Annotated in this window: 91 protein-coding genes and 4 pseudogenes; 62 read left to right on the forward strand and 33 right to left on the reverse strand. The window is 40.5% G+C overall.

Annotated features, from left to right (window positions below; all coding sequences use genetic code 11):
* The first annotated feature begins 65 nt into the window (after positions 1 to 65).
* The 7 genes and pseudogenes from AC4J95_RS07195 to AC4J95_RS07225 form a co-directional block, all read left to right on the forward strand.
* Positions 66 to 521, forward strand: coding sequence for a hypothetical protein (locus AC4J95_RS07195; protein ID WP_494549266.1), 456 nt, complete (start codon positions 66 to 68; stop codon positions 519 to 521).
* Between the two features lie 195 nt (positions 522 to 716).
* Positions 717 to 1190 (forward strand): annotated as a pseudogene (tnpA, locus tag AC4J95_RS07200) (IS200/IS605 family transposase).
* A gap of 370 nt (positions 1191 to 1560) precedes the next feature.
* Complete coding sequence (locus AC4J95_RS07205) at positions 1561 to 1863, forward strand: hypothetical protein (protein WP_494549267.1); 303 nt, start codon at positions 1561 to 1563, stop codon at positions 1861 to 1863.
* Between the two features lie 242 nt (positions 1864 to 2105).
* Entirely contained in the window at positions 2106 to 2468 is a 363-nt protein-coding gene (locus tag AC4J95_RS07210; RefSeq protein WP_494549268.1) for a hypothetical protein, read from the forward strand.
* Positions 2465 to 2701 carry a class I SAM-dependent methyltransferase gene (locus AC4J95_RS07215; RefSeq protein WP_494549269.1) on the forward strand — a complete coding sequence of 79 codons (237 nt, stop codon included), beginning with the start codon at positions 2465 to 2467 and terminating at the stop codon, positions 2699 to 2701. The genes AC4J95_RS07210 and AC4J95_RS07215 overlap by 4 nt, the downstream gene beginning before the upstream one ends.
* Positions 2702 to 3199 carry a class I SAM-dependent methyltransferase gene (locus tag AC4J95_RS07220; protein WP_494549350.1) on the forward strand — a complete coding sequence of 166 codons (498 nt, stop codon included), beginning with the start codon at positions 2702 to 2704 and terminating at the stop codon, positions 3197 to 3199. It abuts the gene before it with no gap.
* A 33-nt stretch (positions 3200 to 3232) separates the two neighbouring features.
* Positions 3233 to 3421, forward strand: a pseudogene (locus AC4J95_RS07225) (hypothetical protein); the annotation flags it as partial.
* 49 nt (positions 3422 to 3470) lie between these two features.
* Here the strand turns inward: AC4J95_RS07225 and AC4J95_RS07230 are convergent.
* Complete coding sequence (locus AC4J95_RS07230; RefSeq protein WP_494549270.1) at positions 3471 to 3938, reverse strand: Rrf2 family transcriptional regulator; 468 nt, start codon at positions 3936 to 3938, stop codon at positions 3471 to 3473.
* A 105-nt stretch (positions 3939 to 4043) separates the two neighbouring features.
* Between AC4J95_RS07230 and AC4J95_RS07235 the strand changes: the two genes are divergently transcribed.
* The 3 genes and pseudogenes from AC4J95_RS07235 to AC4J95_RS07245 all read left to right on the forward strand — a co-directional run.
* Positions 4044 to 4889, forward strand: a complete 846-nt coding sequence (locus tag AC4J95_RS07235; RefSeq protein WP_494549271.1) for an SDR family oxidoreductase — start codon at positions 4044 to 4046, stop codon at positions 4887 to 4889.
* A gap of 23 nt (positions 4890 to 4912) precedes the next feature.
* Positions 4913 to 5542, forward strand: a complete 630-nt coding sequence (locus AC4J95_RS07240; RefSeq protein WP_494549272.1) for an NAD(P)H-binding protein — start codon at positions 4913 to 4915, stop codon at positions 5540 to 5542.
* A gap of 158 nt (positions 5543 to 5700) precedes the next feature.
* Positions 5701 to 6031 (forward strand): annotated as a pseudogene (locus tag AC4J95_RS07245) (Fic family protein); the annotation flags it as partial.
* Between the two features lie 126 nt (positions 6032 to 6157).
* On the opposite strand, the gene AC4J95_RS07250 reads toward AC4J95_RS07245, so the two are convergent.
* Together AC4J95_RS07250 and AC4J95_RS07255 are read right to left on the reverse strand one after the other, a co-directional pair.
* Positions 6158 to 7141 (reverse strand): LacI family DNA-binding transcriptional regulator, encoded by a 984-nt coding sequence (locus tag AC4J95_RS07250; RefSeq protein WP_494549273.1) that lies wholly within the window; start codon positions 7139 to 7141, stop codon positions 6158 to 6160.
* Positions 7142 to 7156: 15 nt separating this feature from the next.
* Positions 7157 to 8656: a sucrose-6-phosphate hydrolase gene (locus tag AC4J95_RS07255; RefSeq protein ID WP_494549274.1), complete on the reverse strand. Its 1500-nt coding sequence runs from the start codon at positions 8654 to 8656 to the stop codon at positions 7157 to 7159.
* Between the two features lie 294 nt (positions 8657 to 8950).
* Here AC4J95_RS07255 and AC4J95_RS07260 point away from each other — a divergent pair, with 294 nt between their 5' ends.
* A complete protein-coding gene (locus AC4J95_RS07260; protein WP_494549275.1) occupies positions 8951 to 10903 on the forward strand; it encodes a sucrose-specific PTS transporter subunit IIBC in 1953 nt (650 codons plus the stop codon).
* Positions 10896 to 12524 (forward strand): glycoside hydrolase family 13 protein, encoded by a 1629-nt coding sequence (locus AC4J95_RS07265; RefSeq protein WP_494549276.1) that lies wholly within the window; start codon positions 10896 to 10898, stop codon positions 12522 to 12524. Before AC4J95_RS07260 ends, AC4J95_RS07265 begins: the two co-directional genes overlap by 8 nt.
* A gap of 42 nt (positions 12525 to 12566) precedes the next feature.
* Here AC4J95_RS07265 and AC4J95_RS07270 read toward each other — a convergent pair whose 3' ends face one another.
* Positions 12567 to 14738, reverse strand: coding sequence for an alpha-galactosidase (locus tag AC4J95_RS07270; protein ID WP_494549277.1), 2172 nt, complete (start codon positions 14736 to 14738; stop codon positions 12567 to 12569).
* 91 nt (positions 14739 to 14829) lie between these two features.
* Here AC4J95_RS07270 and AC4J95_RS07275 point away from each other — a divergent pair, with 91 nt between their 5' ends.
* Positions 14830 to 15639 carry a helix-turn-helix transcriptional regulator gene (locus tag AC4J95_RS07275; RefSeq protein WP_494549278.1) on the forward strand — a complete coding sequence of 270 codons (810 nt, stop codon included), beginning with the start codon at positions 14830 to 14832 and terminating at the stop codon, positions 15637 to 15639.
* 161 nt (positions 15640 to 15800) lie between these two features.
* Here AC4J95_RS07275 and AC4J95_RS07280 read toward each other — a convergent pair whose 3' ends face one another.
* Both AC4J95_RS07280 and AC4J95_RS07285 read right to left on the reverse strand, forming a co-directional pair.
* Positions 15801 to 16463: a response regulator gene (locus AC4J95_RS07280; RefSeq protein WP_494549279.1), complete on the reverse strand. Its 663-nt coding sequence runs from the start codon at positions 16461 to 16463 to the stop codon at positions 15801 to 15803.
* Position 16464: 1 nt separating this feature from the next.
* On the reverse strand, positions 16465 to 17988 hold the full coding sequence (locus AC4J95_RS07285) for a Spo0B domain-containing protein (protein WP_494549280.1): 1524 nt from the start codon (positions 17986 to 17988) through the stop codon (positions 16465 to 16467).
* A 149-nt stretch (positions 17989 to 18137) separates the two neighbouring features.
* Here AC4J95_RS07285 and AC4J95_RS07290 point away from each other — a divergent pair, with 149 nt between their 5' ends.
* Together AC4J95_RS07290 and AC4J95_RS07295 are read left to right on the forward strand one after the other, a co-directional pair.
* Positions 18138 to 19490 carry a 2-hydroxycarboxylate transporter family protein gene (locus AC4J95_RS07290; protein WP_494549281.1) on the forward strand — a complete coding sequence of 451 codons (1353 nt, stop codon included), beginning with the start codon at positions 18138 to 18140 and terminating at the stop codon, positions 19488 to 19490.
* A gap of 146 nt (positions 19491 to 19636) precedes the next feature.
* Complete coding sequence (locus AC4J95_RS07295; protein WP_494549282.1) at positions 19637 to 20812, forward strand: NAD(P)-dependent malic enzyme; 1176 nt, start codon at positions 19637 to 19639, stop codon at positions 20810 to 20812.
* A gap of 174 nt (positions 20813 to 20986) precedes the next feature.
* Here the strand turns inward: AC4J95_RS07295 and AC4J95_RS07300 are convergent, their stop codons facing one another.
* Positions 20987 to 21583 carry a uracil-DNA glycosylase family protein gene (locus AC4J95_RS07300; RefSeq protein ID WP_494549283.1) on the reverse strand — a complete coding sequence of 199 codons (597 nt, stop codon included), beginning with the start codon at positions 21581 to 21583 and terminating at the stop codon, positions 20987 to 20989.
* 242 nt (positions 21584 to 21825) lie between these two features.
* Here AC4J95_RS07300 and AC4J95_RS07305 point away from each other — a divergent pair.
* Positions 21826 to 22011, forward strand: a pseudogene (locus tag AC4J95_RS07305) (ABC transporter permease); the annotation flags it as partial.
* 110 nt (positions 22012 to 22121) lie between these two features.
* Positions 22122 to 22379: a hypothetical protein gene (locus AC4J95_RS07310; RefSeq protein WP_494549284.1), complete on the forward strand. Its 258-nt coding sequence runs from the start codon at positions 22122 to 22124 to the stop codon at positions 22377 to 22379.
* Positions 22380 to 22395: 16 nt separating this feature from the next.
* Here the strand turns inward: AC4J95_RS07310 and AC4J95_RS07315 are convergent, their stop codons facing one another.
* The 6 genes from AC4J95_RS07315 to AC4J95_RS07340 all read right to left on the reverse strand — a co-directional run bounded on the left by AC4J95_RS07315 (position 22396) and on the right by AC4J95_RS07340 (position 27447).
* Complete coding sequence (locus AC4J95_RS07315; protein WP_494549285.1) at positions 22396 to 23043, reverse strand: hypothetical protein; 648 nt, start codon at positions 23041 to 23043, stop codon at positions 22396 to 22398.
* A 352-nt stretch (positions 23044 to 23395) separates the two neighbouring features.
* Entirely contained in the window at positions 23396 to 24097 is a 702-nt protein-coding gene (gene dapD / locus AC4J95_RS07320) for a 2,3,4,5-tetrahydropyridine-2,6-dicarboxylate N-acetyltransferase (RefSeq protein WP_494549286.1), read from the reverse strand.
* 346 nt (positions 24098 to 24443) lie between these two features.
* Positions 24444 to 25199, reverse strand: coding sequence for a 4-hydroxy-tetrahydrodipicolinate reductase (gene dapB, locus AC4J95_RS07325; RefSeq protein ID WP_494549287.1), 756 nt, complete (start codon positions 25197 to 25199; stop codon positions 24444 to 24446).
* Entirely contained in the window at positions 25196 to 26086 is an 891-nt protein-coding gene (dapA, locus tag AC4J95_RS07330) for a 4-hydroxy-tetrahydrodipicolinate synthase (protein WP_494549288.1), read from the reverse strand. The genes dapB and dapA overlap by 4 nt, the downstream gene beginning before the upstream one ends.
* A 141-nt stretch (positions 26087 to 26227) precedes the next feature.
* A complete protein-coding gene (locus AC4J95_RS07335; protein ID WP_316403230.1) occupies positions 26228 to 26560 on the reverse strand; it encodes a DUF2568 domain-containing protein in 333 nt (110 codons plus the stop codon).
* Between the two features lie 251 nt (positions 26561 to 26811).
* Positions 26812 to 27447 (reverse strand): hypothetical protein, encoded by a 636-nt coding sequence (locus tag AC4J95_RS07340; RefSeq protein ID WP_494549289.1) that lies wholly within the window; start codon positions 27445 to 27447, stop codon positions 26812 to 26814.
* 216 nt (positions 27448 to 27663) lie between these two features.
* Between AC4J95_RS07340 and AC4J95_RS07345 the strand changes: the two genes are divergently transcribed.
* From AC4J95_RS07345 to AC4J95_RS07365, 5 genes are read left to right on the forward strand one after another with little or no spacing between them, the layout of a single operon-like run.
* Complete coding sequence (locus tag AC4J95_RS07345; protein WP_494549290.1) at positions 27664 to 28386, forward strand: lantibiotic protection ABC transporter ATP-binding protein; 723 nt, start codon at positions 27664 to 27666, stop codon at positions 28384 to 28386.
* Positions 28379 to 29119, forward strand: a complete 741-nt coding sequence (locus tag AC4J95_RS07350) for a lantibiotic immunity ABC transporter MutE/EpiE family permease subunit (RefSeq protein WP_494549291.1) — start codon at positions 28379 to 28381, stop codon at positions 29117 to 29119. The genes AC4J95_RS07345 and AC4J95_RS07350 overlap by 8 nt, the downstream gene beginning before the upstream one ends.
* On the forward strand, positions 29106 to 29855 hold the full coding sequence (locus AC4J95_RS07355) for a lantibiotic immunity ABC transporter MutG family permease subunit (protein WP_494549292.1): 750 nt from the start codon (positions 29106 to 29108) through the stop codon (positions 29853 to 29855). The genes AC4J95_RS07350 and AC4J95_RS07355 overlap by 14 nt, the downstream gene beginning before the upstream one ends.
* Positions 29856 to 29910: 55 nt before the next feature.
* Positions 29911 to 30573 carry a response regulator transcription factor gene (locus AC4J95_RS07360; protein WP_494549293.1) on the forward strand — a complete coding sequence of 221 codons (663 nt, stop codon included), beginning with the start codon at positions 29911 to 29913 and terminating at the stop codon, positions 30571 to 30573.
* Positions 30561 to 31916 carry a sensor histidine kinase gene (locus AC4J95_RS07365; protein WP_494549294.1) on the forward strand — a complete coding sequence of 452 codons (1356 nt, stop codon included), beginning with the start codon at positions 30561 to 30563 and terminating at the stop codon, positions 31914 to 31916. Before AC4J95_RS07360 ends, AC4J95_RS07365 begins: the two co-directional genes overlap by 13 nt.
* 78 nt (positions 31917 to 31994) lie before the next feature.
* Here the strand turns inward: AC4J95_RS07365 and AC4J95_RS07370 are convergent, their stop codons facing one another.
* Both AC4J95_RS07370 and celB read right to left on the reverse strand, forming a co-directional pair.
* A complete protein-coding gene (locus AC4J95_RS07370; protein ID WP_494549295.1) occupies positions 31995 to 32714 on the reverse strand; it encodes a GntR family transcriptional regulator in 720 nt (239 codons plus the stop codon).
* 102 nt (positions 32715 to 32816) lie between these two features.
* Complete coding sequence (celB, locus tag AC4J95_RS07375) at positions 32817 to 34088, reverse strand: PTS cellobiose transporter subunit IIC (protein ID WP_494549296.1); 1272 nt, start codon at positions 34086 to 34088, stop codon at positions 32817 to 32819.
* Positions 34089 to 34260: 172 nt separating this feature from the next.
* Between celB and AC4J95_RS07380 the strand changes: the two genes are divergently transcribed.
* From AC4J95_RS07380 to AC4J95_RS07405, 6 genes are all read left to right on the forward strand, one after another.
* Positions 34261 to 35655, forward strand: a complete 1395-nt coding sequence (locus AC4J95_RS07380; protein WP_494549297.1) for a glycoside hydrolase family 1 protein — start codon at positions 34261 to 34263, stop codon at positions 35653 to 35655.
* Between the two features lie 464 nt (positions 35656 to 36119).
* Positions 36120 to 37274 carry a M20 metallopeptidase family protein gene (locus tag AC4J95_RS07385; protein ID WP_494549298.1) on the forward strand — a complete coding sequence of 385 codons (1155 nt, stop codon included), beginning with the start codon at positions 36120 to 36122 and terminating at the stop codon, positions 37272 to 37274.
* A 16-nt stretch (positions 37275 to 37290) separates the two neighbouring features.
* On the forward strand, positions 37291 to 38589 hold the full coding sequence (lysA, locus tag AC4J95_RS07390; protein ID WP_494549299.1) for a diaminopimelate decarboxylase: 1299 nt from the start codon (positions 37291 to 37293) through the stop codon (positions 38587 to 38589).
* 24 nt (positions 38590 to 38613) lie between these two features.
* A complete protein-coding gene (gene dapF, locus AC4J95_RS07395; RefSeq protein ID WP_494549300.1) occupies positions 38614 to 39441 on the forward strand; it encodes a diaminopimelate epimerase in 828 nt (275 codons plus the stop codon).
* A gap of 139 nt (positions 39442 to 39580) precedes the next feature.
* Positions 39581 to 40480, forward strand: a complete 900-nt coding sequence (locus tag AC4J95_RS07400) for an NAD(P)-dependent oxidoreductase (protein WP_494549301.1) — start codon at positions 39581 to 39583, stop codon at positions 40478 to 40480.
* 232 nt (positions 40481 to 40712) lie between these two features.
* Positions 40713 to 40877 carry a hypothetical protein gene (locus AC4J95_RS07405; RefSeq protein WP_316403241.1) on the forward strand — a complete coding sequence of 55 codons (165 nt, stop codon included), beginning with the start codon at positions 40713 to 40715 and terminating at the stop codon, positions 40875 to 40877.
* Between the two features lie 54 nt (positions 40878 to 40931).
* Here AC4J95_RS07405 and rarD read toward each other — a convergent pair whose 3' ends face one another.
* The 8 genes from rarD to AC4J95_RS07445 form a co-directional block, all read right to left on the reverse strand.
* A complete protein-coding gene (rarD, locus tag AC4J95_RS07410; protein ID WP_494549302.1) occupies positions 40932 to 41822 on the reverse strand; it encodes an EamA family transporter RarD in 891 nt (296 codons plus the stop codon).
* 149 nt (positions 41823 to 41971) lie between these two features.
* Complete coding sequence (locus AC4J95_RS07415) at positions 41972 to 42448, reverse strand: hypothetical protein (protein WP_494549303.1); 477 nt, start codon at positions 42446 to 42448, stop codon at positions 41972 to 41974.
* 283 nt (positions 42449 to 42731) lie between these two features.
* Positions 42732 to 43163: a GNAT family N-acetyltransferase gene (locus AC4J95_RS07420; RefSeq protein ID WP_494549304.1), complete on the reverse strand. Its 432-nt coding sequence runs from the start codon at positions 43161 to 43163 to the stop codon at positions 42732 to 42734.
* 42 nt (positions 43164 to 43205) lie between these two features.
* Complete coding sequence (locus tag AC4J95_RS07425; RefSeq protein WP_494549305.1) at positions 43206 to 43391, reverse strand: hypothetical protein; 186 nt, start codon at positions 43389 to 43391, stop codon at positions 43206 to 43208.
* 119 nt (positions 43392 to 43510) lie between these two features.
* Positions 43511 to 44680 carry a galactokinase gene (locus tag AC4J95_RS07430; RefSeq protein ID WP_494549306.1) on the reverse strand — a complete coding sequence of 390 codons (1170 nt, stop codon included), beginning with the start codon at positions 44678 to 44680 and terminating at the stop codon, positions 43511 to 43513.
* Positions 44681 to 45712: an aldose epimerase family protein gene (locus AC4J95_RS07435; protein WP_494549307.1), complete on the reverse strand. Its 1032-nt coding sequence runs from the start codon at positions 45710 to 45712 to the stop codon at positions 44681 to 44683.
* A gap of 307 nt (positions 45713 to 46019) precedes the next feature.
* Complete coding sequence (locus tag AC4J95_RS07440) at positions 46020 to 46388, reverse strand: iron chaperone (RefSeq protein WP_316403250.1); 369 nt, start codon at positions 46386 to 46388, stop codon at positions 46020 to 46022.
* Between the two features lie 98 nt (positions 46389 to 46486).
* Entirely contained in the window at positions 46487 to 47125 is a 639-nt protein-coding gene (locus AC4J95_RS07445) for a CPBP family intramembrane glutamic endopeptidase (protein WP_494549308.1), read from the reverse strand.
* A gap of 527 nt (positions 47126 to 47652) precedes the next feature.
* Here AC4J95_RS07445 and AC4J95_RS07450 point away from each other — a divergent pair.
* The 3 genes from AC4J95_RS07450 to AC4J95_RS07460 all read left to right on the forward strand — a co-directional run bounded on the left by AC4J95_RS07450 (position 47653) and on the right by AC4J95_RS07460 (position 49982).
* A complete protein-coding gene (locus AC4J95_RS07450) occupies positions 47653 to 48558 on the forward strand; it encodes an AraC family transcriptional regulator (protein ID WP_494549309.1) in 906 nt (301 codons plus the stop codon).
* Positions 48559 to 48715: 157 nt separating this feature from the next.
* Positions 48716 to 49417, forward strand: a complete 702-nt coding sequence (gene deoC / locus AC4J95_RS07455; RefSeq protein WP_494549310.1) for a deoxyribose-phosphate aldolase — start codon at positions 48716 to 48718, stop codon at positions 49415 to 49417.
* Between the two features lies 1 nt (position 49418).
* Complete coding sequence (locus tag AC4J95_RS07460) at positions 49419 to 49982, forward strand: YdeI/OmpD-associated family protein (protein WP_494549311.1); 564 nt, start codon at positions 49419 to 49421, stop codon at positions 49980 to 49982.
* A 41-nt stretch (positions 49983 to 50023) separates the two neighbouring features.
* Here AC4J95_RS07460 and AC4J95_RS07465 read toward each other — a convergent pair whose 3' ends face one another.
* Entirely contained in the window at positions 50024 to 51109 is a 1086-nt protein-coding gene (locus AC4J95_RS07465) for an NAD(P)/FAD-dependent oxidoreductase (protein WP_494549312.1), read from the reverse strand.
* A 241-nt stretch (positions 51110 to 51350) separates the two neighbouring features.
* Here AC4J95_RS07465 and AC4J95_RS07470 point away from each other — a divergent pair, with 241 nt between their 5' ends.
* Positions 51351 to 51677 (forward strand): PadR family transcriptional regulator, encoded by a 327-nt coding sequence (locus AC4J95_RS07470; RefSeq protein WP_494549313.1) that lies wholly within the window; start codon positions 51351 to 51353, stop codon positions 51675 to 51677.
* A 3-nt stretch (positions 51678 to 51680) separates the two neighbouring features.
* The gene (locus AC4J95_RS07475; protein ID WP_494549314.1) at positions 51681 to 52625 is read left to right on the forward strand and encodes a permease prefix domain 1-containing protein; all 945 of its coding nucleotides are present in this window, start codon (positions 51681 to 51683) and stop codon (positions 52623 to 52625) included.
* A 59-nt stretch (positions 52626 to 52684) separates the two neighbouring features.
* Here AC4J95_RS07475 and AC4J95_RS07480 read toward each other — a convergent pair whose 3' ends face one another.
* Both AC4J95_RS07480 and AC4J95_RS07485 read right to left on the reverse strand, forming a co-directional pair.
* Entirely contained in the window at positions 52685 to 53611 is a 927-nt protein-coding gene (locus AC4J95_RS07480) for a WYL domain-containing protein (protein ID WP_494549315.1), read from the reverse strand.
* Between the two features lies 1 nt (position 53612).
* Positions 53613 to 54815 (reverse strand): WYL domain-containing protein, encoded by a 1203-nt coding sequence (locus AC4J95_RS07485; protein WP_494549316.1) that lies wholly within the window; start codon positions 54813 to 54815, stop codon positions 53613 to 53615.
* Between the two features lie 108 nt (positions 54816 to 54923).
* Between AC4J95_RS07485 and AC4J95_RS07490 the strand changes: the two genes are divergently transcribed.
* The 5 genes from AC4J95_RS07490 to AC4J95_RS07510 all read left to right on the forward strand — a co-directional run bounded on the left by AC4J95_RS07490 (position 54924) and on the right by AC4J95_RS07510 (position 61413).
* A complete protein-coding gene (locus tag AC4J95_RS07490) occupies positions 54924 to 56168 on the forward strand; it encodes a class I SAM-dependent methyltransferase (RefSeq protein WP_494549317.1) in 1245 nt (414 codons plus the stop codon).
* Entirely contained in the window at positions 56165 to 58717 is a 2553-nt protein-coding gene (locus AC4J95_RS07495; protein WP_494549318.1) for a metallophosphoesterase, read from the forward strand. Before AC4J95_RS07490 ends, AC4J95_RS07495 begins: the two co-directional genes overlap by 4 nt.
* 19 nt (positions 58718 to 58736) lie before the next feature.
* Positions 58737 to 59495 (forward strand): nucleotidyltransferase domain-containing protein, encoded by a 759-nt coding sequence (locus tag AC4J95_RS07500; protein WP_494549319.1) that lies wholly within the window; start codon positions 58737 to 58739, stop codon positions 59493 to 59495.
* A 197-nt stretch (positions 59496 to 59692) separates the two neighbouring features.
* A complete protein-coding gene (locus AC4J95_RS07505) occupies positions 59693 to 60991 on the forward strand; it encodes a Y-family DNA polymerase (RefSeq protein ID WP_494549320.1) in 1299 nt (432 codons plus the stop codon).
* A 2-nt stretch (positions 60992 to 60993) separates the two neighbouring features.
* The gene (locus AC4J95_RS07510; protein WP_494549321.1) at positions 60994 to 61413 is read left to right on the forward strand and encodes a hypothetical protein; all 420 of its coding nucleotides are present in this window, start codon (positions 60994 to 60996) and stop codon (positions 61411 to 61413) included.
* A 60-nt stretch (positions 61414 to 61473) separates the two neighbouring features.
* On the opposite strand, the gene lepB is transcribed toward AC4J95_RS07510, so the two are convergent.
* Positions 61474 to 62043: a signal peptidase I gene (gene lepB, locus AC4J95_RS07515; RefSeq protein ID WP_494549322.1), complete on the reverse strand. Its 570-nt coding sequence runs from the start codon at positions 62041 to 62043 to the stop codon at positions 61474 to 61476.
* Positions 62044 to 62196: 153 nt separating this feature from the next.
* On the opposite strand from lepB, the gene AC4J95_RS07520 reads away from it, so the two are divergent.
* The 3 genes from AC4J95_RS07520 (at position 62197) to AC4J95_RS07530 (ending at position 64984) form a co-directional block, all read left to right on the forward strand.
* Positions 62197 to 62832, forward strand: coding sequence for a pentapeptide repeat-containing protein (locus AC4J95_RS07520; RefSeq protein ID WP_494549323.1), 636 nt, complete (start codon positions 62197 to 62199; stop codon positions 62830 to 62832).
* Positions 62833 to 63552 (forward strand): alpha/beta hydrolase, encoded by a 720-nt coding sequence (locus AC4J95_RS07525; protein WP_494549324.1) that lies wholly within the window; start codon positions 62833 to 62835, stop codon positions 63550 to 63552. It begins immediately after the preceding gene.
* 157 nt (positions 63553 to 63709) lie between these two features.
* The gene (locus AC4J95_RS07530; protein WP_494549325.1) at positions 63710 to 64984 is read left to right on the forward strand and encodes an ISL3 family transposase; all 1275 of its coding nucleotides are present in this window, start codon (positions 63710 to 63712) and stop codon (positions 64982 to 64984) included.
* Positions 64985 to 65133: 149 nt separating this feature from the next.
* Here AC4J95_RS07530 and AC4J95_RS07535 read toward each other — a convergent pair whose 3' ends face one another.
* From AC4J95_RS07535 to AC4J95_RS07550, 4 genes are all read right to left on the reverse strand, one after another.
* Positions 65134 to 66120, reverse strand: coding sequence for a polyprenyl synthetase family protein (locus tag AC4J95_RS07535; protein ID WP_494549326.1), 987 nt, complete (start codon positions 66118 to 66120; stop codon positions 65134 to 65136).
* On the reverse strand, positions 66117 to 66683 hold the full coding sequence (locus tag AC4J95_RS07540) for a Gx transporter family protein (protein ID WP_316403273.1): 567 nt from the start codon (positions 66681 to 66683) through the stop codon (positions 66117 to 66119). Before AC4J95_RS07540 ends, AC4J95_RS07535 begins: the two co-directional genes overlap by 4 nt.
* 11 nt (positions 66684 to 66694) lie before the next feature.
* Positions 66695 to 67108 (reverse strand): NusG domain II-containing protein, encoded by a 414-nt coding sequence (locus tag AC4J95_RS07545; RefSeq protein ID WP_316403274.1) that lies wholly within the window; start codon positions 67106 to 67108, stop codon positions 66695 to 66697.
* A 128-nt stretch (positions 67109 to 67236) separates the two neighbouring features.
* Entirely contained in the window at positions 67237 to 69201 is a 1965-nt protein-coding gene (locus AC4J95_RS07550) for an FAD-dependent oxidoreductase (RefSeq protein WP_494549327.1), read from the reverse strand.
* Between the two features lie 257 nt (positions 69202 to 69458).
* Between AC4J95_RS07550 and pplA the strand changes: the two genes are divergently transcribed.
* The 4 genes from pplA to menA (AC4J95_RS07570) all read left to right on the forward strand — a co-directional run bounded on the left by pplA (position 69459) and on the right by menA (AC4J95_RS07570) (position 73640).
* The gene (gene pplA / locus AC4J95_RS07555) at positions 69459 to 70358 is read left to right on the forward strand and encodes an extracellular electron transfer flavoprotein PplA (protein ID WP_494549328.1); all 900 of its coding nucleotides are present in this window, start codon (positions 69459 to 69461) and stop codon (positions 70356 to 70358) included.
* Between the two features lie 182 nt (positions 70359 to 70540).
* Positions 70541 to 71614: an FAD:protein FMN transferase gene (locus AC4J95_RS07560; RefSeq protein ID WP_494549329.1), complete on the forward strand. Its 1074-nt coding sequence runs from the start codon at positions 70541 to 70543 to the stop codon at positions 71612 to 71614.
* Positions 71615 to 72565, forward strand: coding sequence for a 1,4-dihydroxy-2-naphthoate polyprenyltransferase (menA, locus tag AC4J95_RS07565; RefSeq protein WP_494549330.1), 951 nt, complete (start codon positions 71615 to 71617; stop codon positions 72563 to 72565).
* A gap of 88 nt (positions 72566 to 72653) precedes the next feature.
* Positions 72654 to 73640: a 1,4-dihydroxy-2-naphthoate polyprenyltransferase gene (gene menA, locus AC4J95_RS07570; protein WP_494549331.1), complete on the forward strand. Its 987-nt coding sequence runs from the start codon at positions 72654 to 72656 to the stop codon at positions 73638 to 73640.
* Positions 73641 to 73676: 36 nt separating this feature from the next.
* On the opposite strand, the gene AC4J95_RS07575 is transcribed toward menA (AC4J95_RS07570), so the two are convergent.
* A complete protein-coding gene (locus AC4J95_RS07575; protein ID WP_494549332.1) occupies positions 73677 to 75107 on the reverse strand; it encodes a basic amino acid/polyamine antiporter in 1431 nt (476 codons plus the stop codon).
* Positions 75108 to 75470: 363 nt separating this feature from the next.
* Here AC4J95_RS07575 and AC4J95_RS07580 point away from each other — a divergent pair, with 363 nt between their 5' ends.
* The gene (locus AC4J95_RS07580; RefSeq protein ID WP_494549333.1) at positions 75471 to 76007 is read left to right on the forward strand and encodes a GNAT family N-acetyltransferase; all 537 of its coding nucleotides are present in this window, start codon (positions 75471 to 75473) and stop codon (positions 76005 to 76007) included.
* A gap of 101 nt (positions 76008 to 76108) precedes the next feature.
* Positions 76109 to 77566 (forward strand): hypothetical protein, encoded by a 1458-nt coding sequence (locus AC4J95_RS07585; RefSeq protein ID WP_494549334.1) that lies wholly within the window; start codon positions 76109 to 76111, stop codon positions 77564 to 77566.
* A gap of 468 nt (positions 77567 to 78034) precedes the next feature.
* Here AC4J95_RS07585 and AC4J95_RS07590 read toward each other — a convergent pair whose 3' ends face one another.
* On the reverse strand, positions 78035 to 79117 hold the full coding sequence (locus AC4J95_RS07590; RefSeq protein ID WP_494549335.1) for an iron-containing alcohol dehydrogenase family protein: 1083 nt from the start codon (positions 79115 to 79117) through the stop codon (positions 78035 to 78037).
* Positions 79118 to 79257: 140 nt separating this feature from the next.
* On the opposite strand from AC4J95_RS07590, the gene AC4J95_RS07595 reads away from it, so the two are divergent.
* The 15 genes from AC4J95_RS07595 to AC4J95_RS07665 all read left to right on the forward strand — a co-directional run bounded on the left by AC4J95_RS07595 (position 79258) and on the right by AC4J95_RS07665 (position 94544).
* The gene (locus AC4J95_RS07595) at positions 79258 to 80709 is read left to right on the forward strand and encodes an ABC transporter substrate-binding protein/permease (protein WP_494549336.1); all 1452 of its coding nucleotides are present in this window, start codon (positions 79258 to 79260) and stop codon (positions 80707 to 80709) included.
* Positions 80702 to 81424: an amino acid ABC transporter ATP-binding protein gene (locus AC4J95_RS07600; protein WP_316403286.1), complete on the forward strand. Its 723-nt coding sequence runs from the start codon at positions 80702 to 80704 to the stop codon at positions 81422 to 81424. Before AC4J95_RS07595 ends, AC4J95_RS07600 begins: the two co-directional genes overlap by 8 nt.
* Positions 81425 to 81444: 20 nt before the next feature.
* Positions 81445 to 82596: a pyridoxal phosphate-dependent aminotransferase gene (locus AC4J95_RS07605; protein WP_494549337.1), complete on the forward strand. Its 1152-nt coding sequence runs from the start codon at positions 81445 to 81447 to the stop codon at positions 82594 to 82596.
* Between the two features lie 73 nt (positions 82597 to 82669).
* Positions 82670 to 83521 (forward strand): AraC family transcriptional regulator, encoded by an 852-nt coding sequence (locus AC4J95_RS07610; protein ID WP_494549338.1) that lies wholly within the window; start codon positions 82670 to 82672, stop codon positions 83519 to 83521.
* Between the two features lie 73 nt (positions 83522 to 83594).
* The gene (locus tag AC4J95_RS07615) at positions 83595 to 84161 is read left to right on the forward strand and encodes an NUDIX hydrolase (RefSeq protein ID WP_494549339.1); all 567 of its coding nucleotides are present in this window, start codon (positions 83595 to 83597) and stop codon (positions 84159 to 84161) included.
* Between the two features lie 63 nt (positions 84162 to 84224).
* Positions 84225 to 85106: a LysR family transcriptional regulator gene (locus AC4J95_RS07620; RefSeq protein WP_494549340.1), complete on the forward strand. Its 882-nt coding sequence runs from the start codon at positions 84225 to 84227 to the stop codon at positions 85104 to 85106.
* A gap of 84 nt (positions 85107 to 85190) precedes the next feature.
* Entirely contained in the window at positions 85191 to 86663 is a 1473-nt protein-coding gene (locus AC4J95_RS07625; protein ID WP_494549341.1) for a UbiD family decarboxylase, read from the forward strand.
* 9 nt (positions 86664 to 86672) lie between these two features.
* Positions 86673 to 87242, forward strand: a complete 570-nt coding sequence (locus AC4J95_RS07630; protein ID WP_494549342.1) for a UbiX family flavin prenyltransferase — start codon at positions 86673 to 86675, stop codon at positions 87240 to 87242.
* Positions 87235 to 87624 carry a prenylated flavin chaperone LpdD gene (lpdD, locus tag AC4J95_RS07635; RefSeq protein WP_494549343.1) on the forward strand — a complete coding sequence of 130 codons (390 nt, stop codon included), beginning with the start codon at positions 87235 to 87237 and terminating at the stop codon, positions 87622 to 87624. Before AC4J95_RS07630 ends, lpdD begins: the two co-directional genes overlap by 8 nt.
* 136 nt (positions 87625 to 87760) lie before the next feature.
* On the forward strand, positions 87761 to 87970 hold the full coding sequence (locus AC4J95_RS07640) for a hypothetical protein (RefSeq protein ID WP_494549344.1): 210 nt from the start codon (positions 87761 to 87763) through the stop codon (positions 87968 to 87970).
* Between the two features lie 213 nt (positions 87971 to 88183).
* The gene (locus tag AC4J95_RS07645) at positions 88184 to 88672 is read left to right on the forward strand and encodes a GyrI-like domain-containing protein (RefSeq protein ID WP_494549345.1); all 489 of its coding nucleotides are present in this window, start codon (positions 88184 to 88186) and stop codon (positions 88670 to 88672) included.
* A gap of 171 nt (positions 88673 to 88843) precedes the next feature.
* Complete coding sequence (locus AC4J95_RS07650; protein WP_494549346.1) at positions 88844 to 89602, forward strand: ABC transporter ATP-binding protein; 759 nt, start codon at positions 88844 to 88846, stop codon at positions 89600 to 89602.
* A complete protein-coding gene (locus AC4J95_RS07655; RefSeq protein WP_494549347.1) occupies positions 89595 to 91190 on the forward strand; it encodes an ABC transporter in 1596 nt (531 codons plus the stop codon). Before AC4J95_RS07650 ends, AC4J95_RS07655 begins: the two co-directional genes overlap by 8 nt.
* Before the next feature lie 642 nt (positions 91191 to 91832).
* Positions 91833 to 93320, forward strand: coding sequence for a glutamate/gamma-aminobutyrate family transporter YjeM (yjeM, locus tag AC4J95_RS07660; RefSeq protein ID WP_494549348.1), 1488 nt, complete (start codon positions 91833 to 91835; stop codon positions 93318 to 93320).
* Between the two features lie 651 nt (positions 93321 to 93971).
* On the forward strand, positions 93972 to 94544 hold the full coding sequence (locus AC4J95_RS07665; RefSeq protein WP_494549349.1) for a helix-turn-helix domain-containing protein: 573 nt from the start codon (positions 93972 to 93974) through the stop codon (positions 94542 to 94544).
* Positions 94545 to 94704 lie beyond the last annotated feature (160 nt).

Below are 94704 nucleotides of genomic sequence, written 5' to 3' on the forward strand. Positions count from 1 at the left end.
ATGAAATAGGAGAAAGACTTTTTGAAGTCTAATCACTAATTATGAATAAACAATGGAGGAATTGGTTGAAGAGAAAATTAAGTGATGCGTATCAACTCTTACAACAGCTCGATAGTCGATTGTATCAAGCCTATCGTTCCATAAAAGAATTGACAAAAATACAGAAAAGATTTCTAATTTGCCTGTTGACACTATATTCAATCTTCTTAGTGAGATTCGTCAATTCATTGGTTGAAAATAATATGGCATGGTTGAATGGATCATGGTCTAATCAATCTTATGAGTATATTATCAAAGCAAAAGATGAGCGATGCATGTATTGGGACGTCAAACAGGGCAATAATTATTTAATGAAGGAAGCTCAATTTGCCGTGAACTCTTCAAAAAAAGATGTCATTTTGACTCGAGACGGCAGTAGCTTTGAATACCATTTCATCCGATTGGACAAAAGCCGATTGGAGCTACAGATATTTAATAATCACGAGAAATTGAAGAGTCTAGAACTAAAGAAAGTAAACTGATACCTGCACAAATCTAGTTATGAGCCATCAGCATCTGCTAAGAAACTAGCAGATGCTTTTTTGTATGTTTGAAAACCACCTGCTGTGCTGGTGGTTCAAAAGAGCTTCCAGCGTGGTATTAAAAAGACCTCCCAAAATTGATAAACTGATGTTGGTTTCCCGACCGCATCACCATCAAAGATAGGAGGTGTCCTTATGGAAAAGGACAAAGAAAGTTTATCATATAGTAAATGGAGATGTAAGTATCACATCGTGTTTGCGCCAAAATATCGGAGACAGATCATTTACGGAAAATATAGAGAAAGTATAGGTGAGATTATTCGCACGCTCTGTGAAAGAAAAGGAGTAGAGATCATTGAGGCAAATGCCTGTGCAGATCATATTCATTTGCTTGTAAGTATTCCATCAAAGTTAAGTGTTTCGCAATTCATGGGCTATTTAAAGGGAAAAAGTAGTTTAATGATATTCGACCATCATGCAGAGTTGAAATATCGCTATGGGAACCGAAAATTTTGGTGTCGAGAGTACTACGTGGACACGGTTGGACGGAATAAGGAGCAGATAGCTGAGTATATTCGTAAATAAATAAAAGAAGATTATTCAGCAGATCAGCTTACGTTGTTCGAAGAGGTAGACCCGTTTACAGGAGCAAAAAATAAAAAGAGATAGAGCGATATTCTTTTAGAATCAGCGAGTAGAAGTGGTGCGGGGGGAAGCTTTCAGAGGGCCTTTTAGGCCGAGGCCGGTAAGAGAGGCTTCTAGCCGAAGAGCAAACCACCCGTTTCACGGGTGGTTATGATTATTGCTACTTTTTGTGAAATTTCGTTTTGTTGATAAACGGACATCAAAAGAGAGGTTAAGAGGCATCATTTTTATGCCACTTTCTTGTCAGTTTATATGATAGACTTTTGTGGAAAGTATGTTCATCAATGCAAGACCCCAATTTTACTAAATGAAAGAGTTGCACTGGTAGAAATGTTTAAAAGGAGAATAGATGATGGATGAAACAGAAAACTCAAAGTAAAAAGTAGTATTTGTTTTGCCTTCCACAATTGTAAACAGTCCGGGAAGCCGGATGTTTGTCATTTCTCAGTATAAGAAACCAATCCATAAAATGCAGGAAAGTTTCGGAAATAGCTACTTGGTCAAGTCAAATTTCTTGGACAACATCAAAAAATTTGATGATGATACGATCTATTTGATTCCTGAGCAGCATCGGCATGTGATTGATCTTGAAAAGGTTAAGAAACATGTCATGGTTTCTTCAAGTATTTTTGGCGATGAAGTTTTAGAGGATATACACAAAAAGGTGTCTGTTCTTCAAATTAGTCGGCGAATATAAAAAAGAAATAATCATTATTCTGAACCTATGATCAAGGATTTTTGGTGTTCTTTTCAACTATAGGCTACCCCTTTATTTTATCGTATACTTGTTTTATAAGTACGAGTGTTTTTTCAAAACAAGGAGGCTGTTATGAGAAATTTCACGAAAATCACGGCGATCTACACGATTTTTATGCGATCATCAGCTTCATCTTGTTGATGACTATTGGTGTTTTTACAGTTGCATCGAGAGGCGCTTTCATGCTGACATTATTTGGCGGATTGCCATTTTTTGTTGGCCTCTTGCATATTGTCGGATTTGTTTGTGAAATTCTTTGTCTGCGTTTGAGTAAGGAGTATCCAGCAAAAAGAAGGTTGGTGTTTCTTTGTTTGATCTTTTACATCATTGAGATATTCGCATTGGTTCTTCCGATTGTTGGCCTGCTTGGAAATGCGAGCTCTGTATTCGCACAAAATGTGATTCTCTACGCGATGGGGAGTATTCCAGTAACGAAAATCTGCTTATTGGTGCTTTCGACCATTATTTTAGTGAAATTTCGGAAGAAAAGGGTAACCGATTTTGAGTTAGAAGAGAGCGACTTCTTAGAGGAGGACGAGAAATGATTTCTCGGGATGATAGTGATGCAGTAGAAGCGTTTGATTGGGGGCGAGCTTCAGAAAATTATGCGAAATATCGCGATATTTACCCAGCGGAATTTTATGAAAAATTGATCGTGCTAGGGATAGGAACTCGTGGTCAAAATGTACTAGATTTAGGAACAGGGACGGGCGTTTTACCGCGGAATCTTTATCAACATGGGGCGGAATTTACTGGTGTCGATGTATCACCGGAGTAAATTGAACAAGCCAAAAGGTTGTCGAAACAAGAAAATATGGATATCACGTATTTTTCGACATCCTCTGAGAAAATTGACTTTCCTGATAACAGCATGGATGTAGTGACGGCTTGCCAATGCTTTATGTCCTTTGATCCATCGATCTTGATTCCGAAATTAGAGCGGATCATTGTTGCTGGAGGCAAGTTGGCGATCCTCTTTTTAGCTTGGTTGCCTTTTGAAGATAAGCTGGCGGCTGAGATGGAGGCACTCGTGCTGAAATATAGTCCCAATTGGTCAGGTGGAGGAATGAAGCGCGAGTTGGCTCCAATTCCAGAATGGGTGGAAGAGAGCAGCTTCGAAGTGGCACAAAATATCGGCTTTGAGGTTGATCTGGCATTTACCCGCGAGTCGTGGAATGGTCGAATCAAGACTTGCCGCGACGTAGAAGCTTCTCTGAGTCCTGTTGAGATACAGGCTTTTGAGAAGGAGCCTGACAAACTATCCGGAAGAATTTAAGGTTAAGCATTACGCGACGATGCAGATTTTCAGAAATTCAAAACAGCCGAGATCAAAGAGAAGCAAGACGAACGAGGTCAGCAAAATAGCTTTCTTTACGCCTTTGATGCCCAAAATCAAAATTTCGCTGTCCTTCAATTTTTAGAAGATCGACCAGATGACAAATCTGCTGTAGGGATGGTACCAGAATTATTGCAGTATCTGAGTGAGAATGTTCATTAATAATTATAAAAAGTGCGTTTCCTTTTTTATTAGGAAGCGTACTTTGTTCTTAAATAAAGCTTTTGAGAAAACCCTTATTTTCAGGCCTCTTTTGGAGCTCCAGTTTTGCGATCTGATGGATCAACGTATCTAGGGTGATTTCATTCATTTCTTCTTCCACTTTTTTCTGTAAAGCATCATATTTTTCGTTCAGTACAGCTTGAATATTGGCTCCCACAATACAATTGGGATTGGTTTTTGGATCAATTTGGATCAGATTTGTATTTCCTTCAATGCTTTTATAGACATCTAGCAAAGTGATTGCTTCTGGTGACTTGGCAAGAGTAGGATTAGGTTTGCCAACTTGTGTAATGATTAGGCCAGCTTTTTTCAGTTGACTCATAATTTTTCGAATGTTTGCCGGATTTGTTTCCACACTTTTTGCGATCATCTCACTTGAGAGTAAATCAGTATTTTTATAGATTTCGATATAAGTAAGGATATGGATGGCATCACTAAATTGCAGCGAATATTTCATAGTAATTGATCCCTTCAAAATTTCTTTCTGGACATATCTTATCATACTACTTATGACAATAGGTGTAAATTATAAATGTACAGCTGAAATTAAGGAGTGACTTGTATGAAGTATTTAGTAACAGGGGCAACTGGTGGATTTGGTAATTATGCATTAGATTTCTTGAAGGAGAGTGTGCCAACCTCTGATATTTATGCCTTGGTTCGCAGTGAAGAAAAAAGCGCCGCATTAAAGGAAGCTGGAATAAATCTGCGTATTGGTGATTATGCGGATAAGAAGTCGATGGAAAAGGCTCTACAAGGTATTGATCGATTATTATTTGTGTCAGGAACTCCTGGCAACCGACAAGAAGAACATGCCAATGTAGTTGAAGCAGCCAAAGAAGCAGGCGTCTCTTACATCGCCTACACTAGTTTTGCGAGAGCAGATAAAGCAACTAGTCCTTTGGCAGCAGATCACATCTTTACTGAGAAACTTATTGAGAAAACAGGAATTGCCCTTACCTTTTTACGAAATAATTGGTATTTGGAAAATGAAATGCCGATTGTTGATGCAGCCTTGAATGGTGGTAAGTTTGTTTATGCAGCCGGTCAGGGGAAAACAGGTTGGGCGCTGAAACGCGAATATGCGGAAGTTGCCGCAAAAGCCCTGCAAGGAAAAGATTTTCCAGCTATTCTTGAGCTATCTGGAAAACCAGTGAGCTATGAGGCTTTAGCGGCGGCCTTGAAAGCAGCAACTGGCATGGAAATCGAGGTTGTGAGTTCAGATAATCAGGGATTCATTGAAAATCTAACAGTTAATGGGTTGCCGCAACCAATTGCAGAAATGTTCCTATCCTTCCAATCTGATATTAAGGATGGTCAACTGGATGTTGTTTCTGATGATTTTGAAAAAGCCTTGGGACGACCATTAATCAGTTTGGAAACTGGATTTAAAGAATTATTAGCCTAAACTGATTAACAAGGAGTGATTAAATGAACTATGCAGTGACAGGGGCTACAGGAAACTTAGGAAGCCAAATCGTAAATGAATTAACTACTTTGGTGGATAAAAAGGATATCGTCGCAATTGTACACACACCATCAAAGGGCCAAAAACTAAAAGAGCAGAAGATTGACGTGCGAGCTGGAGATTATTCTGATGTTGCTAGTATGACTGAGGCGCTAAAGGATATTGATTTATTGATCTATGTCCCCAGCAAAACCTACGATGTTGTTCAGCGGGTATTAGAGTTGGAAAATACCTTGACTGCAATGAAGAATGCTAAAGTTAAAAAGATTATTTTCGTTAGCTTTTTTGCGGATCAAGAAAACAATCCATTTGTGATGGCTCCTTATTATGGCTATGTGCCAAGACGGTTGGCAGGATCAGGATTGAAATGTACGATAGTCAAAAATTCGTTGTATGCTGATCCCTTAGTCCCATATTTACCAGAATTGATCGAGCGAAAAAATATCATTTATCCGATTGGAGAAAAGAAACTGTCCTTTATCTCATTAGCTGACAGTGCAGAAGCAATTGCACACTTGGCGGTTCGGCCTGACCTTAGAGACAATGGGCAAACTTACTTATTGAGCCAAGAGAAAAACTATTTCCATGGTTGAACTGAGTAAGGTTATGAGTGAAGTTACTGGCAAAGAGATTGGCTATCAACCGGTCAGCTTGGAAGAATTTGCGAAGATTTATCAAGGGGACGGCTTATCATTCTAGCGTAATCGAAGAAACACCATTTCGTTGCCTCAACCGGTTTTGATTATTTTACAGGGTGCATTTCAAGACACAACAAAACGCCAGCAGAGGTGTAGAGTTCAAAACAGCAACCCCTGAAGAAGCGCCATTCTTAATGAGCCAAAATGGGTAGACAATATCAAATTTCGTTTAAAGAGCATTGCTCAGTTAGAGAATAATCAACTAGAGATCCTAGCCGATACACAAATCCAATTTGAGCGAATACATTCATTTTCCGATGGTAATGTTCGGACCGGCAGACTTGTTTTGATGTTTCTTAGCTTGAAATACATGGAGTTTTTAGGTGAGATAGTAGTCAAAAACTATCTAAGCTGTTTGAAGAATCATTACAATATGAAAGATAACGTTTAACTGAATTTAATTAAAAAAACGACTATTCCAAAACGGAGTAGACGTTTTTAGTGTGCCTTCTATGTCGAAAATCAGGTAGCGCGAAAGGGCGTACCAGACTTAATAGTAAATACAATCAATTATGTGGTTTTTCCTTGGATGAGTTTAATCGGCAAAGCGTAATGCTGCTCCAGTTTTTTTTCTGGTGTGGTGATGCGCTGGATCAACAGATCAACTAATAAATCAGCAAAGTCAGAAATTGGTTGAGCGATAGTTGATAACTGTGGGAAATAATTTTGAACAAATTTTGTTCCATCGTAACCGATCAGTTTTAATTCTTCGGGAATAGAAATCTTCATTTCCTGACAAATATTGTAGACTAAAATGGCAGTCAAATCATCTGTACAAAATAGACTGTCCAAATCTTCATTTTCTAAAATCCGTTTGATTTCTAATGTTTTCAAAGCCATCGAACTCGCTCTTGAATCGATCGTAAAGACTCGTGGCTCTAACTGTTTTTCTGCCAAAAAATCTTCGTAGCCTTCTAAACGCCCATTGGTGGGAGAATTTGATTTTAAACTACCGGTTAGAATACCGATTTTTCGACAGCCACGCAGATATAAGTTTTCAGTAGCGAGGTAACCGCCATGAAAATTGTCACTGCCTATAATTGGAATACTTTCAGACAGATGACGGTCGAAAGAGACGATTGGCAGATCGAGATCTTCATATTCCTTGATCCCGAGGTTATGTGCACCGGCGATAATACCGTCTACTCTATTTGCTGAAAGCATGTTAATATAAGCGCGTTCTTTTTCCTTATTATTGGCACTATTACAAAGGATTGTTTTGTAGCCTTGTTCAAAGAGCGTAGCTTCTAGTTTATCCACGAGTTCGCCAAAAAAAGGATTAGAGACAGTTGGAAAAATGAGACCAATCAGCTGCGTATTTTTCCCCTGCAATGATCGAGCAAGAGAATTTGGCTGATAATTTAATTCCTTCATTGCCAGATGTACTTTATCAATGGTTTTTTGACTTAGTGATCCATAATTATTGATCACACGTGAAACTGTAGTGGGTGAAACACCTGCTTTTTTTGCGACGTCAGTCAATTTGATTGCCATTGTATGTTGTACTCCTTAATCGTTTTTCATGTTACGTAAACACCAGAAATCACCTGAAAAATCGCCAGCATCTCCTTCAATATAGACATTTTGCTCGTCTTTATTTGGGAATACTCTTGAGGTTAAAACAGCTTGTCCACCATTCACAAAGATCTCGCAAACAGAATGATCCACAAAAATCTGCAAGGACAAAGGCTGGTTATTTTCTAAGGATAGACTACGAGTCGTGTCATATTCCTGAGCATAAGGATTACTTACGCACGAGCGGTCCACACTAATCATACCATTTTTTGCATCGAAATCGATGGTTAATGCGTGTTCTTTTTGCTTATCTGAATAAAGCTGGAGTCTACCGTGACTATCTGGTGAAAGAGTAAGAACCAACTCATAGCAGTTAGCCGTCTCTTCAGCAAGCGTCCATGTTTGCTGAGACAGCGATCCATCGAAAGAAGTGTGGGCTTGTCTTAGGTCAACCAGTTCCTTAACAGGTGTTTGATACAGTTGACCATCCATCAATCGCAATTCTTTGATGATACTTAGACAATGAGCCCAGCCTTCGGAGTCGCTCGGATAAGCTACCTCAGGAAGGCCGATCCAACTTACTGCTAAGGTTCGACCATCTGGTGCGTTAAAGGCTTGTGTGGCGTAGACATCAAAGCCGTAATCCAAGTTTATTAATCCACTCGGTTTAGTCAGGGAAAGTGATTTGGTGTCAAATGCATCAGCAATAATATAGGTATTCGGATAGATATTTTGATAGTCCATTATTTTTTTGTCCAATCCTTGGGGACAGAATAGAAAAACTGGTTTTTGATCAATAAAGACTAGATTTGGACATTCTACCATAAAGCCCATTGGTTGGTCAGAGAAATCTAAAGCACCTTCAAAATGCAGTTCTTTCAAGGTCTTGCCAGAGTATGCGAGTACTTTTCCTTCAAGCTCTTCCGTTTGCGCGCCAATCAGAAGCCAGTAGTTATCCTGATAGCAGAAAACTTGAGGATCACGAAATTCATGCGTATACCCTTTAGGTGGTTCAGGAATAATCGGACGTTCCTCCTTGATGATTTGCCCATCTTTATTCATGTGGGCTAAGAGTTGATAGGAAGTTCGCCGCCAATTTGAATCACGCACATTCCCTGTGTAAGCTAATATCAGCTCGTCATCAATAACAATACCAGATCCAGAGTAAACCCCATGCTGATCATAGGGGGAATCAGGTAAAAGAGCAATTTCTTCAGACGCCCAATCCACCAGATTATCGGACGAAACATGGGCCCAGGATTTGACTCCATGAACAGGTCCCATTGGATAGAGCTGATAGAAGAGATGCCATTTGCCATCAAAGTACGAAAAGCCATTCGGGTCATTCAAGAGACCACTCCTCGGTTGAATATGATACTCTTGCCGCCAAGGGGAACGGCTGACGGTTTTGTTAAGAAACGTTTTGTAGTCTTCATCCCATTGATCATACGGCAGGTAGCGCAGATTATCGGTCCATTCTTGTATTAATTCCATTCGTAGTTCTCCTTCCAGGGGATCAAGAAATAGCATCCTATTTTGAGTCTAGATAGATGATTTAGTAAACGGATCAACTTGTCCGTATTCTGTTTAGAAAACGCCTTCGTTCGATATTAAGATACTTTAAAACGAGTTAAATGTCAAACGTTCATCATTTGTGTTTTTGTTTGTTAACTTAGGTGTGTCTATTATTAAAATTTGTTTAAAAATATTTTTGATAAACGTTTGACATTTTAGAGAGATGCTGTATGATAAAGGTGAAAAAGCGATTACATGGAAAGGGGAAAAATTATGAATCATCAAAAAGTTGCCTCAGAAGTTAGTAAAGCAGTAGGGGAAGGAAATATTCAAGCAGCTGCTCATTGCGCGACCCGATTACGCTTGGTACTAAAGGATCCTAGTAAGGTTGATCACGCTGCTCTAGACAATAACGAGGATGTAAAAGGCACTTTCGAGGCCAACGGACAATTTCAAATCATCATTGGGCCGGGGGACGTGAATAAGGTTTACGCCGAATTAGTCAAATTGACCAATGTTAAGGAAGCGTCTACAGAAGATTTGAAAGCGGTCGCTGCAGAAGGCAAGAAAGTCAATCCTGCTATGGCCTTTATCAAAGTATTATCTGATATTTTTGTACCGATTGTTCCGGCTTTAGTGGCTGGTGGTTTACTGATGGCGATCAACAATGTATTGACTTCACCGAATTTGTTCGGACCACAATCAGTAGTTGAAATGTTTCCAAATATTAAAGATGTCGCCAGTATCATCAACTTGTTGTCATCCGCGCCATTTGCTTTTCTGCCAATTTTAGTAGGTTTTTCCGCGACTAAACGTTTTGGCGGAAACGGTTACTTAGGAGCAGCAATGGGTATGGCAATGGTTATGCCCGACTTAATTAATGGGTATGGCGTGGCAAATGCAATTTCTGAAGGAACGATGCCATATTGGAATATTTTTGGTTTAGAAGTAGCACAGGCAGGGTATCAAGGTTCTGTCCTGCCAGTATTAGCCGTTTCTTGGATACTAGCGACACTAGAGAAATTTTTCCATAAAAAAATCTCTGCTGCATTTGATTATACCTTCACACCAATGTTAGCAATTATTATTACTGGTTTCTTAACCTTTATTTTCGTAGGTCCCGTGATGCGTACTGTTTCTGATGGGCTGACAGACGGATTGGTATGGTTATATCAAACGACTGGTGCCGTTGGCTTAGGAATCTTTGGATTGTTCTATTCGCCAATTGTGATCACCGGACTACACCAAAGCTTCCCGGCGATCGAAACCACTTTATTGGCAGATGTCGCACGAACGGGGGGATCCTTCATTTTCCCTGTCGCTTCGATGGCAAATATTGCCCAAGGTGCTGCGGCATTAGCAATCTTTGTCTTAACCAAAAACGAAAAACAAAAGAGTTTGGCATCATCTGCAAGTATCTCTGCGCTACTGGGAATCACAGAACCAGCGATTTTCGGGATTAATCTAAAATTAAAATTCCCGTTTGTTTGTGCTATGATTGCTTCCGGAGTTGCGAGTGTTTCATTAGGGATTTTCCATGTATTATCTGTAGCGATGGGACCAGCTAGCGTGATCGGTTTTATCTCAATTGCGCCTAAGTCCATCCCATTCTTTATGATCGGTGTTGGGATTAGTTTTGTGTTAGGATTTGCGCTGACCTTTATTTACGGGAAAAAGAAAATGGATGTACCAGTAACAGCAGCCGTCGATGCAGATGAAGCAGTGGCCATCAATGAAGAACCGGATAAGTCAAATGGTGTTCAAGATGATATGCTGGCAGCTGTCGTTTCTGGAAAAATCGTTCCATTAAAGGATGTAAAAGATCCTGTCTTTTCAACTGAAATGATGGGAAAAGGAATCGCGATTGCGCCGGAAAGTAATCAGTTGTTTGCCCCGGCGGATGGCGTTCTGACTGTGATGTATGATTCGAAGCACGCTTATGGCATCCGAGCAGATAGCGGAGCGGAAATTCTTATCCACATCGGAATCGATACAGTCAACCTTGCTGGGAAATTCTTCTCAACAAATAAGAAAAAGGGCGAAAGAGTTAAAAAAGGAGAATTATTGGGAACGTTTGATAGAGAAGCAATCAAAAATGCTGGCTATGATGATACCGTAATGATTCTAGTCACAAACTCAACAGTTTATAGTGAAATCAGTGCGTTAGACAAGAAAAAAGTCGTTCAGGGTGAAGACATTGTTGTTGTGAGTAAGGCTTATGACTAGTAAATGGTGGAAACAAGCGGTTATTTACCAGGTCTATCCCCGCAGCTTTCAAGATAGCAACAACGATGGAATTGGGGATTTAAACGGGATCATTAATCGATTAGACTACTTAGCTTTTTTAGGGGTCGATGCCCTTTGGCTGAGTCCAGTCTATGCTTCTCCTAATGATGACAATGGCTATGATATTAGCGATTATGGAGCAATCGGTCCAGAATACGGTACGATGGAGGATATGGAGCGCTTAATCAAAGACGCCGCTAGTCGGGGAATCAAAATTATTATGGATTTAGTGGTTAATCATACTTCTGATGAGCATGTTTGGTTTCAAGAGGCATTAAAGAGTAAGGACAACCCGTATCATGATTTTTATGTCTGGCGAAGTCCGGTTGATGACGGTTTGCCAAATGGATTGAAATCTAATTTTGGCGGCTCAGCTTGGACCTATGTTCCCCATTTAGATGAATACTATCTGCATTTGCACTCTAAAAAACAGCCAGATTTGAATTGGGGAAATCCAAAGATGAAACAAGCAATCTGGGATATGATGAATGGTTGGTTAACCAAAGGAATCGGCGGTTTTCGCTTAGATGTGATTGATTTGATCGGTAAAGAACCAGATCATGAAATCACACAAAATGGTCCGCAGCTGCATGCATTGTTGCAGGAAATGAATCATAAAACCTTTGGAAAATATGATGTTGTTACTGTAGGAGAAACGTGGGGAGCAACGCCAGAAATTGCGGAGCTGTATTCGAGTCCCGAGAGGGAGGAACTGTCTATGGTTTTCCAGTTTGAACATATCAACTTAGACAAGCAAACTGGAAAGCGAAAATGGGATTTAAAAGCCTTAGACCCACAAGAGCTACACGAAGTTTTCTCAAAATGGCAGATTCAGTTAGATAAAAAAGGTTGGAATTCTTTGTTTTGGAACAATCATGATCTGCCGCGAATCATTTCTCGCTGGGGAGATGATTCGGAGGAGTATCGGGAAATCAGCGGGAAAATGCTGGCGATCTATCTTCATTTCATGAAGGGAACACCATACATCTATCAGGGAGAAGAGATCGGAATGATCAATTATCCTGTGAAAGATATTCAAGAGGTCGACGACGTTGAAAGCATACGGATGTATAATGAACGACTAAAACAAGGCTACTCGATACAAGATTTAATTACCTCAATAAACGCGAAAGGCCGAGACAATGCTCGCCATCCGATGCAGTGGGACACGCAACTAAATGCTGGCTTTTCTGATGAGGAGCCTTGGCTTCCTGTTCATCCTAATTTTCCAACAGTCAATGTAGCGGCAGCTCTCGCCGATGAACAGTCGCTCTTTTATACGTATAAACAATTGATCGAGCTGAGAAAGCAATTTGACGTGATTGTAAATGGAAAGTATCAAGTGGTAGGAACAGAAAATCCATTTGTGTTATCGTATAAACGTTTTGATGAAATGGAAGAATTAACGATCGTGGTGAATTTTTCTGGTACTGATCAGCAGTATAAATTGGCTGAGCCACTTGCAGGTCAAGAGGTACTAATCCATAACTATCCTGAAAAGCTAGAACAGTGGCGGATGTTAGCACCATACGAAGCCTATGCTGTTCGAAAGACAAAATAAACCATTCCCCGCGAGCATATTAGCGGGGAATGGTTTTTTGCATTAGAGTTTTTTCCAATGAAACAGCAAGGTAGAAAAATCTTCTTTGATTCGCGGGAGCGCAATGCCAGCATAATTTAGTTCAGCACCGGAGACCAGCTTCCCTGTTGCAACATTTTTGTAGATAGTTTGATCTTCCAAATAATGTGTTTTTAAATAGTTTACAGGAATTGCGGGACGGGCTAGTCCGTTGAAATAGATGATCATCGCTTCTGTATCATTCTTAATCAACCAGCCAGTAGCAAAAAAATCATCCGCCGGCTGTAGACGATAAAACTTTCCAAACTGAAAAAGTGCGCGATGAGACTTGTAAAAATTGATCTGTTCAATGATTTCTGATCTTTCGTTTTCTGATAAATCCGTGATATCCAATTCATAACCCAAATTTCCACTCATAGCGATCAACCCTCGCGTGTGCAGTGATGTTTTACGACCGACCTGATGATTTGGTACAGGGGAAACATGTGCCCCCATCATGATCGGTGGGTATAAAAAGCTGTAACCATATTGGATTTTACTACGGCAGAGAGCATCCGTATTATCACTCGTCCATGTTTGCGGCATGTAGTGCATCATTCCTGGGTCAAAACGACCGCCGCCGCTGGAACAGTTTTCAAATAGACAGTCAGGGAACTGCTTTGTGATTGTTTCAAGAACACGATAAAGCCCCAATACGTAACGATGGGAGATTTCTTTTTGTTGTTGGGAGTTATAGGCCACACTGCCCACTTCAGTCAGATGACGATTCATATCCCATTTGATATAGTCGATTTTTCCTGTAGATAAATAACCACTTAGTACGTTGATTAAATATTCTTGGACAACGGATTGGCTCAGGTCCAGTACCAATTGTCTGCGTCCTTCTGTTAGAGGGTAATCAGGTATTTGCACCACCCAATCAGGGTGTTCTTCAAATAGGCGACTATTCTTAGAGATCATTTCTGGCTCAAACCACAAACCGAATTTCAAGCCTTTTTCCTGAATTTTCTCCGCCAGTCCAGCAATGCCCTGTGGCAGTTTTTCTCGGTTTTCGAACCAATCACCTAGAGAAGATGTGTCGTCATTTCGTTGGCCAAACCAGCCATCATCTAAAACAAACAGTTCGATTCCCATATCTTTTGCCAAATCGGCTTGTTTAAGCAGCTCATCTTCATGAAAATCAAAATAATTTGCTTCCCAAGTGTTAAGCAAAATAGGTCGCTTCCTTGCTTGCCATGGAGGAGGAATTAGCTGATTCTGATAAATTTCGTGGAAGGTTTGAGACATTCCATTGAAGCCGGAAGCTGAATAGTTCATAACGACTTCGGGTGTTTGGAACACTTCATTAGATTTTAGGCACCATTCGAAAGTTTCCGGCTGAATCCCTAATTGTACACGGCTTGATCCATATTGTTCCACCTCTACTTGCGCAGCAAAATTTCCACTATAGATAAAATGAAACGCATATACCTGACCTTGAAACTCGTCTGTGGTAAAATCTGCAAGTGCTAAGAACGGTTGATGCTGCGGACTGCTGGTTCCACGAGAGCTTTCAATTTTTTGAATTCCTGTATGCAAAGCTTGGCGAGTGATCGTTGCTTCGTTAGTGTGAGATCCGTTCAGAGTAACTAGGTCAAAATCGATACGGGGGAAGTCGATCATCATTGATCCGGCATTTTCAATAAATACTGTATCCTCACTGTGATTAACAAAGCGGACACTTCGAGTAATGACCGGGAATTCTTCGTAAAGAGTATAGGTGAGAACCATTTCCAGTTTCTGAATTTCGTCGATCAAAACAATTTCCAAGGTTTCAGCGCTATCACCGCGCAAACTAGGCAATCCTGCTAGAGTAGGTTTGCCAGATGAAATAGTATGGGCCTGATAAAAGAAATTCGTAATATTAGCCCCATTCCTTCGGCGAATCTGGTAATTACTGATACGGTGATCGCCTGTACCTTGCGTACTGGTTTCCATTGGTAAAGAATTTAATGAAAAGGTGCGATCGGCTTTATCAGGATTTGTTGCGAACCCGCGATCGATTTGCTGTAGAGTATTGCTGTCTGCATAAAAAGGAATAGACTTTCCAAAATAACGATGGGTAATATATTTTTCTTTTTCAATCCCGATGACATAGCTGATCTGTGAATTGGACAAGTGGAATATTTGATTTTCTAAATCGAATAAAATAGACATGAAATTAACCCCTTTCTGCTATATACTATAAGCATAAGGAATTGGAGAGAATGGAACAAGAATAAATAATTTGAATTGTGAGGGTAAAAAATTGCGAAAGGGTATATCGCAAAGTTATTACTATTTAGATAGCTACAATTTGCCATTTTTAAAAGGGATAGGCATTGGTCACGGTGGTGAGGATTATTTTTGGAGTAACAGGGATCGGAAAGATAATCTGATCGTACTGCAATATACTATAGAAGGAATCGGATACTTTGAAATAGAGGGGCAGGTAAGTATCCAAAGAAAAAACAGTTTTTTTCTGGCTGAAATCCCAAGTGATTGTTGCTATTACGGAAAAAAGGACTGGAAATTCTTATATTTAGAATTTTCGAAAGAAGTGCTTCAATGGTTTTATCCAATCAATGAGAGCCATCATAACTCTTCAATGGAATTTCGGGAATTACTTTTAAAAGTATTTGATACATTGGAAAATCAGACAGAAGTGGCTTTTTTTGAGAATAGCCAATTGACTTTTTCATTAGTTCTGGCATTAAAAAAAGAATTAGTGACGAAACGAGTAGAAAAATATCCTTTGGCGAGAGAGATGAAAGGTTATCTCGAACAGCACTACCAAAGAGATATAGGATTAGTTGATCTTGAAGATCAGTTTGAATTATCTAAATATAAAGCAATTCGGATATTCGAAAAGGCCTACGCGATTTCTCCGATAGCTTATCTGAAGAAGTATCGAATCAAGCGTTCATTGCCATTCTTGATCAATGAACAATTGACGATCAATGAAATCGCGCAACTTGTTGGGATGTCTAATGGAAACTATTTTGCAAAAGTTTTTAGAGCAGAAATGAAGATGACACCTAGTGACTATCGAAGAAACAGAAAAGTCTTTAATCAGTGATAACGCTAATAGATTGATTGGTAAATCAAGGTGTTTTTTCGGGTCTTTGACTAGCCGTTTTATTTCGCTTGAATACTTAAGAATGACTCACTTTAAAACCATCATTCTCAAATTCGATAAGATGAAAAGGACTATCCTGTTTTGGAATAGTCCTTTTCTATTTACAGCAGTCGAAATGCCTTATAAGGTCGACCAACTTTTGTATAAATTGTCTCAGCCTTCAATTGTTCGGCTTGTTCTAAATGGCTGATGTATTTACGAACAGATACATGAGAGAGACCACATTGGTCAGCTAATTCTTGGATCGTGAATGGCTGATTGATTTCACGGATCATCTTCAAGATATGCGCCAATGTATCGACAGATAAGCCTTTTTCCAGTTCTTCAGAATTCGCTGAAGGAGCTTTTTTGAATAGAGAATCAATCGTTTCTTGACTGACTTCTGCTGCATCAAGGCGCTGCCTTTTTTCCTGAAACAGCGCGATACTTTGTTTGAAGCGGTCAAAGGTGAAGGGCTTGATCAGGTAATCGATCACACCGAGATGCAGACCTTCTTTGACACTATGAGCTTCGTTGGCGGCGGTGATCAGAATAACTTCATGAGTGGTTTTATCCATCCGCAGTTTGGTCAAAACATCCAAGCCGTTGCCGTCCTTTAAATGGATATCTAGTAAAATCAAATCAATCGTCTTATCTACCAAAAGGATTTCCGCATCTTGAACAGTAGCAGCGGAATAAATTGTTTGAAAAAGCTCTAGTTTTTCTAAGTAGCTGCGATGGATGAATTCAACCATTGGATCGTCTTCGATAATCAGTACGTTCATGTCAATCCTCCTTGTAAACTGTTTCTAAACAAATCGAGATCGTCTGTTCATTGATTGTCAGCTGGAAATCGCCGTGACAATCTTCGACCAGCTGTAAGAAATAATTTTCCTTGAAGACCGCATCTAGATTCGCAATATCAGCTTCCTTCAATTGAATATGGTAACAGGTTTTCAATTGTTGTTCCCGATACTCAATCTCCATCAGCATCTCATCAGGCAAGTGGCGCTGTAAAAGGGCATGATGGATATAGCGATAGACGTTGATCAAATTGGACGTTTGTTCTTGATTTGTTGTATTTGGAATCTCAGGCGAAATCTCGATCAATAATTGGGTCTTACGTTCGGCGAATTTCTCACGTTCACCGATAAAGAAGCCGGCGATTACGGGATTTCTGACTAGCAGCGATAAGCGATGAGAAAACTCTTTTTCCGGCTGTAAAATATCGTTCAAGTAGATTTTCAGTTCGTCATAGCTTTCCAGATCGATTAACCCATAGATTACATGGAGCTTATTCATAAATTCGTGAGACTGACTTTGCAACGCCGAAGCATAGGCCGTTGTGTTTGCTAATTGATCAGTTACGAAAAGCGATTCCGTTGCATTTCTTAAGAACAGTATCGAGCCGACTTGTTTTTTGTGAACGAGAATCGGTGCGGCTGAGAAAAGATAATCCTGACCATTTTGGCGATAGAGCTGCTGGACTGACCGATTAAAATTCACTTGATCTTTGTCCAGTAAAAGCTGATCGATTTTTTTCCCGTTTAGCATATCCGATTGCCCGCTCAACTGGTGATACATATCTGTAGCGGCAATATTGGCTAAATTGATCGTATCGTCCTTGTCAATGACCACCACGACATCTTTTGTTTCATCCAGCATCGCATTTCGCTCAGTCAGCAGGCGCGAAATTTCCTTTGGCTCCAGATTTAATAATTGTTTCTTTAAATAGTAGGCAACGATCGAGGCAACCAGCAGACCGACTCCGATACTGATCAAAAGGGCGATGGTATATTGCTGGCGGGAGTTTTCGATCAATTGGCTCAAAGAATCTAGTTTGATTCCTAATGCGACGACACCGATTTGCTTACTATTTTCGTAGACAGGAACGAACCCCCGCAGTGAACGTCCCAAAGTTCCTTCACTTATGGACACATGGGATTTTCCATGTAACGCTTGATCCTCATCGCCGCCTTCAAAGTGCTTGCCAATCTTGGTTTCATCAGGGTGGGTGAGGCGAATACCTTCCATATTCATTAGCACAATAAAATCCATCTGATGAATCTTCGCCACTTCAACGGTATAGGCTTCGGTCTTTTCGGAAAAAGCATTCTCGAATAACGTTTGCCGAACAGCAGGTTCTAAAGACAACTGTTTTCCGACAGAGAGCAGCAGTTTTTCTTCTCTTTTTTGAACGACCTTCGCATCTTGATACAAGATCACGCTATAAAGCACGGTATTCGTGATCAGCAACGTCGAGATAAAAATAATCGATAGCAAAGCCCACAGGCGTAATCCTTTTTTCATCGGCTGTTCCTCCAAAATAAGTATAGCATAGGGCTTTCCGCACCTGTTTGCTTAAATTAATTGAGTTACTTAAATAAGTTGAATAATCTATCTTAATGATTCAAAACGCCTTATTCTGAAAGCGAAAACAAACAAGGAGGAGAACAAACATGGAAAAAGAACTTCAAAAAAACGGTGTCAATCTGACGCAGGCTTCCGCTGGTGTGAAGTCCCAAATCTTTATCGAAAAAATGATGGATGTAAAAGTTGGCTCGGTTCCTTTGCCAGTCTATGTGGTGCTGTCGGCAGTAATATTTGTGACTGGGATGGCGCAGCAGCTGCCAGTCAATATGTTGGGGGGATTCGCGGTAATTTTGACACTTGGTTGGTTATTAGGAACGATCGGCGCGAACATTCCTTTTGTTAAAAATTTTGGTGGTCCAGCAATTTTATCTCTTTTAGTACCGTCGATCTTGGTATTTTTCAATTTGGTCAATCAAAATGTTTTAGATTCAGCAAACATCCTAATGAAGGAAGCGAATTTCTTATATTTCTACATTGCATGTCTAGTCTGCGGCAGTATTTTAGGAATGAATCGCAAGATGCTGGTGCAGGGCTTGATGCGGATGATCGTACCGATGATGGTGGGGATGATCTTTGCGATGGGTGTTGGAACATTAGTCGGAGTACTAGTCGGGTTTGATTGGCAGCATGCCTTATTCTATATCGTCACTCCTGTTTTGGCAGGCGGGATCGGTGAAGGAATCTTGCCATTGTCGATCGGCTACAGTGCAATCACCGGTGTCGGCAGTGAACAGCTCGTTGCACAATTGATTCCAGCAACGATTATTGGAAATTTCTTCGCGATTATGTGCTCAGCCTTATTATCACGCTTTGGTGAAAAACATCCTGAGTTTTCTGGTCAAGGACAATTGATCAAGGTAGGCGATGCGGATGATATGGCCGATGCGCTAAAAGAAGATAATTCACCGATTGATGTCAAATTGATGGGTGCAGGAGTCCTGACGGCTTGTACCTTATTTATCGCAGGCGGATTATTGCAGCACTTCACTGGCTTCCCTGGACCAGTCTTGATGATCGTCTTGGCTTCATTGCTGAAATACTTGAATGTTGTACCAAAAGAAACCCAACGCGGTTCAAAACAATTATACAAATTTATTTCAGGAAACTTCACCTTCCCATTGATGGCCGGCTTGGGCTTGCTTTATATTCCGTTGAAGGATGTGATTGGAACACTTAGCTGGCAATACTTCATCGTGGTGGTCAGTGTCGTATTTACGATCATCGTCACAGGCTTTATCATTTCGCGTTTTATGAACATGAACCCGGTGGAAGCGGCGATTATTTCGGCTTGTCAAAGCGGGATGGGCGGCACTGGCGATGTTGCGATCCTAAGTACAGCGGATCGCATGAACCTGATGCCATTTGCTCAAGTAGCAACACGTTTAGGCGGAGCAATCACCGTAATTACCATGACAGGAATTTTGCGAATGATCTTTTAAAAAATTTTTAAAGTAAAAAAAGATTTCAGTTCCTCTTTTAACTGAATAGAAAATCAAAAGTTTATTCAAAGTAATGAAAAGAAAGTGTAGAGAAATGGCATACGACTTGAAAATAAATACATTAAGATGAAAAAGGAGCAATCAATATGACTAAAGATGTAAAAGAATTGGCATTGGAACAAGCAAAACAAAACGGTGGAAAATTGGAAGTTGTCTCAAAGGTATCGATCGATGATCGGGAAGAGCTAAGTATCGCCTATACGCCTGGTGTAGCTGCTGTTTCGTCTGCCATTGCCGAAGATAGAGAATTAGCTTATGAATTGACCACGAAAAAGAACACTGTTGCTGTGATTAGTGATGGTTCAGCTGTTTTGGGGTTAGGTAATATCGGGGCTGAGGCAGCGATGCCGGTCATGGAAGGGAAGGCTGCTTTGTTCAAACGCTTCGCCGATGTAGATTCTGTTCCGTTGGTTTTAGATACGCAGGACACCGAAGAAATCATTCAAATCATCAAAGCTTTGGCACCAACATTTGGCGGTGTAAACTTGGAAGATATCAGTGCGCCACGCTGTTTTGAGATCGAACAACGCTTAATCGAAGAATGCGACATTCCGATTTTTCACGATGACCAACATGGCACCGCAATCGTGGTCTTGGCTGCTTTGTTCAATAGCTTGAAGCTGATCGGAAAAACGATCGAAGAAGTCAATATCGTCGTAAATGGCGGCGGTTCAGCTGGATTATCCGTCACGAGAAAATTTTTGGCAGCCGGTGCAAAAAATGTTACTGTCGTAGATAAAAGAGGTATCTTAAATGCGGATGATGCTGCCGAGTTACCGGAACATCATGCGGTAATTGCCCAAGTCACGAATTTGGGTCGCCAGTCTGGGACACTAAAAGATGCCCTAGTGGACGCAGATGTTTTTGTTGGTGTATCTGCTCCAGGAGTTTTGAAGCCTGAATGGATCCAGACGATGGCGGAAAAGCCAGTGATTTTCGCTATGGCAAATCCGACACCAGAAATCTTCCCTGATGAAGCACTGGAAGCAGGAGCATATATCGTTGGAACCGGACGTAGTGATTTTCCAAATCAAATCAATAACGTTTTAGCCTTCCCTGGAATTTTTCGCGGCGCATTGGATGCGAGAGCCAGAAAAATCACGGTCGACATGCAGATTGCCGCAGCGAAAGGCATTGCTAGTCTGATCCCTGATGAAGAATTAGCGACTACCAACATCATTCCAGATCCATTCCAAGCAGGAGTCGCAAAAGTCGTCGCAAAATCTGTTAGTGATGCGGTTTATGAAATAGTTGAAGCTTAAAAGTAATGTTTCAGTGCTTACCTGTTTAAGGTGAGCACTTTCTTTAATGACTTTAGTCAGTTTCGCTCGCGTTAGCGAGTGAAACAAGAAAACCGCGCGTTTCTACGCGTGGATGAGTTACTATATTCTTGCTTCAATAAAAAAGCCTGACAACATCTGCCAAGCTTTGACCCTCTATTTCGAAATAATCTCAAACGTAGTCGCAAGGTCTTCAGAAGCCATCTGGACTTTTGATTTCTCAATCAGGATATTTTTACCAGTCATAATATAAGAAGGCATGATACGGATGCCGTCATAAAAGAGTTCGCTTTTCCGTAATTTATAGGTAGAGACTGCTGGAACTGCATTTTTCTTAGTAGCCTTTTTTGTAATGTGGTTGAAGCATTTCTTTGCGACATCTCCCATCAGCATGATCACTTGTACATTTGGAAAAAGCGCCAATTCTTTTTCTAAATAGGGCAGGCTGCGTTCAATGCTTTCTTTTTCAACTGCAGATTCCGTTTTGGGTGTTTTGACTGCATTGGTGATATAGATGCCATGAGCTAAGATTTCTTGGATATTCGTCACATCGATACCGGCTTTTTGAAAGAGGGGGATCGTGGTTTCCATGTAGGCAGCATCTTCAGCACCGTAGAAATCATTTTCGGGATAAGCCGGCACGACTTCATTGATCAAGATCGCTTTGATTGATTCTGGATCGATATCAATATCATTCAGGCGTATCTGTTCGTCTACTCCTATATACTCTTCGATTGTCTTTTTTATATTCATTTTCTGACCTCCTATGCTTTTAGTGTACACTAAAAATCTTGACAAGAAACGTCAAGTTTACATCTTTAGCGATCATTTCCTATCAAAATTGATAGGAAAATGATCGTTCGGTTTCTTTTGTTTGGGTAAAATTGAACGAAGAATTTTCCCCGTTTACTTCGATTCGCTGTAAGTAAATTTTTTCCTTCAAAAATTAATCATGTTACGTTGATTTTATCAAGTGATAAGTGGAGGTCATTGGTATTTTTTTAGCAATTAATGAAATCAAGCATTCCAAGCTGTGTTACACGCTAGTGATGGGTGTCATGTTTTTGATTTCCTATCTGGTGTTCTTTCTGACAGGCTCGGTCTATGGGCTGGCGCAAGACAATCGAACGGTGATAGATCAATGGAATAAGATTAGTAAAATACTGCGATCGAATATTGGGAATGAAAGATGAAAAGTTGACGGAGAAAAACATTTCAGAAGATTTTGAGTAGGCTTATCGCGTATAATGGCTGTATCAAAGAAAAAAATGAGGCAATTGATGTGTGAATTTTGGATGTTGCTGAAGAATTATTCATGAAGCAAGGCTATAATGACACATCTAAGCGTCCGTTTCTCGATTTATTTGAAAAGGAATCTCAGATTCGTGCTTCAGTTGATCCAGACTTTGCTGTCCGTCAATTGTTTATCTTGATTTCGGCTTATTTGGATTCGCCGGCAAGAGGTAAGAGAAGCAAATTTAAACCAAGCCATAGAGTTGTTTTTTCATGGTGTATTAAAATAATAAAAAAATCCCATCGTCAGGTTTGACGGTGGGATTTTTGTTTTAGGCTAAGACAGCTGCGATCATATCTGGCAATTCTTTTTTCATGACGCGCTTCGTATTTAGCGCATCTGTATAAGTAATCGTTTGATCCGCTGCGACTGTCGCTAACAATTGACGGTCTTTTTTAGGCGGGTTGTAGAACACTTCGATGGCTTTGTCAGCATCTGACCATTCAGCGGAGTAGTTCGCTTTTGATTTTAATGCTTGATTCAATGCCTCTGCTTGTTCCGCTGTCACGCCGTCAGTTGCGGGTTCTTTGACAACATCCGCCATGATATCTTGGGCAAGAAGTTCAGCGGCTTTATCTGTTTCATCGCTTTCAACAGCAGGAGCTGTTGTCTTGAAGCTTTCAGACCACAAGTTATAAATGCTGTTGGTTAACTGGTTCAACGTGTTTGTTTGCGGCTTTTTAATATGTGACTCGACCAATTCTTTAAATGAATGATCATGTTCCGCGCTTTGAATATGACGCGTTTTGCCGTCCGGTGTTTTTTCGTCAAGATGAATCTGATGCGTGTTCACTTTGTCAAAATAGATTTTTACATCACTGTGGATGTGGTCAGCTAAAGTTGCTTCTACTTGAGCAAACGTTTTGCTGATTTGTTTGTTGCGGTTTTTGATTGATTTTTTGATACTTTTTAAATTCACGAGTATAATTCAGTCGCTTTCTTTTAAGAATTGTTCCAATCCGATAGTATTATAGCATACTTCGCAAAAAAAGCAGTAAAAATAAGATAAAAGAGGTTATTTGATTAGAAAAACAGCCTGTATTTTTTGATTGACACTATTTTTTATCTAGTAGTAAAGAAATTGGGATACAATCTGGCGATTTTATCGCGGATAATTTTCAGTGGACGATTCGTTAAAATGATTTTTAGAAGAGGTGAATTCTTGTTGAATAAAATGATGGAAATTCAAAGAGGACTTATCATGGGTGGATCGGACCGAAAATATTTAAACAATAAAGACCGCTAAATCGTGAAATTTAGCGGTCTTTTACTTATCTTAGATCATCTAAGAACTCAGTTTTGCTTGGATCAATCTCATTTTTCATTTTGATGATCTTAGCTGGGGTTCCAGCAACAACCGCTCCGGCAGGAACATCCTTTGTTACAACAGCGCCAGCAGCGACAACAGCGTCTTTTCCAATTCGGACGCCTTCTAAAACAACCGCGTTGGCCCCAATTAAAACATTGTCCTCTACAATAACAGGCGAGGCACTAGGCGGCTCAAGGACGCCAGCTAACACGGCACCAGCACCGATGTGGGCATGTTTTCCAACCGTTGCCCGCGCTCCTAAAATGGCACCCATGTCGATCATAGTACTTTCCCCAATCGAAGCCCCAATATTGATAATTGCTCCCATCATGATGACCGCCTTATCGCCGATCTCCACGCGATCGCGAATCAATGCACCTGGTTCGATACGGGCATTGACACTTGAGATATCCAGCATTGGAATCGCCGAGTTTCTACGATCGTTCTCAACATGAACATCCGTGATTTTTGCCCGCTGCTCATTTAGTACTTCCTGTACCGCTTGACTTTCACCAATCAAGATCCAAGTCTGTTCTTGTCCGAAAAATTGAACCTTTTCCTTGGTGATTCCCGCTAAGTCGCCTTGAACATAGGCTTTAACAGGCGTCATTTTTTCGGCATTTTTGATAAATTTTGCAATTTCATAAGGATCGGTTAAAGTCATTGAATCTACTCCTATCTCATACTAAAGTAATTATTTTTTCAAAACCCGAAAAAATAAGTTTGATTTTCGTCACGTATATCATCCAACTAAACGTCTCGAAATGATATTCGAGATAAGGTGAATGTCTTATCGGAAATTCAAGAAAGTCTGCAAAAGGTTGGACTGACATCCTATCTCATACTAAGGTAATTATTTTTTCAAAACCCGAAAAAATAAGTTTGATTTTCGTCACGTATATCATCCAACTAAACGTCTCGGACCGATATTTGACATAAGGTGAGTGTCTTATCACAAAATCAAGAAAGCCTGCAAAAAGTTGGACTGACATTCTTTCTGCTATTTAGGTTTAACTTTCATCAATCAATTTTTCCATATCATACAAACCAGTGGTTTTATCACTAATATATTTTGCAGCTTTAACGGCTCCGCTAGCAAAGATATTACGTGATAAAGCCAAATGATTCAACTCAATCACCTCGTCAGGTCCAGCATAGATCACGGTGTGTTCCCCAGGAATTGTTCCACCGCGAACGGCGTGAATACCTAATTCTGATAAAGGATTCTCCAAATCGTTGCCATGACGGCCATAGATGTAGGTTTTCTTTTCTTCAACCGCATCATTAACGGCATCTGCTAACAGCAGAGCAGTTCCGCTAGGCGAATCTTTCTTTTGATTGTGATGCTTTTCAACGATCTCGATATTGAATTCTTCTTCTAAAACTGGTGTGATTTCACGTATCGCTTTTGCTAGTAGATTGATTCCCAAAGACATATTGGCTGAGAAGAAGACGGCTGTTTGTTCAGCGGTTTTCGCAATTTGTTCCTTCACTTCATCAGTCAAGCCCGTCGTAGCTACAACTACGGGAACTTTTTTTTCAGCACAATATTCTAAAACTGCTGGCACAGCTGAGTAGTGAGAGAAATCAATCACCACATCAGCGTCTACTTGACAATCCGCCATCGATTGATAAGTGGGAAAGTCTGCTTCAAAAGCTTCGCGATCGATTCCCGCTACCACTTGCATCTCAGGCTGCTGGGCGATCATTGCTTGTAGTACCTGACCCATACGACCATTGGCGCCATTTAAGATAACGTTAATCATTTAGCAACCTCCAAACCGTAAGCCGTCATTTCTTTTTTCAAACCTTCGACTGTTTCGGCTTTTGCCGCAGAAAGAGGGAGACGGAAGTTTGGTTCGATCTTTCCAAGCAGACCGACACCGGTTTTGACTGGAATAGGGTTCACTTCACAGAAAATCGCATGAATCAATGGTATCTGAGCCAATTGAAGTTCCTTCGCTTTTGAAAAATCACCGTCTAACAAGGCTTGAGTCAATTCGTGCGTTTGCCGAGGGGCGATGTTGGCAATCGTAGAGATAGAACCTTTTCCGCCAAGTGCCATGATCGGCAATACTTGATCATCATTCCCAGAATAGATTGTGAAGTCATCTGGCATTAGGCGAGCGATATCGGCAATTTGCGAAATATTTCCGCTAGCTTCCTTGATCGCCACCACATTAGGAATTTCGCCTAATCGTTTCACCATTTGGGGAGTGATATTCATATTGGTACGTGAAGCAACTGAGTATAAGATAATCGGCAAGTTCACACTTTGGGCAATTTTTTGGTAATGTAAAAACAGGCCTTCGTCTGAGGCTTTATTATAATAAGGAGTCACGATCAATAGGGCATCGGCGCCAACTCTCTCTGCACCTGTCGATAATTCGATGGCATGCTGTGTGTCGTTTACACCAGTACCCGCAATGACCGGGATTCGGCCATTAACCTTTTTAACGACTGTCTCGATCACAGCAATATGTTCGTCGTTAGCCAAGGTAGAAGCTTCACCGGTAGTTCCGCAAGCGATTATTGCATCGGTTCCTTCGCTGATTTGCCATTCCACAAGCTCCTCTAACTTCTTGTAATCAACTGCACCATCGGCTTTCATGGGTGTAACTAAAGCAACACCAGATCCTTCAAATATTCTCAAGGGAAACAACTCCTTTTTCATTTTTTTTCAAAGACTTTGTAAAAAGGTCTTTAATAGTAGAATTATATCTTAATTATGAGTGCATGCCAACGAAAATCTCATGAAATTTTTAATAGATAATAGTCAAAAAAACAAGGACGCTTAATGTCCTTGTAAGTTTAATTGATACATCAACCATAAGTCGAGACTAGCAATCATAAGATATGTCATTCCAATTTTAGCACCAAAGAGGTAGAAATAGCCGAGAGTACCCAGGGAATAAACTACAAGCTCTAAAATCAATTTTGCATTACCAGTCAGAACAGAAGGGGATTTTGGAGCCCCATATTTTGCCCAGACTAAAGCTAGAATCAATGCTAGAACAGAGAAAAGTATTTTTTGATAAAGCTCCTTTTTGATAAACAGACCGCTGACTAGTCCCCCAACAGTTGCAACTTCAAGTAAAAAGCGAATGCCCAAAACAATACCAGCCAAATCAGTTACCTCCAAAATGTTTTCTTCTATTCTATAGCAGAGTCGACAGCCTAACTACAATTACCCAAAAAGATTTCCCAATTGAAAAATAATGACTATTTTTAACAGGCTTAGATTAAATAGAATGGCTCTTTATTACTCCTTATATTAAAAAAAGACTCACCCCGATGGTAATCGAAGTGAGAACAATCACTTAAACGTGAAGTAAAGATTTTGTTTTGAGCAACTAAAGCTGTTACATTCATCAAGCTTTATAGGATAAAGGCAATCACCACAAAGAAATAAGTCCAACGGATATCTTTTTTACAAAGAATAAACAAGCATCCAGCAACCAATGAGAAGAAAATCGTATACAGACCTCCGCTGAATCCCTGCAGCAGAAAATGAATCAATCCCCAAGTAATTGCCAACAATAAGCCGCCGCTGGGGAATTTTTCAGATAAGCCAAATTGAGCTTCAAAAAATTTCTGTCCAAAAGCGACCACCAAAACAATCAAACTGCATTCGGCAAAATAGTAAAGTGTACGAAAGAATAATGCAGTGACACTTTTATTCAGCTCTCCATTGAATTCGACTACAGGTTTGAACCCGCCAAAACCTATTGTAGAGACCACAATTACAGCAATTACTAGTCCAATGATTGGCAGCAGCTTATTTTTATCAAGCTGGCTAGAATTACTGAAAACATCGAAATTGAAACGGTTCTTGGCGTAATAGACTAAGAAAAGCGAAACACTGGACCATAAAATCGCTGTTATTGCGGCATTCAACGCCAAACTCAGTCCACCCGTGACCATCCCAAGTATCAACTCCAAACTAAACCCTGCGAAAGCGTAGAGCGCCAACCACAGAAAATCGATTGGCATAATCTTTTTTTCATTTTCCAATATTTGTCCTCCATATTCCTTTTTTTATCAGTTTATCAAGTAGTAATGGAAAAAGCATCAAAATTATGAAACCTGCTATATGTGATTGATGTGAATTTAAGATAGTTTTTTTGTTGAAATCATTCGCTTTTTTTCGTAATCATTATTTATCATAAATCCTTATCATTTCCTTATATTTGTCTTTCATACTAAAGCTAGAAAGAGGAGGAATGAAGGATGAACGAAATGATTGTTACTACAAAAAATTTGACAAAAATCTATCACGGACAAAAGGTCGTGAATAATTTATCTTTGGAAATTCCTAAAAATCAGGTGTATGGCTTGTTGGGAGCTAATGGAGCGGGCAAATCGACCACCTTGAAGATGATTACCGGACTGATTAAGCCTTCTGAAGGTGAAATTATTTATCAAGATCGACCTTGGCAACGCCAAGATTTAGCAGAAATCGGCGCCTTGATCGAAAGTCCACCGCTTTACGGCAATTTGACCGCTCGCGAAAATTTATTAATACGAACAACTACTTTAGGATTAGCAGAATCACGAATTAACGAAGTTTTAACCTTAGTTGACCTGTCTAATACAGGTAAGAAAAAAGCTCGTCAATTCTCAATGGGAATGAAGCAGCGGTTGGGCTTAGCGTTGGCTTTATTGAATGAACCGAAACTATTGATCTTGGATGAGCCGACAAACGGCTTAGATCCTTTAGGAATTCAGGCATTGCGAGAGTTGATTCGCTCGTTTCCAGCACAAGGAATCTCAGTGATTCTTTCCAGTCATATCTTATCGGAAGTTGAAAATACGGTCGATACGATCGGAATCATCGCCAATGGACAATTAGGTTATCAAGGAGAACTGCCGGAAAACAGTGCGGCGTTGGAAAAACTTTTTATAGAAGTGGCAAGAGAAAAACAGGGAGAGGAGGGTCGCTATCATGGGTAGAATCATTCAAGCAGAATTGCTGAAGGGCAAGCGCAGTTTTGGCAGAAAGAGCTTAGTTATCTTTCCGTTGCTAGTTAGTTGCATGGCGATCTTTCTAATGGGTGGACAGTTTACTCAAATTGGCGCCTATAATTGGTGGTACATGATATTGCTACCGATGGTGGTAGGCTTGATTTGTACGAATCTGGTTGATTCTGATAAACGGTTGTCTTTTTTTAATGTTAATGCCTTGTCGCTTTCTTCAAGCAAAGTTTGGCAGGGAAAAATCTGGACGGGTGTACTTTACTTAGTATTTGGCAACGGTTTGGTCTTTGGCTTGACTACTTTATCTGGTCTATTGTTTCCCGCGCAATATCCGTTTTGGCGCGGAATTGCTGCCGGCATCGTCTTAACGATTATATGGGCATGGCAAATTCCTTTTGGGCTGTTTTTGGCTGGTCGTTTTAATTCGATCGTCACTTTTTTAGGAATTCTATTTTTAAACATTCTTTGTTCGGGTCAAGATATCGCTGGCGGCAATCTTTGGTACTTGCCATTTGCGATTGCTCCGCGAGTAATGGCTCCCATCATCGGGATCAATCCTAATGGAGTTCCATTAGAGGCGGGAAGTTCGTTACATGATACAAGTGTGATTCTGCCAGGCTTAATAATCACTATTATCTTATTCATCGTCGGCTATTTTCTTACCACCAAATGGTTCAGTAGCGGAGGGCGTTATCATGAGTCGGCTTAAACGAATCGTAAAAGCAGATATTATAAAACTCAGCAAGACGCCATTTTTCATTTTGCATGTGGTGATTCCGCTGGTAGGGATTGGCATTTTTGCAGGCTACCAGATATTAACGAATTATGACTCGAATGCATTGACGATCAATTATTTTCAAGTGCTGACCCTAATTTATCCGATTATTACCGCTTGGTTGACGACCATTGTCACTGATCAGGAAATCGAGGCAGGAGCTGGCTTTTTCCTCCTTAATACAGCATCCAAATCACGAACCTTGCTATCCAAAGTTATCTTGTTAGTCGTCAGCGGTTTGGTTGCCTGTTTGGTTGTCGGCGGCGGCTATCATCTATTTGTAAATTTCAGAACTGACTATTCATTGCCGAGTTCGCTTATTTTCCTACTTACAGGAGTGATTTGGACTTGCGCGCTGTTTCTTTATCTTTTTCATTTATATCTAGGGCTTTGTTTTGGACGCAATGTTAATTTTGCTGTTGCTGCAGTCGAACTTTTGCTTTCTGCGTTGCTGCTTACCGGTTTAGGTGAGACCATTTGGTTCTTTTTTCCTTGCGCTTGGGGCATTCGGTTGGTTCCATTGATTGCGCAGTACTTCAGCGGAAACGTTTCAGGTATTTTAACGAAAATTCAGCTTGGAATAGGGAGCTTAGTTTTTCTAACATTAATCATGCTTGTATTTTTCTTTATCTGGTTTCAAAAATGGGAAGGGCGGAAAAATGAAGAATAACAGGCTTGTTGGCTGAGGGATTTAAACGTATGATGGAAATAAACGAGGTGAGAAAATGGCAACGATTTTCGCAATTGATGATGATGAAAAAATCTTAACGTTTATCAAAACGGCGTTGGTGCGGGAAGGGCATCAGGTGGAAACTTTTACCAACACTGCTGCAGTAACCGCCGAAAAAGCCAAATTTGCTGGCTTGATTTTATTAGATGTAATGATGCCGGATGAAGATGGCTTTGCGTATTGTCAAAGAATCCGAAGTCTCGTCGATTGTCCGATTCTTTTTGTGACGGCTAAAACGGAAGAGAGTGCGTTGCTGCATGGTCTTGGGATCGGCGGCGATGATTATATTCGCAAACCCTTTTCAGTGGCAGAATTGCGGGCACGTGTTTCGGCTCATTTACGGCGAGAGTCACGGGGACATACACATTTTTTGCGAGTAGGTGATTTTTCTTTAGATTTTGCTAGTAAGCAGATTTTTCACGACTCTACTGAAATTTCATTGACCAAATCAGAATATCTGATCTGTGCTCACTTGTTAGAATCAGCAGGCCAAGTTTTTTCTAAGGCGCAATTATATGAAGCTGTTTTTGGTTACGATGGTCACTCAGATGAAAATGTGCTCGTTGAACATATCAAAAATATTCGGGCAAAACTCAAGAATTATGATGAAGATCCGATCGAAACAGTCTGGGGGATTGGTTATCGATGGCGAAAATAAAGACGATCAGCTTAACGAGATATGTGACTCGCCTACTATTACTGGCTTTTTCGAGTGTTATCGCGATCTTATTATTGGCGCTATTCTTCTTCCAAGTCCTGATATCAAATGGGAAAATAGCACCGGCAAACGCAGGTGAGACAGAAGCGCGAAAAGAAATCAATCGGCTTAATGAAAGCCAGACTTTTCCAGCCAAACTAGAACCTGAGTTTTACAACTATATCTATTTTTCAGAAGCAGGCAAGGTCAAAGAGACTTCATTATCAAATGAAGAACTCCAACAGACAATCAGCCAATATAAAGATAGAAATGAACGTTACTACACAGGCACTTATGTCTCCTTTTCTGACGGCAGCTATGTACTGCTCACTTGGCGGTACAAAGCTCAATTTGTCAATCAGCGTTTAAGAAAAATGTTTCCAAACTTTGAGGTCTTCTATTTTATCGGGATCTGTGTAGCATTGATTGTCTTTTTCATTCTATTTGCCAGAAGAGCAAGTAAACGATTGAGGGAGAAGCTGATTTTAGTAGAAAATGCCAGTCAACAAATTGCCCAAAAGGATCTCGATTCTACGATCGATACAGCCGCGGGCATTCAGGAGTTTGACGAGGTACTGCATTCAATGGAAGAAATGCGCGGTGCGTTGAAGGAGTCTTTGGTCCAGCAATGGGAAACTCAGCAGCAGCGGAAGCAAGAAATCGCTGCATTAACTCACGATATCAACACACCGCTAACGGTGATCAATGGGAATGCGGAGCTTTTATTAGAAGAGGAGCTGGATGCAGAGCAGCAACAGTTGATCCAACATATCTATGATTCAGGGTTGAAAACCAAACAATATATTAACCTGCTGCAGCAGATTTCTAATTTTGATGTGGTTCAGGAGGAAAAAATCTCGTTGTCGCTGATTGAGGTAATCGACGAAATGAGTATGACCTTATCGCCATTGGCAAAGCGTAAGGGTATTGTGCTAGAGGTGCAGGCCGAAGAGGCGCCCTCAATGATTGTTGCCGCGCCAATCATGCTGCTGCGAGCTTTAATGAATATCGGAGAAAATGCGATTCGTTATACAGAATCTGGTGAGGTGAGTGTCAAAGTTCAGAAGCGCGCCCGGGAAATAGCCTTTATATTTGAAGATCACGGACCTGGTTTTTCTTCTGAAGCACTTACGCATGCAAAGGAAATGTTTTGGCAGCAGGACCAAAGCCGAACAACAGATGATAATTATGGTATTGGCTTGTCGATCGTTGAACGAGTCGCCCGTTATCACGATGGACAATTGAAATTAGAAAATACCAAAGTTGGAGGAAAAGTTACTCTAACTATTTCTGCTGACGAGTAAAAAAGCGAATGCCTCTATTACTTTCAATTTGAGAGTAATAGAGGCATTCGCTTTTTGTTTGTAAAGAATTCTTCTATCTTAATTTCCCTTCATATCTAAAAAAGAATAATCCCGCACGTCGAAACGATTGCGGCTGCGTGAATATTCGATCGGGTCGCCATTCTGCTGATAGGCGATTTGTCGAATTTCCAACACAGGATCATCAATGGCACAATCAAGGTATTTTTGATCATACTCGGAACTTTTATCCGCGCGAATCGTCCGGTAAGCTCCTGTGATTTTGATGCCAAGCTCATTTTTTATATATTGGTAGATGGAGGATTCGATGATTTCTTTTTTTAGATTTGGTACTGCTTGAATCGGCATATAAGTATGCTCAAGGATAAATGGCTGATCATCTAACACTCTAAGTCGGATGATTTTATAGACCGGCTCCTCTTCAGAAATGTGCAGCTTCTCTTGAATGGATTCATCAGGGAACTCGACATTGAATTCGATCACCTGACTTTCAAGTTTCCGATTTGCCTTTTCCATCTCGGCACTTAGTCCTTCATAATAGGAAAGGAAGGAGGTATCTTTTGTCAAAAAAGGGTGGTGCAGCACAGTCGTTCCTACGCCTTTTTTTGAAGACAACAGCCCTTCTAAAGTCAAAATTTCCAAGGCTTTTTGTATAGTCATGCGGCTGACTGAGAATTCCTTAACTAACTCAATTTGTTTTGGCAGTAGGGAACCGGGCGGATAAGTTTCACTTTTGATACGATTCCTTAGGGTATTTGCGATTTCTTCGTATTTTGGCAACGTCATCACCTCAATATGATTATACCTAAGTTTATATGTCTATACAATGACTAAAGAAGTTAAGACAAACTTTTTATGGTTTGTCTTAACTTCTTAGGTGATTTATTCAATGTCATAGCTTTGTTGACGATCAAGTATGCGTAAGAATGGGTACCAAATGAAACCAACGATAATGAAATCAAGCACTTGTAAGGCACCGCCCAACCAAGAGTTCGTCGCTAAGATGCCGCTGGCAACGATTGGCACTGTCCAGGGAACGGATACACCCGTTGGTGCAGGAACAATACCCGCAGCCATGACTAAGTAGTTAAAAGTAGTGACTACTAATGGTGCTAACACCCATGGAATCAAGATTGTCGCATTCAATACGATCGGTAGACCGAAGATAGCTGGCTCGTTAACATTAAAAATTCCGGGAGCTAAGGCTAAACGACCGACATCGCGGTATTGCTTTTTCTTCAAGAGAAAGGCCATGATGAGTACAACAGCCAAGGTCATACCAGATCCGCCTAAGCCAACCGTAAATGTTTCCATGAATGGCTTCGTAATAATGTGCGGCAAAGCATCCCCAGCTTTATAAGCTTCTAAATTATCCAGCATCAACGTATTCCAAATCGGGTCCATTACTGAATTGACAATGATTTGTCCATGAAGTCCGAAGAACCATAGAAACTGAACTAAGAAAAGTGCTAATAATGTGGCTGGTAAACTGCTGCCAAGACCAGTCAAAGGTTTTTGAATAACTTCATAGACGATATCATGCAGGTTGGCATGGAACACACCAGTCATAACAGCGTTAATAATCAGGAATACAGTCAAAGTCACAACTGCGGGAATTAAAGCCGCAAAAGATTTTGTTACTGCTGGCGGAACACCGTCAGGCATTTTGATCTGCCAACCTCGTTTAGTCACGCGGCAATAGATTTCTGCTGCTAGAAAGGCTGCCAGCATACCAATAAACATTCCTTTTGCACCAAGTCGATCTAAAGACAGGATACCGCTGATCTGTTCACCGTTTTCCAGTGTCATCGCGAAGGGGGTTAAAATCAAAAAACTCGCAAATGAAACTGCCCCGCCAAAAATTCCTTCTACTTCATAAGATTCTGATAAATAATAGCCAATCCCGAAGGTAACAAATACAGACATGATGCTCATCGTAGCATTTTGGCCATTACCAAAAAGCTCAGTCAGCATACCCTTGGTACCATCATTGAAAAAGGGTAGATTATTAATAACAACAACAATTGAACCAAACATGGTCAGCGGAAATGACAGCATGAATGCATCTCTAAGTACAGTCAAATAACGATTTTGTCCTAGCTTATTCGCTAAGGGCATGATTTTCTCCGCCAGTTTATCCATAAACCCATTCATTTTTATTCACCTCTAAATTTTTTATGTAATCGATTACAGCTATAATTTATCATGATTATCCAAGTATGTCTAGTCATATATTTTAAAATGATTGATTTTTATTTTCAGATTGTTTATGATGAGGGGGAGCGAAGGGCATTGATGCCGAAAAACGAACAGGAGGAGAAAGAATATGGAGTATACATTTCCCAAAGATTTTTGGTGGGGGTCGTCAGCGAGCGGACCGCAAACGGAAGGAAGATTTGAAGGTGATGGTAAGGGAGAGAATATCTGGGACTATTGGTACGATTTAGAACCAAAAAAGTTTTTTGATCAAGTTGGACCGGATAAAACCTCTCGAGTATATGAAAAGTATCAAGAGGATGTTCAATTAATGAAGCAGATCGGTCATAATTCATTTCGGACGTCGATCCAATGGAGTCGATTGATTCCCAATGGAACGGGGGCGGTCAATCAAGCAGCGGTGGATTTTTATAATCAATATATTGATGAATTGATCGCAAATGGAATTGAACCATTCCTAAATCTGTATCATTTCGATATGCCGATGGCATTACAAGAAAAGGGTGGCTGGACCAATCGTGAAACGGTGGATGCGTATGTTTCATATGCAAAGACCTGCTTTGAGCTATTCGGTGATCGCGTTAAAAAATGGTTTACCCATAATGAACCGATCGTTCCAGTGGAGGGCGGTTATCTTTATCAATTTCACTATCCGAATCATGTCATTATGGAAGAAGCGGTAATGGTGGGGTATCATGAAAATTTGGCTAGTGCTAAAGCAATCAAGACCTATCATGACATGGATCTTGGTGGAGAAATCGGGATTATTTTGAATTTAACCCCTAGTTATCCAAGAGACGAAAACAATCCAGCTGATGTTAAAGCGGCTCAAATGGCGGATACCTTTTTCAATCGTTCTTTTTTAGATCCGGCAGTAAAGGGAGAGTTTCCCGAAGAATTAGTAGCAGTTGTGAAAGAGTTAGGAATCGTTCCTAAGATTGAAGTCGGGGATATGGAGCTGATCAAAAATAATACAGTCGACTTATTGGGAATCAATTATTATCAGCCGCGACGAATCAAAGCAAAGGAATCGCCAATTGATCCAAGTCATGGACCGATGCCGGATGATTATTTTGATTACTACGATTTGCCAGGTAAGAAGATCAATCCTTATCGTGGCTGGGAAATTTATGAAAAAGGGATTTATGACCTCTTGACGAACGTACGGGAAAACTATGGCAACATTCGCTGCTTTATCTCGGAAAATGGGATGGGAGTGGAAGGTGAAGAACGCTATATCAATGAAGACGGTCAAATTGATGACGATTATCGGATTGAATTTGTGACTGATCATTTGAAATATGTTCATCAGGCGATTCAAGAGGGAACAAACTGCCTAGGCTATCATATGTGGACCTGTATGGATAACTGGTCTTGGACAAACGCTTATAAGAATCGTTATGGATTCATTTCGGTTGATATCAAGAACAACGGTAAGCGGACAATCAAAAAATCTGGGCACTGGTTTAAAACAGTGGCCGACAATAATGGTTTTACCGTTTAAATTAAATGGACGCAAACATTTGACCATGTTTGCGTCCATTTTTATGTCAGATAAATACAAAGAAAGCATTTCTTCTCTGTGTCATTGAAGTTTCAGAGTACAGATTTGCTGATCTAAACGTGGCAGGTTTTTCTGAAAATGTTTTGATAGCCGTAGCATTATTGACTAAAATTCCGGGTAGTTCCTATCAAAATTATCTAGAGGGGATTAAATCGAATAAACTGGCATGTAGGATTAAGTTCGCTGATTTAAACCATAATAGCGATCTAGCTAGGATCACGAATCCAACAGAAAAAGATTATGAACGACTAGAAAAATACAAGCAAGCAATCGACTATTTGAAAAATTAATGAAAACAAATTAATGACCGATGGCGCAATCTATACTATAATATGAGAAACTATCAATAGATTTCTAATCTAAAAAACATTATTCTAAGTATATTTATGGAAATGAGTGAGACGATGATCGATACGGAAGTCAAAGAGTTAGAAGAACTAGTCACTACGATGCGTCGCGAATTGCATCAGATTCCCGAGTTGGGTTTAGAGGAAAGGCAAACAGCTGCGTATATTCGCAAAAAGTTGGCATCCTTTGGTGTCACAGAGACATATGAAGTCATCGAGACAGGTACGATTGCAGTCTTACGAGGGAATAAACCAGGTAAAACGTTAGCCTTTCGTTCAGACATCGATGCTTTGCCGGTAGTGGAGCAGACGGGTTATGATTTTGCTTCAAAAACACCAGGTAAAATGCATGCATGCGGACATGATGGACACATGTCCACGCTACTGGGTTTCATCGCTTATTTACATAAACATCCTGAGAAAATTCAAGGAACGCTGGTTTTTGTCTTCCAGCCGGCGGAAGAAGGACCTGGCGGAGCAGAATTGATTATGAAGACAGGGATTTTGCAAAAACTAGGTGTGGAAGAGATTGTCGGATTGCATGTTTTTCCTGATTTACCTGCTGGGAAGATTTCTTGTCGCCCTGGCCCGATGATGGCGCGCAATGCGGAAGTAACCATCACGATTAAAGGAGTCAGTACGCATGGTGCGCAGCCTCAGCTTGGCGAAGATGCGATTGTTGCTGCTGGTGGAGTGATCTCTGGTTTGAATAGTATCTTAGCACGAAATATCAGTCCGTTAGATAATGTCGTGTTAACATTTGGGACGATCCATGGCGGCGAAGCGATGAACATTGTGGCTAAGGAAGTCGTTTTACATGGAACGATGCGGGCTTTTGACGATAAGGTTTACGATGAAGTCGTTCGAAGGACAGAGCTGTTAGCTGGAGAAATTGCTAGGGGCTATGGCTGTGAGGCGGTCGTTGATTTCAATCATATGTATCGCGTCGTTGATAATGATCCGAAAATGGTGAAGACGTTGGAAAAAGTTGCGGCTGATTATTATGTCGAAACACCGCCGTATTTGATTGCGGAAGATTTTTCGATGTATCAGCAGGAGATTCCCGGAATGTTTTTCTTCTTAGGGATTCGTGACGAGGAAAAGGGCTACACCTATCCGTTGCATAGCGGAAAGATGAAATTTGATGAGGTGAATCTGCTATTAGGGATTCAAACCTATGTGAACTTGATTGCTGGATTAAATGAAGATTAATTTGAGGGGGCTTACAATGGAATTTGAAACAAAAAATGGACACTTGATGTGGGATGGCTGCGATACCGTTGCTTTGGCAGAAGAATTCGGAACACCGTTATATGTTTTTTCACAGACATTAATAGAAGAAAAATGCCAAGAGTTGAAACGAGATTTTGTAGATAAATATGAGAATGTACGAGTGGCGTTTGCTAGTAAGGCGTTTTCAACTTTAGCAATGCTGAAAATTATAGAAAAACAAGGCTTTTCATTAGATGTTGTTTCTGATGGGGAATTGTATACAGCAATTAAAGGCGATTTTCCCGCTGAACATATTGAGATGAATGGCAATAATAAATCCATTGAAGAGCTAGAAATGGCGATTGATTACGGCGTGGGACGAATCATCATCGATAGTTTACAGGAAGTTGATTTGATTGCAGCGATTGCGAAGGAAAAACAAAAAGTCGTGGATATTTTGTTCCGCATCACACCAGAAGTCAATGTTCAGACCCATTCGTTTATTTCGACAGGGCAAAAGGACTCTAAGTTTGGGATTCCCATCGATGAAGCGATTTTATTCCCGCAAATCAAAAATGCCATTGATACACCTGATGTGAATTTCTTGGGCTTCCATTTCCATGTCGGCAGCCAACTATTTGATAATAGTGCCCATTTGGCAGCGGTCGGGATTGCTTTGGACTTAGTGAAAATGGTGAAAGAACGGTTTGATTATACGATCAAAGAATTGAATTTCGGCGGCGGCTTTGGGGTTCGATACACGGATGCAGATCAGCCCAAACCATTTAGCTATTTCACAGATGCGATGATGGAAAAGGTGTTAGCGTTTTGTGAGCAAGAAAACTTCCCTCAGCCGGCGATTGTCATTGAGCCAGGACGCAGTATTGTTGCCGAAGCGGGTATCAGCTTGCACAAGATCGGGGCAATCAAAGAACTTCCTGGTCTACGGAAATATGTCAGTATCGATGGCGGGATGACTGATAATATTCGTCCAGGACTTTATGAAGCGGAATACACAGGAATTTTAGCGAATAAAGCAGATGCTACAGCCGGTGAAAAAGTGACTGTTTCCGGTAAAGCCTGTGAAAGTACCGATATTTTAGTGAAAGATATTGAACTGCCAACGGTTGAAGCCGGCGATATTTTCGCTACTTTTTCAACGGGAGCCTATGGCTATTCAATGGCAAATAATTATAATAAACTAGCGATTCCAGCAGTTGTTTTAACGAAGGCAGGCCAAGCTGCAATCATCGTAAAAAGACAAACACTGGATCAAATTATTCAAAATGAAGAAGTTCCTGAATTTTTGAACTAGAAACTCATGAAATGAGGCGGATGAATGGAAATCCCTTTTTATAAAATGCAAGGGGCTGGAAATGATTTTATTTTGATCGATAATCAGAAACTGAATTTTTCCAGTGACCAATTAACAAAATTTGCGGCACGCGTTTGTACTCGACGCGTCTCCGTTGGTGCCGATACACTCATCGCAGTTGAAGCTGCCCGGGGAACTGGTGATTTCTATGCTCGCTTTTTCAATGCGGACGGTTCTGAAGCCGAAATGTGTGGAAACGGTGCACGTTGTGTCGCGCGTTGGGCTTTTGAGACAGGTATTGCGCATGAAAAAATGATTATTGAAACGATCGCCGGCGATGTACCAGCAGAACGATTAGACAAACGAACGTATCGGGTACAACTCAACTCGCCAACTGTTTTTGAAGCAGACAAAATCCTTCAAGTTGATGGGAAAGAGGTAATCGTTGATTATGTTGAGCTAGGTGATCCGGGAATTCCTCATTTAGTTGTTCATATTCCTGATCTGGCAATGACTGAACTAGAGACGCTTTTTGTCTTTGCCAGAAAGCTGAGAAATCATCCGGCGTTTGAAAAGGGTGCGAACGTGAATTTCTACGATATTTTACCTGATAAAACCGTCGTGGAGCGCACTTACGAGCGTGGGGTTGAGGACTTCACATTAGCTTGTGGAACTGGTACTGGTTCGACAGCTTATGTGCTGACTAAAAAAGCCTTAGTTAAAACTGATCCGGTGGTGATCGAAGTTTTAGGCGGAGAGCTTCAAGTGAACGTGGTGGATGAGGAGCTTTACTTGATCGGTGATACAAATATTGTCGTTAATGGTACGATTTTAGATGAAGATTTAGCATAAAGAGAAGATGGCCGAACTTTGGTCATCTTTTTCTTTACGATTGTGTGAATACTGGGCCTTTATGAGTTGATTCTTCTTCATTGACGAGGGAAATTGTAGGGCTTATCATTAAGGGAACACGATTTTCAAGGAGGCTGACATGAATAAATTTAAGAAAATGGTGGCGATCGAGCCGACCAAATTATTACCTGAATGGGATGAAAAGCTTAAGGAACTAGCGGAAGAAGCGGTCTTCTATGAAGATATTCCGACCGATTCAGCTACGATCATTGAACGAATCGGTGATGCTGATTGCGTGATGCTAAGCTTTACAAGCTTCATTGACAAAGAAGTGATCGATGCTTGTCCGAATATTCGATACATTGGGATCTGTGCTAGCTTGTATGCGCCAGAGAATGCGAACGTGGATATTCTGCACGCAGAGAAAAAAGGCATTGTTGTAACAGGTGTTCGCGATTATGGTGATGAAGGCGTCAAAGAATATGCTATCAGCGAATTGGTTCGCTTGCTGCAAGGACGTGGTCCTGCGATGTGGAAGGATGAACCGATGGAACTTACCGACGTCAAAGTGGGAATCGTCGGCATGGGGACAGTCGGCAGTTTATTAGCACGAACGATGAGTTTCTTTGGCATGGATGTTCATTATTACAGCCGGACACGCAAACCAGAAATTGAAAAAGAGTTAGGGATGAGCTATTTAGCTTTTGACGATTTATTGGAAAATGTCGATATTCTTATTTCTTGTTTGAACAAGAATGTGATCTTACTAGATGAAGCGGCATTTCAAAAATTCGGAAATGGAAAAATCTTGATGAACGTGTCAATCGCGCCGTCTCATGAAGTTCCAGCGTTAAAACAGTGGTTATCACAGCCAGGAAATTATGCCTTCAGTGATACGGAAGCAGGATTAGGGGAAGAAGTTATTGGCTTATCAAATGTCTTTACGGGAAAGACCAATGCTGGTCTAACTTCAATGGCAAAGGTTCGCTTAGCGCAAAAAGTGATTGAAAATATCGAAAAATTTCAAGAGAACAACTAAGCGTTACTCATCAATGGCGTTCTCCAGAGACTTAAACGTGATCGTTTGAGTCTTTTTTTATTTATTTCAATTCTATGTGAAAAAACATCACGTGGATTGTATCTTTTTCAAAATTATTTTAATTTCATGTCAGATAACATTACATTAGTTATTGAAATCCGATTCAAAACTCGCTATGATTATGAAAAGTATTTGTTTTGCTGCTTGTTTTGAAAAGAAATGGGGAAAAGATATGGAATATCAATACTTAGTTCAGGTAGAAACAATTGTTGGGGAAATGACCGAAGAAACGTTCAATACACATCGAGACGCACTTTGCTATGCAACAAACTATGGGAAAGTCAAGATGAGTAAAGTCTTCAGGTCAGGCGAGATGCTGCATGAGTTTAACTATTAGCTTTGATTTCTGGGGATTAATCATGGAAGTTGTTTAAAAAGGTCTTCGTCATTTTTAAAGACGAAGACCTTTTTTGCGTGATTGAATGAAATTGCCGGCGACAAAGATCAGAATCCCCAGCCAGATAAAAGCAAAGGCAATAAACTGGGGTAATGCGTAAGGCTCATGAAACAAGAATATCGCCATTGCCAACATGATCGTCGGATTAACATATTGAATGAAACCAACCGTGATGTAAGACAGTTTTTTTACAGCTATCGCAAACAGCAATAAGGGTATGGCCGTCACTATTCCAGCCCCCATCAGTAGCAAATTGGTGTTCAATGAGTAATTCATGAAACCGGTCGGCGAAAAGAAAAATAAATAGATCAAACCGAATGGTGCGATAATCAATGTTTCTAAGGTGATACTCGTTGCTGAACTCAACTGCAGTTGTTTTTTAGTTAGGCCGTATAAACAAAAGCTAGTCGCTAGAAAAATCGAATTAAAGGGAAAAACGCCCGTTTGGATCGTTAATAATACTACGCCGGTCAAGGCAGAAAAACTAGCGAGCTTGGCTTGTTTTGATAAGGGTTCTTTTAAATAGATCGCCCCAGCTAGCACATTCAGTAGTGGATTAATGTAATAGCCTAAACTTGCTTGTTGAACTTGGCCAATTGAAACCGTGTAAATAAAAATTCCCCAATTTAGAGAGATGAAAATCGCCGCGATGATAATGGCTATCGTATTTCGACGGCTTTTTAATAATTCTTTGACTTCTTGAACAAAAACAGGGACTTTGCGCAAAACGATCAAATAGAGCGACATAAAAAGCAAAGACCAAATAATGCGATAGAACAACAGATCAACGGCGCCAACGTTTCCTAATAATTTCCAGTAAAGCGGTAGGATGCCCCAAATAATATATGCACTAAACCCATAAACCAACCCAGAATCTTTTTTCATTGGAACCTCCTTAAATAAATTGTGTTTTATCATTTTAACACAAACAATTAGGAGAATTTTTGAAAAATAGAGAATTGTCTAGAAAAGAATACGGCTTAAATAAAGAGCATTTTTAAGAGAATAAGAAAATTAGCGTTTTTCAAATACGTTCAACTAAAGGATATTTCTGCAAGTAAGTTATCGAAAAACGAAAACAAGTGTTTTCTGACAAAGAAAAATACTCTGATTCCAATATATGAACTACTCAGAATAATGACTAGCAGAGGGATTCTCTGATCCATCGTAAATGAATCCACGATTCCTTCAAAAGACCCAAAGGCAAGTGAATCTGATAAAAACTTTCCAAATGTAAGGTTAGCTGAGAAAAAACCAAACAAAAGTAAAGTGAAAGAGACATAAACAGCTTGGAGGGCAAACTCTAGGCTGATCCATTCAGTTGTTTCACCGATAAAACTCATGATTTGAAAAGTGGAACGTTGATCATTAGCCAACTGAAAAAACAGTCGACGAATTGTGTTAATCGTATTGATAATAAAAAGACAAGCAATAACTAAGGAAATAAACTTAAGTACCGTCAGCAACATCCCAGCAGGTGAGATGATCTCCGTTAACCCGATAGTGCCCATCTGCATTGCCTCATTGATTGTATAGGAATGACAATGAGACAAAAAACTGCTGAGATTCAAAAAGAAGAATGATAGAAATGAAAGAATCAAAATAAGGACACATGACAACCCGATCCCGGAAGTTCGAATCAGATTCTTGCTAGAGTTTTGGATGAGATAGTATGCTTTAATCATTTTTCTCTCCGATCTGTTTAATTGAAGTCACGTTTAAAATATTTTGAGGTGTTGCCAATTAATACCACCAATATGGATAACAGGATAATCAGTTTGAAAGTTTCGTCTCTTAGGCAGTCCATTTCATAAGTAATTCAATTTCATTTGTTTCTATGTTATTTTCTTTTTTCAGAATCGCAAAGCCTTGTCTTAAATAGAACTGAACGGCACGCTGATTTTTTTGGTACACATTTAGTGTCAGCGTGAAATTTTCCGTTTTTACAAAATCTAGTAGCTGAGTGCCGATCCCCAGTGATCGATAGTTCTTCAAAATAAAGATTCCAGCAATATACTCGTTAATCAAACCAAGAAAGCCGACGATTTTACCATTGCGGAAATAGGCATAAATCTTGGCAGCTGGAAGCATTTTTTTAACGTTTTGGTAGTTCATCAGCCAATAGTTTTTGTCAATAAAATCGTGCGTCTCCAAGTTACTCTCTAACCAGATAGCAGCGATGGAATCTAAGTCCTTATCTGTCATTGTTTCAATCAATTGAATCATTTTAAAACTCCATTTTTGGTTTTGTGTATAGCTATTGTCAGGTTAATTTTTAGTGTCTGATTTGAAGAGCGGTTCATCGGTGTTTGAATAATAGTCTTCATTTAACTTTTCATCGGATTTCACACCGAATAAGGAAACCAACATGGGACTGAATCCTAGAAGACCGAGCAAAATTGCTAGTGGGATGTATAGGCGTTTTTTTGTGAGAGGTGATTGTTTGTTAGACATGAGATCACTCCTTTATCTCAATTGTAGACTAGAGGTATTTCGAAGGCAAAGTTTTTTGCAAAATTGAAACAAAAAATGCCTCTACCCAAATGGATAGAGACATTCGTTGATTTTAAGAATTAACCGATCTTAGTAGTTCCGCTGCCGATATGAGCAACGTAAAAGTCTGGGGCATAGCCTACGACTTTCATGTATTTGTCATAAACATTGTTTTTGAAGGTTGGAATATTTTCTTCCTTCACTACAGCGATAGCACAGCCCCCGAAGCCGGCACCAGTCATGCGAGCGCCAAGTACACCGTCCTGTGCTTGCGCAGCATCAACTAAGGTATCCAGTTCGATCCCGGTTACTTCGTAATCATGACGAAGAGAATAGTGAGAGGCGTTCAGAAGTTTTCCGAAGGCTTCCAAGTTGCCTTTTTCCAACTCTGCTTTGGCTTCTAATGTCCGTTGATTTTCGGTCACGGCATGACGAGCGCGACGAATCAACGTATCGTCACCGATCAGATCGATGTTTGCTTCAAAGGTCGCTTCATCCAGGTCACCCAATGTGTTAATATCTAATTTCTTTTGCAGGCGGGCAAGAGCTTCTTCGCATTCGCTGCGGCGTTCGTTGTATTTGGAATCTGCTAATTCACGGCGTTTGTTGGTATTCATGATGACCACTGCATAGCCATCAAGCTTCACAGGCACCATTTCGTATTTCAAGGTATTGGTATTTAACAGGATCGCTTGATCGACATCGCCAAAACCAATCGCGAATTGATCCATGATACCGGAGTTTACCCCGATAAATTCATTTTCGACCTTTTGTCCGGTTTGAACAAGCTCCAAACGCGTCGTGTTTAGGTCAAATAAATCTTCTAAAACCACGCCGACTAACAATTCCAACGAAGCACTGCTGGAAAGTCCCGCGCCATTTGGAATCGTGCCTTCAACTAGTAGTTCGAAACCGTGATCAATGTTATGGCCAGCTTCCTTCAATTTTAAGACCATGCCTTTTGCATAGTTAGCCCAGTTATCATTTTTATCGTATGCTAATTCATTGATATCAAAGGTTATTACACCAATATCTTCAAAGTTTGTAGAGTAAACCAGCACTTTGCTGTCTTCGCGAGGGGCAGCGACCCCGTTTGTTCCATAAGTGATAGAAGCAGGAAAGACATGTCCACCGTTGTAGTCGGTATGCTCACCGATTAAGTTGATTCGACCTGGTGAGAAATACTGCGTCGTTTCCTTTGGTCCAAAAATTTCAGCAAATTTTGTGTTTAGTTCACGTTTGATTTCCATTTAGTTCGCTTCTTTCAAATTTATTTTATATTCCGTCGTTGTCTCGAAAGTTTCATTTGCAGGCAGTTTGATCGAGCCAAACGCTGGAAATTGCTCCGCGCCGGGGGCGATTTGTGTTTCAAAGGTAATCCCACCATGATGGGCTAATTTGTCACCGTGCATCACGGGACCATCTTCGCCAAAATTCGCGGTAAAGATCACGACACTGGATGAATCTGTTAAGACTGTCAGTTCGATATTTCCATCCGGACTAGTTAGTCTTGCTGCTGGAGCATTTAAATCTTTTTCCTTTAAAAAGAATGGATGATCAAGTCCGTTACATTGATTCTTTTGTTCAAAGTCGGCGTTAAATACTTCGGCTAAAGTTTTTTCAGTTTGAAAATCAAAAGGTGTTCCAGCGCTATTCACGATTTCACCAGTAGGAATCGTGTCTGGTTTAAGGGCAGCAAAAGCATCACTGTTCAGCCACAGTTTGTGTTCATCAATTGCTTCAGTCACGTCCCCACTCAAATTGAAATAGACATGATTGGTTGGATTAAACAAGGTTGTTTGGTCGCTGATTCCTTTGGTAGTGACACGCCAAGTATTGTCCTGCGTTAAGGTATGACGGACTTCAATCTTCAGCTCTCCTGGGAAACCGTGCTCACCATCTGGGCTGGTCAATGTAAAAACGACCGACGCTTCTTCATCGCCATTTTCAATCGTGTAGTCCCATTTCTTCGTTTCAAAACCAGGCTTTCCGCCGTGCAGAGAGTGACCCGTTTCAGGGTCAATAGCCACTTGGTACTCTTGACCATCAAGTGTGAAACGACCATTTTCAATTCGACCAGCAGTTCGACCGATCGAAGCCCCGATGAAGGCATCTTTTTCCAAGTATTCCTCGGCAGAATCGAACCCTAGGACCAATTCTTTGTCACGACCTAGGCTGACGATACGCGCACCTAAGTCCGTAACAGATAAATGGAAACCGGATTCATTTTTGATTGTAATCACTTTGTAGTCTGTGCCAAAATCGTTTTCTGTAATTTGCATATAAAAACCTCGCTTTTTTGTAATGGGATATTTTTCTTTTCCTAATAAGTTTAGCGATTAATTGATGAGGTGACAAGGACTTGAAGCTTTTCCCATGGCCTGAGTCAAATTTAACAAGAAATCGCTTACTTTTAAACATGTTTTTGTGAGGACTATTTAACTTTTTGTTGCATCTTGATCTAAAAATATACAAAAAAGATCAACTAATCAGTTGATCTTTACAAAGAGACACTCTTTTCTATATGAAGTAAGAGTAGTTTAATCGAAAAGCTGAGAAAAGAGTAATACTTATAGAAATTGGCAAAAATCAACGCCAAAATTTTGTGTAGTCTGCTTTGTCCTCTAAGTTAAATGCGATCATGTCTTTTATGAGTATATAATTGATTTCTTCTGTCCATTTAATGCGAAAGATATTGTTGGTATGACTATAACCAATCTCTTCAATGGTAGGCAAAAACTTATTAAGACAAGCGACTTCAGGTGAAACTGAAAGGTGTTTTTGAGCCGAACTGAAACCAATGATAAACGTCCCGTGATGAGTAAACATCGGTTCATTCCAAGCGATTCGGGTATCTAAATCAGGGAATTCTGTTAAAATCCATTGGAATAGATCCCGTAATTTATTTCTTCGCTCTTCATTTTCAATTTTCTTGAAATAATCTTCAAAAGTGTCCATCATTTTGCTCCTTTTCTTTTTAGTATAACAGTAAGAAAAGGAAAGTTAGAGAAAAAAAGATCGGTTAGCGCGGAGGTCTCGTGACTTAGCAATAGTTTCTAATGCTGCAACAACACCAAAAGGATCGAACTAAAATCAAATAATACATGGATGATCCAACTGGTCCAGATTGAATTGCTTTTGATCGCTGCGTGGTTAAAAATTAGCCGTGCGACACCTTGAATTAAGAGAATATGAAGCAAGGTATGCAGAACGTTTCCATCATTATAAGTTGAGTAATGAATCAAACCGAAAATAATCGCGGAAAAAAGACTGGCGATCGGTAATGAAAATTTACTAGAGAAAATACTCAAGAAATATATCGAAAACAATTCTTCTCCTAAAAGCATGACGGGAAGAATCAATAGTAGCAGCCAGCTCGGCTGGTCGTTTACTGGATTGCTTTGCAGATGCCATTTCAAGCCGTAAGTTAATAACAGTGAAACAGTTAAGCTTACGAACCAATTCAGCAGAAAGTAACCAATAATTGTCTTAAGTGGACGGATCGGTTTGCCGAAAATAGCACGAACAGATGCCTTTTTGTAAACGATCGTTAATGCAATCAAGCCAGTGACAGCTAACGAAAAAAATCCCAGGTAAGCTGTTCCTGAAAGTAAAAGAAATAAACCAATTAGTAGAATGACTGTGCCAATGATTGTCTTTTTGAATGAAATAGGTTTGTTTAGTATTTTATCCATAATGCTGCTCCTCACATTTGCTCTTTTAGCTAGCGTGAACTATACGCTTTTTTATTAAATAAACAAGTTTATTTAACGCTTTTAAGAAACATGAACAGAGAGAGCGATTTCTTGCTTAACTGAGAGTTTTTTCTCACTTTTTTCGAATAATTCGCCACACTTCTTTCACGGACCATAAGATGATAATCGGTACGATTACACAGAGAATTACTTGGAAAATATGCTGATAAGAGAGTTCGTAGTCGATATAAGGGTTGTTTTTTTGAAGGAGCAGCGTGCTAGGGACAATTAGACAAATCAGCAGCGCGTGGATGAGTTGTTTCAGTCTCTTTTTCAAAAGATCATTCCTTTCCCTACTAACTAGAAAGCTCTTTTGTTTTTAGAATAGCACTAATGAAATTCGGAATGGGCAATTTCTCAATAGCTTTGATTTGTCCTAAAAAAAGGGATACTTAATGATTTAGAAAATTTATGGGCCATTTTTCATGTATAATTTAAAGGGGAAAAGAGGCTGGAGGAATCACATAATGGAACAGACAATTTTTTTAAAAAAGGAACGACATCATCTGGAGACCGATCTTCATTTTGATTTTTGCGGCATTTCAAAAACACTGCCGTTCCATGCCTTCGGTCCAGCGATTCGGCAAAATTATATTTTACATATCGTGATGGAGGGCAAAGGAACGTATCAGGTTAAAAATCAGCAGTATCATTTAAAAAAAGGGGATCTGTTTTTGATTCGACCAGGGGATTCGACCTTCTATTTAGCTGATGGAGAAGATCCATGGATGTATTGCTGGCTTTCCTTTGGTGGATCGGCAGCGGATGAGATTATTCGTCATTCTCATTTTAGGGAGGACCAGTATACGATGGTTTCCTCAGATATTCAAAAGTATATCGATGTGATCGTGGCGTGTCTGCTCTTTGTTGAAGAAACGCTGGTGAATGAACTGCACCTGAATGAATTGGCCTATCGTTTTTTAGCCGCGCTTTTAGAAGATGGCGGAAAGCTCCACTTGGGAGAACAGAAGATTTATTCACCACTAGCTGTAGCTACAGTAGAATTTATCGAAGCCCATTACGCCGAACAACTGACTGTAGAAGGTATCGCACAGCATCTAGCTGTCAATCGCAGTCATCTGTCGCGGGTATTTCGCAATCATATGGACATCAGTATCAGAGATTACATTTTAGGTGTGCGAATCAATCGGGCTGCATTTCTTCTTTCTATGACGGATGAGTCTGTGGAGAGCATTGCGGAGCAAGTAGGTTTTAATAGTTTGGTCGTTTTTAGTCGCATGTTTAAAAAACTGACGAAGGAAACGGCAACGGCTTATCGTAAACGCATGAAAAATGAAGACTTTAAAAATGTCTCTTTAAATGAACTAAAGGTACAGCTGGAAAAACAAGCGGTTGTTAACCGTGCTACCTAGCCGAGTGAACGTTTACAAATAGTAAGGGATATCCTATACTTAAATCAATAAGTGTAGGATTTTTACATAAATACCTTATATACCAAATCATTTTTGTGAATATCATCACTTAAAATAATCAAAATGGTATATATGGTAAAAATTGGAGGATTTGTTTATGAAAAAGGCTAGTGAAATGACCGTCAAAGAATTAGGTGCCTATATTGATCAATCGGTATTAAAACCAGATTTTACAGAAGCAGAGATTCGTCAGTATATTCAAGAAGGGATTGATTACCATTGCGCAACGGTCTGTGTTAATCCATCTTCACTGGATATTGCCGCAGAAATGACGAAGGGAACGGATACGAAGATCTGTGTCGTTTGCGACTTTCCATTTGGGACAAGTACGACTCCATCTAAAGTGTTGCAGGCAGAGACGTATTGCCAGCGAGAAGATATTTATGAATTAGATATTGTCGCTAATTTTGGCTGGATTCGTAGTGGTAAGTACGATGAAGTAACGAAAGAACTGCAAATCATCGTAGAAGCCTGTCATGCTCATGGCGTCGCAGTAAAAGTGATATTTGAGACGGATACATTAAATGAAGAACAAATCCGCCAAACCTGTGAATGTGCAATCGCTGCAAACGCAGATTTCGTTAAGACAAGTACCGGATTTCTTACAGGGTATGATAGTAAAGGAGCAACGAACGAAGTGATCCAGATCATGATGGATCAATGCAAAGGCCGAATCAAAATTAAAGGCAGCGGCGGGATTCGTACGCGGGAACATTTTTTAGAATTGATTGATATGGGGATTGATCGCATGGGTATCGGGTTTAAATCAACACCAGTCGTTTTAGGATTGGATAAATAATATGGCTGATAACTTACTTTTTGAAAAACGTGAGGATTTCCGCAAATGGTTGGCGGAAAATGGAACAACTAGTGAGGGTGTGTGGTTAGTCTTTGGAAAAACGAAACAGGTCAAAACGTTAAAAGCTGGAGAAGCCTTAGAGGAGGCTTTGTGCTATGGCTGGATTGACGGAGTAATGAAGAAGCTCGATGAACATTCTTACATCAAGTATTTCGCTGCACGACGCAAGAACAGTAAATGGTCTGAGAAAAATAAAAAAATTGTGGAAAAGCTTGAGCAGGCTGGTCTGATGACGGATTTTGGCCGCGAGAAAATCGCTGAAGCAAAACAAAATGGCCAGTGGGAGGCAGCCACGAAACCGTCGGCGGTAACAGATGAACAAATCGCAGAAGTAGCGGCATTATTAAAAGGTAATACGGAAGCCTCCAAGAATTTTGGAAATATGTCGCCATCTGTCAAGAAAACGTATACGCGAGCTTATTTTGATGCCAAGACTGATGCTGGAAGAGCAAAGCGAGTCGCTTGGATGACTGAACGTTTAGAAAAGAATTTAAAACCAATGTAGAGAAAAGCTGGAATCCTCATCTGATTCCAGCTTTTTTTACCTTAATGAATATAGTTTGACAATTCTTTTTGATAATCTTGCCAGTCAACTTTCCCAGTATTCAAGTACTGGGCCATTAAATAGCCAATATACGGTCCAGTCGTCAAACCGGAAGATCCCAATCCACTAGCAACCAGCAGATGATCATTTAACTGGCCAAAGAAGGGCGCAAAGTCAGAAGTATAGGCGCGAGTCCCGACACGATAGTGGAAGGGGGCGGTCAGCAGTTTATCTGGCTTAACTAGAAAATTTTTGGCACCATTCGCAAGCTGCTCAAATGCCGCTGAAGTTTCTGTCAGATCCCATCCGGCTTCATTTTCATGAGTTGCTCCCAGTAGAATTTTTCCATCTAAGAAGGGAATAAGATCTGCTTCGCCATCCAACATAGCAACCGGAAAATCTCCGCTGCTTTTGAACGCTGTTTGAAAAACTAATAGCTGTCCCTTTTGCGGACGTAGATCAACTTGATAGTCCAACGGTGCTAGTAAATCCTTTAGGTGAGGACCGATAGTTAAAATGATTTGATCGAAGACTGATTCATTTTCATCATAGCTGATCGTACTGGCGTTGACTAATCCAACACGTCGGGGTATGAATGTTATCCCTTTTTCTATCGCTAATTCCCGCATTCGGTTCAAATAAGCTTTTCCGTCCAAACGACCGCCGCCGCTGATCCTAAGCGCTGGTAAAGCTTTTAATAAAGGTAGCTCTTGTTGTGTCTGTTCACCAGAAAGTAGTTCAATCGTGCCAATTTCCGGCGCGCTTTTTTTACGTTCTTCAGCTAGAGCCAACAGCTCCTCTAGTTGTTTTTCAGGTCGCAGCAGAAGTGTACCAGACTGCTGATAGATCGTATGGTCCAGCTGGAAATCCTGAAGCAGTTTTGGGAAAAAGGCAGCGCCATCTTTTGCTAGCTGATACCATTGTTTGTTGCGTCGTTTGGAGAGCCACGGGGAAATTATCCCAGCACTGGCGCTTGTTGCTTGTCCAGTTGGTTCGTCAAAGAGGGTTACGTGATATTTTTTTTGATCTAAATAATTTGCCAGCGTCATTCCGATGATACCGCCGCCAATAATTGCGATTTTTTGCATAGATTACATTTCCTTTTTTATTTAAGATTTGTTCAACATTAAGAGTATACAATAGTCTGAAAAAAAATACTTGCATGGACTTCAATGGATAAGAAGAGCGTCAGTACATGCTTTTTCACATTTGATCTAGCGATTACAGAAAAAGTTTATCACTAAACTTAACATATTTTACTTTACCTGTCGTAGTAATTGTCGTACAATGATTACAACGACAGATGAAGTAATTTCAGGAGGTGGCAAGATGATTTCGAGCGATGGAATTCGCGGGTACAATGATGTCATCATTTTGTCCGTACTGAAGGATGGCGACTCCTATGGCTATGCGGTTTCCCAAAAAATTCGGGATGTGAGTGGAGAAATTTATGTCATTAAGGAAACAACGCTTTACTCAGCCTTCAACCGTTTGGAGAAAAATGGTTATATCCATTCTTATCCAGGAGAAATTACCCATGGAAAAAAGCGAACGTATTATCAGATTACGGATAAAGGCCTGACTTTTTTAGAAGAGAAGCGGGATGAATGGAAGCAGACTAAAAAAGTTGTGAACCGATTTATGAAAGAAGGGTAAAAAATGGATACAATCAAAAATTATGTAGAGACATTGTTTCTCGAATTTCCTAATACGAAAGAAGTTCAACGAGCAAAGCAAGAGATTTTGACGATAATGGAAGACCATTATCTGGCTTTACTTGATGAAGGTAAGAGCGAGCATGAAGCGATCGGGCAAGTCATCAGTGAATTCGGCTCTGTCGATGAGCTACGAGAAGAATTAGAGTTCGCAACTCGGGAAAAAGAGCCAGAAAACAAGATTAATGAAGATGAGATGTATCATTATCTCGCAAATCGAAAGAAAGATGCTAGGGGACTAAGCTTAGGCATCAGCGGCTGTTTGCTGGCGGTGGGGTCATTGATTGGATTGAGCATCAGCGGTGCAGAAATGATGGGATTCTTGCTATTCTTCATAATTGTGGCAGTCAGTGTTGGAACCATTATCTATAATGGGATGCAGTTTTCTAAAAACAATGCCGTGATGAACGATCGTTATATTCCAGTGGATGTTAACAAGGAAGCACAAAGGTTGAAGCAGGGCTATCAAAAGAGTTTCCAGGTTAGTCTCGTATTTGGAATTTGTCTATGTGTGCTGAGTGTCGCACCTATTTTCTTTTTCCAAATGTTCACTTATGCAGAAAATGGTATTCCAGTCATGTTCTCCTTCTTAGCCATCGGGGTATTTTTGATCATTTACGGCAGCATCAATTACAGCAGCTTTGATAAATTTATTAAAGAAAAATATTTTATCGCCGACGAGGATGAGTTAGGGCCAAATGCGATGCAAGCGAAATATGGTGATGCAGCACGTACCAAGTATTTACTTGAAAGAGTCTACTGGCCGATTGTTGTCATGATTTACTTAGTCTGGTCCTTTACGACGGGATCTTGGGGAATGAGTTGGATGCTCTTCGTGATGGCTGGGATTTTCTACAGTGTTGTGGAGGCAATTTTTGTAAAAAAGTAGCATAGGTTTTATACGTAAAAATACGTTTCTAGCATGATTGAATGCTAGAAACGTATTTTTTAGTTTGTCGATGTTTTCTTTTTAGTGAGCTGCTGTTGTAAAACCAGCCGATGTTTGATCATTTCTACGAAGTCGTTAGGTTCGGTTACTCGTATGCGAGCTCCAAAAGAGAGCACATTGATCAACAGCTCCGTTTCATCTTTTTTCTCATAAAAAATGGTCATTCGATAAAGCGAGCTGTCTAATCGATCCAATACTTTTCGATAATTCGAAAAGTGAAAGGTTGCCCGTTCAAGCGCATCACGTTCATCCTTCAATTCGCAAACAATGCAGCAGAGCTGAGGATTCATTTGTTCAATGTCTAGGAAGGTTTCTTCCAGCTGATTGATCTGATAGATATCAGAGCAATTGAATATCACTTTTTTCCAGCCGGAAGTCGATTTGCGTTTACCTATAACTCGAAACTTATTGTTCTTTGTCGAGTACTCGAGTTTCAAAGGCAGAAAAAGATGATCTGTAGCAACTCTTTTTTTGGCTGATTGATACGTTAATGAAACCAGTTGTTTATTTTGAATACTTTCTATCAAATGATGCAAGATATTTCCATAGCTCTCATCAAAATGATCTTCACTGACAAACTGATCAAAGTATTGATAATCCTGCCAGTCAAAGAGAGGTTCTGTTTCTTCTAAGTCAAAGGGTTCTCCTAAGCAGTCAAACTTTGGGTCTTGCTGGATTGCCGCCAGCCAAGCCATTTCTAATTTTGTCAACGGGAACGGTTGCGGCATATTTCTTAGAATTGATTGGTGATCTTTTAGCAGATGCCAGCCTTCCTTGTTATCCTTCAAATAATCAACCATTTCAAAAGGCGTTTCTTTAAAACCACCTTGATTTAGCAATTGTTGCTGTTGTGCAGGATCTTCCGTTTGTAGAACTTTGGTCATCAGCTGGTAATATAAACTATTGATTTCTGAAAAAAGCTCCATATTAATCCTCCAGTCCGTAAAGCTGATTCAGTGCTTCGATATCTAGCCAAAATTGATTCTCCCATGTACGATTCGTTGAGTTGATCTGTACGATTCGGCCTATCCAAGTCCTTAGCCAAGGCTCCATTCCTTTAGGGTCAACTAGATCAATTGAAAATTTGTAAAGTTTATCCCCGACCTGCTCCACTTTTCCTTGGCGTTTTTCCCGCATCAAGCGTTGATATAAATAATGCTCTGGTAAATGCAGTAGTATTTCATAAGTGACTGGTTTGCGAGAGGTAAAAGAACAATTCCAAGTGGTTGTTTTGGCTTTGGCCAACTTAGTCAGTCCTTGAGAGAAGTTTTCAGTCGTGCCCAATAGCTGACCGCTCTCTAAATAATCTAGTCTTAATGAATACAATCTGCCTGTCTGTATTCCGACTAAATACTGACGCCCACTTTCGCAGCTGGAGTAAATTTTTAAAGGTGTTAGACTGATCTCTACACCGTTAGTCTTGATCAGCTTAACTCGTTGTTTATGCTTGATAGCTTGTAAAAGAAACAACATTATCTCACTATCTAGTGTTTGACTATCGTATTTATGCTTGAAACAAAAAGGTGACGGAGAAATTTCATAACGTTGTAGCAGCAGCTCACCAATCACACCGACTGGGGCGATTTCTTTATAGAATTGAATCGCCTGTATTTGCTTTGCAGTAAGTTCCGTTTTTTTATTTACGGTATACAGCCACTGTTTTCCTCGCTTTACCTTCTGTAAAATAGCCATTTCTGTGTATTCATTCAGCTTGTTGCGAATCGTTAAGCTATCAATCAAATAGTTATCATCAAAGAGAGATAGGTAGTCATCGATTGTTTGGACGATTTCATTGACGGTTAAAGCTGATTTTGAAGTCAAAATATCTAAAATGACAAAGTGCAGAAAAATATCATTTCGAGTGAAGGATTTCGTTTGCCATAAAATATGCAGCGGGTTATCGGCTTGATTTGCAGGCAAGACTAAGCGATAGATTTTTTTATTATTGATGGTTTGCGATTCGATATAGTCATGAAGCAAGCTTTCTAACCGACGCCGTTCATTGTCATAGGTGCGCGGACTAGAAAGCGTAATCTCTTCACGACTTTTAAAACCATAAATCAGAAATTCTCGTGTATAGCTTCTTAACGTAGTGAACTGCTTCACCAATTCTTGAAATTTTTTGGCCATTTTTTTCTCCTTATTTTTCTCATTGTATCAAGTTCGCACCCTTTTTTAAAAGAACTATTTTTATCTGTTCGTTAAGATAAGAGCAAGAAAACACAAGGAGGAGCAATCATGGCAATTCTAACTCTTACTTCCGATCATCCGGAATTTACTCAACTAATCAAAAAACATCCTGAAGGTGGCCTGCAGCTGCGGGGGATTCGTAATGGGACGGGCTTTGGTTGGTATGAAAATCCGGAAACATACTGCATGTATTTTCAAGATTATGGAACGAATCTTTCGTTTCGTTCAACGCGGGAAGAGCAGCAACATTATTTGAATGTGAAGCAATATTCAGCACCACAGGTTTATTTAGCTTTAATGACAGAGTTTTTGAAATCAGCAATGAAAACAGCAGAATCTGGTAAATCCCATAACCAGCTGGTAATTTCGATGGTGGAGATCAAAAAAGTTGAGCTGTTTCAGTCGATCTTTCGGATACTGTCAGAATTTGAAATCACAGAAGAACCATTGATGGCAGGTTTTTATCAAGTGAAAGTGACAACGGATTCACTTTATCAGCTTTTGCAGGGGGCATATCTGGTATTGCTGCTTTTAGCAAAGGAAAGCAGCACGTTTTTAGATGAGGGCGATTCTTTGATCGAACGTGGTATTCAAGCACTTCAAGGTATCAAAGCACCTTATTATCTGAGAAATTTGTTTGTTCGCAAATTCCTGTATAAGAAAGAATCCTTTTTTAAATACAAAGAAGCGATCGAAGAACATGGTCGGGAAGAAATTGTTTTTTCTTATCGTGGTACGGGCTATTCACGAATCGAGAAGGTGCGGGAACTCTTAGATATGAAGCACGATATTTTGGATGTTGGTTGCGGAGGAGGCGCTTATTTCAGACTAGCTGAAAAAGTCAATACTTATATTGGTGTGGATATTGACCCTGAAGTTTTAGCTTATGCTAAAGATCGCGGAGAGCGAATGGGACTGGAGAATATCCAGCTATACTCTTCACTAGATGAAGTTACTTTTCAAGAGGACATGGATATTCTTTTGATGGAAGTTATTGAGCATATGTCATTAAAAGAAGCAGTAGATTTATTGCAGCGCTTGTTGAATGAACCATTTCATCGACTGATTTTATCCACGCCTAACAAGGATTTTAATGCCTTTTATGGGATACCTGACAATCAAATGCGTCATGAAGACCATAAATTTGAACTGGGAGCGATCGAGTTTCAGAAGTGGTTAACAATGACTGTTGGCAATGAATTTTCGATCCAATTTTTTACAACAGGGGATCAAGTCAATGGGATCGCTACTACTCAAGGGGCAATGATCAAGAGAAAGGAAAATGTATCATGAAAATCACGACTAAAGTCCATACGATCTTTTTACTGATCGGACCGACAGAATCAGGGAAAACGACTTTCGCTAATGAAATACTGATACCACAGTTGGCTTTTCGTGATAAACAGAAAAATTTTGAAACCAATATCCAGCATTTGTCTTCAGACGACATGCGGCGAGAGCTATTAGGACGAGATTATGATAAATATGCGGCTAGCATGTTGGAAGCATCGGGCGTAACATTTCCCTATTTAAAGACCAAACTGGATTTCTTGACCAGCTATCCGATTAATGCGGAATTTGTCATCGTGGATACCATCGGTCTAGCCGAAGACTTTCGACAAGAAGTAAAGGAGATCGCGGATAAAAATCATTATCGTGTTGAAGCGATCGTCTTTGATTATCCTCGAGAAGAGTTTTATGCATCCGAACGTTCCAAAGTATTGATTACAAAACATGTCGATCGCTTAAAGCGCGAAGTATTGCCGAAGCTTGCAAAAGAGGATTATGCGGCGACTCATCGGATCAAGCAAAAGGATTTTCAGGAAATTAGTGTTGAGGTCGAAGGCAAGGCAGAGTATCTAGCTACTCTATTATCGAATCAAAGAGACTATGCTGTGATCGGTGATGTTCATGAATCGTTGGCAGATTTGAAAAGATTAGTATCGAAGCTAGGTTATCGTGTAGTCGAAAATGAAATGACGGTTGCTGGAGATGATCCTTTCTCTTTGATACTGTTAGGCGATTGGATCGATAAAGGAAATAAAACGGCTGAAATTATCGATTTTCTCTATCATAATCAGCAGCATTTCCAGTTCGTGCTAGGAAATCACGAAAATTTTGTTTATCGCTATCTAAAAGGTGAGATCAAAGGAGCCGATCAAGAAACCATTGATCAGCATTTTACTTCGATCAGCTATTTGAAGAAAAAACCGATTATTCTAGAAAAATTTAATCAATTGGTCGAACAAAGCCAACCATTTTTACGACGGATTGGTGATGAAAAGCAATCCTTCATCGTCACACACGCACCATGTCATCAGCAATATCTAGGGAAAATGGACAGTGTTTCACTGCGCAATCAACGAAACTTTCGTTTGAACCGAGACAGGTCTGTACAAGAACAACTTCAGTGGTTAGAAGCAGAGAGTATGTATAACCTACCAGTTCACGTGTTTGGTCATATCGCTACTAATCGGATTTATCGTATAAAAAATAAATATGGGATCGATACAGGTGCTGTTTATGGAAACAAGCTAAGCGCGATTAAACTTTTTGGCAGAGGGAATGCGCTAATTTCGGTTTCCTCCGATCAACTAAAAACAGAAGAGCTACCGACGCTTTTTCCTCGTCCTAAAATGCAATCTTGGGAAAAATTAACTGACAAGGAACGCAAACGCCTATTTTATATGGCTAAAAATAAAGTTCAATATTTATCTGGGACAATGGCTCCAGCTGCGGCCGACAAGGAGCAAAATGATTTAGAATCTTTGGCAAAAGCACTAGACTATTACCGTCAACAGGAGGTGGATCAGGTCGTATTGGAGCCAAAATATATGGGCTCTCGTGCGAACATTTACTTGTTTGATAAGCTGGAAGATTGCTATGCCATTTCTCGAAAGGGCTACAAGATCAATGTTCCGGGAATTGAGGGAGTCTTTGCTGAGCTGCAGGCACAGTTTTCTGATTATATGAAAGAAAATAAAATTCGGATGTTACTGCTGGATGGAGAATTGTTGCCTTGGCGGGCGTTAGGTGAAAATTTGATTCAATTGGAATATTTACCAGTCGCTAAAGGGATCGAAACGGAATTAAAATTTTTGAAGAATAGTCAGTTTTCAAAGCTGTTTGAACAAATGGGGGACCAACTAGCAGCGACGGATTTCCAAACAAATAGCTATCACTTATCCAAAAAACAATTAGCGAAAAAATATGGCGAGCATCAAACACGTCAATATAGAGAATGGCTGAAAGCTGCACCACAGCAAGTATCCTTGTCGGAACAGGAAAAAGCCTTGACCTTGTATCAACAACAGATCGAATTATATGGGAAAGACGCGCCATTGCATTTCAAGGCATTTGATTTATTGAAAATCGTTTACCACAATAATAAGGAAGAAGTTGTAGAACGGCCGACATCTGAAATCTACCAATTTTTAAATAAGGATGAATTTTTATTGTTGGATCTAACCGCAGAAAATCCACTCCAGCAAGCTCAAAGGTATTTTGATCAAATGACGTTGAAACAACAGATGGAAGGGATCGTTATTAAACCGGAGCGGCAGAAAAACAATGCTGCGCCTTTCTTGAAGGTTCGAAATGAGGCTTATCTGACGTTGATCTATGGATACACTTATCGCAGCAAACAGCAATATCAAACGCTGATCAAAGGGAAAAATGTTTATCATAAATTACGGACTTCGATCAAGGAATATGAGCTTGCACAGGAATTATTAAAAATTCCAGCAGCGCAGTTAACGGCGGAAAACAATGAGTATTTAAATCTGTTAGCCAATTTATTGTTTGAAATGGATAAGGAAGGATCATTAGATCCGCGACTTTAATCAATAAGGAGGGATGGAAATGAAAGCAAGAATCAAACAAGCATTACGAGAAATCGAAAAGCGAGAAAACATTGAAATTCTTTATGCAGTCGAAAGCGGCAGTCGTGCTTGGGGATTTCCATCTAAAGACAGTGACTATGATGTTCGCTTTATCTATCGACGGGAAAAAGACTGGTACTTGAAGCTGGAGAAAACGGCGGATCATTTAGAATTTCCGATCGATGCACAATTAGATATTTGTGGTTGGGATTTAGATAAAACACTGAAGCTGCTGCAAAAGAGTAATCCTGCGCTATTAGAATGGTTGCATTCGCCAATTGTTTATCAAGCGGACGGACAGTTCATTATTGAGTTGAGTGCTTTGAGTGAGAAAGACTTGAATGAACAACGGCTAATCTATCACTACCTTCACATGGCTGATGGAAACTATCGAGAGTATCTGAAAAAAGAGTACGTTCGAATCAAAAAATATTTTTACGTACTGCGTCCCGTATTGGCCTGCATGTGGATAAAAGAATACCATCAAAGACCGCCTGTTGAATTTGAAAAACTGCTGGAGCTGCCAGATTTATCGCCGGAATTGTTAAAAGTGATCAATGAACTTTTATCTCGGAAAAAAAGCGGGGACGAGTTAGACACAGAAATGGCCATTCCACAGCTGAATATCTTTTTGGAACAGCAGTTGCAGTTTTTTACCGAATATGTAAAAAGACTTGATAAAAATCCTAAAATTGATTCAGCTGATTTGAACTATTTTTTCTTAAAATGGGTAAAGTAGACGTTAATCTTAATAGGAAATTTTGTAGGCGAGGGGACTCAATTGAGTCCTCCTCGTTTTTCTGCATTTAGGGAAGAAGCAGGGAGGCATGATTAAAAATTGCTATGGATTCTTTATAAGTAAATCATTGACAAAAAAACAGAATACTTTTAAACTAAAAACGAACATACGTTTGCTTTTTTTAGAAGGTGGTTTTGATGAACGTTTACGAAGGGGAACCTGTCAGAGATGTTTTCTGCATGGACTCCAAAAGTTTTTATGCCAGCGTGGAATGTATTGAGCATGGCTTGGACCCACTGAATGACCTATTAGTTGTCATGAGTGGCGATCGGGAAAATGCCGGTTTAGTTTTGGCAGCAAGTCCGATGGCAAAACAAGAGTTAGGCATTAGTAATGTTAGCCGAGGGTTTGAGATTCCGAATCATCCTAAGCTTCATATCGTGCCGCCGCGGATGACGCTGTATATTCAATACCACATGCGCATCCAAGAGATTTTTCGTTCATATATGGCAGAAGAGGACATTCATACATATAGCATTGATGAACAATTCGGTGATTTGACCCATAGTTGGAAGTTGTTTGGCAAAAGTTCGGCTGAAGTCGGAATGAAGATTCAGAATGAAATTATTGAAAAACTTGGTATTTATACTTCATTAGGGATGGGCGATAATCCTTTATTAGCGAAAATAGCGATGGACAATGAAGCAAAGAAAAATAAAAATCGGTTTGCACAATGGCATTATCAGGATGTGCCGGAGAAAATTTGGCCGCTGCGTTTAAGTGATTTTTGCGGCATCGGATATCGAATGGAGCGGCGTTACCAGATGATGGGACTCAAGACGATGGGGGATCTGGCACACACAGATCCTTTTGTTTTAAAAAATCATTATGGTGTGATGGGTATGCAGCATTATATGCATGCATGGGGAATTGATCGCTCAGTTCTTTCTCAAAAGGATTTGTATCCTACTAAGGAAAAATCAATCGGGAATTCTCAAGTTTTACCGAAAAATTATGCTCATAAGGGAGATATTTTGACCGTAATCGCTGAAATATGTGAACAAGTGGCTCAACGCCTGCGTAAGAAGGATGTGCTGGGCGGGACGCTGCATTTAGGAATTGCGTATGCTTATTTTGGTAGCGGAAAACGCGGGGGCTTTCATCACCAGCTAAAGATTCCACCAACAAATCAGGCTAGAGAATTGACGCGGGTCGCTTTTGGGTTGTTTGAAAAATATTGGGATAATTCCGAAGTGCGAAATATTTCTATTACAGTTTCATCTTTACGCCCAGCAGGAAGCTTGCAGCTGAATTTGTTTGAAGACCCTAAACAATCGATCAAAGAGGAAAAAATTGATGAAGTAATCGCTCAAATTCGCAGTCGCTATAAATTTAGTTCGATTGTTCGTGCACATTCGCTAAACGAAGGAGCGACAGCAATAAAGCGAGCCGGTTTGGTTGGCGGTCATGCTGGCGGAATGGAAGGGATGGATTAGTAATGATTTATGATGATGAGAGTGCGGAACGACTTTTTATGGAAGCAAAGCAGGTCTATCAGGATCGAGGAATGATGAAATGGATCGGTTTTTATCTATCCGATCATACAGCTGTGTTGGATCAAGAGGCCAAAGAACGAAATCATATCAATATCGAAAAAGAACAAATGACTTTAGAAGAAATCGGGGAAGTGCTGCAACAGGCGTATCTGAAAAACAAACGCATCGCCATCCAGTTGGAAACCTTAAATGATGAGGGAAACTATTTGGATGATTTGGTAGGTAAAATCTTCGGGCAAAAAGAAGAACAAATCTACTTGAATGAAGAGGAACGAGGGATGCTGCATTTAACGATCGAGCAGATCCATCATGTCGAGATATTGGGTTCAAAGAAAATTCTTGACCAAACAATCATTAAATAATTCTATCGACAGTCACCAAAAAAGCCACAACGAGAATCGTTGTGGCTTTTGAGCTAATGCTTAAAACAGGTTGATTTTATCAAGAGGCCAGAAGCGGAAAACGACTTTTCCTTGGATCAATGATTTGTCCACAAAACCGAAAATCCGGCTGTCTTTAGAGATCAATCGGTTATCGCCTAAAACGAAGAATTGATCTTTAGGAACTGTCACTTCAAAATCATTGGTAAAGCTCTTGGCATTAGTAGCTTGTTCTTGGAAAGCAGTATTGTAGGAATATTCTTCGAACAGCTTGTCTTTTTTAAATTTCTCCTTGAAATCATCAAGATAGGGCTCAGTGAATTCTTTGCCGTTGATTGTCAGGACATTGTTTTTCATTACTACTCGATCGCCTGGTAATCCAATGATTCGTTTCACTACGTAAACATTTTGATTGTCTGGTTCTTTTGTCGTAATGATGTCCTGACGGTCCAGATTCGATATCTTGGATGTGATCAAGCGTTGACTATCGTGCAACGTCGGATCCATCGAGTGTCCTTCGACTTTTACTGGAGAAAAAACAAACATTCTAGCTAGAAATATCAATGCTATGATCATGACTACTGGAAGCCATTCTTTGATTTTATTGTTCATAGGGTCACCTCATTGCTAAATTTTATCATTCTTCAAACTAAAAAGCTCTTATTAGCTTCCAACAGAGGAAAAAGTTGTTTAAGGGTAGAGAAAACTGATTGATTATGGGAAACTTAGATCATGAAAATGATGTAAAGAATAAGGAGTGAAACGATGAAAAAGAATTATCCAGCCTCACCGATATTGCCGAAAAACTTTTCTGAGGATTTTTACTTGGAAGATGAAGCGACGATTGAAGATGTACATGGTATTGAGTTTGATTATAGTTATTTGACCTGTGAAAATTTGGTCCTGCGCCGTTCGATTATTGAAAAAGTTACAATGCAGCGAACAAAGTTGATTCGATTTGAAGCGGGCAATGTGATTTTTAAGAATTGTGATTTTTCGAATCTGGAATGGATCGGCGGCAGTTTTCATCAAGTCATTTTTGAAAGCTGCAAGCTCACTGGCTGTAATTTTGCGGAGAGTTACTTGCGAGATTGCCAGTTTAAAGATTGTAGAATCAATTTTGGTTCATTTAGTGCCACAAATCTGAAAAATGTTGCTTTTGAAAACTGTCAAATGACAGATAGTGAATTTTTTGAAGTCACGTGGAAGCATTTATTTTTAACTAATAATGAGCTAGACAACAGCAATTGGATGCGGACAAAACTGGCTGGGTTGGATTTTACCACCAATCAGTTCAGCAAGATTGCTTTTTCGATGGAACAGTTGAAGGGTTTAAAAGTCGATTCGTATCAAGCACTGATTATCGCAGCTGGTCTGGGCTTACAAATTGAGGAGGCGTAAATGAAGTTAAAACAGAAGAAAATACAAGGAATTCCTGTTGTTTGTTGGGGTGAACCGAGTAAGAAAGTAATTTTGGCTTTTCATGGCGATCAATCACATAAAGAAGACGCCGTTATTCAATTTTTAGCAGAAGTTGCTACTGATAAAAGCTATCAGGTTTGGAGTTTTGATTTGCCGGAACATGGCGAGCGAAAAGGTGATTCTTATGCGCTGAACCCGCAAAATGTCGTAGCAGATGTGAACAAAATTTTGTTTGAGGTGGAAAAGCAGGCCGAAACGATCTCATTATTTGGTTGCAGCATTGGTGCTTATTTTGGCATGCTGACATGTCAAAATCGACAAATCTATCAAAGTCTATTTTTATCGCCAATTGTTGATATGCAAGAATTGATCGAAAACATGCTGCTGTGGTCACAGCTGACATTGGAAGATTTACAGCAGAAAAAAATAATCGAGACTCCAATCAAAACACTGGAATGGGATTACTATCAATATGTTGTGAAGCATCCGATTAAGTGGACCATCCCAACAAGTATCCTTTATGGCGGAAAAGATAACTTGACCTCAAGAGAGACTATCGAAAGATTTGCTGAGGGAACCAACTGCTCGTTGACGATTTTTGAAGAGGGAGAGCATTTTTTCCATACGCCTGAACAGTTGAATTACTATCGGAAGTGGCTGGAGAAGAGTTTATTAGAAATGTGCGCCCTTAATGATTAATTAAGGCATCAAAAATAGGTTCTATAATATTTTGTGTTGGTGGAAAATCGAAGCCGATTTTCTACCAACACTTTTTTCTTGTCATCCAATCAAAAAGGAGCTACCGTTTGATAGAATTTAGTCGCCTAAAACCAACTCAATCAAAAGGAGCCCCTCAATGGATTATCATACTAGAAAACTACTTGGATTAACAGACATACACTTACATTTCGATGATGATTGGCTAGAAGAAAGAAGCTATAAGGGCGTTCAAGCCCAAGTGATCAAAGGAAAACTAGTGACTTCACCTAGCCTATGTGAAAACTGCGGTTCTGCAGAGATTATTCACAATGGCTCGTATACGACCCATTCTCAGATGTTAAAAGTCAAAGAAAAGCTGACTATTTTAGAACTGAAGCGTAGCCGCTTCTTTTGTCACACTTGTGGAACAACCTTTTCAGCTCAAACAGACTTAGTCGATGACCATCATCATCTGACAAAAGAACTGAAACAGGCGATCCTCATGGAATTATTTGAGAACCAATCACGAAAATTGATCGCAAAGAAGTACTTTGTTTCTGATGGAACAATCACGCGTATCCTACGTGAAGCAACTAAAGATTATCAACCGAATAAAAAATATCTGCCCTCTGTTTTATGCATGGACGAGTTTAAATCCATGAAATCCGTCGCTGGATCTATGAGTTTTATTTGTGTCGATGGAACGACCAATAAGTTGTTCACGATCCTTGAAGATCGCCGATTATTCAAACTCACACAATATTTCATGCGGTTTCCAAGGAAGGCGAGATTGAACGTCAAGTACCTTGTGATGGATATGAACGCTAGCTATAATCAGCTCCTAAAAAAAGTATTTCCCAATGCCGAAATAGTGACAGATCGCTTTCATATCGTCCAACATATCAATCGCAGCTTTAACCAATTACGTGTTCAGATCATGAATCGTTTTCGCACATCCAGCTCCGAAGATCAGAAGAAATACCGCCGGCTCAAACGATACTGGAAACTATTGCTTAAGGATTCAGACAAACTGGAACCGCTCAAACGGCATTACCATCGGCTTTTCAAAAAAGAGATCAGCCAGACAGAGATCATCGATGAACTCCTAAGCTACAACGAAGAATTACGAAAGGCTTATAAATTTGTCCAACTTTTACGCTATTACTTTACGAAGCGGGATAACACAGGCTTTCGTCATACGTTAAAAACGATGGACCCTAGTCTTCCCCAAGCATTTAAAAAGAAGTTCAAAGTCTTTCAACGCTATCAGGCAGGGATTGCGAATGCCTTCAAGGTAAAGCTTTCCAATGGCGTCACAGAGGGATTGAACAATAAAATTAAGCTGATCAAACGAATCGCCTTTGGTTACCGTAATTTCTATAACTTTCGCGCACTGATTTACTTACAACAAAGGTTGATCTTTGAAAACTAAAAAAGTATGCGGCGCACAAAACGCGCCGCATACGGGACTAAATTTTATTCAGATTTGTCTCCACCAACACGATTTGACGAAGAGCCCAAAAATACCAGTCAAAGTGATCTGAATGATCATCTTGGCTGGTATTTCTTATGAATAAATCTTTAATTTTTTCGCATTAATATCTGGCTGGTTAAGCATTCGAGTTTTTCTTTTGTATTGAAATAGTTGTCTGGCAGTTTACGAATGTCTTTTAATGCTTGTTCCGTATAGTCTGTCGCAAGCTGCTGCGCGTAGGCAACGCCGCCTAATTGGTGGACCAACTGCTGAACCTTCAGTGTGTCTTCCTCAGTCATTTGTTTTTGCTTTTCCAAGTAGGGGCGTAATTGACTGTTATCTTGATTAAGCGCATAGATCAATGGCAGGGAGTAGACTCCTTGACGAACATCTTCTAGGACCGGTTTGCCTAATGTGTCTGCATCGGCTTGGTAATCCAACAGATCATCCATGATTTGGAAGGCAATCCCAATATTATGACCAATCGTGCCAGCTTTTTTGGCGAAGCGTTCACTATTGCCGCTTTCAAAGGCGCCGACTGAGCAGCTCAAAGCGAAGAGTTCCGCTGTTTTACCAGAAATATTCTCTAAGTATTCATCAACAGTTTGCTCTAGTTTGTAGCGGTCATCCATCTGCCCAAGTTCGCCATCAAGAATTTTTTCCATACTGCGTGAATTCAGCTGGAGGCTTCTTAACGATGTCGAGTAATCTGATAATAACTTGAAACAACAGATAAATAAGTAATCTCCTGCGTAAACGGCGGTGTCATTACCAAAGGTGGAGCGAATCGTGGGTAAGCCGCGGCGTAATTCTGACTCGTCAACAATATCATCATGAATCAGGGTTGCGGTATGAAGCATCTCGATGGAAGCGGCTAACGAGGTTGCTTTTTTTTCATCCTGTTCTGGTCCAAATTGAGCAAACAACAGCTGATAAGCAGGGCGTAAGAGCTTTCCGCCTGCGTGAATCATATCTAATACGGCAGCTTCGACTTTTTTATTTTTTAATTTGACAACATCCTCCATCAATTGGAGGGTCGTAGTTAACTGTTTTGCAAGATCAGGATAATCTTGCCACATAGGGTGAAGTTTCATTTTGGATATCCTTCTGATCTTTTTTTAGATTTTCTTTGCGATTCATAATCTAATTGGAATTTCTGCAGCGTCCGTACATGTCCCAGTAGATAATTACCGGCAATACCAATGACAATCCCGGCAAGAATACCTAAAATGGACATGACTGGTAAATAGAGCATCACGGTCCAAGACTGAGCGATCCAGCTTGCGACCAGTAGTTGACCGACATTATGGAGAAAACCGCCTGTTGCGCTAATTCCGATGATGCTGACACGCTTAGGACCAAGGCTTTTGACTAAAAGCATGCCGAAATAGCTCAGCATCGAGCCGCTCATACTATAGAGAAAAGTCGAAACGGTCCCGCCTAGAAGAGTGGTCAAAAGCAGACGCATCCAAATCAGTGTGAAGCTTTCCTTTTTCGGCATTGTGAAGATCGCAACGATTGTTATTAAGTTGGCAAGTCCAAGCTTCGCTCCAGGCGCAAAGGCGAAGGGCGAAGGGATCGTGTTTTCAATCAGCCCTAAGATGACTCCTTGGGCCACCAATAGTGCTATGTATATGAGTTTTTGTGTTTTCTTCATAATAGAAGCAGCTAATAAATGACGCTGCCGGGTTCCCCTCCGTCTGAGGATTTGATTTCGATGACTAGTTTATGGGGTAGACAAACGATTGTCTCGCCAGATTGATCAATCCATCCACGGCGGACACAAATTTGATCTCCGCAATCTGCTTCTTTAATCCGAATCCGATCCCCTTTAACTTCAATCAAGTTATAGTCGCCATCTTTATCTTCATAGCGATAAGTATAGCTCTGAGATTGGTCCGAAAGATCAAATGATTTGATTTCCTGCCCATCTACTGAAAGAACCGCTTCTTGGGTAGGGCTATTTGAGCGAGTGAGGCTGAAAACCACCACAGGAGCAAACGATAGTAAGAGGAGAATCACAACGATAATTCCATCCCAGGGCCGCAATAAACTGTTTTTGGCAAAATCCTTCAGTTTCAAAAGCATCTACCTCCTGCAATTTTTGTTGATAGTCGTCCGAATGTATCAATCTTTTTCCTATCATAACATAAAGAAAGCTCTAAAGAGGGAAACAAGCCCTTTAGAACTTTCCATCAATATTGGTCAAATTAATTCGAACCATTTTTTCCGTAGATCGATCTTGGTGTACCGTACCACCATTTGCCGACCGTGCGTTGAATCCATGGGATTACCCAACGATCAAGTCCCAATGCTCGACCAGAACCGTTCATTAAAGCAAAGCCAACAAAGATGAACCAGATATTGACCCAGTAGAACATACCTGATAGACAGAAGACAACGGTTAAGCCGATTGTCGCTGCGCTGGCTAACCAAGTGAACAGCCCGAAGATCAATGCTAAAGCAATACCAATTTCAACGAAGGTCATGAATTTTTGCATGAACAACGCGACATCTTTATTTGGCATCATGAATTCCATGATTTTAGCGAACCAATGAGGCATTTTTTCAAAGACCGGCATTGGATTTTCACCAAAGGCATAGCTAAAACCAAAATGAGTCGCTTGAGTTGCGGTTGATGCAACAGCGTCAGCCGCTCCGCCAGCAGCACCAGTAGCAGCAGTCGTTGCTTCAGCCGCATGTGACCCAGCTGCAGAGGCTCCCGTAGTTACTTGTTCTTGCAGCCAAGGGAAAGGGAAGACGACTTTATCTGTAAACCATGAACCGCTGCCAAACCAAGAGCTTGGGTTCAAATAGCTGCCGTCGCCGACGACTTTTTTCGATGCTTCGATCAGCCACATTGAACCGTAGAAGACGCGTAATGGCACACTCCATAGTACGTTTCCGTAACGGGAAGAATGTCCGCGCGTCACATTGCGGTCGTTCTTGATGTGGAAGAATTCATGCATCATGTACTGGAACATGTAATAGCCAGAACGAATCGTAAAGAAGTACAACAGGTTGACCAAATGTTTAACTACGATCGCTAGGAAGCCGGATAGGTGGATCTTGTCCATCAGGTTGGCAACGCCCCATTTAGAGCCGATTGAAACCATGAATCCTTGATAATTACTCTTGAACTCATGTTTTTGTGTGTTTTTAATCTTAGCAACGATATTAGCTGCTGCGGTATGACCAGTTTGTTCAGCGGCTTGAACGATCTGCGGCGTTGGTTTGCCGTCGCCGTTTTCTTCGTAATGAACCAAGTCGCCAATAATGTAGATATCTTTGTCTTCGTAACCCTTTGCTTGCATGTATTCATTTGCATACAACCGTTGACCGCGGGCAGTTTCTAAACCGAAATCAGCCGCATCTGAGGTCCCTTTGACACCAGCAGTCCAGATGAGAGTGTTGGTTGGGATTTGTGATCCATCTTTTAAGACGATATGATCCGCTGTTACTTCAGTGATTGGGGCACCTTTTTTCAGTTGAATGCCTTTTTTCATCATGAAGCGTTCTGCTTTTTCCGCATCTTTGCGATCAAGCATGTTCAAGATAGTAGGAAGGGCTTCCACGACCATCAAAGTAAATTCTTCGGGACGTAGTTTGTGTTCTTTAGCAAGAACATTTTTCCATTCCATCAATTCACCGATCATTTCGATCCCAGTAAACCCTGAACCGCAGACCACAAAGGTCAGCATTACACGACGAGTAGCTTCATCTGGTTCAAGTGCGGCTTTTGCGACGGTGTCCTCGATATGTTTTCTAATCTTGATCGCATCTTCCATCGACCATAGAGTAAAGCCGTGCTCTTTGACACCTGGCGTTCCGAAATCATTTGGTTCACCACCCATACCGATGATCAACTGATCAAATGGGTACTTGCCTAGTTTTGTTTTGACGATTTTTTTCTCTTTATCGATGCCGATAACCGTATCCGTGACTAGTGAAACATTTTTTTGACGAGCAAATAAACGCTGTAAATCATATTGAACCGCATCTGGTTCAACCCGTCCGCCTGCTACTTCGTGTAATTCGGTCATCATTGTATGGTAAGAATGACGATCAATCAACGTGATTTCTACGTCATCTTTTTTTAACTTTTTGGCCATGAACTTCGTTGCTGAAACTCCGGCATACCCTGCACCCACAACAACAATTTTCTGTTTTGCCATTGATAATCCGCTCCTTCTAAATGATAATGACTGCACAATAGTAATGAATTGATAATGACTGAACAATCGAATACATTATACATATACTTTATTTCTTTGTCTATGATAATTACAATCAGCTAATAAATTAGCTAAAATAATAATTTAATTAAAAAACGTAGGTTATATATGGAAAACGATGTACAAATACCAATTAGTGGTTTAGAATGATTCTTGTTTAAGGAATCACAAAAAATAATAAAAGGTGGAGTTTATTCATGAAAATGAAGAAAATAGTATCAGGATTCGCAGTGTTAGCGTTCTCAACAGTAGCGTTAGCAGCTTGTGGCGGAAACAATGATAAGGATACAGCAGCAAGCTCTTCAACAAGCTCTTCTGAAGCAGCTAAACCAGCAGAAAAAGAAGCTGGCGGTGATCTGAAAGATGGCACATATAAACTTGAAGAAAAGAATTACGAAAATGGGTATCGTGTTGTTTTCGATATGACAGTAAAAGACGGAAAAATCACGAAATCAAATTATGACTATTTAAATGAAGACGGCAAATCTAAACAAGAAGATGCCGACTACGAAAAGAGCATGAAAGAAAAAACAAAAACTGGTCCTAAAGAATACATTCCAGCATTGAACAAATCTTTAGAACAAACACAAAATCCAGATGCCGTTGAAGTAGTAACAGGTGCTACACATTCTAGTGAAAACTTCAAAAACTACTCTCAACAATTGGTTCAAGCAGCTCAAGCTGGTGATACGAAAACAATTGAAATCGACAATGGCGCTGACTTGAAAGACGGTACTTACAAGTTAGAAGAAAAGAACTACTCAAATGGTTACCGTACAGTCTTCAGCATAACTGTCGCTGGCGGAAAAATAACAGAATCTAACTTTGATATGGTAGACAAAGATGGCAAATCTAAAAAAGATGACGCCGATTACGAAAAGAACATGAAAGCGAAAAGCGGTGTTGGGCCAAAAGAATACATTGAACAATTAAACAAAGGTTTAGTTGAAAAAGGTGCTCCTGCAGACGTTGAAGTGGTAACAGGTGCGACTCACTCTTCACACGCTTTCCAAACATACGCTGCTCAATTAGTGAACGCTGCTCAAAAAGGCAATACAACAGCGATCCAAGTAGACAACATTGTAACTAAAAAATAATCCCTGAATCTTGAGGGAACTTTTCAAGGGTTTGTGACAGATCAGTCGCAAACCCTTTTTCCTTTTTCATTCCTGAACTAACTGCGATCGATATAATGGAACTATGAAAAGTTTCCCAAAATGCTTTGAAAATAAGCGCAAAAACGCTATTATAAGGTGATAAAATTTTGAATAGATAAAGGATGTTTGAAGTGAAGAAAAGAACACTAATCGTGGCTTTAGGTTTATTTTTGGTCCTGCTGACTGCTTGTGGCAGTAATAAGCCAAAGATAAATGAAAAGCCCTATGAAGATAAGCAATTTTTGATGGGTACATATGTCCAGATGCGTATTTACGATGATGGCAAAAAAGCTGCGCTGAAGCCAGCCTTCAAGCGGGTAAAAGAGTTAGCTGATAAGATTACTGTTAACGAAGAAGGATCAGAAATCGATGCAGTTAATAAAGAGGCTGGCGTAAAGCCAGTCAAAGTGACCGACGATATGTACTATTTATTGAAGGAAGCCTACAAATACAGTCAGGAATCCAAAGGTGGTTTCGATATGGCGATTGGCCCGATCACGTCGTTGTGGCGAATCGGATTCCCTGATGCCCGTAAGCCGGAGCAAAGTGAAATTGACCAGGCTTTGAAGTTAGTGAACTATCATGATGTTGAGTTTAACGATACAGATAAGACAGTGTACCTAAAAGAAAAAGGGATGAAGCTGGACTTGGGTGCAATCGCCAAAGGCTACATCACCGATGAAGTTGTAAAGGTTCTGAAGGAAAATGACGTAACGACAGCGATCATCGACCTTGGCGGAAATGTCTACGTCATGGGGCACAGTCCTCGCGGAAATCAAAAAGAGGACTGGACTGTCGGAATTCAAGACCCTAATCAAGCGCGCAACGTTGTCTTGGGAAGTGTTCCCGAAAGTAATATGTCGCTGGTAACCTCAGGAATCTATGAACGTTACTTAGAAGCCGATGGAAAAACCTATCATCATTTGTTTAATCCAAAAACAGGTTATCCTTTTGATAATGACATCGCTGGTGTAACGGTCGTATCGAAGAAATCGATTGATGGCGATGGATTGTCGACTGCAGTCTTTTCAATGGGAGTCAAAGAGGGCATGAAATACGTTGACGGCTTGAAGGATACGGAAGCGATCTTTGTAACACGGGATGATAAAGTCTATGTCACTTCTGGTTTGAAGGATGTTTTTGAGTTAAATAAAGAAGCTGGCTACAAGATGGGCAACGATAAGGATTTGAAATAAATGACAAGAGAAAGTTTTTTTGACTTAGTTGAAATCCGTACGAAGTTAGCGAGTTTGTTCCCCTTTTTGATTGCTGTATTGTTTACCAATACGTATTTTCATTCCTTTCATTGGGGCAAGACACTCTTTTTCTTCTTTGGCATGCTTGCCTTTGATATGGCAACGACTGCGATTAATAATTATATGGATTTCCGTAAGGCTCATTCGGAAGAGTATAAGTACCAAGAAAACGTGATAGGTAAAGAGCAACTGTCTGAACGTACCGTGGTGATGATCATTTTTGGTTTGATCGGTTTTGCGGCGGTCGTGGGAATCACTTTAGCGATCCAAACAGGCTGGCTGTTGTTGGTGATGGGCTGTGCCTGCTGTTTTATTGGTGTTTTCTACACATTTGGTCCGATTCCATTATCCCGTATGCCATTAGGCGAAGTGTTTAGTGGAGTGACGATGGGGCTAGGGATTTTTGCTATCACAATCTATCTGAACACCTATGATAAGAAGCTCTTTTTTATGGAGTTAGACTTGAAGCATTTTGCAATCACAGGCAGCACCACAGCTGCACTAGCTATGGTATGGGCGTCACTACCGTTAATAGCGACGATCGCCAATATTATGCTGGCCAATAATCTTTCTGATTTAGAGCAGGATATTGAAAATCATCGCTACACATTGCCGTTTTATTTAGGCAAAAAGAACGCGGTAATTCTGTTCAATATCTTAATGTACAGCTCTTATGGGGCAATCATGATCGGATTGATTGCCGGGATTTATCAATGGCCGATCCTATTGACATTCTTGAGCTTAATAAAAGTCTATCCGCAAACCAAAGCTTTCACCAAAGAACAAATCAAAAGCAAGACCTTTGCGATGTCGATCAAAAATCTAGTTGCCTTCAACAGCAGCTATGCACTCGGGCTTTTGATCACATTGCTTTGGCAGTATATTCGATAGCGCAGATAGGATTACCGCCATGTATTTGAATATATGGCGGTAATCAATCTGTAAACAAACAGCATAAAACGATGAACTAGGGGTTACTATGGACAATACAAAGAGACTAAAAGCGACGCAGAATAAAATGACCAAAGAGCATTTCTATGAGCTTGTGCAAATTCGAACAAAATTTGCGGGGATCTTTCCTTTTGTGATCGCCGTTTTGTTTACCAATACGTACTTTCACGCATTCCATCCAGGCAAGACGCTCTTTTTCTTTTTCGGGATGTTTTCCTTCGATTTAGCGATCACTGCAATCAATAATTATATGGATTTTAAGAAAGCTCATTCTGAAAAATATAAATATGAAGAGAATTTGATTGGGCGAGAAAACCTATCAGAAAAACAAATTCAACGATTGATTGTCGGATTAGTAAGCTTTGCGGCGATTGTTGGATTGATTTTAGTGGTACTGACCGGGTGGATGTTGCTGCCGATGGGAGCAGCCTGCTTTTTTGTTGGAGTGTTTTATACGTACGGACCGATTCCACTTTCTAGGATGCCTTTAGGAGAAATCTTTAGCGGAGTGACAGAGGGGCTGGGTATTTTCGCCATCACAATTTATTTAAACACCTATGATCAACGGCTTTTTTATATGGAACTAGGTTTTGATCACTTTGCTATTACAGGAAATACGATGGCTGTGTTAGCAGTGATCTGGGCAGCACTGCCCTTGATGCTGACAATCGCAAATATCATGTTAGCGAATAATATTAGCGATTTGGAGCAGGATGTGGAAAATCATCGTTATACATTGCCTTTTTATATTGGACGCGAGTGGAGTATTAGGTTATTTAATGGATTGATGTACAGCTGCTATGGAGTGATTCTCATTGGATTGTTAGCGGGTATTTATCAATGGCCGATTCTGCTGGTCTTTATTAGTCTTATTAAGGTTGTTCCACAAACGAAGACGTTTACTAAAGAGCAGATCAAACATAAAACATTCCCGATGGCGGTTGAAAATTTGATTGTCTTTAACAGTTGTTATGCGGTGGGGCTTTTAGTTACGATGCTTTTACAATTTATATAGATAGAAAACCCGGTGATCCGAAATCACCGGGTTCTTTTAGCTTAATTGAATAAGGAAAACGATCAGGCTGATCAAACCAAGGGACGTAACGATCGAAAAAAGAAGTTTGTCACGTTTGGTGGCAAAAATTGGCCGATGGTAGGTGTGGCTGTTCCACAACCAAAAAACAAAGCCCAGCGCATAGATTCCAATGCAGTAAAGCAGATTCAGAGCCCCTGATGAATACAGCATGTAAATCCCATAAAGAATTCCACCGAAGGCTAAAAACTGTTGTCCTTTGTGATTTTTCCCTTTGGCGACCTGCCACAGGAAAGCGGCAGATAGAACGTAGGGGACAAGGACCATCGTTGTTGCCGTATCAGTGACCGCTTGGAAGGCATCCATCGCCCAACGAGAAATCAAGAAAACAATCTGCATGATGACTCCATTCAAGACAAGGGCGTTCACCGGTGCATTTTGTTTATTGGCTTTTCCTAAGAATGCTGGGAACATTTTGTCTTGTGCCGCATCAAAGGAGATTTCAGCAGCGAGAATCGTCCAAGAAATCCATGCGCCTAAAACGGAAATGATTACGCCAATATCTATCATACTTGCCGCCCACGCACCGGAAGAAGCACGAAGGACACCGCTTAAAGAGGGACTAGGTAAGTTGGCAAGCTGATCCTGTGGCAGCGATCCGAAGCTAAGCATTACGATCAGAACATAGATCGCCAGTGTGGTCGCGTAACCGATCAATGTTGCTCGCCCAACATCACGAGCACGTTTTGCCCGTCCTGATAAGACAACTGCGCCTTCGATCCCAACGAAAACCCACATCGTTTGCAGCATGGCATGACGGATCTGTGTTGGAACAGAGCCTAACTGCTTCCCATTCAGCATCATATTTTTGGCGAAGACATCTAATGAAAAGGTGTGGTATTTAAAGTGAATGAATAAAAGAAAAATTGCCATTAAGATTGGAATAACCTTCGCGCTGGTGGCGATTGTATTTAAAATACTGGCTGTTCGAATCCCGCGAGCAACTAAGAAAATGACACCCCAGATCATGAAGGTTCCTAAAAATAAACCGATTTGACCACCGGATCCTCCGATAGATGGGACAAACTTGCTCAACGCATCCAAGAATAAAATGACAAAAGAGACATTTCCAATAATATTGCTTAGCCAATAGCCCCAAGCGGAGTTGAAGCCGACATAATCCCCAAAGCCATCCTTCGCATAATAATAAATGCCGCCGATGACCTCAGGCTCTTCCTTTGAAAGAGTTTGAAAAACCTTCGCGATAAAGAAGATGCCGACGCCGGTGATCAACCATGCAAGCAAAGATGCGACCACACCAGCCGATTGTGAGATACTGCTAGGTAAATTGAAGACGCCACCGCCCAGCATCGAGCCGATCACGATCATACTTAAACCTAATAAGCTCATCTCTTTCGTATGATTATCAGGTATTTGATTCTGTTCCATAACTATTCATATCCTCCTAAGAAACACTCTTTCTATATAAGCATACTTAACAAAAAATAACCATAAGGAGGTGGTGAAACTACTCGGATTAAGCTTAGAGAATTGCCATATTATTTTCATGGAATTCAAAAAATAGCTTTTACTTAGTGTCGTTTCTGGCTTTTTGCACAAAATTATGGCTAGAACGGTGAGGGATGAAAGTATGATTATTTCCTTAAAGTGTTATTTTGATTGACTTTGGTTTAACGGTTGCATTTAGTCAATTAGCAGATTATCAATTAAAAATATGGGTGAATCATTTTCTGAAAGGGTGTTTTTTTATTTGGCATAGTGATAAAATTGAAAAAAGCAAGGAGGTCAAAGATGATTGAGATTCGAGTAGCAACCCCTGCAGATGCAATGGCATTAGCAGCAATCTATAAACCTTACGTAGAGGAAACGACGGTCACGTTTGATTATGATGTACCCAGTGCAGCAGATTTTGTCCGGCGAATAGAAGAAATATTGCAGACTTATCCCTATTATGTGGCTGAAGAAAACGGTGTGATCTTAGGATATGCTTACGCCCATGCTTATAAAGAACGGGCAGCCTATGATTGGGCAGTCGAAGTCAGTGTCTATGTTGATCGTGAGAAACGTGGAAACGGAGCGGGGAAACGTTTATATCAAGCATTGGAAGAAACACTGGTCAAACAAAACGTCGCCATTCTAACCGCATGTATTACAGGTGGAAATCAAGGCAGCATCGATTTCCATGAAAGGCTTGGCTATCAAGAAGTTGCTAAATTTCCGAAAATCGGCTGTAAATTCGACCAATGGCTGGATGTCATCTGGCTGCAAAAATTTTTAACAGAGGTAGAGGGGAAGAGACCGCCATTTATCCCTTTTTCTAGTCTATGAAGATAGCAAGACGATTCAGCCTCGAAAAAATTACAAAAGCAAATGTGTTAACTGCTCTTTTTCTCCTTATAATCCTCTTTCGACTGTTGATTGCAGTGAAAATGCCCATCAGAATATCGATGCAGGCAGGCTATGATGACGCGCTTTCTATTAATCAGGCGTTACATATTTTAGATGGAAAGTGGCTTGGGGGATATAACGCGGGAGTTCTGACGAAGGGGCTATCTTTTACTTTCTTTTTACTTGTGAACCATTTTTCAAAATTATCCTATCCATTATTTTTATGCCTATTTAATATCGGAGCGGCTTTTACGATCATTAAGGCTTTGGCTCCTTTAATCAAGAATAAAAAGTTGAGTGCGGCGGGGTTTTTAGTTTTGGCGGGGATCCTTGGTCTTTATTTAAGAAGAAAAGCTTCCTTTAGAAAACGACTGCCATGGTCGATTTTGCTGATGATCGTTTTTCCCTTCTTTTGGTTTTTGCGGGAAGATTCGATCTGGTTGATGCCGCTTTTCATAGTAGCAACTCTATTTACATTTTACGGAATAATTGTGGAGAATGAGCAATTAGGACCAAACTTGAAAGAAGGCGCTTGGCGTTTTTGGAGTCTGCTCAAAACCATGAACAGAAAAAAATTGATTGCCAATACATTATTGCTAGTGGCACCACTGCTCGTGACTTTTGGCGAAGCATTCCTGATCGCTAAAACGAATCATGAGCATTACGGCATCTTCACGACAAATGATCGAACCAAAACCTCATTTGCTAAGTTGACGGAAAATCTGATCCAAATCGATAATAGTGAGTATGATTCTAAAGCGGTCGCAGAAAACAACGGTATTTGGGTCTCCAAAAAGACCTTTGCCAAAGCGCAAAAAGTTTCGCCAACGTTGAGAAAATATCGTGATGGAATTGATTGGATTTACAATGAATCAATCTGGCCGAATGCGTGGAAAATCAAAAAAGGTGAGATGGCCGGTGATATGTTCGTTTGGGGAATTAGAGAGATGTTCCAACGGGAAGGTTTGTACACAGACGGTGAAGAAAACGAAAAAATCTTTAAAAAGATCAATGCAGAACTGGAAAAGGGCTTTAAATCAGGTCAACTGAAAAGGAAAAAGATGCTCTTTATCTCGAAGCAAAGCAATGGAAAAAAATTCAAAGATCTAGGCAAGGTGTTTAACTATCTAGGTGCCGGCATGTTGGAAACAACCATGTACAAAAGCTATGAGACCAAATATGACAGCTCATACTTTATGGAGGATCAGCCAGCGAAAGATATTCTGGATTTATTGAATATCAAATCAGTTGCGACAGAAGGTAAGAGCGGGAAGACAGAGGCCAAGCGAACGAAGCCGATAACGTGGATATTCAACAGTCTGATTTGGCTGTACCGAATTGTTTCACCCATTCTATTGCTGTTTAGTTTCGCAGCCATCGTGTTGTTTACGACTGCCTTCTTCAAGAAGAAAAAGCGGCGAGCAGCGTTAGTGGATTATATGCTGATCTTTCTAGGCTTATTATTGACTTATTTTCTTTATCTTTTTGGGGTCTCTTAGTTTGCGACATGGGCACCGAAGGGCAAAGAAATATTCATGTCCTTTTACACCGGAGCAGGCGTCCCTTTGATTCAAGTCGTTGAAATATTGGGATTGGCACTAATTGTCAGAAACGCAAAAGGAGAATTATTCGAAACAAAAATCGGGCATAATTAAATTCCGCTAATCATATTCTAATGAAATTCATTAAGAATTGTTACGTGCCTATACCAATGGTTTGCTATCCTTGCATTGTAAAAACAAGGAGGGCCCTAATAGCGCAATGAAACGAGAGAAGAACGCTTCGAAAAACGGAGTAAAAACCACCGACTTTCTACTAGAAATGTTGGCGTTGTTCATTCTGATTTCCTTAACTATTTATGCCATTAGATCTGGGAAGATTTTTTAAAAAGGATATTTCGGCAGATATCTTAACAATGAAAAAAAGACATTTTGAACGTCCGTTTCTGGTCGTTCAAAATGTCTTTTTTACTTGCCGGTCAATTTTTCTAGTTCCTTCATTTTCTGAATAACCAGCTCTGGTGTAATGGTTTCCTTCATTAAATGGATCATCTCGCCGGGAGTGCAGGTGCGTTCGGCGACAGCTTGATAGTCTTCTTCTGTCAAATGCATGTTCATAGCAGCTAAGCTTGTCGGCAAATTCAATTGATGGTAAAAAGGCAATAGTGTTTCGATCTCAGCTAGGTTATTTTCGATCATTAATTGAACTAAAATACCATATGCGACCTTATTGCCGTGAAGCTGCTGATGGCTGTCTGGTAAAACGGTCATGGCATCATGGATCGAATGGGCACCAGCGGTTCGTCCGTATTCATCACCAAAACCACCGACCATGCCGGCTAATAAAATATTCGCCTCAACTACATCAATGAAGGCCTGATTCATTGCCTTCTGATCCATCGCTTCCAAGGCCTCAGTACTCATCTCTAAAAGAATCTCGCGACACTTTTGCGCTGCGAACTCAGCGACTTGGACTTCAACTGGTTTGACCGTCAATTGCGAAATGATTGCACGAGATTCATACCATTTCGCTAAGGTATCACCGATACCAGCAATCATCAATTCTCGTGGAGAGTGCAGGATGATTTCTGGATCAATCAATACCAGATCGCTGGCTTTAGGGAAAATGTCATAACGCAGCATCACGCCCTCTTCGTTATAGACCACACTCAAAGGTGTGTAAGCGGCACAAGTTGCAGCCAGTGTCGGCAAGATAATGATCGGTAAAGCCGTCTTGTAAGCAACAAATTTCCCTAAGTCCGCAACTTTTCCACCGCCGACTGCGATGATTCCGTCAAATTTTTCTTTTTTGCATAAAGACGCAAAATCTTCGGCAGCTGAATCGGTACATTGTCCGCCGTAATAATGAAAGGCTTTTGTTATTGATAACTCCGGGAAATAATCTTTCACAGCCTCCCAAGATTTTTTACCATGAAGAATCAGAACCTTCTTCAGGTTTCTTCTATTAAGATGAGATTCTAGGGAATTCCAAGCATTTTCTTTCAGTTCGTATTCTTGCGGTGCACCACGCACGATCAATTGTTTTGTCATTAGAAAACTTCTTCCATCATTTTTTTAGATTAATCTTTTTTTATTATAATAGTTATGGTAGTATGAGGGCAAGTTATTTTTGAATATTTATTCCTAAATTATTCATATACTTATATTATTATTCAAAAGGAGCGGGATGGATGAAAAAGAAAATTGGAGCATTGCTGACAGTGCTGCTGATGTTGCTGAACGTTTTACCGGCAAAAGCACAGGGAGCAGAGAAGGATGAGATTTACGAACGGATTCAACAAAGCGGAGAATTAGTTGTCGGCTTATCGGCGGACTATGCACCTTATGAATTTCACGCGGATGTGGACGGAAAAGACAAGATTGTCGGTTTTGATGTCTCAATCGCAGAAAAGATCGCGAAGGATATGGGCGTCAAGCTAAAAATCGAGGAGCTGGGCTTTGATGCGTTGCTTGGAGCTTTGAAAACCGGCAAGATCGACTTAGTTATTTCCGGTATGTCGATCACGGAGGAACGGTTAAAAGAAGTTGATTTCTCTGATCCGTATTTTGTCGTGCAGCAGAAAGTCTTGGTTCGCAAAGACGATAAGAATAAATTTAAGACGACGCAAGATTTTAAAGGCTTAGCCGTCGGCGCACAAAAGCAAACAACCCAAGAAGATTTGGTCAAAAATGAAATGACCGGTGCGGAGCCGACTTCACTGCAAAAGGTTCCCGATTTGATCAACAATCTATTGAACAAAAAGATCGAGGCAGTTGTGCTGGAGCAGCCAGTAGCCGAAGCGTATGTGCAGCAAAGTGACAATGTAGCCTTGGCACCAGTAAAATTCGAACAGGGTGAAAAGGTCACAGCTATCGCGATGTCGAAAAATACACCCGATTTGAAGAAACATGTGAATGCATCAATCAAAACAATCAACGATAAAGATTTACTGAAGGGGTATCAAAAGGATGCCAATGATTTGATGTTCCAGGATGAGCAATCCTTCCTGCAAAAATACGGCCCGTATTACTTAAACGGTGCGAAATATACGATTCTATTAGCCTTTGTTGGTGTGCTCTTCGGCTTGATTTTCGGTAGTCTATTGGCTTTAATGAAGCTAAGCAAAAGCAAGCTCTTAAAAGCTCTCGCAGTCATTTATATTGAGTATGTTCGCGGCACACCGCTATTGGTTCAAATATTCATTGTTTATTTTGGTACAGGTGTTTTAGGCTTAGACTTATCGAAACTACTAGCCGGCTGTATTGCTGTTTCACTGAATAGTGCGGCTTATGTGGCAGAGATCGTCCGGGCGGGGATCAATGCTGTCAATAAAGGTCAGATGGAAGCAGCCCGTTCGTTAGGTATGAACCAAAAAGAAGCGATGCAATATATTGTCTTTCCACAGGCCATCAAGAATATTTTGCCGGCACTGGGGAATGAGTTTGTGACAATCATCAAGGAATCCTCTGTTGTTTCGGTTATCGGAGTATCGGAATTGATTTTCCAAACAGGCGTTGTGCAAGGAGCCAGCTTCAAGCCCTTCTTGCCATATGTGCTGGTCTCACTGATTTATTTTGTGTTGACCTTTAGTATTTCCCGTCTATTAGGTGTCGTTGAAAGGAGAATGGGTCTGAATGATTAATGTAAAACAGCTGTCAAAAAGTTTTGGCGATAATGAGGTCTTAAAATCGATTGATCTAACGGTAAAAGAAGGAGAAGTAGTGGTAATCATTGGTCCTTCAGGTAGTGGGAAAAGTACGATTCTTCGTTGTTTGAATCTGTTGGAGGAACCGACCTCCGGAGAGATCTTCTTCGAGGGGCAAAATATTACTGCTCCCGACAGCAATATTGACAAGATTCGTCAGAAGATGGGCATGGTATTCCAAAGCTTTAATCTGTTTCCCCATATGAGTGTAGTAGACAATTTGACCATTACACCCGTAAAAATCAAAAAAGAAGATCCAGCAAAGGCGAAGGAACAAGCGCTGGCTTTGTTAGATCAAGTGGGCTTAAAAGAAAAAGCGGACAGCTATCCAGCTAGTCTGTCTGGTGGCCAACAGCAGCGGGTAGCGATCGCCCGGGCGTTAGCGATGAATCCTGATGTAATGCTCTTTGATGAACCAACATCGGCACTTGATCCGGAAATGGTCGGTGAAGTATTGGCAGTTATGCAAGATTTAGCCAAAAAGGGTATGACGATGGTCGTTGTGACTCATGAGATGGGCTTTGCCAAAGAAGTGGCGGACCGCGTGATCTTCATGGCGGACGGCATCATTCAAGAAGAGGGAACACCCGAGGAAATCTTTGAGCATCCGCAAAACAGCCGGACACAAGATTTCTTGAATAAAGTATTGTAAGTAGAGGCGGAGGAATCAGGATGGATAAAAAGAAAATCGCGCGACGCTTCCAGCAGCCGGCAGAAAATTTGTTGATGAAGATCGCTGTTTTAGCAAAGGAAAAAGAAGACATAATTGACTTGTCGATTGGTGATCCCGATTTGATTACCAATCCGGCAATTATTGAGGCGGCTTATGCCGATGTGAAAATGGGTGCGACGAACTATACGGCACCGGATGGCAGTAAAGAATTTTTAACAACTGTCGTTGATTTTTATCAAAAGAAATATGGATTGAGTTTTCAAACCAATCAAGTTCGTGCCACAGTTGGGGCATTGCATGGAATGTATTTAGTGATGCAGGTATTGCTTGATCCCGGTGATGAAGTGATCATCCATGAACCCTATTTTTCACCCTATCGTGAGCAAGTCGTTTTATCTGGCGGGACACCGATTTTTGTGCCGACCTATGAGGAAAATGACTTTCAGCTAGCTGTAGAGGATTTAAAAGGCGCGATTACCGATCGCACCAAAGCGATCATCATCAATTCACCGAACAATCCGACGGGAGCGGTATTCTCTGAGGAGACTTTGAAGCAGATCGCCGAAGTTGCTGTCGAACATGAGCTATTCATTATTTCTGATGAAATTTACGAAGACTTTGCCTTTAAAGAAAAATTTGTGCCAATGGCTAGTCTTGCTCCTGAAAATACTATCACCATCAGTGGGGTGTCGAAGGGCTTTGCGATGACTGGATGGCGCTTAGGCTACATGATTGCGCCGGACTATATCAATCAAATCGCGGGTATGATCAACGAAAGTATTACGTATTCAGCACCAACCGCTTCACAACGCGGCGCTATTTATGCTTTGAAGCACTATGAAGAGCTGGTGCCGCCCACTGTTGAGGTATTCAAGGAGCGTTTAGCTTATATTGAAAAAAGAGTTGCTGAAATTCCTTATTTATCCTTGCGTCCAGTTGCCGGCAGCATGTATGCTTTTATTAATATCAGTAAAAGCGGACTAGATTCGGTGACGTTCGTGGAAAAAGTATTGGAACAAAGCGGTGTGCTGTTCGTTCCTGGAAAAGCCTTTGGGGCAACAGTCGGAGATGATTATATTCGATTGGCTGCGACACAGCCGTTGGAAGTTTTGTCCGAGGCCTTTGACAGGTTGGAGAAATTAAGCTTTTAGCTCGCAAAAGCGGGCAGGTTCTAAGAGGTATTCCTTTACTGATCACACTATAGTAGAGACAGGAGGAAAATGGATGGAATGGTTAGATCATTTCAATAGTAGTATTGCTTATGTGGAGGAGAATTTAGCGGGTGCGATCGACTTAGATAAGGCGGCGCAATTAGCCCACTGCTCTAGTTATCATTATCAGCGGATGTTTTCCTATATTGCGAATGTAACCTTAGGAGAATATATTCGCCGTCGGAGGATGAGTCTGGCAGGGGTTGATCTTCAGCGGGGCGATAAAGTCATCGACGTCGCTGCGAAATATGGCTACGATTCTCCAACTTCTTTTAATCGGGTATTCAAAAGTGTTCATGGAATTACGCCGAAAGAAGCCAAGCAGGCTGGAGCAAAATTGACTAGCTATCCAATGTTGACCTTCAAATTGACCGTAAAGGGTGTGCAAGCAATGGAATATCAGTTAATCGACAAAGAAGCATTTTATGTGACCGGCCTCAGCTTGAAGCTAGAGCAAGATATGGAAGTCGCGCAAACACGAATTCCGCAATTTTGGAATGAAGTGAGCACCAGCGGGGAGCTGCAAAAGCTCATTCCCATGATGGATCCGAACAATCCGGGAGTCATGGGTGTCAGCATGATGACCTCGGAGGCTCAAGACAACTGGGAGTATGTGATTGGTGTTGTCAGCGATGAAACGGCAGAAGGCTTCGTCCATTATAAAATACCCGCTGCTAAATGGGCAGTTTTCTCAGGATCAGGTCCGATGCCTGGGGCAATTCAGGAACTACAGCAGCAGGTCTTCACCGAGTGGCTGCCAACGTCCGGCTTTGAATATGCAGAGCTGTCAGATATTGAATTGTATTTGGACGCGAACCCAAAAAATGCGCAATTTCAAGTGTGGCTGCCGGTTCGACCAAAATAAAAATGAGTAAGAGGCTGTGACTGATTGGAGTCGCAGCCTCTTACTTGTTATAATCAGGCCGAGGAGGTACGACATGGATAAAATTATTGCAGAAATCGAGGCATATGAGCCATTTACCGATCAAGAAGCAGCAGATAAAAAGCTGTTCTTAGAAACATTGCAGTTTCAAGAAAACTTGCTGACACGTGAAAATCCTGATTACCATTTTTCGTCATCAGCCTGGGTGGTCAATCCGACCTATGACAAGGTGCTGATGGTCTATCATAATATTTATCAGTCTTATTCATGGACCGGCGGACATGCGGATGGCTGTGCCGATCTTTTACAGGTCGCCCAAAAGGAGCTGGAAGAAGAAACCGGGATCAAAGATTATCGGCTGATTCACGAAGGCTTGTTTGCCTTTGATATTTTACCGGTTTACGCTCATTATAAAAAAGGAAAATTCATCAAAGATCATTACCATATTAATACGACCTATTTATTTATGGCACCGGAGGATCAGTCGTTAGAGATCAACGAAGAAGAAAACAGCGATGTGAAGTGGATTGATGTTGCGGAGATCGATACGGTAGTCACTGAAGAAGAGATGAAGGTCTACTATCACAAGATGATCGAAAAGGCATTATTGCTTAAAAAGTAAATAGGATTAGTTTCTCATGATAGTTTGCATTATAATATTCCTAAATGGAATAGAGGTGAGCAGATGGATCAGCAGAAATTGCAGCTTTTTTTAGATTTGACCGAGACCTTGAATTATACCGAAACGGCAGAACTTAACTTTATGACCCAAGGAAATGTCTCGAAAAAAATCAATGCCTTGGAAAGAGAACTGAATGTTCAATTGTTTGACCGCAGCAATCGTCGGATTCAATTGACGGAAGAGGGAAAGCTGCTGCTACCGGATATACGAAGAATTGTTAGCGATTATCAGGCTTTAGCGGATACGTTGAAGGAGTATCAAGAGAAAAAGGAACGGGTTTTAACGGTTCATACGATTCCGACGATGCCGAATTATCGGGGTTTTGATCTCTTAACCGCCTTTTTGAAACAGCACCCGGAGATCCACTTGAATTTGAAGGAATCGGAGGCGACGGCGTTAGGTGATTTTGCGATTGAGAAAAACAGCATTTATTTTTCACGTTCTCTTAGTGAGCAACAGGGAAAAAATAGTGTCACGACCGAAACGGATCGTTTTGTCGCGGTCTTGCCCAGGAGTCATCCGTTAGCTCAGAATAAATCAATCTCGCTAAATGACTTAGCGGCGGAGAAATTTTTGATCTTAGGTCATAGAGAAAATCCATATTATGCAGTAGAAGAGCTTTGTCGTGAAGCAGGTTTTGAACCGAAGATTACCTATCAGGGAACACGAATCGATCTGATTTTGCGGATGATCGAAGAAGGCTTGGGTATCTCATTGATCATGGAAAAATCATTGGGAAATTCGTTATCGGAGCAGCTGATTACCTGTGAAATCGAGCCAACGAAGGAAAGTTTTTTGAATTTTTATTTATCTGAAAGAGCCGATGCGCCAGCGCCAAAAGAGTTCTTTAAGTTTCTAAAGTCGAATCATTCCAATGTGGAATAGAAAAACGTGGAAGCTGAATTGTATTGAGTTGTTGATGAGCCTAAACTTAGCTTATCGAAAGAACAATACAAGGAGGCTTTTTTTATGTCTACACCTTATGATTTACGAAAAGTTTTAGCTGAGTTGAAAGAAATGTCGGGAGAATATCATGAAACCAATGTTGAGGTTGATCCGCATGCGGAGCTTTCCGGCGTTTATCGTTACATCGGAGCGGGAGGTACGGTTAAACGTCCAACGCAGGAAGGTCCTGCAATGATGTTCAATAATGTCAAAGGCTTTCCTGATACACGTGTGTTAACTGGGATCATCGCCAGCCGCAATCGGGTAGGGAAGATTTTGCATCATGATCCAAAGTATTTAGGTCGTTTGTTGAAGGATTCGGTTCAAAATCCAGTGAAGCCGGTCAAAGTTACAAAGGCAGAAGCGCCTGCTCAAGAAGTGATCCATTTAGCAACGGATGAAGGCTTTGATATTCGCAAAATCTTGGCTGCGCCAACCAATACCGAATACGATGCTGGCCCTTACATCACAATGGGCGTGGTCTTTGGTTCTGATCCAGAAAAAATGATGAGTGACGTGACGATTCACCGGATGGTTTTAGAGGATGCGGATACGATTGGGATGTATATTATGCCAGGAGGGCGTCATATCGGACACTTCCAGAAGCAATATGAAGCGCTGAATAAGCCAATGCCGATCACGATCAATATCGGTTTGGACCCAGCAATTTCCATTGGCACAACCTTTGAGCCGCCAACCACACCGCTTGGCTATAACGAGTTGTGGATCGCCGGTGCGTTACGGCAGGAACCAGTTCAACTAGTTGACGGTGTCGCAGTGGACGAAGTTGGGATCGCTCGTTCTGAGTTTATTATCGAAGCAGAAATTTTGCCTCATGGAACGATGCAAGAAGATATCAACACTAATACAGGTAAAGCAATGCCGGAATTTCCTGGCTATAATGGCGATGCCAACCCAGCAGTGAATGTGGTAAAGGTCAAAGCAATTACGCATCGGAAAGATCGTCCGATCATGCAAACGACGATTGGTCCATCTGAGGAGCATGTCTCAATGGCCGGGATTCCAACTGAAGCCAGTATTTTGGATTTGGTGGACAAAGCGATTCCCGGAAAAGTGACGAATGTCTACAATCCACCTGCTGGCGGCGGTAAGCTGATGTCGATTCTGCAAATTCACAAAGAAACGGAAGCGGATGAAGGAATCCAACGCCAAGCAGCGATTTTAGCGTTATCCGCTTTTAAAGAATTAAAAACCGTCATCTTAGTTGACGATGATGTCGACATTTTTGATATGAATGATGTGATGTGGACCTTGAATACTCGTTTCCAAGGGAATAAAGATATTATCGTGCTGCCGGGAATGCGCAATCACCCATTGGATCCCTCCGAACGACCAGAGTACGATCCATCATCGATCCGGTTCCGCGGCATGAGCAGTAAAACGATCTTGGACGGCACTGTGCCATTTGATTTGAAGGATGATTTTATTCGAGCAGAATTCAAGGAAGTGCCTGATTGGGAAAAATACTTAGAGTAGGTGAGAGAGATGAAAAAAAGAATTGTTATCGGTGTTACCGGCGCATCAGGCATTATCTACGCCATTGATTTGATCAAACGCTTGAAGGATGATCCAACGATCGAGACACATGGGATCATCAGTGATTGGGCGAAACAGAATTTGAAGCTGGAGTCAGATGTGAGCTTGAAAGAGTTGGAAGACATGTTGGATTATCATTATAGTAATCGCGATCTAGGTGCGGCGATTGCCAGCGGGTCTTTTCTGACAGACGGAATGGTGATTGTACCAGCTAGTATGAAAACTATCGCAGGAATTTCGATGGGCTTCGGCGATAATTTAATCTCGCGAGCTGCAGATGTAACGCTAAAGGAACAAAGGAAATTGATTTTAGTGCCGCGGGAAACCCCATTGAATGCGATCCATTTAGAAAATCTAACGAAATTGGCACGACTTGGCGTGCAGATCATCCCGCCAATTCCGGCCTTCTACAATCAGCCGAAAACGATTGACGATATTGTCGCTCATCAATCCATGAAATTGATGGATGCTCTAGGAATTGAAAACAGTGTCTCTAGGCGGTGGAAAGACAGTGAATAACCTTTTTTCTAAGGAGAAAGCCGGCTATAAAATCACTTTGAGTGCGGAATGGATTGGAAATGATCTGTTGCTGAGTCTTTATGGCGGAGATACCCCACATATCGGGACAGTCACTACTTATTCAGGTGACACGGACACTCAAGTCCAACGCTTTCCCAGTCACGATGGTCGTTTTCACAAGGATGATGTTCTAGCAAAGATATTATTAGAAAAGATTCAATCAATAATCTCGGGAAATTGTGTCATCACAGCGGGTGTGCATGTGGATCATATCTCAAAAGAACAAATCGAGGCATCCTTTTTGATGACGAAAGAACTTGCGGACGAGCTGCCTCATTGGATCAAGGAACATCCATTAGCCAAAGAACCATTATACAATTAATTTGAAGCTGCCTAGCTTTTGCTGGGCAGCTTTTTAATGTTTGAATAGTTAAAGAAAATTATTCGAGTAAATGTGACATATGTCCTAATTGGTTTTAAGTAAAAGGAATAGGATAAGGATATAGGAGGTGTTGAAAATGATGATCCTAATTCTATTGATTCTAATGATTGTCGTATTTATGGTGGTTAGAAAACAGCGAAACGTCCGAGCAGAGGCTCGCTACTGGGAACGAATCACTGAACTCGAAGCACAACGAAAAAAACAAATTTTAGCGACAGCTATTAAAATCCAACAGCGAAGTAACTGTCATTCGAACATGAATGACGATTGGAAGCAGGCTAGTTAAGGCTAACTAGTCTGTGCTCCTTCGGCTGAGCGTGCATTTAATCACTGTATATCAAGAATTTGAAAGCCATTTTTTTCAATGATAATTCATAATGTCAAAGTGCTGTTTCTTCCTGAAAAGTGATGGTGGTCTTATTCTGTTTTATTAGATTTCATTTAGCGGGTGGTTCAGGTACAATATTCTAAAATAGGGAAAAAGGATGAACAGAAGAATATGATGAAGTATGAGTTGAAGGAGTTGCCTGCTTTTTCTGTTGTTGGATTAGAACAGACATTGACGAATCAAAAAAGCCAGAATCTCGAACGTTGTCTGTCATTTTGGCCAGCTTTTAATCGCCAGCTTAAAATGAATCGACTAACTCAGCAAAAAGGAAACTGGACCAAGTTTGCCTTTATGGAGCGCCGAGCTGGTCAGCTTTATTACTATTGTGGGATTCCACGTCCTGCTTCTGTACCAGTGAATTTTCTGGTGAAAGAAATTCCTGCTGGCAGTTATTTGGTGGTTGAGCACCGAGGTAGTATGGATCGGATCTACGCTACCTACGAAGAGGTTTATCAGGAGCTACTACCTAAGCTTGATCTATCGTTAAAGCAAACGAGTTTTTTGCACTTTGAAAAATATGGGGAGAAATTTCATTGGAATCGAGAAAACTCCATCATTGAAATATGGGTACCGATAAATAGTCTAAAGCACTCAAAATGAGTGTTTTTTCTTTTCGTTTGTTGTCTTAAGAGACCTTTTCTCGTATAGTGATTAAAAGGGTATCGTCATGTTGCTGGCAGGATTTAGTCATACGAGAGTGCCCATTGAACGATGAACACACACATTTTTTTAGCTTGAAAAATGATTACTTAAATAGTAGGAGATGAAGCGATGATTGAGTTAACAGGGGTTACGAAAGTTTATGGAGAGAAAAAGGCATTGAATAATTTAAGCTTGAAGATTAAAGAGGGCGAAATTTTCGGCTTTTTAGGCCACAACGGCGCCGGAAAATCGACGACGATCAAAAGTTTAGTAAGTATCATCGAACCAACGAGCGGGGAAATCCTCTTTGATGGCGTTAATATAAAGGCAGATCGATTGGCGATCAAGAAAAAAATCGCTTATGTACCTGATTCTCCGGATATGTTTTTGCAATTGACTGCCAATGAGTATTGGGATCTGATCTCAGCTGCCTATGATCTAAAAGGGCAGGAACATCGCCGTCAGGAACTGATCGAACTGTTTGATTTAGGCGGTCATGAAGATGAGACTTTGGAAAGCTTCTCACATGGGATGCGGCAAAAAACGATTATTATCGGCGCGTTGCTGCCTGATCCGGATATTTGGATCTTAGACGAACCGCTGCAGGGATTAGATCCTCAGGCTGCCTTTGATTTAAAGGAAATGATCAAGCGTCATGCGGAAAAGGGCAATACGGTGATTTTCTCGACGCACGTTCTGGACACTGCGCAGCAACTATGCGATGAGTTGGCAATCTTGAAAAAAGGTGAGCTGATCTATAACGGTTCTGTTGACAGTTTACTTGAAAATTATCCGAATGAATCCTTAGAAAGTGTCTATCTTAAGATGGCGGGGCGCCAAGCGGATGGTGACCTGGTTGCAGAACTTGAGGAGGGTGCCCATGAATAGCGGGATTCTCAAACGATTAATCGCAGTGAACATGCTCTACATCAATCCTTCTTATACAAATCAAATTCGAAAAAAAGGTCGGATCGGCAAACAAGTGATCCGCAGCATTATTCAGCAATACGTCATGTCGGGTGTCATTTTCCTATTGATTTACGGGGCGACTATGATCATGATCGACTTCGCGAAATTGCCCGGTTTTTTCACCTATTATATGGTATTGTTCGCTTTAATCGGCTTTTCTCAGTCGCTATCCGCGATTTTCAATGTCTTTTTCGAGAGTAAGGATCTGCAAGACTACTTGCCATTGCCAATCAAACAGGGGGAAGTCTTCATCTCGAAGTTTTTAGCTGTGGGAATGACGATTGTACCGTTTCTGCTGCCGCTATTGATCCTCTTTTTTCTAACCGCCTTTAAGAGCGGCTATTCAGTGGTACTTTCGGTAGTGGGCGCGATTCTATTGTTTTTGATCTTCTTCTTTCTACTATTCAGTCTCTGCAGCTTGATTGTGTTCGGTATGACGAAAACAAAGCTGTTTCGTCAACATAAAAAACTATTCACTAGTTTGATGCTGGGTTTTTCAATGATTGTTTCTGTCGGTGGGATTTTGGCGATTAATTTTACCCAGAGTTCGATGGAGCATACTGCTGGAGTCGTTGATCGACATGCCTTCACTGTGTTTATGCCTTTCTATTACGTGATGCATGGGCTCACTACACAAAAAGGCTTGGTAACCTTAGCGGGTTTATTGGTTTTGACTGGTTTACTGCTGCTGGCATTAAGATTCTTCGTGATTCCTAGTTTATATGAGCAGTTCAGCGATGAAGGCTCCCGTACCGTCGCGACAAAACGAAAAAGAAAAACCAATCAGTCATTGAAAAAGCTGCTGGCGGGTTATAACCGTCAACTGCTGAAGAATCCTAATTTGATCATGCAGGTCTTGACGTCCTCACTTATCATGCCGATCGTTATGGTAGGAACAATGGTTACAACTAACCCTGTAAACCTGCAAACCTTGACTCCAAAGTTTATGGGAGTATTTTTTGTCGCTGGCATTGTTTTTGCTTGCATCATGTTGAATCAGACCTCTTTTGTTAGCAACTTGATCTCATTAGATCGTGAGAATTTTTCGTTTATCCAGTCGCTTCCTTTGTCGCTGGAAAAATATCTGCGACAAAAGTTTTGGGTTGGCTGTAAGATTCAAATGTTGATCGCTGGCGGAGTAGGGTTGGTTATCTCGCTTGTTCTGCGATTACCGCTATTTTTAATGGCACCCTTGATCATTGGAATCTTGTGGGGTACCTATCTGATGTCACTTTACTTTTTTAGTCGTGATTATCGTCTGCTAAATGTGACCTGGACGAACGTTAGCCAGCTCTTTACGCGAGGAGTAGGGAATTTCGGTTTGATGATCTGGATGTTTGGAACACTATTTATTGGGGCAGTCTTGATCGTGCTTTATGTTGTAGCAGTGGTGATGAATCTCAATCCGGTACTGCTAAATGGCGGGGTAATGATCTGGCTGGCGATACTATCCATTGCATGGTTGTTAATCAATCGGAATAATTTCTGGAAAAAATTAGGTGATTAGGTTAATAGTGACAGAAAAGAATCTCGAAGCGAGGTTCTTTTTTTCAAGTTTGCCTAATTAATTTATGGAAAATGACAGCTGTGAAAATTAGAATAATCAGGCTATTCGATTGGTTTTTAATGTGTGAAAAATGGCTTAATCCTAAAATAAATCAAATTGTATTATCATAAACATGCTTTAAACGATGTTGACTCAAAATTACCGCTCATTTAGGATGGGAGTTTTTCGATTTGAAACAAAAGAAATCCTGTATTTTTTTAATTTTAAATAAAATTTAAGAAGTAAATAGGTAGCGCTTTCTAATTTTAGATTAAACGTTTTTAGTTTGATATAACGTGATTTTACCGACGGAATGGAAAGAAATAAAAAAACAGATTAAAATATCCGTTTTGAAAATATGTTATTTTTGTTATTTTATCATTTTGAAGAAGGAATGATTTTATCTCTTTCGTAATTGCTTTTATACGATTTTTCAGAATATTCATACCTTTACGAGATTCTTGCACTCTGTGTTTTTTCATTGTAAAGTTACATTTAGGGATTTCTTACCTTTAGCTTGTTCTTGTTCAATTAATAACTAATTATAAGATCAAAATACAAGTGTAATAAAGACCCTAGAAAAATTGAATAGGAGTGGTTTCATTGGCCAAATCAGAGAAAGGCATGACGCTAGTAGCATTAGTCATGATGATCTTTACCTCAGTATTTGGGTTTGCTAACGGACCAGTAGCCTTTTACTTAATGGGGTATGGTTCAATCGTCTTTTACGTTGTCGCAGCAATTCTATTTTTTATTCCATTTGCATTGATGATGGCGGAGTTCGGCTCAACAATTAAAGGCGAAAATAGCGGAATGTACAAGTGGCTGGAGGTCAGCGTAGGACCACGTTTCGCATTTATCGGAACATTCATGTGGTTTGCTTCTTACGTTGTCTGGATGGTTTCTACCTCATCTAAAGTTTGGATTCCTTTTACTACAGCATTTGCTGGTAGCGACCAAACGCAAAAATTACATATGTTGGGTATGAACTCTACTCAAGTAGTTGGTTTATTAGCATGTGTATGGATGATCATCGTCACTTTGGTCTCAATCAAAGGGGTCAAAGGAATCGTAAAAATCACTAGCTTAGGTGGTATTGCGGTAACTAGTTTAAATGTTGTATTGATCGTGATTTCTGGAATTATTTTAGTATTAAATGGTGGACATTTGGCGCAACCGTTCAACCATATTTTACATTCTCCAAATCCTAGTTATCAAAGCCCAATCGGTTTATTAGGCTTCGCGGTATTCGCGATCTTCGCATACGGCGGTCTGGAAGCTGTTGGGGGTATGGTTGATAAAACGAAGAACCCTGAAAAAACATTCCCTAAAGGTGTCGTTCTTTCTGCATTGATCATTTCAGTTGGTTATGCATTAGGAATCTTCTTATGGGGTGTAAGCACGAACTGGCAAGATGTTCTTTCTGGTGATTCTACTAACTTAGGAAATATTTCTTACGTGATGATGAACAACTTAGGTTATGTTCTAGGTGACGCTATGGGTCTTGGTCATGGCGCTGCCATCAGTATGGGTAACTGGTTTGCTCGTTATACTGGTTTAGGTATGTTCTTGGCTTATAGTGGTGCGTTCTTCACATTGACGTATTCTCCATTGAAAACGTTGATTATGGGAACACCGAAGAAATTATGGCCTAAGAAATTTACTGAATTGAACGAAAACGGTATGCCAAGTTTCGCTATGTGGGTTCAATGTGGTCTTGTTGTTGCGATTATCTTGATCGCTTCATTCGCAACACCAGATCCATCAGCGTTTTATAACATCTTGACTTTGATGGCGAACGTTTCAATGACATTGCCTTACTTGTTCTTGATTTACGCATTCCCTAAATTCAAGAATAAACAAGGGTTAGAACGTCCATTTGAAGTATACAAATCTAAAAGCATGACTATGATCATCAGTGTTGTCGTCTTCTTGTTAGTATTGGGTGCGAATATCTTCACGATTTTCCAACCAATCATCGAAGGTGCTGGCGCGCGTGATACATTATGGATGATCGCCGGTCCAGTTGGATTTACCGTAGTTGGTATTATTCTTTACCAAAACTATGTACGTCGTTCAAAAGCCGAATAGTCATAATGATGAGTCTCGACGATCTTTCGTCGGGGCTTTTTTTCTGCCTTGAAATAGAGTAACGATGTGTCCTGTAAACTGTTAAAATTTCTTTTCGGTCTGACTTCTTTTTCTGATAAACTTATTGGTGACTGAATGAAGCCGAGAGCAATTCTGAAGATGGTAGGGCTGTTTGGTGTTCTTCACATATTGAGATTAGGGATCAAATAATTTCTATTTTTTGATCAGATGAATGTTTAGATCATCTAGCTTCAATAGCTGCGAGTAGTCTGATGGTTATTATGGTCATGTCTGTTATTTTTAAACGCGAATCCAGTGTCTAGATGTTGTCGTCTTTTTATTTGAACTCACTCGTTTTTCGAGTGGAAACAAATCTAGTCTAATTGTTGATTTGGAGAACTATTCCAGGCTTGTGCTATGGTCTAGTCTTGGGATTACTACGCTGGAAAACGAAAAAATGCTATTTTATGGTGCTTTTACACGGAGCGATGAAAATATTTGGTCGTTAATAAAAATTATGATAAGTATTGATAAATCAATGTTTATGTGTGTGATAAAGACTTTTGACAAGAATAAAATGGCCCATGATAAAGAGTTTTGCTGGTGAGAATCAGTAAGAGGTCTTATGGTGAGGATGAAGGAGCGGATGAAATGAATTTAAGCAAACAGATCAAACGATTAAGAGAAGCCGCAGGTTTTTCTCAAGAAGAATTATCAGAGAAAATTTACGTTTCTCGGCAGACAATCTCTAATTGGGAGAATGAACGGAGCTATCCTGATATTCATAATCTGTTATTGCTGAGTGTTCTTTTTGACGTGACTTTAGATGAACTTGTCAAAGGAGACGTGGAAACGATGAAAAATGTGATTAGAAAAGATGAACTGGGGAAATACTCAAATATTATGGGAGGAACGATTCTAGCGGCGGCAATTTTGATCGGACCTATCTGGAAGTTTTTTGGTAATATTGGTCTTCTGATACCTTTTGGGCTTTGGTTGATAGGCATGTGGGCCGCAATGAAAGCTGAGAAACTTAAAAAAGAAGAAAATATCAAAACCTATAAAGAAATTGTCACTTATATGGAATGTGGCGATGTAGAAGCGCAACGACAAGCAAGAAGTTCTAAGAGAGATGTATTATCAAAAGTTGCTATAGTCGTCGGTTTTGTTGCTGTTTTTATGGGAATCTTATTAGCAAGCTTATGGTTAAGCGGAATGTTTTAAAAATATAAAGAAATTTAACGTCTGAAACTGTATTGATCAGTTTTCAGGCGTTTTTTTTGACGAACTTTTTATGTATTAGTATTTGCTATTCTTAATCAGAGGAAGTATTTTTGACCGTCAAATCATTCAATCAATTGTCCCGCTTTTATTTTTTAATAAT

Source organism: Enterococcus sp. GPZ-007 (assembly GCF_059374735.1).

What these genes read in the sequence shown, in the direction of transcription:
- AC4J95_RS07210 (WP_494549268.1), top strand. Translation starts at nt 2,106, where the DNA reads ATGCTGACATTATTTGGCGGATTGCCATTTTTTGTTGGCCTCTTGCAT.
- AC4J95_RS07215 (WP_494549269.1), top strand. Translation starts at nt 2,465, where the DNA reads ATGATTTCTCGGGATGATAGTGATGCAGTAGAAGCGTTTGATTGGGGG.
- AC4J95_RS07230 (WP_494549270.1), bottom strand. Translation starts at nt 3,938, where the DNA reads ATGAAATATTCGCTGCAATTTAGTGATGCCATCCATATCCTTACTTAT.
- AC4J95_RS07235 (WP_494549271.1), top strand. Translation starts at nt 4,044, where the DNA reads ATGAAGTATTTAGTAACAGGGGCAACTGGTGGATTTGGTAATTATGCA.
- AC4J95_RS07240 (WP_494549272.1), top strand. Translation starts at nt 4,913, where the DNA reads ATGAACTATGCAGTGACAGGGGCTACAGGAAACTTAGGAAGCCAAATC.
- AC4J95_RS07250 (WP_494549273.1), bottom strand. Translation starts at nt 7,141, where the DNA reads ATGGCAATCAAATTGACTGACGTCGCAAAAAAAGCAGGTGTTTCACCC.
- AC4J95_RS07255 (WP_494549274.1), bottom strand. Translation starts at nt 8,656, where the DNA reads ATGGAATTAATACAAGAATGGACCGATAATCTGCGCTACCTGCCGTAT.
- AC4J95_RS07260 (WP_494549275.1), top strand. Translation starts at nt 8,951, where the DNA reads ATGAATCATCAAAAAGTTGCCTCAGAAGTTAGTAAAGCAGTAGGGGAA.
- AC4J95_RS07265 (WP_494549276.1), top strand. Translation starts at nt 10,896, where the DNA reads ATGACTAGTAAATGGTGGAAACAAGCGGTTATTTACCAGGTCTATCCC.
- AC4J95_RS07270 (WP_494549277.1), bottom strand. Translation starts at nt 14,738, where the DNA reads ATGTCTATTTTATTCGATTTAGAAAATCAAATATTCCACTTGTCCAAT.
- AC4J95_RS07280 (WP_494549279.1), bottom strand. Translation starts at nt 16,463, where the DNA reads ATGAACGTACTGATTATCGAAGACGATCCAATGGTTGAATTCATCCAT.
- AC4J95_RS07285 (WP_494549280.1), bottom strand. Translation starts at nt 17,988, where the DNA reads ATGAAAAAAGGATTACGCCTGTGGGCTTTGCTATCGATTATTTTTATC.
- AC4J95_RS07290 (WP_494549281.1), top strand. Translation starts at nt 18,138, where the DNA reads ATGGAAAAAGAACTTCAAAAAAACGGTGTCAATCTGACGCAGGCTTCC.
- AC4J95_RS07295 (WP_494549282.1), top strand. Translation starts at nt 19,637, where the DNA reads ATGACTAAAGATGTAAAAGAATTGGCATTGGAACAAGCAAAACAAAAC.
- AC4J95_RS07300 (WP_494549283.1), bottom strand. Translation starts at nt 21,583, where the DNA reads ATGAATATAAAAAAGACAATCGAAGAGTATATAGGAGTAGACGAACAG.
- dapD (WP_494549286.1), bottom strand. Translation starts at nt 24,097, where the DNA reads ATGACTTTAACCGATCCTTATGAAATTGCAAAATTTATCAAAAATGCC.
- dapB (WP_494549287.1), bottom strand. Translation starts at nt 25,199, where the DNA reads ATGATTAACGTTATCTTAAATGGCGCCAATGGTCGTATGGGTCAGGTA.
- AC4J95_RS07345 (WP_494549290.1), top strand. Translation starts at nt 27,664, where the DNA reads ATGAACGAAATGATTGTTACTACAAAAAATTTGACAAAAATCTATCAC.
- AC4J95_RS07350 (WP_494549291.1), top strand. Translation starts at nt 28,379, where the DNA reads ATGGGTAGAATCATTCAAGCAGAATTGCTGAAGGGCAAGCGCAGTTTT.
- AC4J95_RS07355 (WP_494549292.1), top strand. Translation starts at nt 29,106, where the DNA reads ATGAGTCGGCTTAAACGAATCGTAAAAGCAGATATTATAAAACTCAGC.
- AC4J95_RS07360 (WP_494549293.1), top strand. Translation starts at nt 29,911, where the DNA reads ATGGCAACGATTTTCGCAATTGATGATGATGAAAAAATCTTAACGTTT.
- AC4J95_RS07365 (WP_494549294.1), top strand. Translation starts at nt 30,561, where the DNA reads ATGGCGAAAATAAAGACGATCAGCTTAACGAGATATGTGACTCGCCTA.
- celB (WP_494549296.1), bottom strand. Translation starts at nt 34,088, where the DNA reads ATGAATGGGTTTATGGATAAACTGGCGGAGAAAATCATGCCCTTAGCG.
- AC4J95_RS07380 (WP_494549297.1), top strand. Translation starts at nt 34,261, where the DNA reads ATGGAGTATACATTTCCCAAAGATTTTTGGTGGGGGTCGTCAGCGAGC.
- AC4J95_RS07385 (WP_494549298.1), top strand. Translation starts at nt 36,120, where the DNA reads ATGATCGATACGGAAGTCAAAGAGTTAGAAGAACTAGTCACTACGATG.
- lysA (WP_494549299.1), top strand. Translation starts at nt 37,291, where the DNA reads ATGGAATTTGAAACAAAAAATGGACACTTGATGTGGGATGGCTGCGAT.
- dapF (WP_494549300.1), top strand. Translation starts at nt 38,614, where the DNA reads ATGGAAATCCCTTTTTATAAAATGCAAGGGGCTGGAAATGATTTTATT.
- AC4J95_RS07400 (WP_494549301.1), top strand. Translation starts at nt 39,581, where the DNA reads ATGAATAAATTTAAGAAAATGGTGGCGATCGAGCCGACCAAATTATTA.
- AC4J95_RS07405 (WP_316403241.1), top strand. Translation starts at nt 40,713, where the DNA reads ATGGAATATCAATACTTAGTTCAGGTAGAAACAATTGTTGGGGAAATG.
- rarD (WP_494549302.1), bottom strand. Translation starts at nt 41,822, where the DNA reads ATGAAAAAAGATTCTGGGTTGGTTTATGGGTTTAGTGCATATATTATT.
- AC4J95_RS07415 (WP_494549303.1), bottom strand. Translation starts at nt 42,448, where the DNA reads ATGGGCACTATCGGGTTAACGGAGATCATCTCACCTGCTGGGATGTTG.
- AC4J95_RS07420 (WP_494549304.1), bottom strand. Translation starts at nt 43,163, where the DNA reads ATGATTCAATTGATTGAAACAATGACAGATAAGGACTTAGATTCCATC.
- AC4J95_RS07425 (WP_494549305.1), bottom strand. Translation starts at nt 43,391, where the DNA reads ATGTCTAACAAACAATCACCTCTCACAAAAAAACGCCTATACATCCCA.
- AC4J95_RS07430 (WP_494549306.1), bottom strand. Translation starts at nt 44,680, where the DNA reads ATGGAAATCAAACGTGAACTAAACACAAAATTTGCTGAAATTTTTGGA.
- AC4J95_RS07435 (WP_494549307.1), bottom strand. Translation starts at nt 45,712, where the DNA reads ATGCAAATTACAGAAAACGATTTTGGCACAGACTACAAAGTGATTACA.
- AC4J95_RS07440 (WP_316403250.1), bottom strand. Translation starts at nt 46,388, where the DNA reads ATGGACACTTTTGAAGATTATTTCAAGAAAATTGAAAATGAAGAGCGA.
- AC4J95_RS07445 (WP_494549308.1), bottom strand. Translation starts at nt 47,125, where the DNA reads ATGGATAAAATACTAAACAAACCTATTTCATTCAAAAAGACAATCATT.
- AC4J95_RS07450 (WP_494549309.1), top strand. Translation starts at nt 47,653, where the DNA reads ATGGAACAGACAATTTTTTTAAAAAAGGAACGACATCATCTGGAGACC.
- deoC (WP_494549310.1), top strand. Translation starts at nt 48,716, where the DNA reads ATGAAAAAGGCTAGTGAAATGACCGTCAAAGAATTAGGTGCCTATATT.
- AC4J95_RS07460 (WP_494549311.1), top strand. Translation starts at nt 49,419, where the DNA reads ATGGCTGATAACTTACTTTTTGAAAAACGTGAGGATTTCCGCAAATGG.
- AC4J95_RS07465 (WP_494549312.1), bottom strand. Translation starts at nt 51,109, where the DNA reads ATGCAAAAAATCGCAATTATTGGCGGCGGTATCATCGGAATGACGCTG.
- AC4J95_RS07470 (WP_494549313.1), top strand. Translation starts at nt 51,351, where the DNA reads ATGATTTCGAGCGATGGAATTCGCGGGTACAATGATGTCATCATTTTG.
- AC4J95_RS07475 (WP_494549314.1), top strand. Translation starts at nt 51,681, where the DNA reads ATGGATACAATCAAAAATTATGTAGAGACATTGTTTCTCGAATTTCCT.
- AC4J95_RS07480 (WP_494549315.1), bottom strand. Translation starts at nt 53,611, where the DNA reads ATGGAGCTTTTTTCAGAAATCAATAGTTTATATTACCAGCTGATGACC.
- AC4J95_RS07485 (WP_494549316.1), bottom strand. Translation starts at nt 54,815, where the DNA reads ATGGCCAAAAAATTTCAAGAATTGGTGAAGCAGTTCACTACGTTAAGA.
- AC4J95_RS07490 (WP_494549317.1), top strand. Translation starts at nt 54,924, where the DNA reads ATGGCAATTCTAACTCTTACTTCCGATCATCCGGAATTTACTCAACTA.
- AC4J95_RS07495 (WP_494549318.1), top strand. Translation starts at nt 56,165, where the DNA reads ATGAAAATCACGACTAAAGTCCATACGATCTTTTTACTGATCGGACCG.
- AC4J95_RS07500 (WP_494549319.1), top strand. Translation starts at nt 58,737, where the DNA reads ATGAAAGCAAGAATCAAACAAGCATTACGAGAAATCGAAAAGCGAGAA.
- AC4J95_RS07505 (WP_494549320.1), top strand. Translation starts at nt 59,693, where the DNA reads ATGAACGTTTACGAAGGGGAACCTGTCAGAGATGTTTTCTGCATGGAC.
- AC4J95_RS07510 (WP_494549321.1), top strand. Translation starts at nt 60,994, where the DNA reads ATGATTTATGATGATGAGAGTGCGGAACGACTTTTTATGGAAGCAAAG.
- lepB (WP_494549322.1), bottom strand. Translation starts at nt 62,043, where the DNA reads ATGAACAATAAAATCAAAGAATGGCTTCCAGTAGTCATGATCATAGCA.
- AC4J95_RS07520 (WP_494549323.1), top strand. Translation starts at nt 62,197, where the DNA reads ATGAAAAAGAATTATCCAGCCTCACCGATATTGCCGAAAAACTTTTCT.
- AC4J95_RS07525 (WP_494549324.1), top strand. Translation starts at nt 62,833, where the DNA reads ATGAAGTTAAAACAGAAGAAAATACAAGGAATTCCTGTTGTTTGTTGG.
- AC4J95_RS07530 (WP_494549325.1), top strand. Translation starts at nt 63,710, where the DNA reads ATGGATTATCATACTAGAAAACTACTTGGATTAACAGACATACACTTA.
- AC4J95_RS07535 (WP_494549326.1), bottom strand. Translation starts at nt 66,120, where the DNA reads ATGAAACTTCACCCTATGTGGCAAGATTATCCTGATCTTGCAAAACAG.
- AC4J95_RS07540 (WP_316403273.1), bottom strand. Translation starts at nt 66,683, where the DNA reads ATGAAGAAAACACAAAAACTCATATACATAGCACTATTGGTGGCCCAA.
- AC4J95_RS07550 (WP_494549327.1), bottom strand. Translation starts at nt 69,201, where the DNA reads ATGGCAAAACAGAAAATTGTTGTTGTGGGTGCAGGGTATGCCGGAGTT.
- pplA (WP_494549328.1), top strand. Translation starts at nt 69,459, where the DNA reads ATGAAAATGAAGAAAATAGTATCAGGATTCGCAGTGTTAGCGTTCTCA.
- AC4J95_RS07560 (WP_494549329.1), top strand. Translation starts at nt 70,541, where the DNA reads ATGTTTGAAGTGAAGAAAAGAACACTAATCGTGGCTTTAGGTTTATTT.
- menA (WP_494549330.1), top strand. Translation starts at nt 71,615, where the DNA reads ATGACAAGAGAAAGTTTTTTTGACTTAGTTGAAATCCGTACGAAGTTA.
- menA (WP_494549331.1), top strand. Translation starts at nt 72,654, where the DNA reads ATGGACAATACAAAGAGACTAAAAGCGACGCAGAATAAAATGACCAAA.
- AC4J95_RS07575 (WP_494549332.1), bottom strand. Translation starts at nt 75,107, where the DNA reads ATGGAACAGAATCAAATACCTGATAATCATACGAAAGAGATGAGCTTA.
- AC4J95_RS07580 (WP_494549333.1), top strand. Translation starts at nt 75,471, where the DNA reads ATGATTGAGATTCGAGTAGCAACCCCTGCAGATGCAATGGCATTAGCA.
- AC4J95_RS07585 (WP_494549334.1), top strand. Translation starts at nt 76,109, where the DNA reads ATGCCCATCAGAATATCGATGCAGGCAGGCTATGATGACGCGCTTTCT.
- AC4J95_RS07590 (WP_494549335.1), bottom strand. Translation starts at nt 79,117, where the DNA reads ATGACAAAACAATTGATCGTGCGTGGTGCACCGCAAGAATACGAACTG.
- AC4J95_RS07595 (WP_494549336.1), top strand. Translation starts at nt 79,258, where the DNA reads ATGAAAAAGAAAATTGGAGCATTGCTGACAGTGCTGCTGATGTTGCTG.
- AC4J95_RS07600 (WP_316403286.1), top strand. Translation starts at nt 80,702, where the DNA reads ATGATTAATGTAAAACAGCTGTCAAAAAGTTTTGGCGATAATGAGGTC.
- AC4J95_RS07605 (WP_494549337.1), top strand. Translation starts at nt 81,445, where the DNA reads ATGGATAAAAAGAAAATCGCGCGACGCTTCCAGCAGCCGGCAGAAAAT.
- AC4J95_RS07610 (WP_494549338.1), top strand. Translation starts at nt 82,670, where the DNA reads ATGGAATGGTTAGATCATTTCAATAGTAGTATTGCTTATGTGGAGGAG.
- AC4J95_RS07615 (WP_494549339.1), top strand. Translation starts at nt 83,595, where the DNA reads ATGGATAAAATTATTGCAGAAATCGAGGCATATGAGCCATTTACCGAT.
- AC4J95_RS07620 (WP_494549340.1), top strand. Translation starts at nt 84,225, where the DNA reads ATGGATCAGCAGAAATTGCAGCTTTTTTTAGATTTGACCGAGACCTTG.
- AC4J95_RS07625 (WP_494549341.1), top strand. Translation starts at nt 85,191, where the DNA reads ATGTCTACACCTTATGATTTACGAAAAGTTTTAGCTGAGTTGAAAGAA.
- AC4J95_RS07630 (WP_494549342.1), top strand. Translation starts at nt 86,673, where the DNA reads ATGAAAAAAAGAATTGTTATCGGTGTTACCGGCGCATCAGGCATTATC.
- AC4J95_RS07640 (WP_494549344.1), top strand. Translation starts at nt 87,761, where the DNA reads ATGATGATCCTAATTCTATTGATTCTAATGATTGTCGTATTTATGGTG.
- AC4J95_RS07645 (WP_494549345.1), top strand. Translation starts at nt 88,184, where the DNA reads ATGATGAAGTATGAGTTGAAGGAGTTGCCTGCTTTTTCTGTTGTTGGA.
- AC4J95_RS07650 (WP_494549346.1), top strand. Translation starts at nt 88,844, where the DNA reads ATGATTGAGTTAACAGGGGTTACGAAAGTTTATGGAGAGAAAAAGGCA.
- AC4J95_RS07655 (WP_494549347.1), top strand. Translation starts at nt 89,595, where the DNA reads ATGAATAGCGGGATTCTCAAACGATTAATCGCAGTGAACATGCTCTAC.
- AC4J95_RS07665 (WP_494549349.1), top strand. Translation starts at nt 93,972, where the DNA reads ATGAATTTAAGCAAACAGATCAAACGATTAAGAGAAGCCGCAGGTTTT.